The sequence below is a fragment of the Flagellimonas baculiformis genome (genome assembly GCF_033441575.1).
Lineage (GTDB): Bacteria > Bacteroidota > Bacteroidia > Flavobacteriales > Flavobacteriaceae > Flagellimonas > Flagellimonas baculiformis.
On the sequence record NZ_JAUZVW010000002.1, the window covers coordinates 1 to 115,343 of the forward strand.

Consider the following 115,343-nt stretch of genomic DNA (forward strand, 5'->3'; position numbering starts at 1 on the left):
TACTCATCTGACAAATCTAATTTAAGGGTTAAACTAATTTATAAAGATTGTCAGATTAAGTCTTAACTATTACAAATTATCATTATAAGTATTTCCAATAATTGTAAAAACAACCTCTTCAGAGAAATTCTCAATTCCCTCTTTGGTAACTCCCAAAGCCTTGGCAATCTCTTCAAGTTTCACATCATCCACCTTTTCGCTGTTCTCAATGTTGGAAACGGCCTGTTGGCTAATACCCAGTTCCTCAGCTAAGGTCTCCTGTTTCATTCCACGGAGTTCCCTTATCCTACTGATCTTTCTGCCTATATGGTTGTTCTTGGTCTTTGTCTGCATATCTCAAATATAGGGTGTTTCGTACAATAATCCGATTGTAAAACACAAAACAGGTTTAATAAAATACAAGTGCCCATGGTGGGGTACTTCGGAATGTGGCCTTAATATGAACGATGATTCTTGAACCCTTTAAAACACATTCCTATGACATATGACACAAACATACCGGAAATCTTTGAAAAAGCGGAAGAGCTGTCCGAATTGCTCGATAGCATCCTGAACATCATAACCATTGACAGTGCCTTTTTGTCCAGAAAGCAGAAGGAGGGTAACTCCGAATACTATTTCCTCACCCTTTTTGTGGATGTCAACAATGATCCCTTACCCAATGAGATCCGTTCCCTAGTAGCCAAAAAAAGGAAAAAGCATCCCGATTTCAGGATAAGGGTCTATACGGAGAGCCAATCCGAGATAGGCCTTGAAAGGGGTTCGCTCTATTTCTTGGAACACTGCTGTCTGGGGGAAACTGTTTTTGCTCGCTTACAAGGAGGAAACATTATGGGTTACCCCTCAATGGCATATGAGACCCTTGTCAAGAGGGCCATTCGATATCATAAATCGGAAATGGGAAAAGTGAATGCCTTTGCCTATACTGCGGACATACTGATAAAGGAAGGGGACTATGCCATTGCCACTTTCAACATGCACCAGGCCTTTGAGCTTTCGTTCCGCTTCATTGAACAGATGTGCATCGGGCGGAGTATGGTGACACACAGTATCATTAGTCATATCAATTACTGCAAACATTTCTTTCCTACCCTACAGCCCTTTTTGGAATCTTCTGAGCCAAACAGCAATGAACTGCTGCTCCTTTTGGAACATGCCTATAGCGTTGCCAGATATGGCAATGAGTTTGAGATTTCAAAAGTACAGACCAAGACCGTCCAATCCAAGATGAAGGAATTCATCAAAGAGGTCGAGTCCATATTCCATAGGCATCTTGAACAGTGCAAAGACCAAATCGATGGAATCGGAAATGATTTTGAGAAAGCATTCCCAAAAGTGACCGAGAACGCGGGGAACAATGATGAAACATCATTGATTGACCAATTGAAGGAACTGGAAAAAATGCATTTCCATACCTTGAAGCCCTATCTCCCCGAAAAGGGACTCTATAGCATAGAACTCATTACCAAGGGATACTGTGAAACCTCTTTTATGATTTCCGACCTCATCAAGGTCTGTATCACAGCTTTGGAAAACGAAAATTTCTCCACACGTTCCGTTCCCCAACCCCACAGCAATATTAGTGGGGTTCTCGGATTTATACTTGATCTGATACCCCATGATGAAATGGAGTTCTTGGACAAGGTCAAAAAACTGCTTTCGGAACAAAAGACAACCACAACCCAATAAATCTATTCCCATGAAATCAAATAAGAAAAGGTTAAAGACCTTGGAAGAGATACAACAGCTCAGGAACAATCTTTCTGGACTGTTGGGAAACAATAAGTCCATCGGCCCCAAGGGAAACCAAGTGTCCTTCGAGGTCAGGGACAACAATCATCTATTGACACAGATCATCAGTCTTTTGGAGGTTTGCGTGTTTGCCCTTGATGGGGAGGGAATGATGTTGTTTCCTGCCAACCAAAATGCATCAAAAGAGGATAGTGTGATCCAAGTATTGGAACTGGTACTGAGCATCCTTCCGGATAGCCAATTGTACTTCATGGACAAATTGGACGAAAAGCTATCCATATTAAAGGATTAAATCTTTAAAATAGAATTTAAGTATCTGGGATTAAAAAATTAGCAACTTAGTCATATCAATACCTCTCGGACCTCTCAACAATTTGCACTTTTGGGAGGTTTTTTGTTTTTATACCCTCCTTTAATTAAGTAATCGGGAACTATAAAAAGTTAAAATATCACGGGTGAAATTAATATTCCCTAAACAATGGTTGACAAAATTAACATATTTTGTACTTTTGTAAACACATTATCAACAGACTTATGAAGGAACTGTTTTCAAAACGATTAAAAAATGCTCGTCTGCTTTCCGCCATGTCCCAAGACAATTTGGTGAAGGCCATGGGTGATATTGTCTCCAAAAATGCCATTTCAAAATATGAAAAAGGAGAAATGATGCCCAACAGTGCCACCTTAATTCAACTGGCAAAGGCTCTTAACGTAAAGCCTGATTATTTCTTTAGGCCATTGGGTGCTGAAATAGAAAAGATAGAATTTAGGAAAAGAAGCATTTTGGGCGTAAAGAAAACCAATGCCATCAAACAACAAGTGGCCGAAAGTGTTGAGCGTTACTTGGAAATTGAGGATTTGCTTCAAATTAAATCCGCTTTTGTCAACCCAATAAAGAATGTGTTGATTTCAACTGTTCCCGATATTGAAAATGCTGTCAATGCCCTTCTAAAAGAATGGAAACTAGGAATCAACGCTTTACCCAATGTCATTGAAATATTGGAGGACAAAGAAATCAAAGTCATAGAGCTTGATGCGGATCTTGCCTTTGACGGTCTATCTGGATGGGCGGATGGTAGTGTGCCAATAATTGTAATCAACAAAAATTACAGCATAGAAAGGAAACGTTTTACTGCACTCCATGAACTTGGACATATTCTTTTAAATTTTTCCGATGCTTTAAGCGAAAAAGAAATTGAACGGCTCTGCCATGCCTTTGCCGGTGCAATGTTAATTCCATACGAGACTTTTATTACCGAGCTTGGTTCCAAAAAAAGAAAAGGAATAAGCATTCCTGAATTGATTAGCATTAAGGAAACCTATGGTATTTCTATTCAGGCCATAATGGCACGCGCAAAGAATCTGGAAATTATCGATGAACATCGCTATGTAAAATTTAGAAAGTATATTTCCGCCAACCGGGAAGAGGAAGGGCTAGGACAATACAAAGGAAAAGAGCATTCAGATAGGTTTATGCAATTGGTCTATCGTGCAGCTTCTGAAGAAATAATCAGCCTTAGCAAGGCTGCCAATCTTTCAAATGAAAAACTGGCTGTATTCCGGGACCAATTCATTGCGATATGACCATAGTTGTTAATGATGCGAATATCTTGATTGACTTGGTGAAACTGGAAATCCTGAGTCACTTCTTTGGATTGAATTTTCAGTTTTGTACCACTGATCTTGTGCTTGAAGAGTTACATGATTACCAGAAGTCTGAATTGCAAGCATATATAGATAGTGGACAACTTGAGGTCCATGAAATTTCAGAAATACAACTTGAAGACATTATTGAAATTCGTTTGCAAAAACCAGCTTTATCAGAACAGGACTGCTCCGCCTTTTACCAGGCGGAAAAGTTGAAAGCAACATTGCTGACAAGCGACAACACCTTGCGGAAATTCGCAAAAATCAAAAAACTTGACGTCCATGGACATTTATGGGTTTTTGATCAAATGGTTTCTGCTGAAACACTTACCCCGTCACAAGCTACCTTAAAGCTCGATGAACTTTGCCAAACGGTTAACCCAAAACTCAATTTGCCCAAAAAAGAATGTGATCTACGAAAAAGAAAATGGCAAAACGACTGATAAGCAAATTAATGCTTTCAATAATTAAACAAGAAAATTCTGAATTCCCTCGTGGTTAATTGTTAAAGTGGAGTGTAATAGCTATTTTGGTAGTTTACCAAACCATCAAAATAAATATGCCCGATTGCATAGAATGTGGTGAATACACCAAGTTCAAAAACGGTCTTTGTACCGATTGTTACCAAAAGGAAAACGGAAATAAATGGGTGGCCGGTGTAATAAAAGGCCGCATTGCCGAAACCATTATAGAACAACTTTTCATATCCCTAGATTTTCAGGTTTACAAATATGGGATGGAAAACACTATACCTGGAATAACTGATTTGCTGAAGGGAGTTAGAGGCGATGTATCCAAAAACATTCGACAGATGCCGGACTTTGTAGTATTTAAAGATAAGCAGGCTCACTTCATCGAAGTAAAATACCGGAAAAGCGGAAAACTTAGCTTAAAGGATATTGAAAACTATGGCGATTACCCATTTGAGAATGCACTATTTGTTTTGGTTACGCCAAAACATATAAAATGCATCTCCTATTCTGAACTCAAAGAAGGTAAGGAAATCACGGAAAAATGCAGAAATTGGCTAGGAAGCAGAAAAGAGTTTGAGACCTGTAAGGATACCATCATGGAATATTGCAAATATGCTGTTAAGTTTTTTGAAAATGTAGATTAACAAATGACCAAAACAGAACAGTTAAACCAATTATTTGAAAAATGGGAGAATGAAACTCCTGATTATCAAGGTAAGTTTATAAAAGATGGTATAAACAACGAGAATCTCTATTTAAATGCAAAAACTAAGATTCTTTTTTTAACTAAGGAACCCAATAACCCCAAACAGGAAGCCGGTGATTTTCGCGAATGGTGGAAGGAAGGCCTTAAATACACTTTTTCACATCGATTAGCAGAATGGAGTTATGGAATACTTAATAATTTTCCTGAATTTGAATCAATGTGGTATGACAAAGAGGGGTATAAAAATGCTATTTTTCATGTAGCTTTTATGAATGTCAAGAAAATTGGTGGTGTTGGACAATCCAACTATTCAGAAATGGAAAAGCACTTGATACGAAACAAAGAATGGTTGCTTAAACAAATAGAAATCATAGAACCCCAGGTTATTATCACTGGTTTGACCTGGGGAAGATTGAGAAATATACTTTTTGATACAGTTGAATGGAAAAGTAGTGGATACAACATCACTATCGGAAGATATAACGAATCAAAAATCATCGATTTCTATCATCCCTCGGCCCGCAACGCAGCAGCAGCTTCGTATAGCTTACTGGGCAATGTTATAAGCTCAAAAAGGTTTCAAGAATTATAGAATATGAATTCAATTGCCAAACCAATTAAACCACGAAAGGCGTTAAACAAGGCCTTTTTAAAAGTAAAGCCCTATCGTGAGGAAATAGAACTTTTTAAAACAAACCTGATAAAGGTTTTAGATTTTTCCAATGAGCATGAATCAGAAGAATATCATAAAAACCTTGTTTCAGGGTTTCTGAAAGATTCTCTTTATCATGGTAACCATTTCATTAACACAAGTGGGCGCAAGGACCAAGTAATCCATATCGGACCCAAACCCGATAGCCCAGTTGGTGTAATAATTGAGGCTAAGAATCCTAAAAATAAAAGTGAAATGGTTTCTGTTGAAAATCTCAACAAAAAAGCGTTTCACGAATTGCTCTTATACTTTTTAAGGGAACGTATTTCCAATGGAAACTTAGAGGTAAAAAACCTAATTATCACTAATCTTTTTGAATGGTTCATTTTTGATGCCAATGATTTTGAAAAAAATTTTGTGGCCAATAAAAGCTTGGTGAAACAATTCAAAGATTTTGAGGCTGGAAATTTATCCGGTACAAGCACCGATTTCTTCTATAATGAAATTGCAAAGCCTTTTTTAACTGCATTTGAAGAGACATTGGGTTTTGTACACTTTGACTTGCGCAAATACGAAAGAGTAGTTCGCAATGATGACCCGAAGGATGACCAAAAACTTGTTTCCCTTTTTAAGTTGCTTTCTCCGCAACATCTTTTAAAAGAACCTTTTGTAAATGATAGCAATAGCCTTGATAAAAAGTTTTATAGTGAATTACTGCATATCATAGGGCTTTCGGAAATCAAAAAAGGCAGTAAGAAATTAATTCAGCGAAACGAGGAAGGACAACGAAACTTAGGAAGCCTTTTGGAGAACACCATACTTCAATTGGATAGTCGGGATAAAATTAACCGATTGCCCAACCCCAGAAAATATGGGGATACTAAAGAAGAGCGGTTGTTTACTGTGGCTTTGGAGCTTGTTATTACTTGGGTCAATCGAATTCTTTTTTTAAAGTTGCTCGAAGCACAACTTATTCGCTACCATAAAGGAGATTCAAAATATGCTTTCCTCGATCTAAAAATGATTAAGGACTATGATGATCTTGATAGTCTTTTCTTTCAAGTGCTGGCAAAAAGACAAGGAGAGCGAAATAAGGAAGCTCAAACCCTGTTTAATAAAGTACCATACCTGAATTCATCGCTTTTTGAACCAACTGACATAGAGCATGATACCATATTTGTTAGCAACCTTCGAGACGATAAGCCTATACCCATAATTGCTTCAACCGTACTTAAAGATGAAAAGGGTAAAAAACGTTCAGGTGAGCTTTCAACACTCGAATATTTATTTGAATTTTTGGATGCTTATGATTTCAGCAGTGAGGGTTCCGAAGATATTCAAGAAGATAACAAAACACTGATCAATGCCTCGGTACTCGGACTCATTTTTGAAAAGATAAACGGTTATAAGGACGGCTCTTTCTTTACCCCTGGCTTCATTACCATGTATATGTGTCGGGAGACTATTCGTAAAGCCGTGGTCCAAAAATTCAATGAGGTTAAAAGTTGGAACTGTAAAGACTTAGATGAAGTCTATGACAAGGTTGAAGACAGAAACGAAGCAAACACTATTATCAACAGCTTAAAAATCTGTGATCCCGCAGTGGGTTCTGGGCATTTTTTGGTTTCGGCACTCAATGAGTTGATTGCCATCAAGAACGATTTAAAAATATTGCAAGATGTTGAAGGCAAACGATTAAAAGAATATGAGGTTGAAGTCGTAAATGATGAATTGGTGATAACCGATGATGAAGGAGAACTGTTTGAGTACCATCCCGGTAATAAAGAAAGTCAACGGATTCAAATGGCCCTTTTCCATGAAAAGCAAACCCTAATAGAAAACTGTCTTTTTGGGGTGGACATTAACCCCAATTCTGTTAAAATATGCCGTTTGCGATTATGGATCGAGTTGCTCAAGAATGCCTATTACAAAGGGGATAACGAGCTGGAGACGTTGCCCAATATTGACATCAACATCAAAACCGGCAACTCTTTGATAAGCCGTTTTTCCTTGGACGATGATCTAAAAGCAGCTTTTAAGGACAAAACAATAGCCTATGGCTTTTTGGATTATAAAAAAGCCGTTGCCGACTATAAAAACACGGCCTCAAAAGAGAAAAAGCGTGAAATTATACAAATCATCAACGAGGTCAAAAATAATTTTAAAAGCACTCTCGACAATAAGTTTATTGCCAAACTCCAAAAGGCCCAAGGTGAAGTAATCAATGAACAGGAGCGACTAAATAACCTAACAGCTTTTGGGGAAAAAATAACCAAAGCTGATAAAAACAACCTTAAAAAACTACAGCAAAAGTCCGAAAAAGCACTGTTGGAAAAAGAGGAAATCGTAAACAATGTCATTTATGAAAATGCCTTTGAATGGCGTTTTGAGTTCCCAGAAGTATTGAACGATGATGGAGATTATCTTGGCTTTGATGTGGTAATTGGGAATCCGCCATATTTAAGGGTAAGGGATGTATCAGAAAACTTTAGAATGTATTACTCTAAATCCTATAAAGTTTCTGAAAACCAGTTGGATTTGTATCACTTATTTGTTGAAAAGTCATTTGCTATAGCCAGTAATTCCAGCATACACTCTTTAATAGTTCCTAATGCTTTTTTAGCCAACAGAAACAATTTAAGGTTGAGGCGTTTTATTCTATCCCATTTTTCAATAGATAAAATAATTGAAGTTAAAGACGATGTATTTGAAGAGGCCTCTGTCGAAGTTCTTATTTTCATTTTTGTCAAGCCCAAAATTTCATCTTCAAGTAACTATTTTATAGCTGAAAAAGGCGATTTTAAATTTAAGAATTCATTTAATCAAGAAGCTTTTGAAAACACCCCAAATAACAATTTTACTGTTACTGTTGATTCAAAAAGTCAAAAAATTATAGCCAAAATTTTAAATAAGTCGGTTGAGCTTTCCGCTTTATTCAAAACTATTTCAGGTATTAAAGAATATCAAGTAGGAAAAGGAAAGCCGCCACAAACTATTGAAGATGTTAGGGGTCGGATATTTAATTCCTCACAAAAAATTGATGAAACGTACCTTCCAGAACTTAGAGGTAAAAACCTTTCGAAGTATATGTTTAATTGGAGTGGGGAATATATTAGCTACGGGGAGTGGTTGGCTGAACCCAGGGTTCCAGAATTTTTTGAAGGAGATAAAATTTTGATTCGCCAAATTCCGAATAAAGACTCTCTTATAGCCTCATATGTTAAAGATAGATTTGTCATTGACCAGACAGCCTACATAGCTAAGCCTTCGGTTCAACTAGATGTTTTCTTTTACTTAGGAGTCCTAAATTCAAAACTGATATTCTGGTATTTTCAAAATATTAATAACGAGTTTGACCAATTGTTTCCAAAAATTAAAGTAAAGGAATTCAATTCTTTGCCTATACCAAATGTGGCTTATTCGAACCCACAATTAACGAATGTTGTAAAAAATATCTTAGCGGCTTTAGAGGCTAATAAAGAACGTGATATTTCAGGCTTCGAAAAAGAAATTGACAATTTGGTTTATCAACTTTATGACTTGACCGAGGAAGAGATTGAAATTATTGAGAACGCTTAAAGCCATATGAAAGCCACCGAACTACCCATCATCAATTTTTTACAGACACCGAATGTGCAATTTGTAATACCCGTTTACCAACGCAATTATGATTGGGAACTAGGGCATTGCAAGCAATTGTTGGAGGATATCATAAGCGTTGAAAAAGAAGACCGCGGAACACATTTTATTGGCAGCATAGTTTTTATTCACGAAGGTACTTACACCACCCGAGAGGTCCGCGAACTGGTGATCATAGACGGCCAGCAACGTCTCACTACTATTAATTTGTTGTATGTCGCCTTGTACCGTTTTGCAAAGAACAATGGGCTGGAAAAAGAGGCCGAGATGCTCTACAATATGTTCCTGGTCAATCAATATGTGCAAGAAGACGATAGTAAGCTCAAACTAAAACAGACAGACACCAACTCCATGGCGTTCAAGGCAATTTTGGAGGGGAATGAAAAAGGGTTTACTTCATTTTCTAATGTGATTGAAAACTATAATTTTTTCAGTTCTCAAATCAATGCCGAGAATTTTGAGGTCATCAGAAATGGTTTGAAGCGATTAATTTTTGTTGAAATTTCTCTAGAGCGCGACAAGGATGATCCACAACGGATTTTTGAAAGTCTCAACTCAACCGGACTAGATTTGTCCCAATCCGATTTGATACGGAATTATATTCTAATGGATCTACAGCCACGGGAGCAGCAAAAGGTTTTCAACACGATTTGGAACCCCATTGAAGAAAATGCCCGGGACCTTCTAAAACAAAAGTCTCTGGTTTCTGAATATATCCGAGACTATTTAACGCTCAAAAACAAGAAAATACCTAATAAATCAAAGGTCTACCAAGAGTTTAAAAAGAACTATCCCAACAAACTGGATGAAGAGTACATGAACGAGTTGGAAAACATGAAAGGGCTTTCCCTATTTTATAAAATGTTTATCAATCCGGAAACTGTTGAAAACCCTCAAATTCGTAAAGAACTCGAATACATCAACCGATTGGAAGTGAATGTCGCCTATCCATTCTTGTTACAGGTTTTTGAAGATTGGGATAATGGGATTACAGACGAAGAAACTGTCATTCAAGTATTGAAATTGGTTCAAAATTATGCTTGGCGAAGATTTATAGTAGGATTGCCGACCAATGCGCTAAATAAGATTTTCATGACATTGTATTCAGAGATAGATACCGAAGACTATTTTGAAAGTTTAGCCAAAGCCCTATGTAAAAAAAGAGGTAATTCACGCTTTCCGGATGATGAAGACCTCCTAACTGCCTTAAAAGACAAAGATCTCTATAATATCAAAGCAAAAAACAGGAATTATCTTTTTGAGCTTTTGGAAAACCACAACAACCGTGAGCATGTCAACACTTCCAGTGAAAGCATCACAATTGAGCACATTTTTCCACAAAACCCTAGTTCTGAATGGTCCAAGCAATTAGATGAGGAAGAGATTTTCCTATTTAAGGAAAAATATCTGAATACATTGGCAAACCTCACTTTGTCTGGCAACAATGGTTCATTAGGCAACAAAACCTTCTTGGAAAAAAAGAACATGAATCATCAAGGTGGAGAGCAAGGTTATAAATACAGTAGGCTATGGTTAAATGATTATTTAAAAGGAATTGATGTTTGGGATAGCAATTCCTATGAATCAAGACTTAAACTAATCAGCCAACGGTTTCTTAGTATCTGGAGTTATCCTAATGTTATACTAGAGACGGATGAAGAACCTGTAGAACAATCTATTTTTGAAGCAGAGTCTCCAACCCACAAAAAACTCGAATATTTTATCTTCAAGAACAACAAGGTGGAAGAATCAGCCATTGCAAATATGTACTATTACGTGCTTCAACAGTTATATGGCATAAATACTGGACTATTACTTGGGAACAATATTCTTAAAATAACAAGAAATAAAGAAGATTTTAGAAGTGCCCAGGAAATAACCAATGGCTATTTTGTCGAGTTCAATATAGATAGCAATACAAAGTTCAATATTCTAAAAAAGTTATTGTCCTTATTTGATTTGGAAGATGAACTTATTATCAAATATGATATTGGTTCCTCTCAGGGCAACAGGTTTTATGTGCGTAAAGAATATTGGGAGCAACTTTTGCCCCAATTGCAAGAGAAGGGCCAGTTTTCAAATGTTAATCCTGTGAAATCTCATTGGATAAGCATGGGTGCCGGAAAAACAGGAGTAAATTACTCTATGGTCGTTACCGGTTCCCATTGTCAGGTTGAGCTTAGTATAACAACAGCAAATAAAGAGCTGAACAAAAAGTATTTTAAAAAGTTAATCAGACGAAAAGTGGAAATTGAAGATGGTTTTGGTAAATCTTTAATGTGGGAAGAATTGCCAGATAACAAAATGAGTCGCATAAAGTATGTTCTTAACGATGTGAATCTTTTTGACAAATTCCATTGGCCAAAAATGAATGCTTTTTTTGTGGAGAATGTGCCAATATTTGAAAAAGTGTTTAAAAATGAAATCCTTAAGTTGTAAAAAGGCATGGGCACAGGCAGGAGAAACTTTCTTAAGTTAACGTCAACTGCATTAGCTGGATTGGCAATCAACCCACTTCAAGCAGTTATAACCAAGAACAATCTATATGTAAACAAAGTTCTTGGGCTTGCCTTTTCCAAGCCACAGGATTGGTATTTTATCAACGTTAAAGATTTCGGTGAGTTAAAAGAGAAAACGATTCTATCAGAAGATTGGGAAGAGTTTAAGGATTTTGTTTGGGAAAACACGGGTGACCCTATTTGTCTAATGGCCAAGTATGATCAGAATAATCCCTTAAATTTTGGAAAATACTCCCCAAGTATTGCTGTTTGGGTTGAAAAAAAATCCGATTATGATGAGATTGGTATACAAACGGTAGAAGAATATGCCATTAGTTGGACTACAAATAGAATTCAATACATCCAAGATCCCAATGTTACCAAATCGAAAGAAGTGAAGGATATATCTGGAATCAAGACTGTTCAATATGATTGTGATTTTATGGTTGAACACCGAGACCTACCAAACTCGTACCGTGCTCTTTGCCGAATGATTTATATTGAACATGGGGATTATTTTTACTGTTTTGACTTAACAGACTCTATTGAAGCAGGTGAAAAATCTGATTTAGAGTTTAAAATGTTTCTTGAGGAAATTAATTTATTCCGATAGTTGCCCCCCAATTTGCCCCCTGCAAAAACAAAAACCCCTCTAAATCAATTGTTTAGAGAGGTTTTCCGTGGTCCCACCTGGGCTCGAACCAGGGACCACCTGATTATGAGTCAGGTGCTCTAACCAACTGAGCTATAGGACCCGCAATTTGCGGATGCAATATTAGTGTTTATTTTTCTACACCGCAAGGTTTTAACGCCTCTCGTTGGCTTTTATTTCTTGGCAAAGCTCCACCAAAACTCCATTTGTGCCCTTTGGGTGCAGGAATGCCACCAGTTTGTTATCGGCCCCCTTTTTGGGTGTTTCGTTCAATAGCTGGAACCCTTCCTCCTTCAGTCGGGCCAACTCCGAAACTATATCTTCCACCGCAAAGGCGATGTGGTGGATGCCCTCTCCCCTTTTTTCTAAAAACTTCGCGATCGGGCTGTCGGTGCTTGTGGCTTCCAACAATTCCACCTTGTTGGGCCCTGATTCAAAAAAAGAGGTCCTCACGCCTTCCGAGGCCACCTCTTCCATTTTATAGGGGGGCACTCCCAACAATTTGGCGAATAACTGGTTGGACGTTTCCAAATCCTTAACGGCTATGCCGATGTGTTCGATTTTATCCATGGACTTACTTGGTTTTGTATGCTGCAATGCGCGGTTTTTCCAAAATTACGGACTGTAATCCATTCAAAGTGCGCGGTTAGTCAGGATTTCCTTTATTTTTGCACCATGGAGGAAACACAACGGCAAAAGAAAATAGCGGGGATCATCCAAAAAGATCTGGCGGACATCCTGCAACGAGCGGCCACCGATGGCGGGCTCAAGGGAACTTTGATCTCTGTTTCCAAAGTATCCGTAACCGTGGATCTGTCATTGGCAAAGGTCTATGTGAGCATTTTCCCCAACAAGGACGCCAAAGAGCTGTTGGCCGGGATCAAGGCCAACCAGGTAAGCATTCGCCACCAACTGGCCCTTCGCACCAAAAACCAATTGAGGCGGGTGCCCGAACTGGTTTTTTATCTGGATGATTCCTTGGAATACATCGATAGAATTGAACAATCGCTCAAAGGGGAGGAAAATCCCATTGAGAACAGGGACCTGCTCGACAAACGAAAGAAATCCTGACCTTGAACTTCCCGTTTTATATCGCCAAGCGCTATCTACGGTCCAAAAGCAGTCAAAATGCGGTGAACATCATCAATTTTGTCACTTTTTTGGTCATCGTGATCGGTTCCGCGGCACTTTTCATCGTGCTTTCGGCCTTTGCTGGGCTAAAAACGTTCAGTCTGTCCTTTTCCAACACTTTTGATCCCGACTTGAAGGCCCTGCCCACAACCGGGAAATATTTTTCCATGGTGCCGGGCGAAGAAGCTGCTTTGCAAGACATTGCCGACTTGGCCAATTTTTCCAAGGAACTGGAGGAACGGGCCTATTTGACCTATAAGGAGAAAAGCACCATTGCCTATATAAAAGGTGTGGATGAACGATACCGATCGGTGACGGGGGTGGACAGCACCCTACAATTTGGCAATTGGGGCAACATGGAGTACAACGGCGTCATCGGCATTGGCATCTATAACCTGCTGGGGGTCCCCACCAACAACCGAACGCCCATGATGGTCCTGGTGCCAAAGCCCGGAAAGGGTTCTTTTACGCAACAGGGGCTTGTCAGTTCCAAACCCTACAACGAACTTCCGTTGGTGGTCAGTGGTGTGTATGCCGTGGAAGAGGGCCTGGACAAAAAATATGTGTTCGCCCAACTTCCCCTCATCCAGAAATTGTTGGAAAAGGACAGCACGATGGTTTCCGGCATCAATTTTAAATTGAACGACCTATCAAAAATTGATGACGTGAAAAGTTCCATTCAGGCCGTTTTGGGCGACAAAGTGCAGTTGCTGACCCGGCAGGAACAGAACAGTACCCTCCACCGCATGCTGAAAACGGAAAACCTTGCCACCTATCTCATCTTCACCTTGGTGTTGATCATTGCGCTTTTCAATGTGGTCGGGGCCATCATCATGATGATTTTGGACAAGCAGCAGAATTCCAAGACCTTGTTCAGTCTGGGCACCACCATCAAAGAATTACGAAGGATCTATTTCATCCAAGGGCTTTTGGTGACTTCTTTGGGTGGATTTATCGGGGTGTTGATCGGCACTTTGTTGATTGTTTCGCAATTGGTCTTTGGCTGGTTGAAAATCACCCCTTCCTTGGCCTATCCGGTGGAGTTCGATGCCATGAACCTATTGATCGTGATGGCAACCATTGTGGTTTTGGGCTTTATTTCATCAAAAATTGCCAGTAGTCGAATTTCCAAAAAAATGATTGCTGTCTAAGCGAACTGAAAGTCCCCGAATTTCTCGAGCACTTCATCAAACGCCGCAAAGACATCCACAGCGTCGTCGCTGGTCACCATTTTCATGCGGTGTTCCTTGAAGTGGGGTATGCCCTTAAAATAGTTGGTGTAGTGCCTTCGGGTCTCGAAAACACCCAGTTTTTCGCCTTTCCAGTCGATGGACATCTGTAGGTGCCTACGCGCAGCGTCCACACGTTCTTGCATGGATGGCGGTGCCATGTGCTCCCCTGTCCTGAAGAAATGTTTTACTTCCTTGAAAAACCAGGGATAGCCGATACTGGCCCTGCCGATCATGGCTCCGTCCAGACCAAAATCGTCACGCATCCTCATCGCGGCTTCGGGGGTGTCCACATCACCATTTCCGAATACGGGGATTTGCATCCGTTGGTTGTTCTTCACCTCGGCAATGGGCTTCCAGTCCGCCTCGCCTTTGTACATCTGCACACGGGTGCGCCCGTGGATGGAAATGGCCTGTATGCCCACATCCTGCAGACGTTCGGCCACCTCAACAATTTTTATGGAATCGGAATCCCACCCCAATCGGGTCTTGACGGTAACGGGAAGTTTGGTCCGCTTGACGATTTCCTCCGTCAATTTTACCATGAGGGGGATATCTCGCAAAATCCCTGCTCCGGCATTCTTGCAGACCACTTTTTTTACAGGGCAGCCAAAATTGATGTCGATGATATCCGGATTGGATTGCTCCACAATATCCACGGCCTGGAGCATGGAGTCCAGTTCCGCACCAAAGATCTGGATGCCCACCGGGCGTTCCTTTTCATAAATGTCCAGTTTGAGGACACTTTTGGCCGCATCCCTGATCAATCCCTCCGAAGAAATGAACTCGGTATATACCACATCGGCACCCTGTTCCTTGCAGAGTGCGCGGAAAGGAGGGTCGCTCACGTCTTCCATCGGGGCAAGAAGCAACGGAAAATCAGGCAGTTCTATGTTTCCTATTTTTGGCAAATCCTATTTTTTGGACTGCAAAAATACAAAATACCCCAGAATCAACACATTAGTCTTGTGATTGTAGCCTGTCCCGCTCCTTTTTATCGATTCCACGCTGGTTATCCTCCAATCGGAAATTGCCAAAATTATAGGTGAACCCAAAGCGGACGAACTGTGTTTCGGGGCGCCTTCGGTAAAAATTGTCCTGATTGAGGTACTGCGAACGGTAGGTGGGCACATATTTTTCCAGAATGTCCTCGGCGGCCAACGATAAGGTTATCCTGTTGTCAAACAAGGTCTTGCGGAGTCCCAAGGTCAAGTTGAATTGTTCATCGGACACATACGACCCGAACAAAAATTTGGAAATATAGGTAGCAGTCACCTCCCCTGTAAAAGTGCCGTCTTTGGAGAGGGTGAGATAGTTCGCCAAGTAGCCATAGACCCCGTCCACTTTGTTGGTAAAGGGCACATTGCCACTTTCCGTCGCCAAAAAGGTCTCCTCTTCGTGGAAAAAAGAGGTGTAGGCATAGACGAACCAATTGGACAGGATGGATTTGCTCAAGGTAAAGTCCAATCCATAGGACTTGCTCTCCAGTACATTCTGCTTGAATTCCACCAAGGTTTGGTCCGCATTGTCCTGAAAGACCAAATAGGCAATATCCCTGCCGTTGTCCCGATAATAGACATCAAAGAAATATTCACTGTTGAGGGTATAGTTCAGGTTAAAATTGTTGCTGAAGCTTGGAACCAGTGTTGGGTTACCTTCCTCGTAATCATTTTCATTGTAAAAGAACCGAAACGGATTAAGGTCGTTGTATTTGGGTCTGTCCACATTTCTTCCGTAGTCGAACGAAATACTGTGCTTATCCGAAGGGGAGTATAACACATACAAAGAGGGAAAGGGTTCAAAAAAATCCTGTGTATTGGTCTCGCCAAGGGTCTCAGAAATCCCTTTGGCCTCGGTGAGCTCGCCCCTTATGCCAAGTTTGGTGGACCATTTGTCCCAGTTTTTCACCAAGCTGAAATAGGCTGCATATACCTTTTCATCATAGGTGTAAGTGTCGGAAAGGGTTGGGTCCACAGTATCGCTGGAGCCCGTGAAATTGAAAAAATCCATATTGCTCTCTGAGGCAATGGAGGAAATCTTGGCCCCGGTTTCCAAAGAAGCATTACCGATCGGGGTGGCATAATCCACCTGTCCGGTGAAAATGTCGATATCTTGTTCGGAATCTGAATCGAAACCAAAATCCCGAAGGAAAGCGTCGCTGGCATCAAAATATTCGGAAGATAGGTTCTGCAGTGCCTGTCCGTTGTAATGCGTATAATGTCCGTTCACACTTATTTTGGCACCCTCTTTTTTCAACCGGTGCACATAGGTTAGGTCAAATGCGAGATTGGTGTTGTCCAGTGCCGCATTGTTCCGTGTGGTAAATGTGGAATCCAATTGCCCCAGTCCATTTCTCATGGTGTTGGTCAAACGGGTTTCTTGATCTTCGCCCAGGTTGAACAAGAGGTTGGAAGTGATGCCCAAACTGTTCCTCTTATCAAAATCATAATCAAGGATAAGGTTGGCGTTCTGTGATTGGGAACTATTCGTCTGCTCATACTGGGTGTCCCATTGGGAAAACACCGAATTCGTATCATCCATAAAATGGATGCCCTTGTCCGTTTTTTTCAGTTCCTTTTGTGGGTTGATGGTGTAATTGGCAAACAAATGGAGTTTGTCCGTTTTATAGTAATGGCTGGTCCCCATGCTAAATTTTGGAAAAACGGCCTGCGTATAGGTTCCGTTGATGCTTCCCTTGTATCCCGGGACAATGCTTTTCGAGGTCACGATATTCAAAATGGGGCCACCGCCTGCATCGTAGCTTGCCGGTGGATTGCTGATCACCTCAACGGACTTGATGTTCGTTCCCGAAAGACCTTGAAGCAAATCCTGCACTTCCTGGCCCGACAATTGCACTTTTCTGTCATTCAAATAAACCGTGGCGTTTTGACCCCTGACCATCAATCTATCCTCGGCAACGATTACGCCCGGTGTGCTTTTGAGAACGTCCCATGAATTTCCTTGTGAAATCACAGTGTTTTCTACCGTAAAGACCAGTCTGTCTGGTAATTTTTGCAATTTTGGGCGTTGTGCGGTCACCACGACCTCATCGAGTTCGTTGCTTTCCAAAGGTATGACCAGTGCCCCAAGGGAAATGTCCTTGGCAATGTCCAGTGCCCTCGGCTCCGAGCCCCTGCCCACGTAGCTCGCTTGCAAGAGGTACAGATTGGGGGCCACTTCCGTCAGTTCAAAAAAGCCATTGTCGTCCGCAGAGGTGCCGCTCACAAAAGTGGAGTCGGAGGCCTGCAACAGTAGGATATTGGCATAAGGGATTATCTGGTTCTGTTCGTCCACCACCTTTCCGGCAATCCTGAACGTCTGCCCATGGAGGCAGCTGCACATCAAGGACACCGATAGGAACACAAAGGTGAGGTTTTTCATTTGAGGCTAAGGTTGGACCTCAAATCTAATAAATTATTTTAGAGCGATGTAGGTCCAATATTTTCTTATTCGCAAAAAACCATCGGCAGGTATTTAAAACAACTATATTTGCAGTTGCTTATCAGCCTTTTTGATAGGTTATTGTTGATATGGAGAAGATTAGGAATTTTTGCATCATTGCACATATAGATCATGGGAAAAGCACCTTAGCCGACCGTTTGTTGGACTTTACGGGCTCTGTCACCGAACGCGAAAAACAGGACCAGCTCTTGGACAGCATGGATTTGGAGCGCGAACGGGGCATTACCATTAAGAGCCATGCCATCCAAATGGAGTATGTGCACGAAGGGGAAACCTATATCCTTAACTTGATCGACACTCCCGGCCACGTGGATTTTTCATACGAAGTGTCCCGATCCATCGCGGCCTGTGAAGGGGCCCTTTTGGTAGTGGATGCCGCACAGAGCATCCAAGCGCAGACCATTTCCAACCTTTATTTGGCCCTCGAAAACGATCTGGAGATCATTCCCGTGCTCAACAAAGTGGACCTGCCCAGCGCCAATCCGGAAGAAGTGACGGACGACATCGTGGACCTATTGGGCTGCAGGGCCGAAGAGGTGATTCCGGCCAGTGCAAAAACGGGTATTGGCATCCAAGAAATCTTGACGGCCATCATTGAAAGAATCCCGGCGCCCAAGGGCAGTGTTTCCGAACCACTCCAAGCCTTGGTGTTCGATTCCGTTTACAACCCGTTCAGAGGGGTGGAAACCTATTTCAGGGTCATGAATGGTGAAATCAAAAAGGGCCAAAAAATCAAATTTGTGGCTACCGGAAAGTCCTATGAGGCAGATGAGATCGGTACGCTGAAGTTGAAACAGGTACCCAAGAACAAAATTTCGGCAGGTGATGTGGGCTATTTGATCACCGGCATCAAGGACGCACGCGAAGTAAAGGTGGGAGATACCATCACCGATGCTGCCAACCCCACCAAAAACGCCATTGAAGGTTTTGAGGATGTAAAGCCGATGGTCTTTGCGGGCATTTATCCCGTGGATACCGAGGATTTTGAGGAACTCCGATCTTCCATGGAAAAATTGCAGTTGAATGATGCCTCCTTGGTCTTCACTCCAGAGAGCAGTGCTGCCTTGGGCTTTGGTTTTCGATGTGGGTTTTTGGGAATGCTACATATGGAGATCATCCAGGAACGGTTGGAGCGCGAATTCGACATGACCGTGATCACCACGGTACCCAACGTGAGCTACCATGCCTTCACCACTAAGGACAGGGAGACGCCCATTATTGTAAACAACCCTTCGGACCTTCCCGACCCGTCCACTTTGGACCGTGTGGAAGAACCGTATATCAAGGCCACCATCATCACAAAATCAGATTTTGTGGGGAACGTGATGTCCCTGTGTATCGAAAAGAGGGGACAGATCAAGAACCAGACCTATTTGACCCCGGAGCGGGTAGAGCTCATCTTTGACATGCCCTTGGCCGAAATCGTATTTGATTTTTACGATCGGTTGAAGACCGTTTCAAAAGGCTACGCCTCATTCGACTATACCCCGATCGGGATGCGGATATCCAAGTTGGTACGAGTGGACATCCTCCTGAACGCCCAACCTGTGGATGCCCTATCCGCACTCATCCATTTTGACAATGCGCACAACATTGGCAAAAAAATGTGCGAAAAACTGAAGGAACTCATCCCTAGGCAACAGTTCGATATTCCCATTCAAGCAGCCATCGGTTCCAAAATCATTTCGAGGGAGACCATAAAGGCCCTTCGGAAAGATGTGACCGCCAAATGTTATGGTGGGGACATTTCCCGTAAACGAAAACTGTTGGAAAAGCAGAAAAAGGGGAAAAAACGTATGCGCCAAGTAGGGAATGTGGAAATCCCGCAACAAGCATTCATGGCCGTTCTCAAACTGAACGACTAGGCACCTTTTCCCTTGTATGGAATCCTTTTGTTACCTAAACGGAAAGAAATAGGGAATCACAAAAGTCGCTGCGATCCAAATGATAAGGTTCAAAGGGGTTCCTACCCTTAAAAAATCATTGAACTTGTAATTTCCGGGCGCATAAACCATGGTGTTGGTGGGATAGCTCACCGGGGTCATGAACGTTAGGGAACAAGCGAACATCACCGCAACCAAAAAGGGGCGTTCGCTGACGTTCATGGCGGCAGCAAGGCTGATCACTATCGGGGACATGAGCGCCGCCGTTGCCTTACTGGAGAGCACATTAGTACTCAGAAACGTGATCAGGTATATAATACTGAGCGTGATTTGGGCGTCATAGCTTCCCAAAGTCTGTTGTATGAAAGCAGCTATTTTTTCGGCACCCCCAGTTTTTTCAAGGGCCGTACCCATGGAAAGTACCCCAGCCATCATAAAGATCACTTTCCACTCGACAGCTTCGTAGGCTTCTTTTGGCTTCAAAGTGGAGGTGGCCACCAACAATAGGGCTCCCACCATACTACTGATCAAAATGGAAGTCAGGTTCAGCGAAGCGGCGAGGACGACTCCCACAGCGATAATAAGTGCGGGAATCGCCTTTTTGTAATTGGTCTTTCCCTGTTTGTGCTCAGAAAGGGCCACCACGAGGTTCTGGGATACCAACACCTCCATATCGGCCTCTGTGCCCAATATCAGCAACATGTCACCTTCCATCAGTTTCACATCGGATAGCTTTTCGTACAAAATCTCCCCCCTTTGCCTAATGGCAAGGACCGAACTGTTGTATTGCCTTCTAAAATTGAGCGTGCGAAGCGAACCTTCCGTCAATCGTGACCCGAAGGGCACGATTACCTCATAAATGTGTTTTTCGGACTCTACCTCGCCTAACTGCTTATTGCCCTTGATCCGATATCCTTTGAGGTCTCGCATACTGTTCAGTGTTTTTGGGGGCATCATCACCTTCATCACATCACCTTCCAATATGAATGTTTCGGGGCCAATACTGTTCTTGAGCGAGCCTTCCCTCAAGATAGCCAGGACCTGCACATTATGGTCGTTGACCAATTTGGACTTGTGCAGCGGTTTCTTGATGTCTGGACAACCCTCCTCCACCACCAGTTCGGTAATGTATTTTTCCGCTTCCTTGGTGAGCACATCCTGTTCCTTTTTGGCCTTGGGCAACAACAGGGGCAACACAAAAAAGATATAGGCAAACCCGATTGTGGCCAAACAGAGGGCCGCCAAACTGAACTCGAACATGCCAAAACCTTCTAGCCCATATTCCTCGGCATAACTGCTCACCAAAATGTTGGTGGAAGTTCCGATCAAGGTACAGGTGCCCCCAAAAAGTGCGGAAAAGGAAATGGGGATCAACAGCATGCCCGGGGCAATCTTGGTCTCCCGGCACACCGTGAGGGCAATGGGCAAGAGTAGGGCCACCACGGCAGAATCGTTCACAAAGGCAGAGAACATACCGGCAATCAGGCAAAAAGTGATCAGGGCCACACTATAATGTATCTTGGCCAGTTTAATGATCCTCTGGCTGAGACCGTCCAATATTCCTGAATTGAACACACCTGCACTTACCACGAACATGCACCCCAACGTCAAGGTGGCCGGGTGGTTGAAGCCGGAAAAACCCTCGCTTGGACTTAGTACCCCCGCCACAATGAACAGGGCCATGATAAGAATGGATGTGGTGTCTATGGAAAAGTAGTCCTTGATGAAGAGTACAATGCCAATACAGATAATGACAATGGTGATGATCAGATCGCTGCCCATAGAATCTACTTCATTACGTTTCCGTTTTTACATGATACGTTTGTTTTCAATTTGGATAAAGTCCGCCCTGGACAACTTTTTGGCGCTTTTGGAATCATCACAGGGAAAAGTTAAGCAGTTTCAGGAGCCTTGTTCTCTTTGTTCACCTCCAGTTCCTTACCCAAATAGACCAGTTTGTACCCCTCTTTGATGTCCGTAAAATCCAAGCTGTTGGAAGAGATGATCTGCAGGTCGCCATCGGGAGTTTTTAGGAAAATGGGCACTATGTCCCTATCGGCTTTCGTAATTTCTATCAACCCTTCATAATGTTCATTGTCCTTTAAGGCTATTTCATGCACCACTGGATTTTTCCGGGCCGCCTCTGTCAATGTGATATAATCATCCGTATGCGAAAAAAGCCCCTCCTTCGGATTGCTCTCCGGGTTGTTCATCTCTTCGGAATTCACCAGTCTGAACGAACCGTTTTCCCCAAACTGATCCTTGAAAGAGTCTATGGCGTATTGGTTGATGTCCGAGTTTCCTGTGAGTGCCATCAAATAGCCCACATCGCTCAATTCGATATAATCGGTAAGGTTGTCCGAATAAATGTTGGAGACTATTGCCTCAAGTCCATGCTTTTGGGCCTTTTCCACATTGGTCCTATTGTTGTCCACCAAGACCACGTGCCGTTTGTTCTTTTGCAAATAGCTCCCGATCAACCTGGAGGGCAAGGACGCCCCAATAATAATGATGCCTTCGGATTTCTTCAAAAAGACCCCGACCAGTTTGGCAAACAATCTTGCCGTGGTGGCATTGAACAGTACCGTTCCCAGCACGATCATGAACACCAGCGGGGTAATGTACTCTGCACCCGGTTCCCCATTGGCCAACAACTTGGAACCGAAAAGGGAGGCGATACCTGCGGCGACGATGCCCCGTGGGCCCACCCATCCTATAAAAAGCTTTTCATTGAGTTTGAGGTTGGACCCCTGTGCACTTAAAAAAACACCCAGCGGCCTGATCAGAAAAACGACCACGGCAAAAAGTGCAGCAGTGTTCCAGTTGTAGATCAGCTCCAGGTCGGCAATGTTGATATTCGCAGCCAACAAGATAAAAAGGATGGATATCAACAACACACTCAACGACTCCTTGAAATAGAGCAGTTCCTTCAGGTTGGGCAGGTTCATGTTGCCCAGCACCATCCCCATGACCACAACCGCCAATAGCCCCGATTCATGGGCAAAAATGTCCGATTCCACAAAAACGAGCAATACGGTGGACAGGGAAACCACATTCAACAGATAATGGGGTATAAAGTTCTTTTTTATGGCAAAACCGAGAGCGTGGGCGAAAGTGAACCCGAAGGTGGTTCCGAAAAGAATAATCTTTCCAAACTCCACCAGTGCCGTCACGGTAAAGGCCTGACCCCCTCCAACGCTGATGAACTCGAACACCAATACGGCCACCAACGCGCCAATGGGGTCGATGAGGATCCCTTCCCATTTCAGGATGGCCGATACGTCCTTTTTTAAGGGAATGTTCCTAAGAATAGGGGTAATCACCGTTGGCCCCGTCACGATGATCAAAGCAGAAAACAAGAAGGACACCTGCCAAGAAAGCCCAAAAATATAATGGGCGGCCACCCCCGCACCAAAAAAGGTGACCACGGAACCAATGGTAATCAATTTGGTGATCACAGGGCCCACATTTGCAATTTCCGCACGTTTTAGTGTAAGGCCTCCTTCAAAAAGAATGACACTGATGGCCAGGGAAACAAAATAATACAGCCCCTCTCCCGGGAAAAGCCCTTTTTGTCCGTTCCATATGGGTTCTATGAGCTTTGAGCCATCGTCTGTGTACAAGGTGGCGATCGGCCCCACCAACAACCCGATCAATATCAAAGGTAAAATGGCCGGCAATTTGAACCGCCAGGCCACCCATTGTGCAATAATGCCAAGAATAATGATTCCCGCAAGTTCCAGCATCGTTTAAGTTTTTTTGAAATTTACTGCTTTTCTTTTACATAATCGCCCGGCACTTGGGAACCCCAGGATTTTTTATTCCTTGTTCCGGGCCAAAGAAAGCCCTTGGGCGCCATTTTGTTAAAATACGGCCAATAAAATTGTTTTTATGTCTCTTTTGGATGGCGCTTTTCTTATTTTGCATGCCATTTGTTTTCTAAATGACGATTTATCCCATAGAGACCGGTAATTTCAAGTTGGATGGAGGGGCCATGTTCGGCGTGGTGCCCAAATCCATTTGGAACAGGACCAACCCCGCTGATGACAACAACATGATCGACCTGGCGGCAAGATGTCTTTTGGTCGAAGACGGGGACAAGCTCATATTGATTGACAATGGGCTCGGGAACAAGCAATCGGAAAAATTTTTCAGTTACTATTACCTCTGGGGAGACCACTCCTTGGACCGTTCCTTGGAAAAAGCCGGGTTCCACCGAGATGATATTACCGATGTTTTCCTGACCCACCTCCATTTTGACCATTGTGGCGGCAGCATCCAATGGAACAAGGACAGGACAGGATACGAGCCGGCTTTCAAGAATGCCCGCTTCTGGACCAACAAAGACCACTGGGATTGGGCCACCAATCCCAACGCCCGTGAAAAGGCCTCTTTTTTGAAAGAGAACCTGCTGCCCATGGAGGAAAGCGGCCAGCTCCATTTTATAGACCGGGGCGAAGCCCCTTTTTTGAAAAATTCCGAACTGGGCTTTGGGATCCACTTTGTGGACGGGCATACCGACAAGCAAATGCTCCCACACATCTCCTACAAAGGAAAGACTGTGGTCTTCGTTGCGGACCTGATTCCCACCGTTGGCCATATTCCCCTTCCCTATGTGATGGGATACGATACCCGGCCCTTGCTGACCCTTCAGGAAAAGGCCAAATTTTTGGACAATGCCGTGGAGAACGATTGGATATTGTTCTTTGAACATGACGCCCACAACCAGCTCTGCACCCTTCAACAAACCGAAAAGGGCACAAGGCTGAACGAGTCGTTTTCCTTTGATGAACTGTTTAAAACACCATAGAGATTTACTTTACAAACATATTTTATGAACCGCACATATCGCAAACTATCATTCATATCCGCTTCCGCTTCTGTCTTTTTGATGGGCTGTGGGGCCACTTCATTGGTATCTACCCCTATCGAGAACATCGATACCGTCCCCTTGAAGATTTCGGAACTTACCGAGGCCGAGGAAAAAAATTGGGGCCATGCAGACCTCATCTTGGACACCATTCCGGGAATGAGTGTGGACAAGGCCTACAATGAGATCATCAAAAACAAAAAGGGCAAGACCGTAGTGGTGGCCGTTCTGGACTCAGGAATGGACCTGGAACATGAGGACCTGAAAGACGTGCTCTGGACCAACAAGGACGAAATCCCCAACAATGGCAAGGATGATGACGGCAACGGATATGTGGACGATATCCACGGATACAACTTTTTGGGCGATGCCTACAACGAGCAGTTGGAATACGTGCGCATGCTGCGCTTGAACATTGGCGACGCTTCGGATAGGGCCAAGGCAAGATTGCTGCTGGATGAGGAATATCCCCAGGCCCTTCAGAACAAGCAACAGTACGAGCAGATTTTCCAAGTGGTGAAAAATGCGGACGCTGCAGTCAAAGAGGAACTCGGCAAGGATTCCTATACCAAAGAAGAGTTGCTTTCCATTGAGCCAAAAACGGCCCAAATGGAGCAGAGCGTGGCCGTACTCACGCAAATGTTCACCTATGGTGAAAGCATTCCAAAAGTAATCGATGAGCTTACGGAAGGCATAAACTATTTCACAGATCAAGTAAATTATAACCTCAACAAGGATTTTAACGGTCGCACTCCCGTCGGTGACGATCCCTACGACATCACGGACGTTCCCTATGGCAACGGAAACCCAAAAAACCTGGTCAAGACCGAAAGTCATGGGACCCATGTGGCCGGGATCATCGCTGCATCCAGAAACAACGGAAAAGGGGCCAACGGGGTGGCCAACAATGTGGAGATCATGAGCATCAGGGCCGTTCCCAATGGGGACGAATATGACAAGGACATTGCCCTTGGCATCCGATATGCTGTGGACAACGGGGCGTCCATCATCAATTGCAGTTTTGGCAAATCCTTTTCGCCAGAGTCGCAATGGGTCTATGATGCCATTCAATATGCGGCCTCTAGGGATGTGCTCATCGTGCATGCCGCCGGAAACGATGGTGAGGACCTTGACAACCCTGAAAACCCGAACTACCCCAACGATCACAGGTTTGGCAGTACCGAGTTTGTGGACAATGTGATCACCGTGGGCGCACTCACTAGTAGCTATGGCTCTGATATGGTGGCGACTTTTTCCAATTATGGCAAACAGAATGTGGATGTTTTTGCCCCAGGCGATAAAATTTATTCCACCATGCCCAACAATGAATATGAGTTCCAAGGCGGAACTTCCATGGCGGCTCCCGCCGTATCCGGTGTGGCTGCGTTGGTCCGGTCGCACTACCCCGACCTATCGGCACCACAGATCAAAAACATCATCATGCAATCGGGACTTTGGTCAAAGGCTTCCGTTATCGTGGCCGGAGACGAAACCAAAGCAACCACTTTTGACAAAATATCCAAATCAGGAAAAATGGTCAATGCCTACAACGCCCTCATTTTGGCGGACAACATCTCAAAAGGCAAAATGACCCTTGACAGTAACACCAAATAACTATGAAACGTTTACGATTTTTCTTCTTTTCAACATTGGCCAGTGCCTCTCTATTGACCGCACAGGAAAGTGGCCAGTGGTTACAGCATGTGGATTACACCATGGATGTGGAAATGGATGTAAAAACCTATCAATATACCGGAACACAAAAATTGGTCTATACCAACAATTCCCCTGACGAGCTGGGTCGTGTATTCTATCATCTGTATTACAATGCCTTCCAGCCCGGAAGCGAGATGGACATCAGGCTGCAGAACATAAAGGATCCTGACAATAGGATGATGGAAGATGGCAAGAGCAGGATTTCGACCCTTTCTGAAAGCGAAATGGGCTATCTGCACGCAGAGACCCTTACACAGGATGGCCAGCCCGTTTCTTTCAAGGAAGAAGGGACCATTCTTGTCGTGGACCTCGCCAAACCCATTCCCCCAGGAGGAAAGACCACGTTGGAAATGACTTTCAAAGGGCAGGTTCCCCTTCAGATCAGACGCGCCGGAAGGAACAGCAGTGAGGGTGTGGCACTTTCCATGAGCCAGTGGTATCCCAAGCTTTCGGAATACGATTTTGAAGGTTGGCACCCCAACCCATACATTGCCAGGGAGTTCCATGGGGTATGGGGCGATTTTGACGTAAAGATCACCTTGGACAAGGAATACACCGTGGGCGGAACCGGATACCTACAAAATCCCCAAGAGATCGGACATGGTTACGAAGCCCCCGGCACCAAGGTAAAGACCAAGGGCAAGACCCTGACATGGCACTTCAAGGCCCCTAAGGTGCACGATTTTATGTGGGCGGCCGACCCAGAATATATCCATGACATCCTTGAGATGGAAGATGGGCCCACACTTCATTTTTATTATAAGAACAATCCGGAGATCATTGAAAATTGGAAAAAACTCCAGCCCAAGACCGCTGAGGCGATGACTTTTTTCAACAAGAACATCGGCAAGTACCCTTACGAACAGTATTCCGTGGTGCAAGGTGGTGACGGCGGAATGGAGTATGCCATGAGCACGTTGATCACTGGCGGACGTGAGTTTGGAAGCCTCGTCGGGGTGATGGTGCACGAAATGGCCCATTCCTGGTTCCAGCACGTGTTGGCCACCAACGAATCCGAGCACGAGTGGATGGACGAGGGCTTTACCTCCTTCATCAGCAGCCTTTGCATGAACGAGATCATGCAGCAGGAAAAGCAAAACCCCTTCGAGGGGTCGTACAGGGGCTACTACGCCTTGGTGAACTCTGGTCTGGAAATGCCCCAGAGCACCCATGCAGATCGCTACACCACCAATTTTGCCTACGGCATATCGGCCTATAGCAAGGGATCTATATTCCTCTCCCAATTGGGCTACGTCATCGGGCAGGACAAACTCATGGAGACCATCAAAAAATATTATGAAGACTTTAAGTTCAAGCACCCTGTGCCCAACGACATCAAAAGGACAGCAGAAAAGGTCTCTGGCATGGAGCTGAACTGGTACCTGACCGATTGGACCCAAACGACCAATACCATTGATTATGGCATAAAAAGCGTGGAGGCCGATGGCGAAAAGACCAAAATCTCTTTGGAACGGATTGGGGAAATGCCCATGCCCTTGGATATTTTGGTGGTCGGCCAAGATGGCACCCAAGAAACCTATTACATCCCCTTGCGGATGATGTTTGGGGAAAAGGAAAACCCCTATCCCAACTTGAAGAGGACTGTATTGGAAGATTGGCCCTGGGCCTACCCTTCTTATGAGTTCACATTGGATATGCCGCTGGAGAACGTGAAGGCAATCGTGATAGACCCATCACAGTTGATGGCCGATGTGGACGGCGAAAACAACGTATATCAAGCGGAGGAATAAAACCCTCTTCCCGATAAAGCAAAAAAAGGGCGGCCCTTTGTGGCCGCTTTTTTTAATGGTCAACCCCATATATTGTCCCCTTGAGGCCTGCCTGCCGCAGGCAGGGGACCTTAGGGGTGTACTTTACCACATTCTTTTTGGTTGAATTGATTATTTTGTTGCCATTAAATGGCTTTTAGACAGTATTTTTTGAAAAACAAAATCATTCCATACAATCCAAAACTAAAAGAGCTTGCAAGACAGCTACGCAAAAACAGCACACTTTCCGAAGTACTGCTTTGGCAAAAAATAAAACAGCGTGCTCTTGGCGTTCAATTTCACAGACAGGTCCCCGTATTGGAATATATTGTTGATTTTTTTTGTCACGAACTGCAGCTCGCCATTGAAATTGATGGGGCATCCCATGAATTTAAATATGATAAGGACGCACAAAGGGAACGTCATCTAGAAAAAGTAGGTGTACATTTGATTCGGTTACAGGATAGTGAGGTAAAAAACAATATGTTCAGTGTTTTGTTGACCTTACAGCAAATTGTTTTTGAAATGCAAAATGAAAACCCTGATAGTAGTAATGGGAAGACACCCCTAAGGTCCCCTCAAGGGGACACTCAAAGGCTGACCTTCGCAAAAAAAGAGCGCTTAAAGAGCAAAAAGCTCTTCGAGACCCTTTTTGCCGAAGGAAAGAGCCTGCGCGAACCACCCTTGAAACTCATCTATACCAAAACCTCTGCCGAGCAGGATGTCCCGGTCAAAGTTGCCGTTGTGGCCCCAAAGAAAAAGTTCAAGCGCGCCGTTGACCGTAACCGCATCAAACGGTTGTTGCGGGAGGCCTATCGTCTCAATAAACCCCTTATTTTTAACAACATTGAAGGAAATTTTGCGTTCATATTTTTATACCTTGGCCATAAGATGCCCGATTATAATGAAGTGGAAAAAGCCATGAAACAACTGTTGGTGGCTTTTCAAAAAAAAGAATCCCATGAGAAGAATCCTTAAAAAAAAGCTTGTCGTTCCCTTTTTGGCGATCGCCGTCCTGATTGGGGCAAGCAGTTTCAGTTTCAAGAGCGATTTTTTCGAGATTGCCAAACAGATAGAAATCTTCACCACCCTCTTCAAGGAGCTCAACATGAACTATGTGGACGAGACCAATCCGGCAGAACTCATGGATTCGGCCATCAAGAACATGCTGGACGAACTGGACCCCTATACCCGTTTTCTGAACGAACAGGACGTAGAGGCCTTCAAAATCAATAATTCAGGGGAATATTCAGGCATCGGCGCACTTATCCGTTCCTATGAAAGTAAACTGCTCATCGTGGAACCCTATGAAGGATATGCCGCGGACAAGGCTGGCCTCAAGGCCGGAGATGAGATCATCAAGATTGGGGAGACCAAGGTCTCGGATTTTGACGACGATGCCGGGGAATTACTGAAAGGAGCCAACAACACCTCGGTAGAAGTCACCTTTGTGCGGCAAGGCGAAACCAAGACCGCCACCATAACCCGTGAAGGTGTGGAGGTGGACGCTGTCCCTTTTTACGACATGATCGATGACAAAACGGGCTACATTGTCCTTTCCCGTTTCAACGCAAAGGCTTCCGGCCAAACCAAATCTGCAATGCAGGACCTAAAGGGACGAGGGGCCGAAAGGTTGGTGCTGGACCTTCGGGGGAATCCGGGCGGACTGCTCTCCGAAGCCATCAACGTGACCAATCTATTTGTGGCAAAAGGAGAACTCATCGTCACCACAAAATCCAAAGTAAAAAAATTCAATCAGGAATACAGGACCAGAAACCAGCCGGAAGACTTGGACATCCCTTTGGTGGTCCTGGTGGATGGCAAAAGTGCCTCGGCCAGTGAAATTGTTTCGGGAAGCCTACAAGACCTGGATAGGGCAGTCGTCATGGGTGCCCGCAGTTTTGGAAAGGGACTTGTACAACGCCCGCTCAAACTCACCTATGGCACGCAACTGAAGGTGACCATTTCCAGGTACTACACTCCATCAGGTCGTTGCATCCAATCGCTGGACTACTGGAACAGGGACGAGGGCGGAAATGCCGTTCGCAACACCAACTTTAATGAATTTACCACCCGAAACGGCCGTAAGGTCTGGGACGGCGGCGGCGTGATGCCCGATGTGACCATCCATTCGCTGAGGACCAACTCCCTCATCGATGCGCTCCACGCGAACAACATCATCTTCGATTTTGCCACGAATTACTATTACGACCATTCCTTCAACGGGGTTGATGATTTTGTCTTTTCCGATGCGGATTATGCTGCGTTCAAAAAATATGTCAACGAACAGAACTTCACCTTCCAGACCAAGACGGAGGAGCTTTTGGAACAGTCCATCAATGCGGACGATTCCCTTTTGGGCCCAGAGGTACAGGAAAAATATAAAGATTTGCTCTTAGCGGTGAACCGGGGCAAAATCTCCGCATTGGATTCATATAGGACCGAAATCCAAAAAAGCTTGGAAGATGAGATCATTACCCGATATTTCTACAGGGATGGTCTCTACAAGCATTATCTGCAGAAGGATGACGCCATATTGACCGCCCAAGAACTTCTTGCGGACGGCCCCAAATACAAAAGCCTTCTGAAGTAAGACAAGAGTGCCTTATTTTTTGGATAGATCGTTCACAGACTAACTCAAACGGCACTTCCGTCAATTCATAAGCGGCAACCGTCAATTCATCGGTGCGTACATAGTCTTTGTTTGCTACTTTAACCGAAAACTTGTCTATGTCCCATACCGTGATTACCCTGACCTTGGTTAGCCTTGTTCTCTTGTTCTGGTTCTACAAGCTACTTTCCAGGTGTTTTTTTAGGTCATTTTGTATATGGAACAATCAAAAAAACGGTTCCATAACCCAAAAAGAAGCGACCATATTGTCGGTGACCACCCTAAAAGCTGGAAAAAAACCACTTTTGGAGCTTCTGGTCCTTTTTGAAAATCTATCCGGCCACCCTATACATCGAAAAATTAGGATTTGGGACAGTATGCCCCATTTAAAACGGTTTCAGCCGGACGACAAGATTCCCGTTGGCCTGAACCTGGCCAAAAAACCCAAAGGTCCTGTGCTGCTTTTTACCGGAGCCTGCCGTATTTCCTTTGCCTACATGGTCTTTTGTTCCTCCATGACCATTCTATATGTGGTTGGATGCTATTTTCTGATCGGGGAGTCCATTTCCAGGATCGATGCCGCTCCAGAAATGTATGAATCCCTTTTTCGGGCATCCGGAATGTGGCAAATGGGGGCCGTCTTTTTCGGCACGGCCATCTTTCTTCATTTCCTGTTTAATCGAATCGGATTGGTGGTGAGCGGAAGAAACCAGGCCCAAAATTGGGACCTGCTCTACCAAGGTTTGGGCGCGACGGCAACCATCAAAAAATATTGGGACACCGGAACTCTTGTGAATGACAACCCCGTGGTCGGTTTTGAATATACTTTCAGGGACGGGACAAAACAATTGTACGAAGGAAGCGACAAAAAAATAGTGGGAAAACTGGAAGTTGGCACACTGCCCGATCTTGAAAAACTGGAAATTATGTACCTGTCCGACAACCCTAACATCTCCCGTCTTACTGAAAATTTGGAAAATCAGGATGTGTTCACGTTTGTCAACTTTGTGTTCTATTTCACCCTTTTTATTTTTTCCGGAGTAGTGGTGGGCAATTTTATCCAACTTCTGTTCGGATAATCCGATCATGGGTTTTTAGTCGCCTTCTTCGTAATATCCATCAATCAGGAACAAGGTGTCCTTCCTAAAGGAAAATGTCATCGCCCCATATTCGTCCCTCAGATGAAAGATGTTGAACTTTTCAGGATTGCCCTTACGAAAACGCATGGCCTTGATAAATTCCTGTTTTGGGGTCCCAATTTTTATCCCACCCAGCACGGATAGTTTTGGGGTAGTGATATGTGCCCGGTGCTTCCCGGGCAATACATCGTAAAAAGCAATTTGGGTGTCATCATGGGTGATTTTTATAAAAGAATAGCCCTCGGGGAAATACTCATCTGCGAAATATTGGGTGTCAATGGCCATATTATGCCCCAAAAGTGCCTTGATCGACTCCACTTCCAAAGGAAAATCATAGGGGTCATAAATACGGCCCTCATCATCCGTTTCGGTATATTCTTCTTGGTTTGATCCAAGGCCTCCCCCTTGCTTATCGGCAGTGGACATTTGAGAAAATTGTACCGTCATGGCCTTTTTTTCTTCTGTGTTTTTCTTTGAACCATTTTTGGGGCTATGGCACGATGGAAAGGCCAATAACAACATTGTGATAAGAACGATGGTTTTCATGGTCGGTCATTGATTTGGGATTGTTTTCCCGAAAAGTAGCTCAATTTGATCTAACGCAAGGCCTCCAATTGACAGAGCCCCTGTTTAGGTTTACGGATTGGCCGTTTTGATCAACCGAAACCCCTCATCCGTCAATTTTACATTTTTAATTCATTCAGTTTTCATACATTTCCAGCAACTAATTGATTCCTAATGCCGAAAATCAGTCGGGAAGACATACAGCTAATTGCCACAAACAGCAATTGGTCCGAAGGTGGGGTCGCCAAATTCCTGGAAGAACATGTCTATTCCAACCCACCTTCGTGGCGCAAGTTTCTATCGTTGCTGTTTCTAGGGCTTGGCATCTCGTTCAGCACCGCGGGCATTGTTTTTTTCTTTGCCTACAATTGGGCCCATCTGCACCGTTTTGCCAAGCTGGGACTTATCGAGGGATTGGTCGTACTCGTCTTTTTGTGCCTTTTTTTGATAAAGGCCGGCCCTTTGGTCAAAAAAACAATGCTTGTTGGCGCATCGGTTTTGGTGGGCGTTCTTTGGGCCGTTTTTGGACAAGTCTATCAAACCGGGGCCAATGCCTATGATTTTTTTCTGGTGTGGACCCTTTCCATTGCCATTTGGAGCTTTGTTTCCAATTTTTCCGCACAGTGGGTGGTTTTTATTGCACTTATCAACATCACACTGATGCTCTATTCAGAACAAGTGGCGCGTGAGTGGAACGGGGCGTTGCTCTCTTTGTTGCTTTTTTCTATTAACAGTTTGTTCCTTTTGGCCTTTCTGATGCTTCCCAAATTCACCCAAATAAAAACCTATCCCTCTTGGTTTACCTCCTTGTTGGCATTGACAGTGGTGACCATTGGCACGGTGGGCGTTTCCGGAGGAATCTTAGATAAAGCCCACACGCCTTTTGTATACCTGTTACTGTTCGTAATCGTGTTGTTCGGGGTTGGAATAGGGTATGGTCTGAGAACAAAAAGCCTGTTTTATCTCTCCATCATCCCCTTTGGCCTGATTATCATCTGCTGTGCATTTCTATTGAACATTTCTGATGATGTGGGCATGCTCTTTGCCATTGGGGTGTTCATTATTGCGAGTATCACACTGTTGATCAAGACCCTCTTGGGCCTTCAAAAGAAATGGAACACATGAAGCAGCTGGAAAAAATATTGGAAGTCATTCAAGCCGCAGAAGGGGACAGGTTTCAGTACGATGAAGCCGCCATCCTTTCCGAATATGGGGAAAAGGAAGGTAAAAATTCGAACGTGGTCATTAAAATTCTTTCCATTTTTGGGGGCCTACTTGCCACTTTGGCCTTTGTGGTGTTCCTTTTTATCCTGGGCATTTACGATTCCGAATGGGGAATGCTGCTTTTGGGAATTGCCCTTGCAACCATAGCCGTTGTCATTGACATGACATACAACAGCTTCATTCTGGATACGTTCAGTGTCTGTTTTTATGTGCTCGGGGTCATCCTCTTTGCCTTGGGATTGGCCACTTTGGAAGTGAACGAGGAAGATATTGCCTTTTTGGTCATCCTGATGGCGTTGATCAGTTTGGTCATCACCCAAAACTATGTCATCTCCTTTATTTCCATCATCACCATTGGTGCAGCCATGTTGTTTTTGATCATGTCGTACAACATTCCCAATGCCATCCATGGCTATCTGCTTTTTTATACGGTCCTTCTTTCCTTTTGTTTTTTGAATGAAGCCACACTATTGACAAGCTCTCGAAAACTGGCCCAACTGAACGGGCCTTTGCGCATCGGGTTGGTTTTTTGCCTTCTTTTTGGGCTTGTGGCGGTTGGAAAAAATGGGCTTGCTCCGACTTTCGGACATTACCTCTGGATATCCTCTGTGGTGTCCATTGGATGTATACTGTATTTGGCGACCCAGCTGTTGAAAAGGTTTGGTATTGTCGGCCAAAAGAAGGTCCTGGCGCTCGTGCTGTGTGTTTTCACCCTGTTGCCCACCTTATTTGCCCCGGCCATTTCGGGAGCTTTGCTGATTGTGCTGCTCAGTTTTTGGGTCAATTACAAAACGGGCTTCGTCATCGGGATCATTGCCTTAATCTATTTTGTGATCCAATATTATTATGACCTCTCCCTGACCTTGCTCACCAAATCCATCATTCTGTTTTCGTCCGGCGTGGTGTTTCTGGTTTTTTACTTTTTTTTCACTAAAATGACCAAGACCGATGAAGAAGTATAGCTGGATCATCATACTAGCGAACTTGCTGCTCTTTTTGGGGTATTTTAACTATTCCGTGGTGCAAAAAGAAAAGCTGTTGGAGCAGGGAACTCTCATTTTCATGGAGCTGGCCCCAGTGGACCCCCGTTCATTGATGCAGGGCGACTATATGGAACTACGATACAAACTGACGAATGAAATGGTCTTGGACAGCTTGCCAAAGCGTGGGTTCTGTGCTATTGCACCCGATGCTTCGGGTGTGGCGCACCAAATCCGATTTCTAGCAGATGGAGAAAAGGTGAAACCGAACGAGCTTCTTGTCCAATATACCAAAAGGAGTTGGTGGGGGATACACATTGGCGCGGAATCCTATTTCTTTCAGGAAGGGGATGTGGAAAAATATGAGAATGCCAAGTATGGTGGAATCCGTGTGGATGATGAGGGAAACAGTCTCCTCATCGGTTTGTATGATGATCATTTAAAAAGGTTGGAATAAATCCTATTTTTGGGCATGCAAGAACTCAAGGTCTGTGAACTTTTTGCCGGAGTGGGCGGTTTTCGTCTGGGATTGGAAAAAACAGGACACTACAAAGTAGTGTGGAGCAACCAATGGGAGCCCTCCACCAAAATGCAGCACGCTTCATTGGTGTATGAAGCGCGTTTTGGTCCCGAAAACCATTCCAACGAAAACATAGAGGAAGTAACAACATCCGAAATTCCAGACCATGATATTTTGGTGGGCGGTTTTCCGTGCCAGGACTATTCCGTGGCCACCTCCTTGAAAAATTCCAAAGGTCTTATCGGTAAAAAAGGTGTGCTTTGGTGGTCCATTCACCGTATTCTTTCCGAAAAAAAGAACAGGCCCAAATACCTTTTTCTTGAAAATGTGGATCGATTGTTGAAATCGCCGTCCACCCAGCGAGGCCGTGATTTTGCCGTAATGCTGAGCAGCCTTTCCCAATTGGGCTATGCCGTGGAATGGCGCGTGATCAATGCGGCCGAGTATGGAATGCCCCAGCGCCGAAGGCGCGTTTTTTTTCTGGCGTACCACAAATCGACCCCCATTTTCAAAACACTCCAAAAAACCAAGCCCAAAGATTGGATCTTGGAAAAAGGGACCATTGCTTCTGCTTTTCCCGTGGAAAAAACTTCGCAAAAAGTCGTATCCTTTAGTTTGGATGCGGATTTGGTGAAGCTTTCCGAACAATTCAATGCCAAAAAAGGGCTTTCCCCTTTCCTGAACACCGGAATTTGTATCAACGGAAAGGTTTCCACAGTAAAAACCACTCCTTCCTACGATGGAAAACGGACACTGCTCTCGGATGTTCTGGAAAATGGCTCTGCCAGTCCAGACCTGTTCATTGAGCAGGAAGAATTGCACAAATGGGAGTATCTAAAAGGCTCCAAAAAAGAAACCCGCAAGACCAAGGCTGGTTTTGAATACCATTATAGCGAGGGAAGCATGGTGTTTCCCGATGCTCTCGATCAACCTTCCAGAACTATCATAACCGGCGAGGGCGGCAAGTCCCCGTCCCGGTTCAAGCACGTGGTCCGGACCTCCAAGGGACTGCGAAGACTTTCCCCAGTAGAATTGGAACGGTTGAACATGTTTCCTGACAATCACACCCTCTTGGATGGAATCCCAGATGCCAAACGGGCATTTTTTATGGGAAATGCCTTGGTGGTGGGCATTGTGGAGCAGATAGGTTCGGCCCTGTTCCGGAACATATCCCAAATTGAAGAGTAATTTCAAAGCCGATCTTTCCAAAGAAAAACAACTCGCCGTCTTATTGGATGCCTACTATCAAAAACACTTGAAAAAGTATGATTTTGAACGGACTCACGATAGAAAACAGCAATTGCAGGGCATAGACCTTGTCCTAAACGACAGGCTTTCCGGCATCCCTTATTACGTGGATGAAAAGGCGCAATTGGATTATGTGAACGAGAGTTTGCCCACATTTGCCTTTGAGCTTTTCTATGAAAAAGAGGGGGTAAAGAAGCAGGGGTGGCTGTTCGATGTTTCCAAAAAGACCCATTTTTATGCCTTGGTGACCAGTATTTTTTCTGATGTGGACAATCTGTTCACTTCGTGCAACATCACTTTTGTGAACCGTGAAAAACTTATCCTGCACTTGTCCACGCTGGGTTTGACGAGGGTTTTCTTTGAACAATTGGTACAGGACAACAGGGATGTGAACGGAAAGTTCATTTTGGAAAAGTTATGTCCCAAAAAGGAGGGTTGTCTCTATTTTTCCACCCAAAACAAGGCGGAAAAACCGATAAACTTGATCTTAAGACTGTCGTATTTGGAGCAAATCGGGGTGGCGAAACGGTTGGTTTGATTTTCATATAAAACACGCCTAAAGTCCCCTCAAGGGAAGAATTCTCACTTTTGGAAAGAGTTTGGATACTTAACATACCTGTTGTGCATTTTGACTGAAATTTGTCTGTTCGAGTGATTTTTCGAATGAAAAATTGTATCGAGAACCAGAATTTTAAGCCCAAACCCGATTCTCGATACAAAATCCCTTCGGAATTTCACTCGAATTGACGGCTTTGGTATAAAAAACCTTCAAAATGTACAACGGGTAGAATCATTACTTTTTCAACATTCGCACATGCGGGATACCATCTTCCAAATATTCCTCGCCAAAACGCTCAAAACCGAGCTCTGTGTAAAATTTGATGAGGTAGGATTGTGCCGAAATTTCAATGGAGGTGTCCGGAAAACGTTCCTTTATTGTGGACAAAGAGGTTTGCATGATCATTTTTCCATAGCCATATTGCCGCTGATCTTTTGCCACTACTACCCTTCCTATGCTGGCGTCCCCAAAATAGTCCCCAGGCTTGAAAATTCGGGTGTAGGCCACAACTTGGCCTTCCTTTGTGCCCAACACATGGAGTGCCTTTTGGTCCTTGTTGTCCAAGTCCTGGTACACGCAGTCCTGCTCCACCACAAAGACTTCGCTGCGGAGGCGCAACATTTGGTACAGTTCGCCAATGGACAATTCTTGGAATGTTTTGATCTTTGTTTCCATCAATCCTGAACGATTACGTGTTTGGAGTCAGGTTTGTCAAATTCCGGTTGGATGTTGACATGGTTGATTCCGTGTTTGTGATATACGAGTTCCTCTATCTTTTCCAAAATGGCATCGAATTCGGAAAGCTTGATATCCTCTTTAAAATCGATATGGGCCTCCATGTGCACCTCATCTTCGTTCAATTGCCAAATGTGGACGTGATGTACGTTCTTTATGGGTTCGATAGTACAAATGGACTCCACAATATCTTGGATTACAATGGATTTCGGAGTAAAGAGCATCAACACTTTGGTGGATTCTTTCAGGAGGTCGTACCCCATATAGATCAGATAAATGCCAATGAGCATGGTCAAAACAGCATCCACCCAATAGAGCTGGAACAAACTCATCAATATACCTCCCACCAAAACGGCCACTGAGGCCATCATATCCGTCAATAGGTGCAGATAGGCCGATCTCATGTTCATGTTTTCCTTGGAACTCTTTTTCAACAGAAGTACGCTGAACCCATTCGCCACTATGCCCAATATGGAAAGCCAGATGACCAGATCGGATGCTATTTCCTGTGGATCGAAGAGCCGTTCCATGGCTTCCTTCATCAAAAAAATGGCCACGACCACCAAAGTAGCGGCATTGACAAAGGCCGCCATGATCTCGGCACGTTTATATCCAAAGGTCTTGTGCTTGTTGGCCTGTTTTTTTCCCAATTTTTGGGCCACATAACTGATGATGAGGGAAAGTACGTCACTGAAATTGTGCAACGCATCCGACAGCAGGGCCAAACTCCCGGAAATGAGTCCGCCAACCACCTGTGACAAGGTAATCACAATGTTCAAAAGGATGGAAATCAGCAGATTCCTCCCTTTTAGATCGGTATGTGAATGTGAGTGACCATGGTCGTGGTGGCTACCCATAGTTTATCTGCAGGGTATTTTTTCTATTCGCCTTTCGTGTCTTCCTCCTTCAAATTTGGTGTTCAAAAAAGTCTCTACCATGTCCAAGGCCTGTGGAAGTGCTATGAATCGGGCGGGCAAACTCAAAATATTGGCATCGTTGTGTTCCCTGGCCAGCTGTACTATTTCTTTGTTCCAGCAGAGGGCACCCCTTACGTTCTGATGTTTGTTGATGGTCATCGTGGCCCCATTGCCGCTACCGCAGATAACGATCCCCAGGTCCACTTTTCCTTCTTCCACATCCGATGCCACAGGATGTGTAAAATCAGGATAGTCCACGCTGTCGGTTCCGTCGGTTCCGTAGTTGATAACTTCTATTCCCTTAGATTTGAGAAGGCCCACAACGGCCAGTTTATATTCCGTTCCCGCGTGATCGTTTCCAATGGCTATTTTCATGATTTTTGTTTATTTGAGGCTACTATACAAAGGTACAATATCTTTTGGTTTGAAGGTGTTCACAAAAATTGCGAAATAATTACATCTTTCTAAAAAACAGCTATTTATAAAAATACTTTATTTGTTGATCTTTTTAATAAAACTAACAGTAAGTAAATTTTGATTTTCCAGAAAATAGTGTAATTGATCTATTTTCTTTTGGAACGGTCCAAATTCCATTAAAAATTAATCAACCGGTATGAAACAAAAAAGGGTTGTAATTAACATTAAAATTACATTTACTTTTCAATAAATTGATGTTGAAAACGGTTATCAAAAACCGTGGATAAAAAATCTAATCCTTTGATTTTTAAAATTATTTTCTTCTCACAAATTGTGAATAAAATGATTTTGCTGTTCAGAGCAATATTTACCTGAAAAAATTATTACACATTTCAACAATCCATCATCATCATCATTTTTTAAAATTTCAAAAAAAGAAGAAAAGAACAATAATGGTTATTGTTGATAAAACCACTTGTCTTTACGATTACTTAACCCATTCCTTGTAGTTCAAGGATTATAATTTGTATTTTTCAAAAAAATAAGTCCATTTAATGTCGAAGAAGAAGAAGAGATCAAGGAGTCAGAGGAAGAATGAGTTGACCAAGGGCATTTTTACCGTACTTGAAAAAGAACCATCAAAAAGCTTTAATTACAAGCAGATAGCCGCAAAATTGGGCGTCACCGATACACAGGACCGTAACGAACTCATCAAGCGATTGGGACAGCTCAAGGCCAGTGACCGGATTCTGGAGGAAGAAAAGGGCAAGTACAAAAAGAAACCGTCACTGCACACCTATTTTACGGGAAAGGTGGACCTTACCTCCAGTGGCAACGCCTATATTGTGGTGGACGACCTTGAGGATGACATCTTTGTGCCCTACAACAGTTTGAACAAGGCCCTGCACGGCGATACGGTCGAAGTTTTCCTAAAGCCCAGGCGAAAAGGGAAAAAGCAGGAAGGGGAGATTTCCAAAGTATTGGAACGCAAGAAGACTTCCTATGTGGGCATTGTGGACAAGCAAAAGACCTTTGCCTTTGTGAGGCCATCCGATTCCAGAATGTACACGGACATCTTTATTCCCTTGGAGAAACTCAAAAAAGCAAATGATGGGGACAAGGTGTTGGTGAACTTGGGTGACTGGCCCGCAGATGCCGATTCGCCTTATGGAGAAGTTGTGGAGGTCTTGGGAAAACCGGGCGAGCACAATACGGAAATACATTCCATTTTGGCCGAGTATGGACTGCCCTACGAGTTTCCCTACGAAGTGGAACAGTTTGCCAAAACATTGGATACCAGCATCAAGGAATCCGAGATTGCCAAAAGAAGGGATATGCGGGATGTGCTCACCTTCACCATAGATCCAAAGGATGCCAAGGATTTTGATGATGCACTTTCCTTTCAGAAATTGGAAAATGGCAATTATGAGATAGGTATCCATATTGCGGACGTTTCCCATTACGTGGAACCGGGTACCATTTTGGAAGAAGAGGCCTATGACAGGGCCACGTCCGTTTATTTGGTGGACAGGGTGGTGCCCATGTTGCCCGAGGTACTTTCCAATATGGCCTGTTCGTTGAGACCCAACGAAGAAAAATATACCTTCTCCGCCGTTTTTGAAATGGACGATAAGGCCCGACTAGTGAACCAATGGTTTGGCCGGACGGCCATCAATTCCAACGAACGTTTTGCCTACGAAGAAGCACAATATATCATCGAAACGGGGGAAGATAGCATACCGGAAGCCATTTCCATCCGAGGAAAGGCCTATTCCGTTTCCAGTGACATTGTGGAGGCCATCCTCACTTTTGACCGACTGGCAAAGATCATGCGGCAGGCCCGTATGAATGCAGGTGCCATCTCTTTTGACAAGATAGAGGTAAAGTTCAACCTATCGGAGGACAACGTGCCCTTGGGGGTTTATTTCAAGGAAGCCAAGGATGCGAACAAGCTTATAGAGGAATTTATGCTATTGGCCAACCGAAAAGTGGCCGAATACATTGGCAAACAGAAAAAGACTTTCGTGTACCGGGTGCATGACAAGCCCGATGAAGAGAAATTAATGGCCCTGAACGGCGTTATTTCCCGATTTGGACATAGTATAGACCTTAGGGACAGAAAGACCATCAATAAGTCCCTAAACCAGCTTCTGGAGGATGTTAAGGGAAAAAAAGAACAGAATTTGGTGGATACCTTGGCCATCCGTAGCATGAGCAAGGCCATTTATACCACGGAAAATATTGGGCACTATGGATTGGGTTTTGATTATTACACCCATTTCACCTCTCCCATCCGAAGATATCCCGATGTGATGGTGCACCGTTTGCTGCAGCATTATCTGGATGGGGAAAAGCAACCGAGCGCTACCTTGTACGAAGAAAAATGCAAGCATTCCTCCGATATGGAAATGCTGGCGGCCAACGCCGAGCGGGATTCCGTGAAATACATGCAGATCAAATTCATGGAAGACCACAAGGACCAAGAGTTCCTCGGGGTGATTTCTGGAGTGACGGAATGGGGTATCTATGTGGAGATCATCGAGAACAAATGTGAGGGCATGGTGAGAATCCGTGACATCAAGGACGATTATTATGTATTTGACGAACGCCAATATGCCATTATTGGAGAAAGACGGAAACGGGTGTACCAACTGGGTGATGAGGTCTATGTGATGGTAAAGGATACCGATCTGGTAAAGCGGCACCTCGACTTTTCGTTGATCGGAAAAAAGGAGTGATGCTTTTTTTGGAATAAAATTTGTTATTCTTTTGGGAACCAAATTTTTATAACATGAAACCTATATTGATTTTATTACTGTCCCTTTCGCTCCAAGCACTGAGCGCACAAAAGGGGGACATTACCAAAAATCTCCAAAAGTTTACTGAGATCAAGGCTTTTGATGGCCTCTCCATCAGTTTGATAAAGGGAAAGGAAAACAAAGCGGTCATCACGGGCGCCAATACGGACAAGGTAGCCATTGTGAACAACGATGGGGTTTTGAAGATACGGATGGAAATAGATAAAATTTTCAGTGGTTACCGAACTTATGTGGATGTTTACCATACGGAGGACCTCAAAGTTATCGATGTGAACGAGGATGCCCGTATTTCATCCGATGAGACCTATGTACAGGATATTTTGGAACTCAAGGCACAGGAAGGTGGCAAGCTGGAAATCACCTGCCAGGTGGACCAATTGTTGATCAAAGCAGTATCCGGAGGGGAAGTATTTGCTGCTGGATTTTCCAATAACCAAGACATTATCATCAATACCGGAGGGTCATATATAGGCAAAACGTTCAAGACCAAGTTCACCACGATCACGGTCAATGCCGGAGGGAATGCAGAAGTGTATGCAACGGATTATGTAAAGGCCAATGTAAAGGCAGGGGGTGAGGTATTGGTCTATGGTGACCCAAAAAAAATGGATGAGAGCACCGTATTCGGTGGAAAGATAAAAAGAGTGGAATAGCATTTTATGATTGAAGATATACAGGCAGCAATACCTTTGGGACTATTATTGAGCATCATGATTGGGCCTGTCTTTTTTGTGCTTTTGGAAACCAGTGCCACCAAGGGGTTCAGGGCCGGAGTGTGTTTTGATGTCGGGGTCATCGTGGCGGACATTGTTTTTTTGAGCATAGCCTATTTCAGTAGTTTCCAATTGTTGGAAAACCTGAGCAACGAGCCAGGACTTTTCGTTTTTGGAGGAATGATCCTTTTGGTCTATGGTATTTATCTGTTTGCCAAAAAGGCCAAGAAAAAGACCACGCCTGCACGACCCACCAAAGGAGGTTATGTTACCCTTTTTATCAAAGGTTTTCTGCTGAATTTCATCAACATTGGGGTTTTGGCATTTTGGCTGGGCCTGATTATCGTGGTGGGACCTAGCTTGGAAAACAATCCGGAAAGGATGTTGGTGTTCTTCAGCACGGTCATTTTGGTCTATTTTGGAATAGATCTTATAAAGATCCTTTTGGCCAAACAGTTGAAAAGGTATTTGACCATAGAGCGTATCGTCCTCATCACAAAGGGACTTGGCATCGTTCTGATCATTTGTGGCATTGTACTCATCACCAAAGGATTTATCCCCAAGGATCGTTTCGATCTCAAATACGAAATAGAAAGGATAAGCTAGCAGAAAATAAAAATCCCAACACTTAGTGTCGGGATTTCCAGAGGCATCGAGCGGATTCGAACCGCTGTACAAGCTTTTGCAGAGCTGTGCCTAGCCACTCGGCCACGATGCCATTCGGTCGGCAAAGCTATAAATATTTTATGAATTTTTAGATCGGAACAATCTAAATATAAATAGATCTTTGATCAAAGATCTGATATAGAGGCATCGGGTGGACTCGAACCACCATAAAAATCCTTGCGGGACCTTGTCTATCCAATTCGACCACAATGCCGTTATTAAAATGTAAAATTAATAAAACTTTTACATTATGAAGGTCTGAAAAACAGCGTTTTATCGAGAAAATTTGAGTTTTACCGAAACGCTCTCCACATCGCCACCAATGGGCGGATTTATTTTGGAAACTTCGACCATCACTTGGGTCACTTCATTTATTTCAGACAGAATACGATCAATGATCCGTTGGGCCACATGCTCCAAAAGATTGGAACGAACGGCCATTTCTTCCTTTACAATATTGTTCAAATGGACATAGTCCACAGTCTCGGATAGCTTGTCAGAAGTGGCTGGCTGGGAAAGATCGGCTTTTATTTCGAGATCCACCCTATAATCGCTTCCGATGAGCATTTCTTCCTTCAAACACCCATGGTTGGAATGTATCCTGATGTTCTTTAGCCTAATTTTCCCCACAATCTTGTATTAAGAGAGGCAAAAGTAGGGTAAAAACAACAAATCAATACATACATCTACAGTTGCTTATCCCTTGGAAGAGATCCATTCCCACGGTGACCACGTGTGTTCCAGAGCTATACCCCAAAATTTCATTGGTGATGATCTGGTAGGAATATCCAAAATAAAAATTGTTCTTTTTAAATCCCGCAATAGGGGCTATGTACAACGGCTCACCCAATTGATCGTTCAGGAAACGGTAGGTAAGGCCTACATAGTAGTAATCCTCAAAATCATGGAAACGGAACTTGGCGTTCAAATCCGTCACGGAACGTCCATCACTTTCAAACCATTGAAAGAAAACGGAAGGCTCAATCTCCAATTTGCTGTTCTTGTTCTTGGAAATGCTATAACCTGTGTAGGCATAATAGTTCCTAAGGGTATTTGGTTCAAAAACAGGATTGAAGCTTTCAAGATTTTTGTTGAGGATGTTGGAAGCATTCAAACTGAAATAGAACTTATTGTAACGGTAGAGCACGCCCAAATCAAAGTTGTGGTTGGTAGTGGCCTTGTCATCCGTGGGAAGTTGACCGTTGCTGTCCCTAAAGTTTTCCACATCTATCCTAAACTGGTTGAAATTGTAGGAGATACCGAAAGAAAGGAAAATATCGTCATATCGGTCCAAGGTAAGGTGGTGCGCAAAGGAAACCCTGGCCCCTCTTTGTTTGGTCTCGCCGTTGCTGTCATTGTACAGGAGCATACCCAAACCGGAACGGTTGCCTATACGGGCATCCGCGGCCAAGGTCTGTGTATCGGGAGCATCCTTGATGCCCACCCATTGGGTAAGTCCGTTCAACCGCACTTTTATGTGGTCCCCTATGCCGGCATAGGTCGGGGACATGATAAAGGGATTGTCAGCGATATATTGAGAAAGCTGTGGTATGGTCAACTCCTGCCCCTTGGCACAAAGTGCCAATAGGAGCAGAAATGCAGTTGAATATACTTTTTTGAACATGAGGTCTGTTTGGGTTATAAATGTTATTGTCGATATAATGTAAAGTGGCCCACGAATTCCCTTTGGTCGGTTTCACCTTCAAGGCGAACCACGTACCAGTAGTCACCCGTTGGCAATGGCTTGCCATCATAATTGCCATCCCAACCTTGGGTGTCACGGGTCATCTCTTCCACTACCCTACCATAACGATCATAAATCTTAATTAGTACTTCTGGGAACCCTTCAATATTGTCGGGAATCCAGTTATCATTGAGGCCGTCGCCATCTGGGGTAAAGAAGTTCGGGAACTCAATGTCTATGAACACCATCATGATATCGGCAATGGCCTCACAACCATTCTGATCAACCACCCTAACGGTGTAAATGCCCGTTCTATTGATGTAGAAGGTATTATCGGTTCCATTGTCCTCATCGTTGAAGTAGAAGGTGTATTCGCCAACTCCCCCTTCGGCTATCGCGGTTATCTGGTTGATGGTATTGTTCTCCAAAACCAGGGTAAGCGGTTCGTAGCCTTCGATGGTGAAATCATAGGTGGTCATACATCCATTCGCATGTGCAATGGTGACATAGTGGTCTCCAGGCGTCATGTTGGTAAAGTCTGCGGACAACTGCATATCTGCAGGGTCTGTGGAATCCAAGGCGTACATTACATCTGCTGAAATGCTTGGGTCCTCGAACACTATCTCCAAGGAATTAGTGGGGATATTGCCCACGCACTCATACATTGGAGTTACTGTGGCGGCAAGGTTCATACCGGGCTCTATTTCCACGATCACATAGGTATCACAACCTTGGGCATCCCTGATGAATACCGCATGGGTTCCGGCCGATAGGTTTTGGAACAAGAACTGATCTTGAACAAAATCGGCATCCGCATTGGAATTCAAGGCCGTTTCATAGGGTGCCATACCTCCAGAAACCTGAAGCTCGAAGGAACCATCGGCACTATTATAGCACACTTCGTGCATGATGTTGATCGCTTCTGCCTGAATAGGTTCTGGCTGTACTATTTCAAATTGGAAGGTCATGAAACATCCATTAACGTCTTGTGCAATGACATCGTAAATGCCGGGAGCCAAATCGGTAAAGGTGTTTTCGGTATCAAACTGGTTCAAATTGGGGGAAATGGCATACAGAATCTCACCAGTACCTCCAGAAACCTCTACAATGATACTACCATCTTCCATGCCCGAACAGGTCACATCGGTAGATTCTGCACGTTCTACCTGCAACGGAGCGGGATCGATAATAGGTATCACCGGTGATACCTCAACGCAATCTTCACTGATGACCCTTACATAGTAATTTCCAGCGGCAAGCCCGTTAAAGGTACCGTTTGGCTGTGGTCCACCGACCAAATTGGACAATGCGGCATCGCTGAACAGTTCGTAGCTGTAATTGCCCAGACCACCTGTTGCACGTGCAATAATGGTAGCCGATGCTTCGCCCATACAGTTGATCATGGCTGCGGAATCGTCTATTTCCAACACCAATGCCGGGGGCTCTCGGAGACTGACTTGATTGGAGATCATAGCAGTACATCCATTTACATCCCGCACCTCAAATTGATACTTACCGGCTCCCATGTTAAGGAAATCATGATGGTTAGGATAGTCAAATTCTTCCCAAGTCGAGGTATTTACATCAAAATAAAAGTAAGGGGCCGTTCCCCCACTAGCGGATAAACGCATGCTACCGTCGGTCAAACAGGTCAGGTCCGCAAGCTTGATCAAAGAAGCGCTAACCTCTGTAGGTTCGTTGATGGTCACCCTTGGGGTTTCCACACCGCAGTTCCATCCATCGGTAACGGTGATGCTATAGGTTCCAGCGCCCAATCCGTTGAACATATTGCTTCCCTGTTCACCAGAAGTGAATATAATACTGGCACCAGGAGTATCATCTTCGTAGATGTTCAATTGGTACTGGTACACACCTTCACCACCGGAAACAGAGGATACCCAAACAGAACCGCTGTTGTCCCCATAGCACAATAGGTCTATCGGAGCGACATCGATGGTAGCCATTATTGGGTCTGGTTCTATCAGTGTCAATGAATTGTCCACAATCTCACAACCTTGGCTATCGACCACCCTTACTTCGTATGCACCTGCAGATAGGCCAGTGAAGACATAGCTGTATACATCGTTCATAGTGTAGGTTTGGGTAGTGGTGTTGTTTGTCAATATGATGTCATAAGGAGCATAGCCACCTGTTGGTGCAACGAGGATCTCTCCTTGGTCATTGGTACAGGTAACGCTGGCCACTTGTTGGGGAACAACCTCCAACTCCGCGCTCGGCGACATGATAGTGATGGTGTTGGAGTCTTCAACACACTCTGGGTAACCTGTTTCGGTAACACGCACGAAGTAGTTTCCTCCAACAAGGTCTGCATGTGTTATGGACAACGGTCCACCAGCAGTGTTGCCACTTCCGGTTGTAATCGAAGTACCATCGGCCCTGAACACTTCATAATCATAAGCACCATTGTAGCCTGTGACCGTGATTTCCAAGGTGCCGGCATCGTCAAAACAGACGGCAGGTGATGTGGCCACGGCCACGACATCAATGGTATCGTACGGTGCGATGACATAAGGAGCGGTATCCACATAACAACCTGTCGCATCGTCCGTGACCCTGAAGGTATAGGTCCCAGGGTTGGTCAATTGGAAGCTTGCAGAGGTACTGCTCAAGATGGTCGGAGCCGATCCATACGGATTTCCTACGGGCAGCAATGTAAACGTATAGGTATTGGTTGGATCACCATTATCGGCAACGGTCAACAGCACTTCTTCTTCAGTCACACAGCTGATGGCCGTGGTTTGGGAAACAGTGACTGTAAATGTGTTGATGGGTTCTATTACAATGCTGTCAGCATATTCACAACCATTGGCATCCCTTACCGTATAGTTGATGGTCTGAACGGTACCGTTGTCCTCCACATCATAGGTGGCGATTGAGGAGAAACCATTGCCATCAAAACTATAAAAATAAGGTGCAGTACCGCCGGTAGCAGTGACCGTTATCGTGGTTTCATCCACATTATTGGCAGTACAGACAAAATCAGGAGCTGATGCAGAGACCGTCAATTCGGCTGGCTCTGTAACGGTCTCTGGTTTAGTGTCTTCACAACCTCTATCGGAAACCACACGAACTTCATATTGCCCTGCAGGCAAGTTTTCGAAAAGCGGATGGTCCTGAAGCGGTCTGCTTGGAGCGCCAAGGCTGATACCGATCAATTCATATTGATAGATTGGATTCACGGCGGTTGCGGGATCAATGACAGCCGAAATACTTCCATCACTTCCTCCAAAACAGCTCACATTTTGAATGGTCGCATCCAACAAGATGGGATCCACAGGGGCATCCAACTCTTGGGTAACCGTGTAGGTACATGGAGTTGTAGTGGCCAAATCGGTGATGACGAATACATATTCGCCCGCTTCGGTCAAGTTGGTGAAAATACCATCGTTATTGGTCACCACGGTTCCCGAAATAGGGAAGGTAACACTGTATTCCAACGTGGTGGAACCACCTGTTACGGTTACGTTGATATGTCCTCCTGGGTCAGGGGAACAATCGATGGGTTTCACTACGGCCGCAGTAGCACTCATGGCTGGGTTCAACACCACAGGCCCGACAGTGGCATCACATCCCCACTGATCTAGGATTTCCACCTCGTAAGAACCAGCACCTAGATTGGAGAAAATGGTGCTCGTTTGTGGCGAACCTATATTGACCCCATTTCTGACCAATTGATAGGCGTAGTTGCTTCCTTGACCACCAGATACAGGATCTGTCGCAGGAATGCCCACCACTTCAATTTCGCCTTGAAGGTCGGTACAGTTTTCATTGTTGACCTGTAAAGCAGCTTGGATGGGCAGCGGGTCGGCCAAGGTTACATCGGGCAATTGCAAAGCACAACCGTATTGATCGATGACCCAGACTTCATAGGTGCCAGCCACCAAGTTTTCAAACTTTCGGGTGGGTACATAATTGGCTATACTGTTTGGATCGGGGTTTGAAGTAGTACTCACATAGTAAGCATATCCGCCCCATCCACCTTGTACATTAAAGATTTCGATGACGCCATCGTTTCCGGGATCACAGGTAATATCGGTCACCAAAACTTCGGCAGAAATGGCCGCTGAGGGCTCTGCAATGGTGAAGGTCTCCATATTGGTACATCCAGGGAAGGCATCTTGGGAAATTTCCACCAAGAAGCTTCCGGCTGGCAGAGCGATAGGAGCCGTAGGTCCGGTAGTTGCTGAGGTACCATTGGTCACGAAGGTATCATCAGCCGTGTTCACCGGCGTTCCATTTGTATTGTAAATGGTCCAGTTGAACCCTCCTGCATAAGTGGCATCCAAGAGTTCAAAGGTCACTTCTCCGCTTGCGGTTCCATAGCAGACCACATTGCTCACCACATCCACATCAATAGTGAAGGTGTTGGGGTTGGTGATCGTTTCGGATGTTGATACGGTACAACCCGTATCGATATGGCGCACCAAGAAATTGTGGGTACCCGCATCCAGACCGCCAAACACATTGGAGGATTGCCATGAGGTACCATTGTCGATACTGTATTCAAAGCGGGACGGATCCCCAGCCGTTGAGGTAACCGTAATGGTAATTTCCCCGTCCATGCCTGGAGTACAGCTCAAAGGGTTGGTGATAGCGGCCACGGCATTGGTTATCTGGTCAAATGGGTTTATCAAGGCATCGATGTATCCAGAACAATTGTTTTCGTCATACACGGTAACCCTGATGTTGGCACCATTGGTATTGGTCAAGGTATAAGTATTGTTGGGCCCATTTTGGTAAACGGTGCCGCTTATATTGTCCCTAAACTCGTAGCGGACATAGGTTCCGGTTCCTCCGGATATGTCAGCCGGATCAACTGTGATGGTAGCATTGTTCATGTTGTTGCCCGCCACACAGGCAAATTGGACCACCTCCACATCGGCAACGACAATGGGGTCGGGCTGTCCAATCACGATATCGTTGATCTCAGCAGGACAGAGATTGGTTCCAACAGCACGAACCGTATAAGTTCCGGCCGGAAGGTTTTCAAAGGTAGTCCCGTTCAATACGGCTCCCGCAGGCATGGGGATGAGTGTATAGGTCAATGGGTTAATGCCATTGTCCACCTCATGTAGTGTAATGCTCCCATCATTTCCTCCAAAACAGCTTACATTCATATGGGTTTCAGTAAATATGGGAAGAGGTGCATCAGGAACTTCAACCGTAATAACTTCAGAACAGGTAGGTACTGTACCAATGTCAAAAACGGTTACTACATAATCACCAGCCGCACCAGCACCAGTCCATGTGAATGGATTGGACGGAAGTACACCCCTAGTCTGGTTGTTGGCTCCAGGGCCAGTAATCATGTATTCGTAATTTCCAGATCCGGCAACTACGGTTATTTCAATTTCTGCATTTGCGGCGGAGCCTGGCTCACAATCCAATGCAACGGTTTGTATCGCAGTAAATTCTAAAGGTGCATGTACCACAATTGTATCTGTATCCATACATCCGTTGCCGTCAATAATGGCAACATTATAGGTTCCTGGCATCACATTGTTGAAAACCCCGCCATTGTTCACATAGGTAACCCCGCCATCCAAAGAATAGAAGATTTGGGAGGACACACTTGTGGCATTGATGGTCACCGTAATAGGTGTACCACAGTTATCAATGACAACACTATCAATAGTTGGGTTTGGGGTCAAGGTCAATGGAACAGTTCCCAAATCTAGCCCACAACCAAATTGATCTTCCATGGTTACGTTATAGTCGCCCGCAGGTGAGTTTGCAGGAATCTCGATGGGGTTGTCGGAAGTTGAGGTAATGGTCGTAAATCCGGCTGGCCCTGTTACGGTGTAAGTATAAATTCCGCCACCACCTAGAGGATTTTGGATTTGGATGAGTCCAGGGGCGTCACAGGTGATATTTTGAAGTACAACAGGTGTTCCGGACAATGGGTCCAATTCCATCAACAATTGGTTTTCTGTAGCCCCCACACAACTATCGTTGTTGGAACCGTCCACTTCTGTAACCTCAATGAAGTAATTACCAGGAGGCAGGTTGTTAACGGTTACATCTTGTTGAGGAGAAGAAAACGGTACTATTCCACCACTTGAAGCTACGGCAACAGCAGAACCTGAACTCATATCATAAACGGTCCATCTGAATTGGTTTTCAAAAGGAGCTTCATTATCTGTAACCGTATAGGTGATGCTTCCGTTGTTCAAACCAAAACAGCTGGGCGTAATCGTAGAGGTGATTTCCAACGGAACAGTAATAATATCATTTACGTTCACACTACTTTGACGAACACAACCTACATCGTCCCTTACATAGAAGGTGTACGTTCTACCAGGTATCAAACCAACAAAAGTATGGGTTGTTCCAGCAGGAAGAGGAGCGGTCCATGTTGTTGTTGAGGGGTCAAAGTTGGCGGGGTCATCTGAATACGCATATTCATATGGATCGGAACCATTCTGGCCCCTCACGGTTACCTGTAGTTCATTACAATTGACCACTATGGGCAAAATGGTAATGTCCAGATCATCCAATGGATATGGAATAATAAATGGAGGCAGATCAGTCTGGCAAAGAGTGTTCCCAAGTCCATCTACGGTTCTCATCGAAGGATAAACGGTATCACCTGATGTGTATCCTGTAAATTGATCGGAAACACCTGGGTTAGAGTTGTCCCCGATCCAAGTAGTACCACCATCGGCACTAAATTCAATAGTTCCCAAAGTTGTAGGATATCCAGAGAATCCAAATCCAAAATCAGTGATATCGCCGGTACACGTAGACGGAGTGATACCATCCACAACACCAGTCAACTCATCAGGATTGTTGATGGTTAGGGTATCAGTTACGGTACAACCCGCTGCATCGGTGACATTAATGGTATAATCCCCTGGAATAAGATTGTAATAGGTCCTGGTCGAGACCAGCACATTGGTGTTCGTTTGGTTGGAAGCTCCACCATTGTCCAAATCTATAATCTGGATGGTGTATGGGGCCAAACCAGATGTAATGTCCACCAAGATTGACCCCGTTTCATCATGACATTGTGGGTCAGTTGGTGTAGCGGTCATGGTCAACGGCACTCCAGGATTAACGGTCACCGTTTCCATATATTCACAATAGGGAACAGTTGCGGAATTATCCCTTACATAAACATCATAAGTTCCGGCGATTGTTACGGTATATACATTGGATGCAGTGAACGAACCAACTGGGTCTGCTCCTGTCACCACAAAGGCATATTGCAAGGTAGGAGACCCGCCACTAGCGTTCACGGTGATGCTACCATCGGCACAAGAAGAGATATCCACAACTTGAACTTGGGCAACCAAAGCATCCACAATGGTCACATTCTGTTGAACACCAAGACACCCATATTGATCGCGAACGTCAATGGTATAAGTTCCAGCGGCCAGGTTGCCAAAAGTATATGTTGTTCCTGTTGTTGGCGTAGGGGTCATCCATGCGCCACCGTTCAGGCTGAACTGGTAGTTGCCATTGCCGTCGGTCACGTTCACCACGATGCTTCCGTCGTTGTTGCCACTATAGCATGCCGTGGGAATTGCTTCAAAGTCGATATCGGCCGGAGGGGCTATGGTCAAGGTTGTTGTAACATCCTCACAAAGATTGATGTCCCTCGCCCTTACGACATAATCGCCAGCAGCAAGTCCAGAGAACACACCGGAAGGTTGATAGGCAACGATTACGCCACCAACAGTGTCCTCCAATTGGTATTGGTATGCAGGGGTTCCACCGGTTGCAGCTGCGGTTATGACCCCGCCACCATTGGTACAGGTCAGTTCTGTGGTCACCGATGCTGTAACATCGACGGCATCGGGCTGGGTCAATGTTTGGTTCAAGGTAACAGAACAAGCAGGGTCTCGTAGATCAACCAAGACAATTTCGTAATCACCCGCAGTAAGTCCAGAAAGGGTGATTGGACTGGTGGTTTGGGGTCCAGAAACGGTTCCACTGTTCACTTGATAGGTAAATCCAGTTCCAGCATCAAAGTTTTCAACTTCAAAAGTGATGGAACCATCTGCAGCACCAAAACAACTGATATCGGTGTGTGCGGTGATGGCCGCATCGAAGACATGTCCGGCCTCAATGTTTACTGTGGTTTGAACGGTACAATCGCTTCCATAGTTGACCTCAATGGTATGAAGACCAGGGGCAACGTCCGTAAATAGGTTACCGGACTGTGGGGTTGACCCATCCAATGAATAGGTGTATCCCGGGTCGTTGGGAAGTACGGTAAGATCGGCCGTCCCATCACAATTGTAAACAAAAGTAGTTGACAATGTGGGTTCTACGGGCAGTGGGGGGATGATGACATCTGGCAAGGTGATGAAACAATCGATTTGATTGGCATCACGGACACGAATGCTATAGGTACCATCCATCAGGTCGGTGAAAACAGCTCCTCCCGTAGTTGATGGGGTCCAAGCCCCGCCATTGATACTGTATTGGTAGTTTCCTGAACCACCGGAAGTTGGGGTAATACTTCCCACCGTGATCTCTCCCAGTTGGTTACAGGTATAGTCTTGTGTAATGGCCGCCTCGGCAATGATTTCGTCGGGCTGGGCAATGGTAACCTGTGATGATACGACACAGTTGTTGGCATCCCTGATACTGATGTCATAGGTGCCGGCCGGTAGGTTCACAAAGGTGTTCAAAGGCTGATAGGTTGCCCCATTGTCGATGCTGTACACATAAGGCGCCTCGCCTCCCGTAGCTGTCAAAGTGATGCTTCCATCTGAACCGCCAAAACACGTTACGTCGGTGACGTTGGGCGTGATGGTCAATGAGGGGTCTTGTACAATAGAGATATCGTAAACAGCCTCACAAAATCCGGAAGCACCTCCATTGTCCCTTACATAGACATCATAATTGCCCGCCCCGATAACGGTAACAGGGTTGGTGGTGGAGAAATCACCTGCTCCGGGAGTCACTCCATCAGCAACAACGGCATAGACATAGTTGCCGTCCCCACCAGCAGCAGAGATGGTAATGTCTGTGTCTGTGGTACAAGCGGTAATGTTGGGGGCAGAAGCCACCACACTGAGCTCTGGGTCAATGGTGATGGAGGCGGAACCTGTACAGTCGTTGCCATCCCTAACATTGATGGTATAGGAACCTGGCCCAAGGCCTGTGAACACATTGCCAGACACAAAGGGACCTCCGTTCAGGCTGTATTCGTAATTTCCATCTCCGCCTGCAATCACATTGGCGGTCAGGGTCAATCCTGTGGCATCATCATAACAAATATCATTGGGAACGATTTCCAATTCAGGGGCAATGGCCTCGATCAACGTGAAGCTACCTGTGAACTCGCATCCATTGGCATCGGTCACGGTATAGTCGTAGTCTCCCGCAATATCCAAGTTGGGGAACAGGCCGTTGTTCTGTGCCGCAGGAAGAACATATCCCACTGGCCCAGCAGTAATTTCATAGGTATAACTTCCCCATCCGCCCGAAGCCGTAATGCTCACCGAACCATCGGCGAGGCAGGTTGGTTGGGTCACTGTAGCGGGAGCTGTAATGGCAGACGGTGGTGCTGCAATGGTAACAGAGGCCGTGTCGGTACAGTTGGTAAGGTTGTCGGTCACCGTAATGGTATATGTTCCCTCGGCCAAACCAGTGAATGAAAGGGTACCATTGGTCTCAGCCGTTCCGGAGAATGTGGCAGGACCCGTTACGGTATAGTTGTAATCGGTGTTGAAATTGCTTACCGTGTATCTGATCTCACCATCTTCTTCACCAATACAAGTAATGTTTTGGATCAATTGTCCGCTCACTGAAATTTCAGAAACAGGGGCAATGGTATAGGTTTCCTCATAGACGCACCCCGTACTGTCTGTTACGCGGAACAAATAGGTGTCTGGGGCCAAACCGGTAAAGGTGGCATTGTTCCCATTGTTCACCACGCTTCCTGCGGGGGCAATGATCTCATACACATAATTTGGAGTTCCGCCAGTAACGCTCAACGTGACATCCGAAGTAAAAGATGGACAATTGGGGTCTGTAGACGTAAAGTCGATGTCTGTTGGGGGATCTAGCGGCGCTATGGTCACAGGATCCGTTACGAAGGTACATCCGTTGTCATCCCTTATGGTCACGGTGTAGGTTCCATCGGTCAGGTTGGAAAATATTTCCTCGCCCAAGGTTGCACTGTCCGGAACAAAAGTCACCCCATCAATACTGTATTGATATGGAGCGGTTCCTCCCTGAACATTGAACGCTCTAACGGCACCAAATTGCAAACAGGTGTAAGGTTGGTACAGCTCAACTTCTGCAGAAAGGGCAGTGGCCGGAGCCGAAATGGTCTGGTATTCAAAATAGTCGCAGGACGCACTTCCTTTTCGTTGGTTGATGACAATGGCATAATCCCCATTCGGCAATCCAGGAAAGATACCTGATGCATTGGTGGCCAATGCGTTGGCATAGTCGTAGGTTTCTTCATCAAAACCAGTGGCATCAAACAGGTAAAAAGTCAATTGATATCCATTGTCATTAAGGAGGTTGAAGACAATGGAACCGGAAGACTCACCATTACAAAGCACGTCGATGACTGTGGTAGGATCAAAATCGGCCGCAGGCCTGAATTCGATGGTCACGGTGTTAGATATATCGTAACAGTTGTTCCTGTCCACTACCACGAAGGTGTAATCCCCGGGATCGTAGATGTCAAAGATTTGACTGGTCTGAAATTCGGATGGAGGGATGTCGGTTACATCCGGATAGGAAATCACCGTGTTTCCATCTTCATCCACATAGGACCAGATGGCATACAAATGCGGAGTTTTTCCCCCTGTGGAGGACATGAGTATGTTCCCCTCTTTACAAGTAATGTGCTGGGATACCCTTGCTTCCAAATCCAGATCTGGTTGGTCAATAATGGTAATCTGTTCTGTGTAAACGCAACCATCATCTGTTGAAACGGCAACGTCATATACTCCTGCACCTAGGTTTTCAAAGGTATGGTTGTTGTCCATGGATGGACCAAAATCGTCCACCTCTACACCTCCTCGAGAGATGCTGTAATAGTACTGGGGCTCTACATTGAGAATGGAGATGGCAATTTCGCCCAATCCATTACAGTCCAGATCTTTTGTGGTGATGTCCACTTGAAAATTCCTGTCCAAGATCCCGATATTGTCCAAAACAAAGACACAACCATCGGTCACGCCCTGCTGTCTCATTTCCACCCTATAGGCACCATTGTTGGCAATGTCAAAACTTGGGCTTGGGCCATAAGGGACCAATACCGTACCTGTGGTCTGATCCACCAACTGGTACTCATAGTTCAAGGGCATATTGGTCACCGTAATGTTTCCTTCGGTGTCGCAAATGATGTCCCTGGAAGTGTACTGAGGGTTGAGCGGGTTTTTGTAGATGTTGAAATAGAACCTGCTGAAACAACCGTTTTGGTAATTGATAACCAACCGGTACTGTCCGGCATTGGAAGCCAGGAAGTCGTTCCCGGTATCCACAGTGTTCCAGGTACAGGTGGCGTTTGTATTGGCACATCCATCCGCGGCAGCGGTACAACTAGCTTCGTCCAACTGTTCCCAGACAATGCTCTGGGCATCGGGAATGTTCACTTGGAGGAGTTCGGTATCGTTCAATCCACAAAGGAAGATTTCAGGCAGTTCGCTACCATCATTGGGGCATATGAGAATATCCCCGTCAATGGAATTCGATGTGTCGTTGATCAAAGCGGTGATGGGATTGCTCTGGGTTGCCCCGAACAGTTCCACATTAATGATCTCTGCAAAGTCCTTGCAAGGATCGGCCACTTGCTTGTCCACAATATAGGTCCCGATGTCACTCACGAGAATGGTGCTGGGGTCATTGTCAGAATCGGCATCGGTGATGACGGTGTCAACACCCACATCGATTTGGCCGTTTCCGTTCACATCGCGGTACCAGATATAATTGTCAAAATTGTCCCCGGCGTCCAAAAGTACATTCTCACCGCACAGTTGAACGGTACGGGAAAAATTACAGGCACCAAGGTCGTCCAAAAGAAAGTTGGTGGCACCGGGCGATCCAAAGCCACAACCATCAAAGTCATAGACACTGGGGTCGTCCGTAATCGGTGCGGTATTGATCTCTCCCCGATAGGTGGAATAGGCCAAGTTTTGGATAATGTCGGTACAGGCATCGATAAAGTCGAAACAGTTTTCGGCCACTTGCACCCGCATACGAATAACAGCCAAGGGATCCCCTTCCTCAACAAGACCGTCTGGAATGCTAAAAATCACCGTCCTTGTGGCGGGATCAAAAGTATAGGTGGCACCGGGCGGCATCACAATGCTGCTTTCATCCAAGGTAACGTTGATGGGCAGCACGTCCCGAATGGTGTAGTTTATGGCGTCATCGTTTCCCACATTCTCAAAGGAAAGTACATAATCCAGATATTGTCCGAGATGGACGCCTTGCCCAGTAATGTCATTTCCGGCAATATCCTCCACCGTTTTGGCGAGGTTGATTTTGGGTTCAATGATCTCCACATCCATCGAAGTGAAGAAAATGTCATATTTATCTTGGGTTGAAGAGGCCCGCAGTGTGGCCCCGGTCTCCCCATTGGGAATCACGGTTTGGTTGGGGTTGGGTATGGTAAAGAGGTCCACGTCCCATCCCAAGGTGTTGACACTGTTTGGGTTACGTGTATTTATGATAGTGCCCTCAATGGTAATGTTACTGTTAAAGAAGTTGGTGGCAGGATTGGCCGTGTTGGACAATGTGGTGAATGAACCGTTACTATCTGCCCTTATGGCCAATTGGTCTCCAGTAATTCTGTTGTCCCCCTCCAATGTGGCCACGCCCAATTTGGCCCTCACCGGAAAAGGTGCAGGCAAGGTGGTGAAGCCACTAACAGGAATATCAACGGTCTCCCCGGATTTAATACCGGCATACCCGTCGAAAGTCGTGATGAATTTACCTGGAAGGGTCGGGTTTTCATAAACCACGACCAACGACCATCCTCCAGAAACCCCTCCTTGGATAGAACTGCCGGAACTCGCCCTTACATTGGCCACAAAATAATCCCCATCGGGATTGGTAAGCCCCGCAACGATGGAGGTCACATCTTTATAACAGGCATAAGGGGCGTAATAGCCAAAATCAGAATCATTGTAGCCATCAAAAAGAATTTCATCAGCGGTGAGATCTATATACGATCCACCTGGTACCCTAAATTTTACTTGGTTGAGATCACTTCGCGTACTGCTCGTATATACTGCCGACCAATACAGACCCGCATATCGGATTTTAGAACAGGTGGGGTCAGGAATGGATAAGGTGGCACTACTTGAGCTAAACGTGGATGCATCCCCATCAATATCAATGTATTGCATGTTGAGGTCATCGTTGTACGAGGAACTGGAGCCGGTTAAATTATAGGGGTCTTCGGGCTCTGTATCGTTGGTGTCGCGGTTGACGATGTTGTTTGCAATAAAGGTAAGGTCTCCCTTTATCTTGTTTTCATAACGGACATCAAAGTCATTTTTTACCTGTGAAAAGCCGGAGAATGAGCATAGCAAAAGACAGGTGACAAAGCACCATCTAAGTAGAAGTTTTACCATATGTTTGGTCTATACGGTTCGGTTAGGTTTAATTCTCAAGATCCACATCTCATCATCATACGAGGCGTTCAGCTTCGTATAGTATGATGTCAGTGCATTGCCCCAGGTCTCGTGTTTTTTAAGGTACACGTATCTCAACTTGTCATTTGGGTTGATGAAATAACTGGCATTCAATCCTTTGGAATTCAGCTCTTTTACAAATTGCGTTGCGCTCGATGAGGTTTCAAAGACATTGGCTATAATGTAAAAGCCCGAAGGAAGCCCATCAATGGAGTGTGAGCTGTATGAAATTCCAGAAGCTCCTTTTCCCTTGCCGGCCACATTTTTGTGTAGCACGCTGTTCCCGTACTTGGATTTTGCCCCACTTTCTACGGCAGTATAGCCACCAATTGTGGTATCCCCGCCGTTGACGTTCATGATCCAGGCATCGCCGCTATAGGCACCGTTCATTTTGGTGCGATAGGCAGCCAGTGCTTCGGTCTTGTTCTCAAAATCGCCAATGTAAACGTAGTTGAGCCCGTTCTTTGGGTTTTCAAAATAATCCGCATCTATGCCCTGCGCTTTCAGTTCTTCAATGAACGCACTGACATTGTCGGCATCCCTGAACACATTGGCAATCAAATAATGGCCACTTTGTACGTTGGGAACACTGTGCGATTTGAAACGAGCTTTGTTCCCTGAAAAAGAACGATTGGTATTATCTCTTTTCACAGGTAAGCTTGCTACTACATCAGCTTGTGGATTGGCCTTATTGTCCTCCAAACGAATGACTTTCTTGGCCGCCGTTGTGTTGGTCAGACCATGGTTGGAAAGGGGCTGTGTTTTTCTGGACACAATATCTGCGGTGTCCATATTGGAGAAATAGAGTTGCTTGGCCTTTTCTTCCAAGGCAGGATTTTGGCCGTTGGTCTCCCGTTTCACCATTTTCATAACGGTCTCGAATCTTCTTTCCAGATCTTGCCTTCTGTTGGTCTCAATGGAATCTTGGCGCATCAAGAGTTCATCAAGGATGGCATCGTTTTCGGCCAATTTTTCTTTGAGTTGGGCTATTTCAAAGTCTTTTTCGGTAATGTTCAGGCTATCCTGTGGCACATTTTCATTTTCCACCAAGGATTCGTTCTCTTTCTCCAACATCACACGATCTTCGGTGAGGTTGGGGGTAAAGGAATAGGCCAAGGAGATTTCGTGGCTCACGCCAAAGTTTTCAAATTCGTTGGAGAGGCCCTTTTCCACGGTATATCCCAGTGAAATGTTTTTGGTCAGGTTGAAACCAAGCCCCGCGGACGCTCCGTAGAAGTCATCATATCCCGCTTGCAACCAACCCAATTTTGGCAAATCGAGAATGAGGTTTCCGCCCAGTGTAAGGTTTTCCTCCCCCACTTTTCGTACTCTGGCCAACGGCATTAAGCGCGCACTTTCCATGATACCCCTACCATTTTCAAACTGATGGGTATATTGTAGGTGGCCCGAATAGGTTTTTTCGTTGAATTCAGTAACGGATTCGCTGGTTTTCAGGTTATAATCGAACAGATTTTCTGCAAAACCACCAATATCAAAACGACCAACGGAAAAGTTGAAACCAGGCTGAAAACTTACCAAAGAACTACTTTCCAAGGTGTTCAAAAACGGGTCTTCCTCTATGGAATTTGCCCTGTCCTGGTTGAAAGCACTTTGATAGTAACTCACATTGGCCCCGAAGGTAAAGGAGCTCTTCAGCCCCAAACGCACACCATAAGCATAGTTGGCATGTACACCGAAGTTATTGAAAAGCCCTTCGCGGTTGGTGAACAAGCTAAGACCCACACCACTTCTGTCACTGACCCTACCACTATAGCTCAAGAAATAGACCTGATTGTTGTCATCAAAAGATACCGATTGGTTTCTGTGAAACAAATTGATATAGGACTTGTCTTCACGAACCGTGGAAAACGTTGGATTTATCAAAAACCTATTGAATTTCAACAAGTTCTGGGAAGGGACATTGTAAGGTACATAATAGTCCTCTTCCTGTCCGCGCATTCCGGAAAAGACAAGTAGCAAGATTGATGTAAGTAGTAGTAGAGGTTTTTTGGTGTGCATTTCTGCTTATTTAATAACAGTTATGGTTCCTTGTTTCAGGCTTTTGCCACCCTTGGTGATCTTGTAATAGAAGATCATGCTCTGTTTGTTGAACGATGTGGTGGATTGCGGCCAGTTGTTTTCATAGCCTGCTTGGCTGAAAACCTGTTCTCCCCTTTCATTGAAGATGGTGACAAGAACATTTGGGTCCCGGGAATAGGTATTGGGCAGCACCCAAAGGTCGTTGATACCATCCCCGTTGGCTGTGATGACATTGGGTATGGCAAACATGTCCCTATAAGTGACTGTGATGACCCTGCTTACGGTGCAAGTTCCAAAGCTGGCGACCAAAAGGTATTCCCCTTCCTCTTGGAAGCCATAAGAGTCTTGTGATGATATCAAATTGTTGCCCGCATCATACCATTCGTAGGAGTCGGCACCGCTTGCGGTGATCGTTTTGGTCTCCCCTTCTATGATGATGAGGTCCTTGGGCTTGTCCAGCACCAACAATGACTCGTCAAAGGCACTAACGTTGACTTTGTTGGAAGTAAGCGGACAATCATATTCTTTTAGGATAAGCTCATAGGCACCGGTTTCACTCGCGGTCAAACTTTCAGATGACGTATCAATGACAACCCCATCTTTTTTCCATTCAAAGGATTTGCCCGAAAGATCCATGGAGCTGGTAAGGACAATGGCCTCACCACCTTCACAAAGTACTGTGCCGTTGGCACTTATTTGAAGGGATTCGTTGATCCTCAACTTCACTTCCTTGCTGTTGGATGACGCATTGAAGGCATCTATGGTCCCGGTCAAGGAATAGGAACCATTTTTCTCATGGCTGGAGAGGGTGATGGTCTTTGACGCTTCCCCGGTGATCACATTCCCGTTCCATTTCCATTGATAGGCGAAGGAGGATTGTAGGTCTGCGGTCACGTTTGTTTTCGCTCCAGTGTTGCTAACAGCATGGATAGCGGTCAGACTTAGGGTGGCATCTGTATTTTCACATGCGGTATAAGTGCCTACAAAATCGATTTCAAATTCAAAAGAATCAGGCGAAACCACGGTTGTCTTTGCCGAAGCTATGGGAGCCGCTGCACAGGGTCCGCCATTTTGGGTCACCTCTACATAGTACTCACCTATTGAATTGATATCCAATGAATTATTGGTTGCCCCTGAAATGGCCGAGCCGTTTTTATACCACTGGAAGGTGGGTGATGCGGCCGTTGTGCCCACAGAAAGGGTTTTGGTCTGTGAAGGCAACAGCACAATGTTTTGTTGGTTTGCCAAGGTCACATCAAAAGAGCCTGCGGACGACACCGTAACAGCAGCTGATTTTTCCTTACATATTCCCGAACCACCTATTTCAACTGCATAAGCACCTTCAAAACCTGAAGTGTTTGTGTTGATGGTATGGGTGCTGGCATTGACCGTTGGGCCGCTTATGACATTTCCATCTTTGTACCACGTGTAGGTGTAACCTCCTCCGGAGATATTGGCCTCAAGGACATGTGAGTCGCCGGGACAGACACTTACGCTGCTTGCACCATTGAGGGCAATGCCTGTACTGTTTCCTGTGTTTATTGTTATCGTATTGGAAAGGGTGTTGGCAGAACCTGAACAGACAGAGCCATAGTCCAATTCCACATAATACATTCCTGGATTTGAAACAGTTATGCTTTCGGTTTTTTCGGGCAATAGCGTCCCGCTTCTATACCAATTGTAGCGGTAGGTGCTAGCATTGGGAATATTGTGTGGTTTCAAGGTCACGGACCCACCGCCACAGATTTGGATCTCACCGCCGGAGGGGATTGAACCATTTCCGTTTTCACTGATCAACAATGGAGAGTTATAATCAATGAAATACATGGAAAAGGCGTCCGATGCCGGGCTGGTCTTTGCTGGGCTGGTACTTCTTACCCTGAACTTGAAGTTTTCGCCACGCGTTTCGGTGGGCAATGAAAACTTGAACTCAAAATCCAAAGTGGCATTTTTATCGCTCACCCTGGCCAATTCTGTGGGTGAACCGAAGTAACCATCCGCATCTGAAAGCTCTAGGATGAACACGTTGTTGGAATTTACCATGGGAGGCATCCACGTAAAGTTCACAAAGTATTCGTTGAATCCGGCAGAGGCACAGGCTGCGGTCCAAGCTGAGTTTCCAGGAAGATTGGGATTGTCGGCAGGTACGGGTTTGTTCAGCACCTGGGCCTGTACTGTGCTGGTACCAAATAGCATAAAAGCCATGGCCAGAACCAGTATGCTATACGTTGAACCATTTGTTTTCATCTCCATTAGATTTTAAGAGGTTATGGGCAATAATGCCCTAGTTAGTTTGTGCCCCTTAATTGTAATTAGTTCAAAAGGCTGTTTTTGACGGCCTTTTTCGTATAGTATTCCAATAACAAAGATGTTTTTATTTTCGTCGAAAGGAAAGATATTGTTGTAGGCAGCTCCAAAAGTGTTGTGAAATGGCTTTCTTTGTATACTCTAAAGCGTGAATCATAGCTATGAAGAGCGGATTTGCTACATTTGCGCTTCAAATTTTTGATATGGCGGAAGAAGTTAGATCGCTGAATTTTATCGAACACATCATAGAAGAAGACCTAAGGAGCGGGTATGCTCCGGACAGCCTTCGGTTCCGTTTTCCCCCAGAGCCCAATGGGTATCTGCACATTGGCCACGCCAGTTCCATATGTCTCAATTTTGGATTGGGACTGCGGTACAATGCGCCCGTGAACCTCCGTTTTGATGACACCAATCCTGCGAAGGAAGAAAAGGAATACGTGGAGGCCATCAAGGAAGATGTCGCTTGGTTGGGCTATGAATGGGACACGGAATGTTATGCTTCTGATTATTTCCAACAATTGTATGACTGGGCCGTTGCGCTAATCAAACAAGGAAAGGCCTATGTGGATAGCCAATCCTCAGAGGACATGGCCGCTCAGAAAGGAACGCCCACAGAGCCCGGTAAGAACAGTCCTTTCAGGAGCCGTTCCGTTGAGGAGAACCTCCAGCTTTTTGAGGGCATGAAAAACGGTGACTTCAAGGAGGGTGCACATGTGCTGAGGGCAAAGATAGACATGGCTTCTACCAACATGTTGATGCGGGATCCAGTCATGTACCGGATTCTTCACAAACCCCACCACAGAACAAATACCGATTGGTGTATTTACCCCATGTATGACTGGACCCATGGGGAGAGCGATTATATAGAGCAAGTCTCACATTCCTTATGTACACTGGAGTTTTTGCCGCACAGGGAGCTCTACGATTGGTTTTTGGACCAATTGGTATCTAAAGAAAAACTTCGTCCAAAGCAGCGTGAGTTTGCCCGTAGGAACCTGAGCCACACCATTGTGAGTAAGCGGAAATTGCTCCAGTTGGTGGAAAGTGGTGTTGTGGCTGGATGGGACGATCCAAGGATGCCCACCATATCAGGATTGCGTAGAAGAGGATATACTCCGGAGTCCATTCGGAACTTTGCGGACACCATTGGAATCGCCAAGCGTGACAATGTGGTGGATGTGTCCCTTTTGGAATTCCATGTGCGGGAACATTTGAACAAGGTTTCCCCTAGAGTTATGGCGGTGCTGGACCCATTAAAACTGGTCATAACCAACTATGAAGAGGGCAAGGAAGAATGGTTGGAAGCAGAGAACAATCCGGAAGACGAATCCGCGGGATACCGACAAGTACCATTTTCCAGGGAACTGTACATTGAACAGGAGGACTTTAGGGAAGAGGGCAATCGCAAATTTTTTAGGTTGAAGCTTGGAGGTGAGGTCAGGTTGAAGAACGGCTACATCATCAAGGCCGAAAGCTGCACCAAAGATGCTGACGGAAATGTCATCGAGGTACAATGCACCTATGACCCGAACAGCCGTAGCGGTTCCGGTACGGAGGAAAGCTTGAGAAAAGTAAAGGGTACCCTGCATTGGGTTTCCATTCCACATGCGGTAACGGCCGAGGTGAGATTGTACGATCGCCTTTTCACGGACCCGACACCCGGGGCGCACAAGGATAAGGATTTTATGGAATTCATCAATCCGGATTCTTTGGAAAAGGTCACGGGATATTTGGAGCCCAGCTTAAAAGACGCACAGGTCGGGGAGAAATTTCAGTTTCAGCGTATGGGCTATTTCAATGTGGACAAAGATTCCACAAAAGAGCATTTGGTCTTTAACCGGACAGTACCCTTGCGGGACACTTGGGCCAAATTGGACCAAAAAGAATAGCATCGCAAATAACTATCAAAGTTGTTTCCACAATAACATTTAACTATACAAAATGGCCCTTTCTGGGCCTTTTTTATGCATTTTCATTTTGGGACCACCCGTTTGCTTCCCGAAGGCGGAAAAGAGCCATTTTTGGGCTTTATTTTCATTTTTTCACACTTTTTTAGTTTCAGCGTCAATCTTTGCATGGATAGCATCAAGTTGGATTTGCCGCTTTCCATAATTTAGGATGAGAAGCATTTTCCGAGTGAAAGTGCAGAACAAAAAATGATTTATTAACCTTTAAAAATTTAAAAAATATGTCAAACAATAGTGGAAATGTATTGGTGGCCCTTTTGACAGGTGCAGTGGTTGGAGCAGGAGTTGGAATTTTGTATGCGCCCGACAAGGGACAGAAGACCAGAAAAAAAATCAAGAACAGCGCCATAAAGGCCAAAGACGATATTTCATCCAGCATATCCAATATCAAGGATGAACTGACCAAGACGGCCGATGCCAAGAAAGCTGAATTTGAAGCAAAGTTAGAGGACACCTTGTCCAATATGAGCTACAAGGCGGACGACATCATTGTGGCCTTGGAAAAGAAATTGGAAGACCTAAGAAAGAAGAACGCACAACTTCAAAAATAACCTATGTCTCTGTTCGATATCAAGGAACACATAAAGGAAGCCGAGGACAGTACCAGATCCTATGTGGACAGTAGCCTCCAATATTATCGATTGAAGAGCTTCAAGTCGCTGATGCAAGGGATCACGGTGACCGCAAAAGCACTGTTCATAGGTGCGATGGCGGCCATGGCGTTACTCTTCCTCTCCATTGCGGCTTCCTTTTGGATAGGGGACCTGATGGACAGCAATGCCGGTGGATTCCTGGTAGTTGGTGGGTTTTATGTGCTGATGGGCTTTTTGCTCTATGTTTTCCGGAAGCGATTGGAAGCGCCCTTGTTGCGAACATTTTCTGAATTTTATTTTGATTGGTTATGAGAGAGAGAAAGTACAGTTCATTCAAAGAGATAGATCAAGATATCAAGATTTTGCAGCTGCAACGGGAAATCGACAAGGAAAAACTAAAACTTGCTTTTCAGAATACGAAGGAGGAACTATATCCGGTCAATATTTTGGGAGGCATTGGGGGAGTGACGAAAAAGTTGACGCTGTCCTTACTGCTGAGCAAGATTTTGAAAAAATTTAAATAGTCCACCCTTATACTTTAAATGGAAAAGGCACCGATTTCGGTGCCTTTTTTGTTCTTGTGTGAAAAAGAGATTACTCCTCCTTCTTTTTGTTCTGTTTTTTCATGGCCTCACCAATTTGGTTGCTCGCGGTAAACGAGGCCACCATGTTGTTGAGCATGTCACTGCCCGCTTGTGGGGAGTTTGGCAACAGGATAAGGTTGGTGTTGGTCTCCTCACCAATGGCCTGGAGTGTGTCATAGTGTTGGGTCACCACGATCAGGGCAGAGGCCTCCTGTGAATTGATGCCCACCTTGTTCAACACCTCTACGGATTCTTCCAGACCGCGTGCTATTTCACGGCGTTGGTCGGCAATACCCTGTCCCTGAAGCCTTTTGCTCTCCGCTTCGGCCTTTGCTTTTTCCACGATGAGAATCCTTGCGGCATCCCCTTCAAATTGTGCGGCGATTTTTTCACGCTCCGAAGCATTGATACGGTTCATGGCAGCCTTCACCTGGGCATCGGGGTCAATATCGGTCACAAGGGTCTTGATGATGTCATACCCATAATCCAACATGGCATCTTGCAGTTCGGCTTTCACGGCGATGGCAATGTCATCCTTTTTCACGAATACATCGTCCAGTTTCATCTTGGGCACTTCGGCACGCACCACATCAAATACGTAGGAAGTGATCTGGTCGTGCGGATATTCCAATTTATAGAAAGCATCATACACCTTGTCCTTGATGACGACATATTGGACGGAAACCTTCAGTTTTACGAACACATCATCCTTGGTCTTGGTCTCAACGATCACATCAAGCTGTTGGATCTTCAAGCTGAGGCGGCCCGCGATACGGTCCACAAGGGGAATCTTCATTTGCAGTCCGGAATTTCGGATGCTCTGGAAACGGCCGAACCGTTCAATGACCACTGCAGTCTGTTGTTTTACGATAAAGAAGAACTTAAACAGAATGATAAGCGCTACGAATACAATCGGGATCAAGAAATAATTGCCCATGGCTTTTTGGTTTTTATGTTACAACTGGAAATTACAAAACTCTGGTACATCATAAGTAGCCATCGATCAAGTTTTGTTACACATCCGTCAATTCTACAAAGTAGAAATGGCCTTTTTTATTCGGTGGATGCTTTCTTCCTTGCCAATGAGCTCCATAATATCGAACAGGTGTGGGCCTTTCATTTCCCCGACAATGACCAACCGCAAAGGGGGCATCACTTTTCCAAAGGAAAGTTCCTTCTCGGATATCCATTCCTTCACTTGGGCTTCCACAGCAGCAGAGTCAAAGTTGTCAATGCCTTCCAAAATACCCACAACTGCTTCCATGATCTGTGGGGTATCTTCTTTCCATTGTTTGCTCACCGCTTTTTCATCGTAAGTAGATGGGGATTCAAAAAAATAATTCCCCAAATCCCAAAGTTCGGATACAAAGCTTGCCCGTTCCTTGATGAGCGAAACTACTTTGGTTACATAATCCGAGCTGAAAGTTTTTGCTTTCTCACCCAATTGTTTTTCAAGGTCTTTTGAGAATATTCCAGCCAGTTCAGCATCACTTTTCAGCTGCATCCACTGCTGATTATACCACTTGTTCTTTTCTGGGTCAAAACGGGCCCCGGATTTGTTCACGCGCTCCAAACTGAAGCTCTGCACCAATTCTTCCAAGGTAAAGATTTCCTGTTCAGTGCCTGGGTTCCAGCCCAATAGGGCCAAAAAGTTGACCACCGCTTCTGGAAAAAAGCCAGCTTCCTTGTAGCCTTCGGATTCGTTCCACGATAATGGAAATACAGGAAATCCGCCCTTTTCCCCATCACGTTTGCTCAACTTGCCCTTCCCAACAGGTTTCATGATAAGGGGCAAATGTGCAAACTGCGGAGCTTTCCATCCAAAAGCATCGTAGAGCAGTTGGTGGAGTGCCAAAGAGGGCAACCATTCTTCACCACGGATTACGTGGGTAATCTTCATCAAATGGTCGTCCACAATATTGGCCAAGTGATACGTGGGCATGCCATCACTTTTGAAAAGGACCTTATCATCCAAAATGTTGGTGTCTATTTTAATCTCTCCCCGGATGATGTCGTTCAACAACAATTGTTCATTCTCTGGCGATTTGAACCGGATGACATATTCTTCCCCGGCATCCAGTTTTTGTTGTACCTCTTCTTTCGAAAGTGAAAGGGAATTGACCAACTTCAATCGGTTGTGCCAATTATAGATAAAAGTTTTCCCTTTTGCCTCGTGATCTTTTCGGTGGTTGTCCAGACTTTCGGATGAGTCGAAAGCATAATAAGCCTTTCCTTTTTCGATGAGATCCAAAGCATAGGCTTCGTACAGGTTTTTGCGTTCACTCTGGCGGTAGGGACCGTATGCACCTTCTTTGCCGGGTCCTTCATCGTAAGGAATCCCGCACCAGTTGAGGGCGTTAATGATGTATTCCTCTGCACCTTCTACATAACGGTTCTGGTCCGTATCCTCAATGCGAAGCAGAAAATCACCGCCATTTTTTTTGGCAAAGAGGTAGTTGAACAATGCGGTGCGCAGACCGCCGATATGCAATGGCCCCGTGGGGCTGGGGGCAAAACGAACCCTTACTTTCTCACTCATGCTATAGTAGTTGTGCTGCAAAGATACATTCTGTGGGCTGATTTGGGAAGCGATGGAAAGAACCCTTTGCTTTTGTTTTGGGGCCAATCCTTTCAAGGTTTAACAAAAAATTTCTTCTGATTAATTCAGGATCAGGTAATTTGGTGGCAAATAACATCGATTTTGAACAGCTATCAGGACATATTGACCAAGCTGGAAAGCTTTACCAAAAGGTTTTATACCAAGCAATTGATCAAGGGAACGCTCCTTTTTTTGAGCTTGGGTTTGCTTTTTTGGATTGCCGTCATGTCCTTGGAATTCTTGCTATGGCTGAACCAAGGATGGCGACTGACGCTGTTTTGGCTCTTCATATTGGTCGAATTGTTCCTGCTCTACAGGTTCATTGCGGTTCCCTTGATGTATTTGTTCAAGATACGAAAGGGTATCGGCAACAAGGAAGCCTCCCAATTGATCGGGAAGCATTTCTCCGAAGTGGATGATAAATTGTATAACCTGCTCGAGCTTTCGGACAACCCCAATAGATCGGATCTTCTGATGGCCAGTATTGAGCAACGGTCCAAGAGCCTCGGCACTGTTCCTTTTTCTGAGGCCATCAATTTTAAGGAAAGCTATCGGTACGCCAAGTATATCATCATCCCTTTGATGTTGTTGGGGTTGATTTGGGTGACGGGCAATATTGTTTCTTTTTTCAACTCCTACGATCGCGTAGTTAACTACGATTTGGCCTATGAACGACCGGCGCCATTCACTTTTAGAATATTGAATGAAAAACTTGAAGTGTTGGACAGTGAACCTCTCACGGTGCAAGTTGGTATTGAAGGAGATGTTCGGCCGGAGAGTGTTTTTATGGTCGTTGAGGGCAAAGAATTGTTGTTGAAGCAGGAGGGAGGCATTTACACCTATACGTTCGAGGCACCTGTTGCCGAAACCAGTTTTTACCTAACCGCCAACGGCTGGGATTCGCAGAGCTATACCATCAAAAGTTTTGCTACACCTGCATTGACGGATTTTGAAATGCAATTGGATTTTCCAAGGTATCTCAACAGGCCATCGGAAACTATCACCGGAACGGGCAATGCCAGCATTCCCGAAGGTACCAAGGTGAGTTGGTGGATTGAAGGTTTGCATATCGGCCGAATTGATATGACCACGAAGGACACCGTCCAAGGGTTCAGTAAGGAGGAAAATACTTTCGCGTTCAGCAATAGGTTCTTCAATGACTTTGAGTATGAGCTGAGCACGGCAAATGAACATGTCTCCAATTTTGAGCGATTGGCGTATTCATTGGATATTGTCAAGGATGCAAATGCCACGGTGAGGGTAGAGCAGGTTTTGGATTCCCTTAACCCAAACCAATCATTTTATACAGGCCAAGCTGCTGACGATTATGGCATCCAGTCCATCCGATTGGTGTGTTTTCCCAGTGATGACAATGAGGATATCCAACGGATGACTTTGGAGCGTCCCGGCACCAATGTCTATCAATTTTATTACACCTTTCCTTCAGGACTGCAGTTGGAGCCTGGGAGAGATTATAAGATTTTCTTCGAAGTGGTTGACAATGATGGTATTAGAGGGGGCAAAGTCACCAAAAGCAAGACGTTCTCAACTACTTTTTTAGACGATAATCAATTGAAAAACAAAGAGTTGGAGTTTCAAAATTCTACTTTGTCCAAAATGGGCAATTCTTTGGAGAAGTTCAAGGAACAGGAACAGACATTATCCAAAATCAACCAAAACCAAAAGGAGGAAAGGTCATTGCGTTTTGAGGACAAGAACCAGATCAAGGATTTTCTACAAAAGCAGCAGCAACAAGAGGAGCTGATGAAGAAGTTCAGCAATGAGTTAAAGGAGAGCATTGGCAAGAACGAGAATAGTGAAATGAAGAAATTACTCCAAGAACGTTTGGAACGTCAAGAATTGGAAGCAAAGAAAAATGCCGCACTGCTGGACGAACTCAACAAGTTGGCTGATAAGATCAACAAAGAAGAACTACAACAACGGTTAGAGGAATTGGGCAAAAACCAAGGAAAGAACACGCGAAACCTGGAGCAGATTCTGGAACTCACCAAACGGTATTATGTTACCGAAAAGGTGGCTCAGATTGCCAAGGAACTCGATAAGCTTTCTGAAAAGCAAAGCACCTTGTCCGAACTCAAACTTGGACAAGATTTTTCCGATAAGGAGCAACAAAAGCTGAACGAGGATTTCAATCAGATTGAGAAAGAAATAAGAGAGGTGGAGAAGGACAACGAAGAACTCAAAAAGCCTATTGACATCAACACGAGCAAAAAGGAGACGGAGTCCATCAAGCAAGATCAAAAGGATGCACTAGAGGAAATCAACAAGCAACAAGGGGATGAGCAATCTTCGCAGAACAATCAGCAGCAGAAATCCCAGAACAATGCATCCAAAAAACAAAAGTCCGCTGCCCATAAAATGAAGGAAATGAGCCAAGCGTTGCAACAAAGTGCCAGTGGCGGTGGAGGGGCCAGTGATTCTGAAGATGCCGAAATGTTACGACAGATCTTGGACAATTTGGTCACGTTTTCCTTCAAGCAAGAAAAGCTTTTTGACAACCTTCAAGTGGCGGATGCCGATATTTCCCAGTTCTCGCGAACTGTAAAGGACCAACAGAATCTGAGACGACTTTTTGAGCATGTGGATGATAGTTTGTTTGCACTTTCTCTCCGAAGGGTAGAACTATCCGAATTTGTGAACGAGCAGATCACAGAGGTCTATTACAACATTGACAAGTCACTCGAAAGCATTGCCGAGAACCAAATTTATCAAGGGGCATCATATCAGCAGTATGTGATAAATGCCACCAATGCATTGGCCGATTTTTTGGCGAATATTCTTGACAATATGCAACAGAATATGGGTTCTGGACAGGGAGGCAGTGATGGTCAGGATTTTCAGTTGCCGGATATTATTAAGGGGCAGCAAAGCATCCAAGAGAAAATGGAAGGTGAGGGACAACAGGGGAGTAAGCCCAAGGAAGGGGAAAAGGAACAAGGCTCCCAAGGCGAAGGAAAACAACAAAGCGATGATGGCGAGGCAAAGGAACAGGGGCAGAAAGGAAAGAATGGACAAGAGAACGAGAATGGTGAAGCCGAAGGAAAACGCAATAATGGTTCCGATGAAATGGGTATGAGTGAGATCTATGAGATTTACAAGGAGCAACAATACCTCAGGCAAAAGTTGGAGGAACAACTGCAGGACATGATTCGAAAGGAAGATCAGGATTTGGCCAAAAAGCTATTGATGCAGATGGAGGATTTCGAGAACGATCTATTGGAGAATGGCATCACGGAAAGAAATCGCACGAAGGCAAACAACATCCAACACCAATTGATGAAGTTGGAAAATGCGGCCATGGAGCAAGGGATGAAAGAACAACGTGAGAGCACAGGGAATAAGATTGATTATACCAACCCCATTATTACCAAGCCCGAACTGCTCAAAGATTACCAGAACGACATTGAGATATTAAACAGACAAGCACTACCTTTGCGGCAAAATTTTGAGAAGAAGGTAAAAGTGTATTTTGATAATGATCGAGTTCCATTTTAAATCTGATCTTATTCTGGAAGAAAAGACCAATTATTCCGATTGGATAACTAGAATTTTGGAATCTGAGTCTTATGTCGCTGGTCAGATTGACTATATTTTTTGCACAGATGACTATTTGTTGGAACTCAATAAGCAGTACTTGAACCACGATACACTTACGGACATCATCACTTTTGATTACACGAAAGGAAAGAGCATTTCAGGCGACATATTTATTTCAACGGAAAGAGTGAAGGAGAATGCCGATGCTTTTGGTGTTGCTTTTGAAAATGAACTCCTCAGGGTGATGTCTCACGGACTGTTACACCTCATGGGGTATGGAGACAAAGCCGTTGAGGAGAAGGCTGAAATGAGAAGAAAGGAAGAAGAGAAAATTAAAATGTTCCACGTGGAACAATAGGTATGTTTGAGAAGGAATATGACGTTATCGTAGTTGGGGGAGGCCACGCAGGAGCAGAAGCTACAGCTGCTGCCGCGAACATGGGTTCCACTACGCTTTTGGTCACCATGAACCTACAGACCATTGGACAGATGTCCTGCAACCCTGCAATGGGTGGAATAGCCAAGGGCCAAATAGTTCGTGAGATAGATGCTCTTGGAGGATATAGTGGAATCATCACGGACAAGTCCGCCATCCAATTTAAGATGCTCAATAAATCCAAAGGTCCCGCCATGTGGAGCCCACGTGCCCAGAACGATCGTATGCGCTTTGCAGAGGAGTGGCGAATGGCTTTGGAAAACACACCCAATGCCGATTTCTATCAAGAGATGGTAACGGGCTTATTGATTGAAAAAGACAAGGTCGTTGGTGTGCGAACATCGTTGGGAATAGAGATTCGTTCCAAGGCTGTTGTGCTTACCAACGGAACTTTTTTGAACGGGCTCATCCATATCGGAGAGAAACAGTTTGGAGGGGGAAGAGCCGGCGAAAAGGCTGCCACCGGAATTACGGAACAGTTGGTTCAATTAGGTTTTGATAGTGGCCGGATGAAGACCGGAACCCCGCCAAGGGTCGATGGCCGTTCCTTGGATTATGATAAAATGATCCCGCAGCCCGGAGATGCCAAACCAGAAAAATTCTCGTATTTGGATACTCCCGTTTTGAAAGTTCAAAGAGACTGTCATATGACCCACACCAGTGCGTTGGTGCACGATCTTTTGCGTGAAGGGTTTGATCGATCTCCTATGTTCAACGGCAGGATACAAAGTATAGGCCCTCGTTACTGTCCTTCCATTGAGGACAAGATCAACCGTTTTGCGGACAAGGATGCCCACCAGATTTTTGTTGAACCAGAAGGCTGGAATACCGTTGAGGTTTATGTAAATGGCTTCTCAACTTCCTTGCCCGAAGATGTTCAATATAAAGCCCTGAAGTCTGTAAAAGGTTTTGAGCATGTGAAGTTTTTTAGGCCAGGATATGCTATAGAATATGATTACTTTCCACCCACACAATTGAAGCATACGCTTGAGACAAAGTTGGTCAATAACCTGTATTTCGCGGGACAGATCAATGGTACAACGGGCTATGAAGAGGCCGCTTCACAAGGTCTTATGGCCGGCATCAATGCGCATTTAAAGATCAATGAAAAAGAACCTTTTGTGCTCAAAAGGGATGAGGCTTATATCGGTGTTTTGGTGGATGATCTGATTACGAAGGGAACCGAAGAACCATACCGAATGTTCACTTCAAGGGCGGAGTACCGAACCTTATTGAGACAGGACAATGCGGATTTGAGGCTTACCCCCAAGGGATATGAGATCGGACTGGTAAAAGAAGAACGGTTGAGAAGGATGGAGGATAAGCAGGAAAAGTCCAGACACTTCGTTGACTTTTTCAAGAAAACCAGTTTCGACCCGGAAGAAATGAACCCTATTTTAGAGGCAGTTGATTCAGCAGCGGTACGTCAATCCGACAAACTTTTTAAGGTGTTTTCCAGACCAAAGGTGACCATGGACCATATGCTTCAACTGGATTCTGTTTCCGATTTTGTGAGAGAGCATGATCTGGACACGGAGGTATTGGAGCAAGCAGAAATTGAAGTGAAATATTCGGGATATATCGAAAAAGAAAAGAGCAATGCCGACAAATTGCATCGTTTGGAGAATGTCCGCATTCCCGATGATTTTGATTACTCCAAATTAAAATCACTTTCCTATGAGGCAAGAGAAAAGTTAGAGTCCATTCGTCCTGTGACCATTTCGCAAGCCTCCCGAATCAGCGGTGTTTCCCCAGCGGACATTAGTGTGCTTTTGGTCTTTTTGGGGAGATAAAAATAGGTTTGTTCCACGTGGAACACTGTTTTAAGATTTTACTTTCCCTATGCGGTATGGCTTAATTTTTGATGGAAGTTGGTTCAAGCCAAACCATCATGAAAAGATTTCTGATTATTTTATCCGTCCTCTGTGCAAGCTCTTGCATTCCGTTACGGATAGCTCCAAACATAAAAGATTACAAGATCACCAAAGGGAAAAAATTCAAAAGGGGATTGCCCAAGAAAACCATTTTTGTTTTTGAAGACCCAAAGGACGCCAACGAATTTTATCAGTACATCAACACAAAATTCCACCTCGAGGATTACTATGTGGATGTAGAGGTTCCTTTTGAAGTTGAAGGAAAATCTTTTTTCTTTTCATTTTATGAAGTTGAAATCCCGACCAAAACCATTAATCTGCTCCCGCTGGTCGTGGATGGGGTTTTATCACAAGCAGCCGATATGGACCCTGTGTTTGAAGAAATCCATACGTCCCGAAAAGGAAATTGGTACATTGCCATGGAAGTCTTTAGCCATTCAGAAGATGATGTTTTAAAGGAAGGGTCAGTTTCAAGGGACGTAGTTTTGCCCTATCTTCGAAACCTGAAAAACGAATACTTGGCCACAGACAATTATAATGAAGTTGTTTTTAAAAACTAAAGACTTTTCGGTTTCCAAAGAAGACTTTGAACTCCACCTGGATGAAGATCTGGATATGTTGGTTACAAGCCCCCAGCCAGAGAATCTTGCCATGTATTACGAAAGTGAGGACTATATTTCCCACACGGACTCCCAAAAGTCGTTCACGGATAAACTTTACCAGGCCGTAAAGCAAAAAAACCTCCGAAATAAGATTCAACTTATTGATAATCAGAAAAATAAGCCCAATAGTTTATTGGATATCGGTGCAGGAACGGGTGATTTTTTGGTTTTGGCCAAATCGAAGGGGTATGAAGTTGCCGGAGTGGAACCCAATGACAAGGCTAGACAGCTCGCTTTGCAAAAGGGCGTGACCTTGGAACCGACACTGGAGCGGTTTTCCGGAACAACGTTCCAAACCATCACCCTTTGGCATGTCCTGGAACACCTTCCCAATCTTCAAGACCAAATAAGTGACATCTCCTCGCTTTTGGAAGAAGACGGGACATTGATCATCGCTGTCCCCAATTTCAAATCATTCGACGCAAAATATTATAAATCCTTTTGGGCGGGCTATGATGTGCCAAGACACCTCTGGCATTTTTCAAAAACTTCCATCGCCAAACTTTTTGATCGGCACGGAATGGAAGTTGCATCCATCCGTCCCATGTGGTTCGATGCGTTTTATGTGTCCATGTTGTCGGAAAAATACAAAGGCAATAAATGGTATCTACCCTGTGCCTTTTTCGTCGGTTTATGGTCCAACCTGGCGGCCATCTTCAACAAAGAGCATTCTTCCCTCATCTACATCCTCAAACGGAAGAAATAAGCGTTTTCAGGTCCGCTGTTCCACGATTGGATACAAGGTCCCACAATGCCATTCCCTTTAAAAAAATCGGCCACAGAGCCCGTTTATGCGACCCAAAAACAATAACCGTAGGCGATTTTAACATGCGATTCCCATAAATTTTATTTATGACAGGGAAAAACTAATTTTTCAGTTCCTGGAAAGATGTTGAAAGCATTCCAAAAGCTTTTCTATTTTTGCGCATCATTTAAAACGTGAAAGATGAAAAAATTAGGAGTACTTGCCATTGCTTTGATCGCCATGGCGTGCCAACAGAACAAGATCGGTTTTGTGAACAGCGTGAAACTGATGGACGATTATCAGGAACGGATCGATCTTGAGGCGAGGTTCAAGACCAAGGCCGATGCGATGGGCAAGAAGAGGGACAGTATTTCCCAAGCCTTCCAGATGGAGCTGCAGGATTTCCAGGGCAGGGCGGAGAAAATGTCACAAAAGAATGCGCAAGAGGAATACGCCCAGTTGCAACAGCGTGGACAGTTTGTGGGACAGCAATTGCAACAGGAAGAACAACAGTTGCAACAGACCAGCCAGACCCAAATGGATTCCTTGGTGAAAAAAGTGAAAAAGGAAATCCAGAAATATGGAAAGGAAAATGGTTATACCTATATCTTGGGAGGTGGTGATGGTGGTGCCGTACTTTATGGCGAGGATACCCAAGACCTCACCGACGCCATCCTTAAGATCTTGAATGATAAATACGAGGAGTAAATCTTTTAAAAAAGATAACGAAAAGCCCGTTCTTTTGAGCGGGCTTTTTGACTTATTCCTCTATTTGAATTTTACCAATTAAAGATATTATAAACCCTAACACGGAATGCTTTACTCTATTATAGAAATTGATTAAGTCTTGGGATGACAACAAATTTTTTCCTTTAAATTCCTTGATTGTTTTTGTCTTTTCTCCTATGATAGAATAAGAATGCTTGATAGCATCACTAACCTTTTTAAGTTCATCTATTTCGTTGTGATTATCAATGTCTCCAATTCTCACACCTTTTCTTTTAAGAAATTTCTTTGTTTCTTCCCATTTATAAAGATTCCTCTCATCCGCATCTCTGAATACCTGTATGAGAAGCAACTTGAGATAAATTTCAAAGTGTTTGTACAGATAAAGTATCCGCATTTCTGCCAAAGCTTGCAATTCTTTTTCTGCAAAATATAATTTCATTTGAACCATATAGTTTTTTTGCATCAAAGCATGAATATTCTCGACTTTGAGACTTGCAATTTCTTGTTCTAAATCGGCAAGTAATTTGTTTGTGGCATTTTCAAAATCCCAACTCCCAACAGATTGAAGAAAATATTCTATGCCAATAATTTGGCCGTCTTTAGGATAAAGATAATCTCCTATCATTTTTCAAATAATCTACTGCATCAAATACACCAAAAATACGGTGGGGATCAAATACACCACAATGGTCTGGGCCCCGGCATAATCCTTGGCCACGCGCTGTCCCAATAACAACAGCAAAAGGGTAATGGCAGAAAGCACGCCGCCCAAAAATCCGATGGAGCTGTTGCCGTCTATCAAAAACTGGATGACCCCCACACCACAAAGGATACCAGAGAGCATTTCCAGCAATAATATGGTCCCCAAAAGCACAGGCACACTTCCCTTAAAAATGGATTTGGAAAAATGACCGGTGAGCCAGCCGAGGTTTCCCTTCCAATCCAGCATTTTGTCAATGCCGCTCTGCAAAAAAGTAATGGTCAAAAAAAGCAACAACAGGATCTCTGTCGCATTTGAAATCAAATTATCCATGGATCAATATATTTATGCGGCCTTGGCATGCAAGAGGCGCGTAAGTTTTATGGATAGGTCCGTAAAGATCAGTTTAGGGTTTCCGTTACGTTCCACGTGAAAAATAGCGGTTTCCAACTCCTTTACAATATCCAAAATATTGTTCTCGTGTACAAACGGGGCAAATTTGTTCAGGTCAAAACCTTCCACATGGATCTTGGTGTGCACCAGTTCCTTGGCGCCATAATTGAGCAAAAGAGCCTGCCGCATCAAGCTCAGGCAATAGTTCAGGAACTGTTTTTGGACCTCCCGGCCCATTTTGGACACCTCATCGCTCCACAAAATGAGTTCCTGTATGGCCCCTTTGTTGCCCTTGGCCTTGAAAGCGCTACGGACCCACTGCACAAACCATCGTTCAAAGACGAGGTCTTCGGAGTCCTTGTTCATCAGGTCCAATGCCTTGTTGAAATTACCGTTGGCCTCTTGGGCAATGGCGAACGCCTCGGTCTGGTTCACCCCTTGCCGGATAAGCTCATCGGTGATCACCTGTTCGGCCAGTGGGGGAAAGTGCAGTATCTGGCAGCGCGACCGAATGGTGTTGATGATCTGTTCCTCCTCTTCTGCCAAAAGGAGCAGCACCGTTTTCTGAGGAGGTTCCTCAATGAGTTTCAATAGTTTGTTGGCCGCGGAAACGTTCATTTTTTCGGCCATCCAGACGATGAGGATCTTATAACCACCCTCGTACGATTTGAGCGAAAGCTTTTTTACCACATCCTGGGCCTCGTCCACGCCGATCTGCCCCTGTTTTTTTTCGATGCCGATCAATCGGTACCAATCAAACAGGTTTCCATAGGGCTGTTCCTTTACAAACTGGCGCCATTCGTCCAAAAAATGGTCGCTCACCGCATGGGACTTCACCTTGTCCGAATTGGAAACGGGAAACGCAAAATGCAGGTCGGGGTGCGTCAGTGACTGGCACTTGGTGTTGCAGGCCATGTTCCCGCCCTCGTTTTCGCCCCCGGTATTGCCACAGAGCAGATACTGGGCATAGGCAAGGGCCATGGGCAGGACACCGGAACCCTCCGGCCCTACAAAGAGCTGGGCATGGGCCACCCGGCCTGTTTCGGCCGTGGTCACCAAATGGTTCTTGATATGCTCAAGCCCTAAAACGTTTTTGAAAAGCATGTCCCAAAGATACATTTTTTAGAAGGTTGAAAAGATGGATGTAAGAAGTCAGAAGCTTCAAACCAAAAAACCTGAAACCCTAAACAATTCAATGACCCATTAACCCAATAATAAAAGCAAACCCTGAAAATATAACAAAAGCTTCCCGATCAAAAAGCAGGAAATCTTTACTTTTGGGACTCTCATAAAGACACACTACATGAAGACTATTGATGATTTTAATTTTGAAGGAAAAAAAGCATTGATCCGTGTTGATTTCAACGTGCCGCTGGACGGCAGTTTCAATGTCACGGACACCAGTAGGATAGAGGCCGTAAAGCCAACCATCGTTAAAATATTGGAAGATGGTGGTTCCGCAGTGCTCATGAGCCACTTGGGCCGCCCCAATGGCAAGGTGAACCCGGACATGTCCCTTTCACATATTGCTGATACGGTTTCCGAAATCATCGGTGTCCAAGTGAAGTTCGCGAAGGACTGTGTGGGCAAAGTAGCTGAAGATGCGGTGGCAAACCTTCAAGATGGAGAGGTGCTCCTGTTGGAAAACCTTCGCTTCCACGATGAGGAAGAAGCTGGCGACGAGGCCTTCTCGAAAGCATTGTCCCAATTGGGCGATATCTATGTGAACGATGCTTTTGGTACCGCTCACCGTGCCCATGCCTCCACGACCATTGTGGCCCAGTTTTTCCCGGACCATAAATGCTTCGGATACCTGTTGGCCAAAGAGATAAAGGCCATCGACAAGGTGATGGAGACCGGGGAAAAACCAGTAACCGCCATTTTGGGAGGATCCAAGGTGTCTTCCAAGATCACCATCATCGAAAATATTCTGGACAAGGTGGACAACCTCATCATTGGTGGGGGTATGACCTATACCTTCGTCAAGGCAAATGGCGGAAAGGTAGGAGACTCCATCTGTGAGGACGACAAAATGGACCTGGCCCTCGATATTTTAAAACAAGCCGAGGCCAAGAATGTAAAAGTCTATCTGCCCGTTGATGTGTTGGCGGCTGATGCCTTTGACAATAACGCGAACACCCAGTTTGTTGATGTGGACAAGATCCCTGATGGATGGCAAGGATTGGACGCAGGGACCAAGACCTTGGAAATCTTCAAACAGGTGATCCTAAATTCCAAGACCATTCTGTGGAACGGCCCTGTCGGTGTCTTTGAAATGGAAAGCTTTGCCAAAGGAACCATAGCCATAGGAAATTTCATAGACGAAGCCACCAAAAATGGGGCATTCTCCTTGGTCGGCGGCGGTGACTCCGTTGCGGCCGTGAAGCAATTCGGCTTTGAGGACAAGGTAAGTTATGTGTCCACAGGAGGCGGTGCGATGTTGGAAAGCCTTGAGGGCAGAACATTACCAGGAATCGCTGCAATATTGGACTAAGTTTTTCGTTAGGGATTATTGGGGAGAACCCAAGCAAAATTGGTTTTTTGGTCCGGAATTTTATTTTTTCGGAAAAAAAGCCCATTTTCGTTTGTCCCAAGAAAATCAAACCCTGTCCAAATGAGCCAAAAATTGAAAATTGCTGTATGTGCAGCGTTGCTTTCCGCGACCCCATATCTGTTTGCCCAAGAGTCGGAATCCATACCATCGGTGGAACAGGACTCCATTGTGTTTCCTGATGAGGAAGTGCCAGCGGTCAAAATGTCCAACATCAAGATCGATGGGGAATTTGTTGCCCTGGAGCAGGATGGAGAGGAAAAATTCCAATTGCAGGACCTTGAAGCGGCCAGAAGGTATGACAGCCTTTGGCTGAAAGAACTGCACAGCAGTGCGGACCTGTTCAGCGATATGCTCTTGGAGATACAGAATGGTCCCGGACAGGATTCCATTTTTGTAGTGGACCTTCCCACGGACACCTTGAAGGCCCGTTTGGCACGAATGAACGAGAAGACCCCGTTCAACATTGTCTATAATCCCTCTTTGGAAAGTGTCATCAAATCCTTTTTGACCCGCAAAAGGGACCTGATGCAGCGCATGATGACGGCAAGTCAATTCTACTTCCCGTTGTTTGAGCAGGAACTGGACAACCAGAACATTCCGTTGGAGATCAAATACCTCGCCATCATAGAATCGGCCCTTAACCCCAGGGCACAGTCGCGAGTGGGGGCCAAGGGGCTTTGGCAGTTCATGTACGGCACAGGAAAAATGTATGGGCTGGACGTGAGCAGTTATGTGGACGAGCGCCATGACCCCATTATGGCGACCAAGGCGGCCAGTAAATACCTTTCCAAGCTCTATGAAATTTTCAACGATTGGGACTTAGCACTTGCCGCCTACAATTCCGGGCCCGGCAATGTGAACAAGGCCATTCGAAGGTCTGGCGGGTATGAGAACTATTGGAACATCCGCCCGTTCCTTCCACGTGAAACGGCCGGCTATCTTCCAGCGTTCTTGGCCACCATGTACATTTTTGAATATGCCGAAGACCACGGCCTTCAATATAAGAAAGCCGATAGGCCCTATTTTGAAACGGACACCGTGCATGTCAAGAGCATGATCACCTTTGACCAAATCTCCAAATTGGTGGACATCAGCACCGAGGAACTCGAAATGCTGAACCCGGCCTATAAGCTGAATGTTATCCCAAAGGTAGAGGGGAAAAATTATACGTTGCGATTGCCAACCTCCAAAATAGGCAAGTTTGTGAGCAATGAGGAACAGATTTATGCCTTTGTGAAAAAGGAACTGGAATCCCAAAAGGAAACCATGCCCGAAATGGTCACCGCACAGGATCAGATCCGTTACAAAGTAAAAAGCGGGGACTATCTGGGCAAAATAGCCGAACGCTACGGTGTTGGGGTCAGCCAGATCAAAAGCTGGAACGGACTTCGGAGCAACAACCTCAGGATAGGTCAGCGACTGACCATCTTCCCCAGAAAACCTTACGTGGAGAGCAGCTCAAAATCCTCTTCAACAAGTGTGGCGGCCAGTGGATCCAAAGTGCATACGGTACAATCCGGAGACTCCCTTTGGACCATTTCAAAAAAATATCCAGGGGTTTCTGTTGAAAATTTACGAGAATGGAACGGTATTAGTGGCAATAACCTAAAACCAGGCACAAAACTTAAATTGTGCGATTGTTCTTCGTAAATTTAACACAAGATGAAAAAATTAGGGACACTATGCCTTGCCATGGCTTTATTGGCATTGGGAGCCTGTAAGGATTCAGGCCCGAAGGAAAGATTTCTTCCCCCATCAACCGGGGGGGTGAACAGCTTGATGGTGGTCATGGACACCGAGCTTTGGAAAGGGCCGGTAGGCGACAAGATCAGGGACGAATTCGCGGCCCAGGTATTGGGACTTCCACAAAGGGAACCCATATTCACCATCACCCAAGTACCCCCACAGGTCTTTAAAGGAACCACAACCTATTCCCGATCCGTGCTTTATGTGGAACAGGATTCCACTTCCCTGGCGCACATCAAGGATGATGCCTATTCAAAACCCCAAAGAGTGGCGGTGGTCACTGGGGCTACGGAGGAAGCAATGATCCAAAACCTGGATTCCTTGGCACCAAAGGCCATACAGGCATTCAAACAAGTGGAAATCGCGGAGGCACAAAGGCGATTTGGCCGCTCCCTGAGCAAGGACATGGCCTTGGAAGAAGAGTTTGGCGTCCGCTTAAAGGTTCCGTCACTGTACAAAGTGGGCAAGCGGGAAAAGAATTTCGTTTGGATGGACATCCAGATCCCGAAGGGAACCATGAACATCATTGCCTATGAAATGCCGTGGGACAGTTTTAAGAACGATTCCACATTTGTGGAAGACATTGTCCGGATGCGGGATTCCATCGGGGAAAAATACATCCCAGGCCCTTATGAAGACACCTACATGATTACGGAGAAAGCCTTTGCGCCCTACGTTTTCCCTGCGGAAATAGGTGGAAGGAAAGCCGTGGAGGTCAAGGGAATGTGGGAAATCCACGGATACCCAATGGCCGGTCCTTTCCTGACCTACATCATCAATGATGAGGAAAACAAACGGAAAATGGTGCTGGAAGGATTTACCTTTGCTCCGTCCACGGAAAAGAGAGACTATATGTTTGAACTGGAGGCCATTTTGAGGACGGTGGATTTTGATCCCAAACCTGTTTCCAAGTAAGATAACAATTAGTATATAAAAGCAAAAAAGCCCGTCGCTTAGCGTACGGGCTTTTTTGTTCTTTAAATGCTTAAGGTTGGTCAATCAAAGGCAAAGCCAGTGGCCATCCTGTAAACAAAGGCATAAAGCACGATGAAAAACATGACAAAGCTAAACCAGGCAAATACCTTAAAGTATTTTTCTATGATGATGTGCCCCAAGTTGCGGAAGCCTTCCAAATAAATTTCTTTAACGAGTATTAGTTTCTTCATAAGTCAGATTTTAAGATTTAAAGACAAGGCAAAGTTTCAAATTCAACGACTTTGATGAAAAACTAAGGGACGAAATGCCCAAAAAGAAAGACCAAAGTGATGCGGATGGGTCGGGATTCCGCAAAACACGCGTATTGATCGATATACTGCAAAAGAGGGTCATACCGTTTAGCGAGAGAAACATCCGATAAATGGTACAAAGGGGAAAATGAGGCAGAAAAAAGGACGAAACCGGACTTAGAAAACCCTTTATTGGGACACGATGATGAATTCCGATCGTCGGTTGAGGCGATGTTTTTCAGCATTGCACCGTTGGCCATCCGAGCAATTGTTCAACAAACGCTCTTCCCCATAACCCATGGCACTTTCAATCTGGGAAGGGTCAACACCCTGCGAAATGAGGTAATCCTTTGTGGAATTGGCCCGTTTCTCCGAAAGGTATTTATTATAGGATGCATCGCCTATGGCATCGGTATGGGCCTCAATTTTGATCACCAGTTTTTTGTGCTCCTTCAATACGGCCACCAATTTGTCCAGTTCCTGTGCGGCCCTTGGCCTGACCTTGAAACTGTCAAAATCAAAATGGATGGCTTCGGGATCCAGGGACACGATATTTTTTTCCGTATCGATGATATCGTTCACCACTTTGAGCGTGGGATTGACCACAATCCTCTCGTTGGCTTTTGTGCTGGCGGCCCTACTATCTTCAAAATAGCCATCCTTAGCGGTTTTGATGGTGTATTTGGTATTGGGGGAAAGATTCGGGAAGATATAGCCTCCATTGGCATTACTGTTGTATGCTGCAAGCAATTTCCCTTCGCTGTCCAATAACTGCACGGTCGCATCTTCAAGAAGTTCCCCGGTCTGTACATCTTTCACTTCCCCGGAAATGGCGTTGAGGTTCTCTGTTTGCACAAAGGAATAGATGTCATCGTCCCCCTTACCGCCTTTTCGGTTGGAGGCGAAATACCCCTGTTGGCCGGAAGCATCGATGATATAGGAAAAATCGTCCCGAATACTGTTGACGGGTTCCCCCAGATTGACGGCCACGCCAAAAATCCCATGGGAAACATCGGAGTGATACACATCCAGTCCGCCAAGGCCCATAGGTCTGTTCGATGAAAAATAAAGCCCCCCTTCCGTAACGTAAGGGAACATCTCCTTGGCATCCGTGTTGACGGTTCTTCCCAGGTTTTTTGGTTCGGAAAAGCCTCCATTTTCGTGGATATCCACCACATAGATGTCCGTTTCTCCAAAACCGCCTGGTCTATCGGAAACGAAATACATTTTTTTGCCATCTGGGCTGATGGCCGGGTGTCCGGTGGAATAATTTTCACTGTTGAGCGGAAGTTCCTCGGCCTCTGTCCATTCACCATCGACCCATTTTGAGCGATAGATCTTCAGGTGGTTCACCCCTTCTTTTCCCCGTTTCAGTTTTTTACCATAATTGTTTCGGGTAAAATAAATGGTTTTCTGGTCCGGAGCGAAGGCCACGGAGGCTTCATGATACTTGGTATTTATCTTTCGCGAAAACTTTTTGGTCCCGAAAAGCTCCCCTTCCTCATTTTTCTTTTGCGCCACATAAAGGTCCAGAAAGGGTTGGTTGGTCCAACGATATCTTCGGGTGGTCAGAAAAGAAGTGTCCCTTGCCGAGGCAAAAACGAGCTCGGAGCTGTTATGGAACATGGGGGAGAAGTCGGAATAAGGGGAATTTATGGCCAGGTTCTTGATCTTGGTCAAAGAGGCACTCTTCCAAGTTGTAGATTTGATGTTTTGGGGTCTTCCGGTCCCTTTTAGGGTTTCGTTATATCGGAAGCGAACATCTTCAGGCATCTTTTCGGCATACCTGCTGTACAGTTCATGGTACCATTTATAGGATTTCTCCAAATTCCCACTGAAATAATGGGAATCCCCGGCCTTGGAAAGCAGTTCCATGCTATGTTCCGCACCATGCTGTTCCAGGACGAGGTCGAATATTCTGGCCGCTTCCGCATACCACATTTTTGAATAGTAATCATTGCCTTGGGCAATCAGTTTTTCCGTAACCCCTTTTTCGATGGTATTGGGAGCAGTATCGACACTGGTTTTACTCCCCGAAGGGTCAACACTGTTCTTATAGTAGTATTGGGAATTGGCCATTGTGGATGGGCTCTCCTCGGCACTATCCATAAGGGAAGCTTCCTGGGAGCTGGCCCCAAGGGAAATCAACAAGAGAAAAAGCAAGATATGTCTTTTCATTACCGCTCCAGCTGCACAAACGGCGTTGGTGCCGTTTGGAGGTTAAGCAAGTGGGCTTAACTTTGTTTCAAACCACTAAAGTAGAGCAAGAAGAGGGGGAGAGTAACTTTTTGTTGTGAACGGATGGATTTTTGGCGTGTAATCCAATATAATGTGGTTCTTCATCGACAAGCCCCCAAATAATGAGGGCTTTATTGATGTAAAAACCCGATAAGTCAAGAATAGGATTAGGACTTGGATTCTTTGCTTCCGCCTTCCAATTTTTCTTCTTCCTTGGAAGCATCCTTGAATTCCTTTATGCCACTTCCAAGACCTCTCATCAGTTCGGGAATCTTTTTGCCTCCGAAGAGCAAAAGAACCACAACAACAATGAGCACGATCTGCCATGGGCCGAGCATACCTAAAAACATAGTTTGAGCAATCATAACTTCAAAACCTTTAAATGAAAGGTAAAATTACTAAAAAGAACTGGAAGAGTATGCCCGATTAACGAAAATTAGCAATTCGGAAGACACCTAGGAATTTGATACAAGGCTTTTTAAAAAGCTTAACACCAATATTAAAATCTAAGATTATCTTTGTTCTTATGGCAAAGGACAAAAAGAAAAGAAAGGAAATAAAGCGCAAGCTGCTGCACAAGTACCGCTTGGTGATCCTCAACGAGAGTACCTTTGAGGAAAAGATTTCGTTCAAGCTGAGCAGGCTCAACGTTTTTGTCACGGGTACCCTGTTCATCATTGTACTGATAGGGCTCACCACCTTGATCATTGCCTTTACCCCGCTCAGGGAATACATTCCTGGGTATTCTTCCACCAAATTGAAACGCCAGGCCACCGAACTCACGTACAAAACCGATTCCTTGGTCACCGTTCTCAACTATACCAATCGGTATTTGGACAATGTCCGCATGGTTTTACGAGGGGATATCGAGAACAACCAAGTGAACCGCGACTCGCTTTTTGAACAATACAAACTGGACCCTTCCACAGTGGACCTCACGCCCATCCGGCAAGATCTCCTACTGCGCGAAGAAGTGGAGCTGGAGGACAAGTACAACCTTTTTGAACGGAACATCGAGAATTTGGGAACGCTGATGTTCTCGCCGATCACCGGGACCATGTCACAGGGCTTTGACATAAAGACCAAACACTTTGCAGTGGACCTGGTGGCCCCAAAGGATACTCCGGTAAAATCCATTGCCGATGGCACAGTGCTCTTTGCCGAATGGACCTCGGAAACTGGGTATGTCATCATCATTGAACACCAAGATGGTTTCACCTCGGTGTACAAGCACAACGGCTCCTTGACCAAATCGCAGGGAGACCTGGTCAAAGCCGGGGAGGTCATTGCATCCATCGGGAATACGGGAGAGCTCACTACGGGCCCCCACCTACATTTTGAACTTTGGAGAAAGGGAAAGCCAGTAGACCCCCAGAACTATATCGACTTTGATTAAATGTCATTAAAAGCACTAGCCGCAAAGATTTTTGCCAGAAGAGTGGCCCGAAGGACCGCAAAATGGATGAACCAACCTGTGCAGGCCCAGCAAAAAGTTTTTTTCGACTTGGTCGCCAAGGCCAAGCAGACCCAATTTGGGAAGGACCATGGGTTTGAACTCATCCAATCCCATAGTGATTTTGTGAAAAAAGTACCTATCCGGGACTATGAGGAACTGAAAGGATATGTCCAGCTGATCATAGACGGCCAGAACGATGTATTATGGCCCGGCAAGCCCATCTATTTTGGCAAGACCTCGGGTACCACTTCCGGGGCCAAGTACATCCCGATCACCAAGGAATCCATAAAGTATCAGGTGCAAGCCTCCAGAAATGCCATTTTGAGTTATATCCACGAGACGGGCAATGCAGATTTTGTGGACGGCAAGATGATTTTTCTTCAAGGCAGTCCGGAATTGGAGGAAAAAGGGGGCATCAAACTGGGGCGGCTTTCGGGAATATCTGCCCATTACGTTCCCAATTATCTACAAAAAAACCGATTGCCCAGTTGGGAGACCAATTGCATAGAGGATTGGGAAACAAAGGTGGACAAGATCGTAGAAGAGACCGAAGATCAGAACATGACGGTCATTGCCGGGATCCCCTCTTGGGTGCAGATGTATTTTGAAAAACTCAACGCGAAGACTGGACAAAAGGTGGGCAATCTGTTCAAAGAGTTCCAGTTGTTCATCTACGGGGGGGTCAATTATGAGCCCTATCGCGCCAAATTTGAAAACCTTATCGGAAGGAAAGTGGACAGTATAGAGTTGTTTCCGGCCAGTGAAGGTTTTTTTGCCTATCAGGATTCGCAGAAGGAAAAAGGCATGCTCCTGCTTTTGGACTCGGGGATTTTTTATGAGTTCATCAAAGCGGATGAGTTTTTCTCCGAAGACCGCAAAAGGCTCACCATTGCCGATGTGGAGCTCGATGTGGACTACGCCATGGTCATTTCCACCAACGCGGGGCTTTGGGCCTATGACATTGGGGATACCGTTCGGTTTGTTTCCAAAGATCCTTACCGGATCATGGTTTCGGGAAGGATCAAACATTTTATTTCGGCCTTTGGGGAGCACGTCATTGCCAAAGAAGTGGAAGAAGCCTTGAAATTGGCCGTGGACCAGACCGATGCCTTGGTCAATGAGTTTACTGTTGCCCCTCAGACCAATCCGAAAAATGGTGAATTGCCCTATCACGAATGGTTTATCGAATTTGAAAGGACACCTTCGGACATTTCCAAGTTTTCCAATATTATGGAGGAAAGCATGAAAAAACAGAACAGTTACTACTATGACCTGATTGCGGGAAATATTCTCCAGCCCCTGGTGATCACGTCCATCCAGCCTGGCGGTTTTCAGGAATACATGAAGGCAGTGGGCAAATTGGGAGGCCAGAACAAGGTGCAGCGCCTCTCCAACGACCGCAAGGTTGCGGATGGATTGCAGCCATTTAAAATGAGATAGTTAAGAATTGACTTACTATTAGGGGAATTCGTGTATTTTTGCCAAGAACTAATGATGGCAACACAAGTAAAACAGACCACAAGGGCACAAGAGTCCACCAACGCCATAGAGCGCCTGTACATTACCATGCGCCATTTGCTCAACCGTGGGTTTTACAAACCTTCGGGGGTTTCCGGAAATGCACTGAGGACCGCCCTCCTCCTTCTACGGCCAGAGATTTATGGTACCGTTGCCGAGGACAAGGCCGAACTGAACGGGTTGGTCTATGTATTGGAACGATTGCCCGAGGGCATAGAGGAGTGCCGTTTCATCAACCTTACTTCGGACGAAGGTTTTTCCAAATCACATTTAAAGCCCATTGTTCCGCCCAAACGGAGAAGAAACTGCTACCGTATCGACGATGAGCAGATGAACATTGAGATAACCCGGGGCAGGAGCGATATTTATGACATTCTTACCCACCTTACCTTTTTGTTCATCGAATCTGGGAAAATATGCCGAAGGGTATTGGTTGAGGATGGCAATGCCACCATACGGGACTGGGACAAGTTGACCGAGTTTGTGTTGAAGGAGGAAAAAGGGGAAGACGAAAGGGAAGTGGCCATGATCCATGTGGCCAACATTTTGGGAAGAACCTTTGATGAGGTCGGCGATATCCAAGAAAAACTCAAGACCCCAGAAGATTCTGACCGATTTTTGAATGTGGTCTATTGGCTGGGGAAATTGGCCATAGATGAAGAGACCACGGGAAACAAGCGGACCATAACGTTCAGTCCGTTGTTGCGGGAACGATTGGGCCACCACATCCATGGGGAGCGCTGGGCCGATAAGATAAAACAGACGTTGAAAGACAACAATCTGTTGCACAGGCCGCTACACATCATCAGTGCGAACATGCACAGTGTGATGAACTCCCTGTTTGCCAAAAAGACATTGGCCAAAGAATTCCCGGATACGGATTCATTGAAAATCTATGAGGCCCTCAGTTCGGAAAAGAACAAAAACCTCAACAAGAAAGTGAAGGATCTGGCCGAAAAGAACGGGATGATCTTTTTGAACGACCAATCAGGGACCAACATCGACGTACAGATATTCGACACGGCCAAATTTGGGAAAGGAAGTTGCTGCTATGAACTGCCCAAAGGAATCTCAGAGGAAGAAAGACCCGTTATATTTGTGATGGACTATGCCTTTGGGGAACAGGCCTATGAGACCATAGATGAACTCTTGAAACCACTCGAAGAAGGCACCGAGAAGTATTTTTTGAATGTGGACTCGGTCTCCATCATGGGCAAAGCAGGTATTTTGGAAGGGGGCAAGGGTGATTTGATGATACCTTCGGCACATATTTTTGAAGGTACGGCGGACAATTATCCGTTCAAGAATGAGCTCAGTGCCGCTGATTTTGAAGGCCAAGGCCTCAAGGTGATGGAAGGCACCATGGTCACCGTTTTGGGAACCTCGTTGCAGAACAAGGACATACTCCGGTTCTTTTACGAGTCCACTTGGAACGTGATAGGCTTGGAAATGGAAGGGGTGCACTACCAAAAAGCAGTGCAGTCGGCATCGCAGATACGCAAGAGCATCAAGGAGGGCGTGAAGGTAAGGTATGCCTACTATGCCTCGGACAACCCTTTGGAAACAGGTAGTACCTTGGCGTCGGGAGGCTTGGGAACAACAGGGGTAAAACCCACATATTTGATCACGGACAGAATTTTAAAACAAATATTCAATTCATAACTATATGGCAGACCAACCCACAAAACAGAACACATCGGATGAAATAGATTTGGGACAACTGTTTCAGATGATCGGTAGGGGGTTCAACAAGTTGGGAACTTTCTTTTTACGTGTTTTTCTGTATCTGAAGAAAAATATCCTGATCCTTATCGGCTTGACGGTGCTAGGTGTCTTGATCGGATATGGACTAAAGATGATCTCCACAGAAAAAATGCAGTTGGATGTCATTGTGCGACCCAATCTGGAAAGCAAGGATTACTTGTATGATGTGGTGGCTGAAATCGAATACAATCTCAAGTCCCAAAACGAAACTCTTTTTAAGGAATTGGGAGTTTCGGAAGAGGAGATCAAAGGGTTCGAAATCTCCATAGAGCCCGTCAACAAGGATGCAGAAAAAGCCGCTGAAAAGGAACTGGAGTATTTGGAAATACTTCAAAAATTTCAAGATACGGAATTGATATCGGACGTTTTGCGGGAAGAGCTACTAAAGAATACAGAACTCAATCACAGGATAACCTTCAGATATAAAAACCCTGAAGGTAAGGCCATAGCGGAAAAACTTATTGAATATATCAATTCCAACAGCTACTTCAAAGACCTTTTGGCCGTACATACTGAAAATGCGATGGCAAGGATCAAACAAAATGAAGTGTTGATAGCGCAGATCGATACCATTATCCAAGGTTATTCCAACAACCTGGGCAGATCAGGAAATGCTTATGAAACCGGTACGGTGGTATTGCAAAATGAAGAAAAGTTAAATGTGGGCGGACTATTTAGCCTAAAATCAAATTTAATAAAGGACATTGAGGATAGAAGAACGGAACTCAAGCAAATGACCAACCCTATTAACATCATCAATTTTGGAAAACCATACCAAAGGAGCAAGGCCTTTTTTGGAAAAAAAATAATATTGATACCGATAATCCTCTTGTCCCTGTTCTTTTTATTTTCCTTTTTGCGGTATCTCAACCGAAAAGCGGCAGAACTACAATAAGCATTATAGAGTGTCAAAATTCAATGGACAGTATCCTTATAACTGGATCAAGCGGACAACTAGGACAAACGTTACATGAGCTTTTTACCCAAAAGGGAGACTCATATCAGCACTTTGACTTCAAAACTTCTTCGGAACTGGACATTACCGACGCAGAGGCGATAAACAATATTTTCCGAAATGGGAACTACGATTATTGCATCAATTGTGCCGCCTATACCAATGTGGAACAAGCGGAAAAGACCCCAGAACCTGCGTTTGCAGTAAATGCAGAAGGCGCCAAAAATTTGGCAAAGGCGTGTAAGGACCATGGGGTTACTTTAATCCATATTTCAACCGACTATGTGTTCGACGGTACAAAAGAAGGTCCCTATACCGTTGAAGATGAACCAAACCCCATAAACGAATATGGAAAGTCCAAACTGAAGGGAGAACAATACATCCGACAGATAGGGGCCAATCACTGTATCATCAGGACCTCTTGGCTGTATAGTAAAAAGTATGGGCATAATTTTTACAGGACCGTTGTAAAAAAAGCATTGGAGGGACAAGACCTTCATATCACTGACGAACAAATAGGATGCCCCACTAATACGGAATCCTTGGCCAGCTACATCATCAAAAACCTCCTGTGCGGAGAACAGCCTTTCGGCACCTACCATGTCACCGATGGCAAACCCATGACCTGGTATGATTTCGCCACGCAAATTCTTGAAGAAAACGGCCTGACACATAAGGTGAACCTTGTTTTAGATAGGAATTATCGTACTTTCGCAAAAAGGCCAAAGAACAGCGTTCTTTCTTGAACAAACATAAGGCAGGGAACACTTTTGGTCATTTTCACAGAAGAGGTGCAAATGGAAAAACACACCCCCAAGAACATATTGATTACAGGAGGAGCGGGCTTTATAGGGTCCCATGTGGTCAGGCGTTTAGTGAAAAGCTATCCTCATTATCATATGTATAACCTTGATGCCCTCACCTACGCGGGCAATTTGGAAAACTTAAAGGATGTGCAGGAGGCCCAAAACTATTCCTTCATCAAAGGGGATATTGTGGATGTCGGCTTTATCACCAATCTTTTTTCCCGAACCAAGTTTGATGGTGTGATCCATTTGGCCGCAGAATCCCATGTGGACCGTTCCATTTCCGACCCGCTGTCTTTTGTGAGGACGAATGTGCTTGGAACTGTAAACTTGCTGAATGCCTCTTTGGAGGCCGCAAAGGAAAATACACATTTCAGGTTTTACCACATCAGCACAGATGAAGTGTATGGATCTTTGGGGGAGACTGGGCTTTTTACGGAAACGACACCTTATAGTCCCAACTCCCCTTACTCTGCATCCAAGGCAAGTTCGGATCATTTTGTAAGGTCCTATGGTGAAACGTACGGTCTGCCCTTTGTAATTTCCAATTGTTCCAATAACTACGGCCCCAACCATTTTCCCGAGAAGCTGATCCCTCTTTTCATCAATAACATCATCCAGAACAGACCATTGCCCGTATATGGTGATGGGAACTTTACCCGCGATTGGTTGTATGTGGAAGATCATGCCGCGGCCATTGATTTGGTTTTCCATGAAGGAGGGGATGGGGAAACGTACAACATTGGGGGGTTCAATGAGTGGAAGAACATTGACCTAACAAAACTATTGTGCCAATTAATGGACAAAAAGCTGAATAGATTGGAAGGAACATCGGAAAAACTGATCACTTTTGTAAAAGATCGCCCCGGGCATGATTTGCGGTATGCCATTGATGCCTCCAAGATCAATAGGGAATTGGGTTGGAAACCGTCCGTGACCTTTGAGGAAGGCTTGGAACGTACCATTGACTGGTATCTGGACAACCAGGAATGGCTGGACCATGTCACCTCTGGGGATTACAAATTGTACTATCAGAAACAATATCAACCGTAGAGCAGTATGAAAGGAATCATTTTGGCAGGGGGAACCGGCAGCAGACTGCATCCATTGACCCTTTCGGTGAGCAAACAGTTGATGCCCATCTACGACAAACCAATGATCTATTACCCGCTGTCTACCCTTATGTATGCGGGAATCCGAGAAATACTTATCATTTCCACCCCAAAGGACCTTCCTCTGTTCCAAGAATTGTTGGGTGATGGACAGAAATATGGCTGCTCATTTTCCTATGCGGCCCAAGAAGAGCCAAATGGATTGGCTGAGGCCTTTATCATTGGGGAGCAATTTATTGGTAAAGACAAAGTGGCGTTGGTGCTTGGGGACAATATCTTTTATGGAACGGGACTGTCCAAGCTGTTACAATCCAACAATGATCCAGATGGAGGAATCATATACGCTTACAGGGTGAATGATCCCAAGCGATATGGCGTGGTGGAGTTTGACGGTGAAGGAAAGGCTATCAGCATAGAGGAAAAACCCGAAAGCCCCAAGAGCAATTATGTGGTACCAGGCATCTATTTTTATGACAATGAGGTGGTTTCCATTGCCAAGGGCATACAACCAAGCCCAAGAGGGGAGTTGGAAATAACGGATGTCAACAAGGAATACATGAAAAGGGGCAAGCTCAACGTAAGTATTCTCGACCAAGGAACGGCTTGGTTGGACACAGGAACGTTCCAGGCCCTGATGCAGGCCTCACAGTTTGTGGAGGTCATCGAGGAGCGCCAAGGAGTTGTCATAGGGGCCATAGAAGTGGCAGCCTATGAGATGGGCTACATCAGCCAAAAACAATTTAAGGAATTGGCCCAGCCATTGCTCAAAAGCGGATATGGCAACCGTTTGTTGGGCATTTTGAACAAAGAGATTTGATGAAGGCTACGGAAACCAAATTAAAAGGGTGCTTTATCATAGAGCCCACGATATTTGAAGATGAAAGGGGTTACTTCTTTGAAAGTTATAACCACAGGGATTTCTGCGAAGCCATTGGAAGAGAGGTCATTTTTGTACAGGACAACCAATCTTTTTCAAAAAAAGGGGTGCTCAGGGGATTGCATTTTCAAAAAGGGGAACACGCCCAAGCCAAATTGGTTTCGGTGTTGCAGGGTAAAATCCAAGATGTTGTGGTAGATTTGCGCAAAGATTCCCCCACTTTTGGCCAACATTTGTCCATCGAATTGAGCGATGAGAACAAAAAACAGTTGTTCATACCGAGAGGTTTTGCCCATGGTTTTTTGACCTTGAGTGATTCAGCTAAAGTGTTTTACAAGTGTGATAATTATTATAACAAAGAGGCTGAAAGAGGTATTCGATGTGATGGGATTCTAGGGATTAAGTGGAAATTGAAAAAAGAAAATATTATACTTTCTCATAAAGATGCGTTATTACCTACTTATAAAGATTTTCATGAAATTACATGAATACAAACAAAACTTATAGGATTTATATTTGATGTGAAAGCAGATATTTATCCTAGTTTTGTCTTTAAAAACTAGGGATTTTAAGGGCTATATAAAAATGTTTGCTGTTTTTATTAAATTTTTTAAAAAAGAAAGTGAATACTGATTTTAGCAGATTTATTAAAAATAATAGAATGACTTTTGAAGGAAAATCGATTTTGATTACTGGTGGCACTGGGTCATTGGGCAAGGCTTTAACTAAACATATTTTTGAAAAACACCCCGAAGTTCGCAGGTTAATTATTTTTTCTAGGGATGAGCAAAAACAATTTCAAATGGCTCAGGAGTATCCTCAAGAAAAACATCCTCAGATACGTTTTTTTATAGGCGATGTGAGGGACAAGGATAGATTGATACGAGCGTTTAAAGGAGTGGATTATGTGATTCACGCCGCCGCCATGAAACACGTACATTTGGCCGAATATAATCCAGAAGAATGCATCAAGACAAATATAGGTGGCGCACAAAATGTAGTAGATGCTTGTTTTGAAACCAATGTGCAAAGAGTCGTAGCTTTATCAACAGACAAAGCTTGTGCCCCAATCAATCTTTATGGTGCAACCAAACTGACGTCAGACAAACTTTTTATTGCGGCCAACAATATCAAGGGAACCAATCCTATTCGTTTTTCTGTAGTTAGGTACGGGAATGTAATGGGATCAAATGGCTCGGTAATTCCTTTTTTTATCAAGAAAAAGAAAGCAGACGGAAAGCTCCCAATAACGGACCCTAACATGACACGATTCAACATATCCTTAAAAGGAGGGGTGGACATGGTAATGCACGCACTCGAAAATGCTTGGGGAGGTGAGCTTTTTGTACCAAAAATACCATCCTACAAAATCATGGACGTAGCCGAGGCAATTGGCCCAGAATGTGAAAAACCTATTGTGGGAATAAGACCGGGAGAAAAATTGCACGAGGAAATGATTACAAGTTCAGATTCCTTTTATACGTATGATCTTGGAAAGTACTACGCCATTCTTCCAATAATGCGAAATTGGAAATTGGAGGATTTCAAAAAAACTTTCAACGCCAAACAGGTGCCGGAGGGATTTAAATACAATTCTGGAGAAAACAAGGAGTGGGAAACTGTTGAAAGTCTTAGGTTGTTGATAATCAAGCACGTAGATGAAACCTTTGAGGTATGACAAAGCATAAGGTTATCCCATATGGGCGCCAACAAATTGATGCAGCGGATATTGATGCCGTCATAAGTACGTTAAAGGCAGATTTCTTAACACAAGGACCCAAAGTTGAGGAGTTTGAGAGAAAGTTTGCAGCGTATGTTGGTGCACAGTACGCCGTAGCGGTAAGTAACGCAACGGCGGCATTGCATTTGGCAGTTTTAGCCCTTGGCGTAGAACCAAGAGACAGGGTCATTACCTCCCCAATCACATTTGCCGCTTCTGCTAATTGTGTAAGATATGCGCAGGGGGAAGTTTGGTTTGCTGATATTGATTCAAACACATATCTGATTTCCTTTGAAAAAACGAAGGAACTCATAGAAAGTAAACCAAAAGGATTTTTCAAGGGAATCATTCCAGTGGACTTTGCTGGCTTACCCGTAAACTTGGAAGAATTTCGGAAATTGGCAGAAAAACACGGATTGTGGATATTGGAGGACGCTTGTCATGCCCCAGGGGGCTACTTCACAGATTCCAAGAGGATAAAGCAGTTTTGTGGAAATGGTGTTTATGCGGATATTGGGGTTTTTTCTTTTCATCCGGTAAAGCATATTGCCTGTGGAGAAGGAGGAATGTTGACTACCAACAATGAAGAACTTTATAGGAAATTGAGTCTGTTAAGAACACATGGAATCACCAAGGAAAATCTAAAGGAAAATCATGGAGGTTGGTATTATGAAATGCAGGAGTTGGGATACAACTATAGGTTGACAGACATTCAATCTGCATTGGGAATATCCCAATTGAACAAAAACCCGGAAGGGGTTATAAGAAGAAATCAGATTGCGCAAAGATATAAGGCAGCTTTTGAAGGAAAAATAAAATATCAAAAATTGCCTGACAACTGTTATAATGCCCATCATCTTTTTGTCATAGAGGTGGATAATAGGAAAGGACTATACGAATTTTTAAGAGACAACAAGGTTTTCGCACAAATACATTACATACCTGTTCATACCTTACCTTATTACAAAAAAATTGGTTATGACGGTGCAAACCTGATGAATTCAGAAAGATATTATGACAGGTGTATAAGTTTGCCAATGTATCCTACCTTAGAGATTGAGGAGCAAGAATTCGTGATAGAAAAAGTACTTGAGTTTTGCTATGGCTAACCTTTGTATTATCCCGGCTAGAGGAGGAAGTAAAAGATTACCAAAGAAAAACATAAAACCTTTTTTTGGCAAGCCAATTATTGCATATTCTATTCAGGCAGCGTTAAAGAGTAATTTGTTTGATGAGATCATGGTTTCTACCGATAATAATGAAATAGCAAGTGTTGCCCAAAAATATAAGGCCAAAATACCCTTTTTGAGGAGCAGGAACAATTCCAATGATTTTGCGAGCACATTTGATGTGGTAAAAGAAGTTTTATACGAATATTCAAACCAAGATAAATTCTTTGAGACTGTTTGTGTTTTGTATCCCTGTGCACCTCTCGTTTCTAGCAATGATTTAAAGGAAGCGTTCAATAAGTTAAATGAAAATGTTGATGCGGTAATACCTGTAGTGCAATTTTCTTTCCCAATACAAAGGGCCTTTAAAATAAGAGGATCTTACTTATCATATATGCAACCAGAACATGAAAAAACACGTAGTCAAGATTTAGATAAAGCCTATCATGATGTGGGGCAGTTTTACATTTCAAGAACAGAAGTAATCTTAAAAGAGGAAACATTGGTCCCTAAAAGAACGTCTTTTTATTTAATGGACGAAATGCATGCTCAAGACATAGATAATGAGACAGATTGGAAATTAGCTGAATTAAAATACCGACTAAAGTGCCAATGAGGTTTCCAAATAAATATTCTTTTTTAACGACCAATAGATTTTGTTTTGGTAACTATTGTATTATACCCATTCGTTATGAGGATAGAATGGATATTATGAAATGGCGTAATGAACAAATTTATCACTTAAGACAACAAAAACCACTTATCGAAAAAGATCAAGACCATTACTTTCAGAATGTAGTGGGAAGATTGTTTGAGCAAGATAGACCAGATCAATTTTTATTCTCTTATCTGGAAGGGCAAAAATGTATAGGATATGGAGGGCTGGTACACATAAATTGGTTGGACAATAACGCTGAAATTTCATTTGTGATGGAAACAAGGCTGGAAAAGAACCATTTCCATTTCCATTGGAAAACTTATTTGGCCTTGATTGAAAAATTGGCATTTGAAGAAATTGGGCTTCACAAAATATATACTTATGCATTTGATTTAAGACCAAACCTATATGAAGTTCTGGAATCTTCCGGTTATGAAAAAGACGCTATTTTGAAAGAACATTGTTATTTTAATGGAGAGTTTATAAATGTGGTCATTCATTCTAAAATAAGCATATCATAGAAATGTCAGGAAGCAAAATAGTGGATATAGCCTATTATCTCCCCAAAAAAGAAGTGGTTTCAGAAACCCTATTGAAAGAGTTTAAGGATTTTGACACTGATAAGGTGGAGAACAAGATAGGAATAAAAAAGAGACATGTTTCAAATCAAAATGAAACCAGTTTGGAGCTTGGATTCGAGGCAAGTAAAAAACTACTGGAGGCAAATCCAGATTGTAATATTGATTTTATAGTTTTTTGTACCCAAACCCCGAAATTTATCTTACCGACAAGCGCATGTATTCTGCAAAACATGCTTGGATTGCCCAAAAATATTGGGGCATTGGATTTTAACCTTGGATGTTCGGGTTACGTTTACGGACTTGCGGTATGCAAAGGTATTATTGCCGCAGGTGTTGCGAAGAATATTTTATTTGTTACATCGGACACCTACACAAAATATATTCATCAAAAGGATAAAGGGAACAGATCAATTTTTGGAGATGGTGCAACAGCAACATTGGTCTCTGAATGTTCAGACATGAAAATAGGGGAGTTTGTTTTGGGGACAGATGGATCAGGCTACGATAAATTGATAATCAGAAATGGTGGGGCAGGAAATAAATATGACACTAGTGCCAATGAAAAAATTTATGGAGATCAAAATGTATATGATGATAACAGCATATACATGAATGGACCTGAAATATTCAACTTCACCATTAACAATATCCCAAGCTTAATTCAAAAAACAATTGACAAGAACAACCTACTAGAAGAAAAAATAGATTATTATATTTTTCACCAAGCCAACAAATTCATGTTGGAATATTTAAGAAAGAAAATGAAGTTAGGGGCAGAAAAATTTTTTATAGACCTTGAACAATCTGGGAACACGGTTTCCTCTACCATCCCCATTGCTTTGAAACAAGCAATTGCAAAAGGAGATATTAAAAAGGGGGACAAAGTATTAATAGCGGGATTTGGTGTAGGTCTGTCCTGGGGGGCCACAGTTATAACTATTTAATTAAGCAAGTATGAAAAAAAAGGAATTCATTGAAGAAATAAAAGAAATTCTCCTTCTAGAAGATGCGAGTGTGGATGAAAGCACGGAAATTGAAATAGATTCGATGGCAAGCCTATTAATAATAGCATTTTTTGATGAAAAATTTGGAGTGGGGATAACACAAGAAGAAATAAAAGGATTGACTAAAATTTCAGATTTCATCGATTTTATTGGCCGAAAAAATCTTGATTAGCCCATGAAAGATTCAAAATTTGAGCTCTTGCACTGTAGCTTCGTGTATGAGCCATTGAATATTGAACTTAAAAATTACTTATTTCTAAACCTTAAGGAAAAGAAAAAATTATTGGAATATAGAAATCATTCCAGTGTAAGGAGTAAAATGATAAATGATAAACCAATTACAATGGAGAGTCATTTGGATTTTATGGAAAGCCTCGCAACGAAAAATGAGGGGTATTGGACACTGAACAATGAAAAGGGCACTATTTTGGGAACGCTGAACTTAACCAAGTACGATGATGAAACGGACTCTTTCATGGGTGGAAATTTTTCCGACCCAAGTTTAATAGGTTCGGGTATTGGACTGGCATTGAATTATTTTCTGCACTATGTTGCTTTCGAAAAGATTAACAGCAGTAGAATGCGTGCCATTATAAAGAAGGACAACAAAAGTGCCATACGTCTTAACCAAATTTTTGGAGGAAAGAAGGTAAGCAGTCCCACCATTGAAGGGGAGCCATATATTGAAATGGTATTCAACAGGGAAGCATGGTACGGAAAGGTAGAAAGAGATGTTTCTAAATATTTAAAATATGTTTTCTAAAAAAACATTTGTCATTGCTGAACTTTCGGCCAATCATGGTGGAAACATAGAGACAGCAAAAGAGACCATAAGAGCAGCAAAAAGAACAGGTGCCGATGCCATAAAATTGCAGACTTATACAGCGGATACAATTACTCTAGACTCACATCAAAAGTACTTTAAGATTAATCAAGGCACCCACTGGGACGGCCAATACTTATATGATTTATACAAGGAGGCATCCCTTCCATGGGAATGGCACGAAGAACTTTTTAAGTTGGCAAAAGAATTAGGGCTAACTTGTTTTTCGTCCCCCTTTGATAACTCTGCGGTAGATTTTTTAGAGGAACTGGACTGCCCGATTTATAAGGTAGCTTCATTTGAAATCACCGATATCCCACTGATAAAATATATAGCTTCAAAGAAAAAGCCGATGATCATTTCTACTGGCATAGCAGGGATTGAAGATATTGAATTGGCACTGGACTGCTGTTTTCAAGAGGGGAATAGGGATATTACCGTTTTAAAATGTACTTCTGCCTATCCTGCAGATCCAAAAGACGCCAATTTGTTAACGATTCCGGACATTCAAAAAAGGTTTAATGTAAAAGCAGGACTTTCCGACCATACGATGGGGATAGAGGGACCGGTTGTTGCCGTGGCACTGGGAGCCAGTGTAATAGAGAAGCACTTTATTTTGGACAAAACCATTGGTGGTCCGGACGCCCACTTTTCCCTGGACGAAAAGGAGTTTACAGAAATGGTCAAAGCGGTCAGGGTTGCAGAAACAATGATGGGAAAAGTAGATTATGAACTAACGGAAAAGAAAAAAAAGAGCAGGGAATTCTCTAGATCGCTTTTTGTAGTGAAAGATGTAAAAAAAGGAGAAATTGTTGACAAAAACAATGTACGCTCCATTAGACCGGGTTATGGCATGCATCCAAAGCACTATGAAGAGATACTGGGAAAAGTTTTTGCGAAAAACATTGAGAAAGGAACACCTTTGATAAAAGATTGTTTGAAGGACCAAAGCTTTTTTTCATGAAAATAATAATCATAGGCGCGGGCCCTGCAGGTTTAACCGCAGCATATCAGCTATCCAAAAATGAAAACACCAAAGTCTTGGTATATGAGGCATCCGATTCAGTTGGAGGTTTGTCCAAAAGCATAAAAATGTGGGGGCAAACGGTAGATTTGGGCCCGCATCGCTTTTTTTCCAAGAATAACAGGATAAACAGATTGTTTCACGAATTGATAAAAGGAGAACATACTATTGTCAATAGGAAAACAAGGATTTATTATAAGTTGCACTTTTTTGATTATCCGCTAAGGTTCTTTAACGTATTGGCCAATGTGTCTTTAATTAGCATTATTAAAGTCGTGTACTATTATTGTTACCAAAAGATTTTCCCAATAAAGGATACTTCCACATTTGAAAATTGGATAATCAGTCGATTTGGGAAAGAACTATATGGAATGTTCTTTAAAAATTACACTGAAAAATTATGGGGCATCCCCTGTAGTAGAATAGATTCTGATTGGGCCGCTCAGCGGATTAAAAAACTAACGCTTTTACAGGCGATCAAGCATTCAATTTTTAAAGACAGGTCGCAGACCCATAAAACATTGGTGGACCAATTCATGTATCCCAAGGGAGGCACAGGAAATCTATATGTCAATGCAGTGACCCTGATCAAACAGAATAAGGGAGAGGTCCATTTGAATAAAGGAGTTAGAAAAATTCTCTTGGACGAACAGGAAGGTAAAGCTGTGGGGGTCGAGCTTAACTCCGGAGAAAGGATCATGGCGGATTATGTAGTATCCACCATGCCATTGACGCTTATGGTCAATGGACTTCCAAATGTGCCAAGTGAAGTAAAAAATGCGGTAGATGCCTTATATTTTAGGAATACAATATTGGTCTATTTAGAAATAGACAGGAGTGATTTGTTTGATGATAATTGGCTCTATATCCACTCCAACGATGTCCTTCATGGTAGAATCACTAATTTTAGAAATTGGTGCCCTACATTGAATTCTGGAAAAAAATCCACTATTTTATGTTTGGAATATTGGTGCTTTGAAAATGATGATATATGGATGTCCGAGGATAAAAAATTAATTGACACGGCATTTGAAGAGGTTAGAAAAATTAAATTAGTGACCAACGATGATTTGTGCCTTAACGGAAAGGTTATAAAAATACCCCGCTCATACCCTGTTTATGAAACCGGTTATATGAATAAGGTGAATTTGATCAAGAATCATTTGAATAATATTGAGAATCTGGATGTGATCGGAAGATATGGCGCATTTAAATACAATAACCAAGACCACTCTATTCTTATGGGGTTAATGGTTGCTGATAAAATTATGGGAGAACCAAACATTAATTTGTGGGACGTAAATTCAGACGACGAATATCAGGAAGATGTGGCGGTGGATGTTTTGACAGATTAGACAACGGTCGAAATTTATATTGGGGCATACCAATAGCTATTTTTCCACATAGTGAAAAACAGCACATAATACTTATACAAATGATCAATGGCTATTAAAAAAGAATACAAATGGTATTTTTTGGGCCTGGTAATTATTGTGCTCTATTTTCTACCCTTTTTGATTCTTGGGGAGGAATCGATCATCTTCATTCATGACAATCTGGAAATATCTTTCATACAAAGGATAATTTTAGCCAGAAATGGACTTCCTTTTTCCCCAACGTTTTTGATTGAAGAAGTCATGAATGGATTGCCAAGGGCTTACTATCCATCTTCGTTAAGCCTCATTAATGTTTTTTTTTATGTGTTACCTCCTTTCGAGGCTTATATTTTCAACGAGTTTTTTGTTAGGCTAATAGGATATACCGGAATGTATTTGTTGCTTGACGAACACCTAATAAAGGACGGGGCCTACAAAAAGTATATCGTTATAATCGGAGGAATCTCATTTGCTTTCATACAATTCTATTCCATTCAAGGGTTGACCATAGCTGGACAACCTCTACTAGCCTATGCCTTTTTAAATCTCTTAAAAGAAAAGAAAAGTCAACTGAGTTATACCCTAATCTGTTTTTATGCCTTTTACAGCTATTTCGTTTATTCCACAATCTTTATTTTGTTCATGTTGTTGCTCTATATGGCATATATCCATATAAAGACGAAAAAAATCCCCAAAACATATTTGAAGGGGCTTCTTCTTTTGTGTATTGTCTCATTATTGGTCGAATATAATTTGGTAATACAGCTTTTGAATAATAAATACATTAGCAATAGAAGCGATTTTGTAGTTCCAATTTTATCCATAACTGAAATTAAAAACCTAGTTTACGGCAAGTATATCACACCATATCATTCAGGTGCTTTTGATCCAATATGGGCAATATTAACTTTTTGCTTGGCAATCATTATATGCAATAGGACACCCAAAAAAACACAAGTTATTTTGTTCTCAATATTGACAGTCTTCTGTTCAATTTTTGTTGCAACGTATATAAAGCAATTTGCTGTTTCTATTGGATTTGAATTTGTCAAAGGGGTAGATGTTACTAGGTTTTCGTTTCTTCTACCGTTTTTTTGGACCATTTTGTTGGTGGTATCGTTGTCCCGTGTCGTGGGTAATAAGTATATCAGGGGTATCATTCCCATCATATTATTTTTGCATTTGAGTGGAATATTGAAGGGAAGTGCACAGACCGATCATTACCTGCCTAACTGGAAGAAGATACTGGGCCGAGAACAAAAAAGTACAGTGACGCCAGAATTAAATTACAGTTCATTTTTTGCCCCAGATTTATTTGATGATATAGGGGGGTTCATAGGCAAGGATAAAAGCTCGTATAGGATAGTAAGTGTGGGGATAAATCCTTGTATTGCCCAATATAATGGCTTTTATACGTTGGACAGTTATGAAAATTCATATCCACTTGAATATAAGAGGGATTTTAGAAGGATAATAGGCAAAGAAATCCATAAAGCGGGGAAGATTGAAAAATACTACGACAATTGGGGGTGCAGATGCTATATTTTGCCGGTGGAATTGGATAGAAGGTATATTTTTGACAAAAACTCCAAAAAAGAGATAATGCATTTGGACATAAATGTCGATGAACTGAAAAAAATGAAAGGGGAATATGTAATTTCTTCGGTTAGGATCGCAAATGCAGAAAGCAATCAAATGAAGCTGGAAAAAATATTTGAAAACAACACGTCCTATTGGAAAATATTTTTATATAGCTTAAAATAGACATTCAGGTCTGTTGAAGAAATTAATGTACAATAAAATGATGGAACGGAAAAAAATTAAAATATTGGATTGCACCATTCGGGATGGGGGGTACTACACCAATTGGGATTTTGACAAAGAATTGATTAAGGATTATTGTGAATCAATGGAAGAACTGCCCATTGATTATGTTGAGATTGGTTATAGAAGCATACCCTTAGAGGGGTATTTGGGAGAATATTTTTATTGCCCTGAATATCTCATCAAAGAACTGAAAGAGAGACTTCCTTCAAAAAAGTTGTGCATAATATTAGATGAGAAAAACATCAGGAAAAATCATATAAAAAAGCTTTTGACGCCTTGCGTTCCTTACATAAACATGGTTCGGATGGCCATAGACCCTAAAAACATAGAACGGGCTTTGTTGCTGGCAAAGGAAGTAAAAAAGATGGGGTTCAAGGTGGCGTTCAATGTAATGTACATGTCCAAGTGGAAAGAGGACAATACTTTTTTGGATAAGCTGAAAGGCGCAGATAGTGTCATGGATTATTTTTATATGGTTGATTCTTTTGGGGGCATGCTTCCGGAAGACATAAAGGAAACGATAAAGCTGGTAAAGTCAAAAATCAATGTTCCATTGGGCTTTCATGGGCACAATAATTTAGAAGCTGCATTCATTAATACTTTGACAGCCATGGAAGAAGGATGTGATATTGTTGACGCCACCATTACAGGCATGGGAAGGGGTGCAGGCAATTTGAGAACAGAACTGTTGCTTACTTATCTGGAAAGTCAAAATCTATTGAAGATTAAGTTTAGCAAGCTCAGTAATGTGGTTGGATCTTTTGAAACACTGAAAAGCATATACCGCTGGGGGACCAATTTGCCCTATATGTTTTCTGGAGCCTTTTCTTTACCACAAAAACAAGTTATGGAATGGGTCGGCATGAACAGATATCCAATAGGGAATATCATTAATGCATTGAACAATCAAAAAGATTCATGCGAAGACAACATGAAGTTGCCTGTTTTTGAGAATGAAAGTAAATTCAAAACGGCAATCATGCTAGGAGGGGGAAAATCCGCTAAGAACCACAGTAAGGCAATAATGAAACTTGCTGAAAGTGAAGAAAACATATGCTTAATTCATGCCGGGGCCAGAAATATTCACACGTATTTAGGATTAAAAAAGGTTGATCAATATTGCGCTTTGGCTGGCTTTGAAACCGAAAAACTTTTGAAATCCATTGATGACCCTTCCCTGTTGGACCACACATATGTGTATCCTCCCTTTCCAAGGGAAATGGGAACATTAATACCAGAGGAGATCAAAAAGGGGGCTAAAGAGCTGAAGGCAATAGAATTCACTACAAAATCAAAGGACTCTCCTATGGCTTTGGGTTTTCAGATTGCACTTAATCTAGGAGCGAAGAAAGTTTTATTGGCAGGGTTTGATGGATATGATATTACCATAGACCAAACCCAATTTGCTTTGGCCCAAGAGAATCAAAATATAATAAATGATGCTGTGAAGTGTCTTGAGGTTATGTCGATTACTCCAACTAAGTACAAAAAACTGAATACAATTTCAATTTATAGTTTGGTATAATGAAAATAGTTGGTGTAATTCCGGCAAGATATAAGTCTTCACGTTTTCCAGGAAAACCATTGGTGGAAATTGCAGGTATTCCATTGGTGATCAGAGTGGCCCAGATTGTTGAAAAAGCCTTGGGTAGAGAAAACACTTATGTGGCTACGGATGATGAAAGGATAAGGAAGTTGGTTGACAGTTACGGCTATAATGCCATAATGACCTCAGAGAATTGTCTAACCGGGACGGACCGTGTATATGACTTTGCTGGGCAAGTCAAGGCAGACATCTATATAAATGTACAAGGAGATGAGCCAATGATTGATTTCAAAGACATCCTTAAGATAGCAGAAGTTAAAAAAAACAATTTCAACTATGTTGTCAACGGTATGGCTTTTATTGAGCCCAATGAGGATCCACAAAATATAAATATTCCAAAAGTGGTGGTCAATTGCCATGACCAATTGATATACATGTCCAGACTGGCCATTCCTGGTCAGAAAACGAACAGTTCAAAACCTAAGTACAGAAAACAAGTATGTATTTATGGCTTTAGTTTTAAGGATCTTGAATCATATGGAAAAATGACCGAAAAGGCAATTTATGAAAACCATGAGGATATTGAGATCTTGCGCTTCTTTGATTTGGGAATACCCATAAAAATGGTGGAAACTTCAGGAAGCACTTTGGCAGTGGATGTCCCCGATGATGTTTTAAAAGTAGAGAAAGAGATTCTAAAAAACAGAAATCAATGATCAAAAACATTTTGTGGGACTTTGATGGGGTTATTCTCGATTCAATGAAAATAAGAGACTTTGGGTTTAGGGAAATATTTAAGAGTTTCCCCAAATTACAGGTTGAGGAATTGATTAAGTTTCATAGGGATAATGGAGGGCTGTCACGTTATGTTAAGATTAGATACTTCTATGAAGATATTCTGAACCAAGCCATTTCAGAAGAAAAAGTAAATGCATATGCCAATAACTTTTCGGTCTTGATGAGAGAAAAATTAACGGAGAAACACAATCTTATTGAAGACAGCATGAATTTTATTAAGGATAATTATGAAAGATATAATTTCCATATTGTTTCAGGCTCTGACCAGAATGAATTAAGGTTTTTATGTGATGAGCTGGACATCTCTGTTTTTTTTGATTCGATACATGGTTCTCCCACACCTAAAAAAGAACTGGTCAAGCATGTACTTGAAACCGAAGGGTACACAGATGACGAGACATGTTTGATAGGAGATTCAAAGAATGATTACGATGCAGCAAAAGCAAACCAGATACATTTTGTAGCATATAACAATGACTCGCTTAATGTATTTAATACAAGACCCCCTTTTTATTAGCTAGACTAAAGCCTAATCAAATTTTTGAGAATCTAAAGGAAAAGTAATTTAATGGTTGTTCAAATACTCATGGGGCAATCTATACAATAAGTTGGGCATGATTAAATTTCTAATCCGTTTATGGAATTCCCCAACATTGACCACTTGGGCAAGTCTTGTGGTTATCTCAACAAATACAATTGTTGTACTACCAATGGTATTGGTGAAATTCTCGAGCATTGAAACTAAAATATATTTGATTCTGATTACTATAGGTCAGCTTAAGAATATTTTTGATTTCGGTTTAAAAGAAAATCTGTCAAGATTGTTTTCCTACGCAAACGCTGGAGTAAACAATTTGAATGTGCTCCCTATGGAAAGTGAAGACAACAAGTCAAACATAGACCTTTTGTCCACACTCTTTACAAGAGCTCAAGTCTACTACAAGTACATTTTTGGCCTATCGTTATTGTTCATTTCTCTATTGACCTATTTTAGCTTAAGGGGAAGCATAGAAAATGAAATGAGTTTTTGGTATGCCTGTATAGCAATGACGGTAGGATCTTCCTTTTTTTTGTACAGTAATCTGTACCTCTCTTTCTTGATTGGAATGAACAAAGTGGCCTTGGTAAAAAAATGGGAAGTTTTGTTGAAAGGACTCTCGTCAGCTTCTTTGATTGTAGTAATGTTTGTAAGACCAACTTTACTGAATTTTATGCTGGTAATGAACGCTTGGATACTAATCAATTTTTTTAATTATTATTTTTTGTCAAAGAGATTCAGGGTCAAAAAAGGCCAAAACAAAGCAATGTCCAACAACGAGATTGACAAAGTGGTTTTTAGCTTAGCATGGAAATCTTTCATTTCAGGCCTGGCAGGCACGGGCACCCAACAAGGCCTGAATATTCTTATTGCCAATATTGTCCCTATTGATATGGCAAATTCCTATTTGTTGACTGACAAGATTTTCGGTCAACTAAAAGAAATTTCCCGGGCCCCTTTTTATTCTAAAATACCCCAATTTGCAAAACTTCGCGGAAAGGGCCAGATTTCAACCATGGTCAAAAAGGTAAGATTCTCCATGATGTTTTCATATGTTGTCATAATCATCGGGCTTATAGGCCTTTTGTTTTTGGGAAATGTGTTGTTGGACCTGATAGAATCAAAAGTGAAGCTTGTAAATAGGGATACTTTTTATTTGATGTCCATATTTTTGCTTATTGAAAGATTTACGGCAATGCATACTCAGCTGTATACTTTTATGAACAATGCCATTATTGGATATTTTCGGCTTATTACCATAGGCCTTGTTACTATTTTATTGGTATATCTGCTTTTCCCTTATTTTTCGATAAAGGCATTGCCTTTGGCAAGTGTTTTTGCTTATTTGTTGCTCTTAAGTCCGTATGTGTCAAGAAAGAACTATAGTACTATGGCGCAATCTTTTTATTCCTTTGAAAAGAAATTGTTCATTCCGGTTCTGATCCTATTCTCCGTATTAATTTTTTTATATGAACTATTTATTTCACATACATAGCAATATAAATTTATTGACAGCAATCCTGGTCGTTGAAAATATGGGGATGGACAAGAGCAAAGTACTATTTATCTTGAATAGGGGAGTTTTGACCGATTTTGAGGTTAGCTCCGTTGAATTGCCCCCAGAAGTATATTACCATCAATTCAATACATTAAAAACCCTTCCCAGGCTCAAATTTTTGGCCAACAAAAAAATGTTGTCTGTTATCGATGACATAATAGATCGGCACGTAGACCACTCCTTTACATATTTTTGCCCCAATTCAAGAGCTCCCCTGTACAGGGCCTTTATTTCAAGCCCTAAATGTGTGGAAGTGAATTATATTGAAGATGGAATGGATGCCTATTTGTCCAAAGAAGAACTTTTAAAAAAGTTCAAGGTCCCTATCCCGGTATATTTAAAGTGTGCTGATGCCATGTTCAAAGCACTGCCCTTTTTTTATGGAAACCGGTTAAATTATGTTGGAGATAGGTTTCTGCCAGATTTAAAAGGAAAAACTTCTAAGGTATTTTGCCTAACGGAAACAGCTTTTAAAAACCAAGAAAACAACAATAGAATAGTTTTAAGTCCAAAAAAGGATGGCCATTACTCAAAAGTAAATCTGATCTCTACCAATATATTTGTGTTTGATGCGGTGAAAAATCAAAATGTAGTGCCTGAAAAAATCCTCTATGATTTTGTGTCGTGGTTTTGCACAGATTATTTTAAAGAGAAAAAGATAGCCATTAAGTTTCATCCTTTTCAGGACAAAAATGAAACCGACATTATTCTTAAAATATTTGATGACCATAAAATTGAAGCAGAGATAATACCTAAGGACATTGTGCTAGAAGCAGCTTTTTTCAACAACAGAGAACTCAAAGTTTATGGAATAGGCTCATCACTTTTGGTGTACGCTGCTCTTTTTGGCGTTAAAAGCGTCCATGTGCTCTATCCTTTTTTTGAATATATGGCCAAGTTTAAATCACCTAGACTAGATATATGGAATGATGTTTTTCTAAAAAGGAACGATATTTATGTTCTAAAAAGGAAGTTTTAAAGATAAATTGAGGTCAGTTGAAAAGAAAGAAGGTCTTATTTGTTCCTCAGAATGGAGAGCATCTATTAAATATGAATCCGGTAATTGAAATTCTTGAAAGAAAGGGCATGGATTGTCATTATTTGGACACGAATCCTATTTTCTTTCAAGACTTGGAATACCCTGGAAACATTAAGGTCTTGCATCCTTTTAAGAAAAATATACTGTCAAAATCGTTTTATAACATCTCTCATTTGAAGAGGGTTAGACTGATATTCGGGTTAAAGGACCTAGCAGCCAAGATTGTACTTGGCTATGATCTTGTTGTAGTGGGCAACGACGGATCTTTGCAAAGGCAACTAATGTATTATGCAAAAAGGAAGAATAAGCCATGTGCCATGATTCTGGATGGGCTAATTAATCCTCCCATACCATTTGGGCTTGGTGATATCTTGAAAAGATCAAAAAATAAGCTTAAGGATTTATCTGAATATTTTCGAAAGGCAACCGTGCTGTTAATTTCAAAATCTCTTTCACGAACCATGTTTAGCCCATATTTTCCGAGTATTATCGGTTGTGGAAATTTAGATCACATCTATACAATTGGAAAATATTCGAAGGATGAGATTATAGGATATGCCCCAAAAAGGACAAAGGTTTTTGATTCAGGGTTACCAAGAATGGCAGTCTATATCCAAGATAAAGAAGCATCTTTTTCGGTTAATGAGCCTTTATCCATTTGCTTTATCACTTCTGCTTATAAATGGCATGGCCTATCTTCATATCATAAATATCAGATAAATGACATTCTTCTGATTAAAAAGTGTCTACAAGAAATGTATCCCGATCAAAATATCCCTCTTTATGTCAAACTGCATCCAAGGGAGGATGTTGGAGATTATTCACTGTTAAAAAAAATCGATGGTATTTTTCTTGTCAAAAAGGAATCCTTTGTCGATTCCATTTATAAGTATAGAGTTTTATTGAGCAATTTGTCAACCTGTATTGTTGAAGGCCTTCAGCTCGGTGTTGAAGTGGCTTCTTTAATGATTAATTTTCCTTATTGGAAGGTCAAAAAAGGGTTTCTTAAGAGTAATCATGTTGTCAAGCTTTTTTCAGAAGAAGATTTAAAAGAGTACCTGGACGAGAAGCTTAAATCTCCAAAAGTGTTTTATAGAGAGGCACAGGAGAATGATTTCTTATCGAGCAATACAATGTTTTCAAAAGACATTATTGCAAGACACCTATTATCTCTTTTGAATTGATCGGAGCGTTGTCTATGCAACCGGATTTTTAAACTAATGGAAATGAAAGTTAAAAAACTGACACTTGTTTTATTCTTGATCTCTATTAGTACCATAACTTATTTCATAGATGGGATTTTCATAAAGGGCTCTCTTCCTTTTAATTTTGCACAGACTATGAATATCATCTGTGTTTTTTTAATCTTTTTGATATCATTTTTTGGTTTGCTGCAAAGGCCCATTGTGATAAATTTTCTGCCCTTGAACATTTTCATTGTATTAATCATTTTTATTTCCCTTATAGGCTTTTTGTTCAACTCCCCAATTGAGGTGATTCCCAGTTTTTTGAGGTTTTTCATGTATTTTTTGGTAGCGCTTTTGACCTATAACTATATCTTGGGTAATGGCCTTGAAAGTTTTGACAGAAAATTGAAGCAGTTCACCCTTATTCTTTTTTTTATAGCAATTTTTTTTGGTTTCTATGAGGTTATCTTCCTTAATATAAGGTTTATGAATGGTGCTTTTCGGTTTTCAGGCTCTTTTTTAGGCCATCCACTTGCAAATGCCATGTTTTTGGGAATAACCATGATTTTGTGGTTAGAATATTACGTTGCGCCCCAAAGGAACATATGGGGTCTTATTGGATTGGCGCTTTTGTTCTATTTGTTTTTGAACACTCATTCTAGAATGCCGTTGGCTTTCCTTTTTCTATCTTTTTTTGCATACTACTTCCTCAAAGAAAAAAGAGCAGTTAAATTCTTGAAATCTTTGACCTTGATCGCATTTATTTTCATAGGATTATATTTACTGATTACCAGAACTGAGATATCACCCCGTCTGAAAAAATTAGCAGTGTCTGAAAATGCATTTAAAGATCCTTCCACCAACACCAGGCTTTTGATAATTGAAAATTCAATTTCAGGAATGACGGATGCGGAGAAACTCTTCGGGATAGGAATAGGAGGGTTTAACAATTTTTATGCGGAAATTACGGATAAGGATGGTGTTGCGGCACATAATAATTTTTTGTTGTTTTTTGTTGAAGGGGGAATTATAGGATTGTTGCTTTTTTTGCTTTATCAAATGGCTTTGTTTTTTTCACTGTTCAGGTTTATTAGAAAACCTCCACTAATACAAGGACAAAGGGTCAATCATCGGAGACTGGTTTATGTTTCGGTTTTTTTATTTGAAATATGCTCTTTTTTACTGAACAACTATTATTTTTTTACTTCCCAGACCATTGTTTTCTTGTTGTTGGGTCTAATGATGTATTTGGAATTGAATAGTTTTAAAAAGAAAAATTCAAATAATATAAATGGTTCTTAAAAAAATTTTATGGACTAAAAGGCAGAGCATAGTAAGTCTTATCGATAAATTGACATTCTGGTGCTTTTTGGGCATAGCAATTACTTACCCTTTAGCTATTAACCTTAACAGCATTTTTATTATTCTGGTCGTTGGGTTATCACTGCTTAAATACTACATGACAAAAGAATTGTCCTTCACTAAATTGCATGGGGCTTTCATTTTGTTTTTTTTGAGCAGATTTGTGTCGTTGCTATATACTGATGATATAGAAAGCGGTATTAAAATTATGATGAGATCGATGTCTCTGGTCGCTTTTCCAATAATAATGATGATGCAAAAGAAAGCCTTGCCCAGTAAGGTCAAGTTTACGAAGTTTCTTTTCTGGTCGACTACGTTTGCGTGTTTATATTGTCTATACCATAATTTTTCTTTTTTTATGGATCGAGACATTCCCTTTAAATTGTGGATGGACTGGAAATACAATCATTACCATTTAAGCAGATATCTTGAATTTGGGCCAAACTATTTTTCTTTATTGATAATTTTTAATTTGATCGGAGTCTATTTCTTCAGAAAAAAGTTATCCATCTGGTATTTTCTTGGATCATTGATTCAGGTTATTTTTATGATTTTACTGAGTTCCAGGGGAATGCTGGGGTTCTTATTTTTAACCCTGATAATAATTGCCCTTTATAAAGCATACAAGATGTTCAAATTATTTGGCGTCGTATGCTCACTAATACTCTCGGTCTTACTCTTTTATGGTGTATATAGCTCAGTGCCAGTTTTTAGACAACGTTTTGTTAAAACATACAAAGAATTGGTTTCCAATGACATGGAACAAAATCAAGTCGGTGGGATCGTGACTAGGAAACAGAAGTTCAAAGCAAGCATGCAGATAATTGAAAATAATATTTTTTTTGGAGTTGGTATTGGTGATGTTCGAAATCAACTTACGGTTCAATTTAAAAGAAATAATTTTGTTGAAGGTGTCAACAAATGGTATGATGCGCATAACCAATATTTAGAAAGCTTTATGGCTTCTGGGATAATCGGGATATTATGTTTTTTGTTGATATTCATTTTATGGTTCACGAAGGGTATTGAGCGGAAGGATTATTATCTATTGATCATATTGGCCTTGTTTACTTTCTATGGATTATTGGAGTCTTATATTGAGACGCATAAAGGAATAGTATTGTTTTCTTTGGTTTTCACCTATTATTTCTTCAAAGAAGAAGAAATTAAAAAAGACAACCTAATAACTATAGATGGACAAACTAATTGATTTAATTAAAAAAACAAATACTGAGGCATATAAACAATTGGGCCTTCACACATTTATTAATCCATTCTCATACTTAAAAATCCGCAAAAGAGGGCTGTTAGAGAGTTTTGACTTTATTTATGTGGATGGTATCTTCCTTGTAAAAATCTTGAGATTAGTTGGCATAAAGGTTAATAGGAATAGTTTTGACATGACTTCTTTGGCGCCAAAAGTATTTTCTGATTCTACAAAAAACAGCAAGAACATATATTTCATAGGTTCGACTGAGAATGCCATTGCAAGATTTGCTAAAGTAATTGGTTCAGGTTTTCCGGAAATGTTAATCGCAGGAAACAGGAATGGTTATTTTATTAATGAGGGGGAAAGAGAGGAAGTGATACAGAATATTGTTTCTTTGAATCCGGACGTCGTTATTGTTGGAATGGGAACCCCTTTTCAGGAGAAATTTTTGATTGACTTGAAAAAAGGCGGTTGGAGAGGAAAGGGCTTTACCTGTGGTGGATTTATTCATCAAACTGCTAAAGGACTAAACTATTATCCGAAGTTTTATAATGAGTACAATCTCAGATGGCTTTATCGAATCATAGATGAGCCTAAACTCATTAAGAGATATTTATTATTTTATCCTCTATCCATTTGTTTGTTTACTTTTGACTTCATTAGGTGCAAGCTTACTCGATAGATGATATGTTTTTCAGACAACACAGGTATTCAAATTTAATAACGCCCATTTCATATGTGGTTGATTTGGTGGTCTTGAACATTTTCCTCTATTTGTTACCTATCAATTTCCAAACCCCTTTATTGATCCATGCATATATTACGATTGCTTGGATAGTGATCTCCACAAAAAACGAGTTTTATATCATATACAGGTTCTCTAAGGTAACATACATAATCAGGTTGATATTTGTACAGTTTGTTTTTCTGTTCCTAACACTTTATGCCTTCATTGGCTTTTTCAAACAACCAATAATAAGCAGACTTGCCCTTGGAGAATATTTTGTGATTGTTTTTTTGGTCATTTCCGTAGTTAAGCTTCTGAGTTATTTACTCCTGATGGAGTATCGAGAAAGAATAAAGGGAAACTTAAGGAATGTTGTAATTGTGGGCAAAAACAAAAAAACAGACCAGTTACGCAATGTTTTTAAAGAAAGAACAGAGTTTGGATATAATTTTCTTAAGCAATTCTCTCCCAAATCCCTTGACTTTGAAATACAGGATTGTTTTGATTATATCCTGGAAAATAACATCGATGAAATTTACTGTTCGGTTTCCGAACTTAAAAATGATGAGTTGACCAAGTTCATCAATTTTGCCGATAATAATCTAAAAACACTCAAATTTATACCGGACAACAAGAACATCTTTTCCAAAAAGCTCAAGTTTGAATATTATGACTATATCCCGGTGCTCTCACTCCGAGATATACCCCTTGACAATCCTATAAATGCATTTTTAAAAAGAAGTTGTGACGTAATTTTCTCCCTGATTATCATATTGGGGCTCCTTTCATGGTTAACCCCCATCTTAGCAATTTTGATCACCCTGGAATCCAAAGGCCCAGTTTTTTTCAGGCAGACCAGGAACGGTATAGATAACAGGGAATTTTACTGCTATAAGTTTCGCTCCATGGTCCCCAATAAAAATGCGGACGCTGTGCAGGCAACTAAGAATGATATGCGGATTACAAAAATTGGAAAGTTCATTCGAAAAACGAGTATAGATGAACTGCCACAATTTTATAATGTGTTGTTTGGAACGATGTCAGTGGTTGGTCCACGCCCACATATGGTGAAACACACCAACGAATATGCTACAAGTGTGGACAAATATATGGTTCGTCACTTTGTAAAACCCGGAATCACCGGATTGGCTCAGGTAAGGGGATATCGTGGGGAAATTGAGACGGATACAGACATTCAAAATCGAATCAAATTTGATATTTTTTATATTGAAAACTGGTCCATGTTCC

The 115,343-nt window shown here is 43.3% G+C and carries 91 protein-coding genes, 3 tRNA genes and 1 pseudogene (1 of these 95 running past the window's edge); 67 read left to right on the plus strand and 28 right to left on the minus strand.

The features are described 5' to 3' along the window. Positions 1–75 precede the first annotated feature (75 nt). Positions 76–333: pseudogene (locus SD450_RS02640) on the minus strand (helix-turn-helix domain-containing protein); the annotation flags it as partial. Between the two features lie 144 nt (positions 334–477). Here SD450_RS02640 and SD450_RS02645 point away from each other — a divergent pair. The 9 genes from SD450_RS02645 to SD450_RS02685 all read left to right on the plus strand — a co-directional run bounded on the left by SD450_RS02645 (position 478) and on the right by SD450_RS02685 (position 11,980). After that, positions 478–1,689, plus strand: coding sequence for a HEPN domain-containing protein (locus tag SD450_RS02645; RefSeq protein ID WP_318343094.1), 1,212 nt, complete (start codon positions 478–480; stop codon positions 1,687–1,689). 10 nt (positions 1,690–1,699) lie between these two features. Then, positions 1,700–2,044 carry a hypothetical protein gene (locus SD450_RS02650; RefSeq protein ID WP_318343095.1) on the plus strand — a complete coding sequence of 115 codons (345 nt, stop codon included), beginning with the start codon at positions 1,700–1,702 and terminating at the stop codon, positions 2,042–2,044. A gap of 242 nt (positions 2,045–2,286) precedes the next feature. After that, positions 2,287–3,336: a helix-turn-helix domain-containing protein gene (locus SD450_RS02655; protein ID WP_318343096.1), complete on the plus strand. Its 1,050-nt coding sequence runs from the start codon at positions 2,287–2,289 to the stop codon at positions 3,334–3,336. Further along, positions 3,333–3,842: a PIN domain-containing protein gene (locus tag SD450_RS02660; RefSeq protein WP_318343097.1), complete on the plus strand. Its 510-nt coding sequence runs from the start codon at positions 3,333–3,335 to the stop codon at positions 3,840–3,842. The genes SD450_RS02655 and SD450_RS02660 overlap by 4 nt, the downstream gene beginning before the upstream one ends. 293 nt (positions 3,843–4,135) lie before the next feature. Continuing rightward, on the plus strand, positions 4,136–4,516 hold the full coding sequence (locus SD450_RS02665; protein ID WP_318343098.1) for a hypothetical protein: 381 nt from the start codon (positions 4,136–4,138) through the stop codon (positions 4,514–4,516). Between the two features lie 3 nt (positions 4,517–4,519). Then, the gene (locus tag SD450_RS02670; protein ID WP_119647436.1) at positions 4,520–5,170 is read left to right on the plus strand and encodes a uracil-DNA glycosylase family protein; all 651 of its coding nucleotides are present in this window, start codon (positions 4,520–4,522) and stop codon (positions 5,168–5,170) included. Between the two features lie 3 nt (positions 5,171–5,173). Further along, positions 5,174–8,809 carry a type IIG restriction enzyme/methyltransferase gene (locus SD450_RS02675; protein ID WP_119647435.1) on the plus strand — a complete coding sequence of 1,212 codons (3,636 nt, stop codon included), beginning with the start codon at positions 5,174–5,176 and terminating at the stop codon, positions 8,807–8,809. A 6-nt stretch (positions 8,810–8,815) separates the two neighbouring features. After that, the gene (locus tag SD450_RS02680; protein WP_119647434.1) at positions 8,816–11,308 is read left to right on the plus strand and encodes a DUF4268 domain-containing protein; all 2,493 of its coding nucleotides are present in this window, start codon (positions 8,816–8,818) and stop codon (positions 11,306–11,308) included. A 6-nt stretch (positions 11,309–11,314) separates the two neighbouring features. After that, positions 11,315–11,980, plus strand: coding sequence for a hypothetical protein (locus tag SD450_RS02685; RefSeq protein WP_119647433.1), 666 nt, complete (start codon positions 11,315–11,317; stop codon positions 11,978–11,980). Positions 11,981–12,048: 68 nt separating this feature from the next. Here SD450_RS02685 and SD450_RS02690 read toward each other — a convergent pair. Next, positions 12,049–12,122, minus strand: a tRNA-Ile gene (locus SD450_RS02690). A 50-nt stretch (positions 12,123–12,172) separates the two neighbouring features. Then, positions 12,173–12,589 carry a methylmalonyl-CoA epimerase gene (mce, locus tag SD450_RS02695; protein ID WP_318343099.1) on the minus strand — a complete coding sequence of 139 codons (417 nt, stop codon included), beginning with the start codon at positions 12,587–12,589 and terminating at the stop codon, positions 12,173–12,175. Positions 12,590–12,694: 105 nt separating this feature from the next. Between mce and rbfA the strand changes: the two genes are divergently transcribed. Next, a complete protein-coding gene (rbfA, locus tag SD450_RS02700; protein ID WP_318343100.1) occupies positions 12,695–13,090 on the plus strand; it encodes a 30S ribosome-binding factor RbfA in 396 nt (131 codons plus the stop codon). A 2-nt stretch (positions 13,091–13,092) separates the two neighbouring features. Continuing rightward, positions 13,093–14,301 carry an ABC transporter permease gene (locus SD450_RS02705; RefSeq protein ID WP_318343101.1) on the plus strand — a complete coding sequence of 403 codons (1,209 nt, stop codon included), beginning with the start codon at positions 13,093–13,095 and terminating at the stop codon, positions 14,299–14,301. On the opposite strand, the gene dusB is transcribed toward SD450_RS02705, so the two are convergent. Further along, positions 14,298–15,290, minus strand: a complete 993-nt coding sequence (gene dusB / locus SD450_RS02710; protein ID WP_318343102.1) for a tRNA dihydrouridine synthase DusB — start codon at positions 15,288–15,290, stop codon at positions 14,298–14,300. The two genes, SD450_RS02705 and dusB, sit on opposite strands and share 4 nt — an antisense overlap. A 49-nt stretch (positions 15,291–15,339) precedes the next feature. Beyond that, positions 15,340–17,760, minus strand: a complete 2,421-nt coding sequence (locus SD450_RS02715; RefSeq protein ID WP_318343103.1) for an outer membrane beta-barrel family protein — start codon at positions 17,758–17,760, stop codon at positions 15,340–15,342. Between the two features lie 149 nt (positions 17,761–17,909). Between SD450_RS02715 and lepA the strand changes: the two genes are divergently transcribed. Beyond that, positions 17,910–19,706 carry a translation elongation factor 4 gene (gene lepA, locus SD450_RS02720; RefSeq protein ID WP_318343104.1) on the plus strand — a complete coding sequence of 599 codons (1,797 nt, stop codon included), beginning with the start codon at positions 17,910–17,912 and terminating at the stop codon, positions 19,704–19,706. A gap of 30 nt (positions 19,707–19,736) precedes the next feature. Here the strand turns inward: lepA and SD450_RS02725 are convergent, their stop codons facing one another. From SD450_RS02725 to SD450_RS02735, 3 genes are all read right to left on the minus strand, one after another. Further along, positions 19,737–21,506 (minus strand): SLC13 family permease, encoded by a 1,770-nt coding sequence (locus tag SD450_RS02725; RefSeq protein WP_318343105.1) that lies wholly within the window; start codon positions 21,504–21,506, stop codon positions 19,737–19,739. 110 nt (positions 21,507–21,616) lie between these two features. Further along, positions 21,617–23,470 (minus strand): cation:proton antiporter, encoded by a 1,854-nt coding sequence (locus tag SD450_RS02730; RefSeq protein ID WP_318343106.1) that lies wholly within the window; start codon positions 23,468–23,470, stop codon positions 21,617–21,619. Between the two features lie 34 nt (positions 23,471–23,504). After that, positions 23,505–23,651 (minus strand): hypothetical protein, encoded by a 147-nt coding sequence (locus SD450_RS02735; protein WP_318343107.1) that lies wholly within the window; start codon positions 23,649–23,651, stop codon positions 23,505–23,507. A 16-nt stretch (positions 23,652–23,667) separates the two neighbouring features. On the opposite strand from SD450_RS02735, the gene SD450_RS02740 reads away from it, so the two are divergent. The 6 genes from SD450_RS02740 to SD450_RS02765 all read left to right on the plus strand — a co-directional run bounded on the left by SD450_RS02740 (position 23,668) and on the right by SD450_RS02765 (position 31,769). Continuing rightward, positions 23,668–24,534, plus strand: a complete 867-nt coding sequence (locus SD450_RS02740; RefSeq protein WP_318343108.1) for an MBL fold metallo-hydrolase — start codon at positions 23,668–23,670, stop codon at positions 24,532–24,534. A 24-nt stretch (positions 24,535–24,558) separates the two neighbouring features. Next, positions 24,559–26,208 carry a S8 family peptidase gene (locus tag SD450_RS02745; RefSeq protein WP_318343109.1) on the plus strand — a complete coding sequence of 550 codons (1,650 nt, stop codon included), beginning with the start codon at positions 24,559–24,561 and terminating at the stop codon, positions 26,206–26,208. A gap of 2 nt (positions 26,209–26,210) precedes the next feature. Then, positions 26,211–28,061, plus strand: a complete 1,851-nt coding sequence (locus SD450_RS02750) for a M1 family metallopeptidase (RefSeq protein ID WP_318343110.1) — start codon at positions 26,211–26,213, stop codon at positions 28,059–28,061. A gap of 189 nt (positions 28,062–28,250) precedes the next feature. Beyond that, positions 28,251–29,057: a ribonuclease P protein component gene (gene rnpA, locus SD450_RS02755; protein ID WP_318343111.1), complete on the plus strand. Its 807-nt coding sequence runs from the start codon at positions 28,251–28,253 to the stop codon at positions 29,055–29,057. After that, a complete protein-coding gene (locus SD450_RS02760) occupies positions 29,041–30,672 on the plus strand; it encodes a S41 family peptidase (RefSeq protein ID WP_318343112.1) in 1,632 nt (543 codons plus the stop codon). Before rnpA ends, SD450_RS02760 begins: the two co-directional genes overlap by 17 nt. Positions 30,673–30,809: 137 nt before the next feature. Further along, entirely contained in the window at positions 30,810–31,769 is a 960-nt protein-coding gene (locus tag SD450_RS02765) for a hypothetical protein (RefSeq protein WP_318343113.1), read from the plus strand. A gap of 15 nt (positions 31,770–31,784) precedes the next feature. Here the strand turns inward: SD450_RS02765 and SD450_RS02770 are convergent, their stop codons facing one another. Next, positions 31,785–32,375, minus strand: coding sequence for a hypothetical protein (locus SD450_RS02770; protein ID WP_318343114.1), 591 nt, complete (start codon positions 32,373–32,375; stop codon positions 31,785–31,787). Positions 32,376–32,567: 192 nt separating this feature from the next. On the opposite strand from SD450_RS02770, the gene SD450_RS02775 reads away from it, so the two are divergent. The 5 genes from SD450_RS02775 to SD450_RS02795 are packed head-to-tail and all read left to right on the plus strand — an operon-like array spanning position 32,568 to position 36,903. Then, positions 32,568–33,518 (plus strand): DUF2157 domain-containing protein, encoded by a 951-nt coding sequence (locus SD450_RS02775; RefSeq protein ID WP_318343115.1) that lies wholly within the window; start codon positions 32,568–32,570, stop codon positions 33,516–33,518. After that, positions 33,515–34,579 (plus strand): DUF4401 domain-containing protein, encoded by a 1,065-nt coding sequence (locus tag SD450_RS02780; protein ID WP_318343116.1) that lies wholly within the window; start codon positions 33,515–33,517, stop codon positions 34,577–34,579. Before SD450_RS02775 ends, SD450_RS02780 begins: the two co-directional genes overlap by 4 nt. Then, the gene (locus SD450_RS02785) at positions 34,566–35,054 is read left to right on the plus strand and encodes a GDYXXLXY domain-containing protein (protein WP_318343117.1); all 489 of its coding nucleotides are present in this window, start codon (positions 34,566–34,568) and stop codon (positions 35,052–35,054) included. The genes SD450_RS02780 and SD450_RS02785 overlap by 14 nt, the downstream gene beginning before the upstream one ends. A gap of 15 nt (positions 35,055–35,069) precedes the next feature. Further along, positions 35,070–36,305 carry a DNA (cytosine-5-)-methyltransferase gene (dcm, locus tag SD450_RS02790; protein ID WP_318343118.1) on the plus strand — a complete coding sequence of 412 codons (1,236 nt, stop codon included), beginning with the start codon at positions 35,070–35,072 and terminating at the stop codon, positions 36,303–36,305. Next, positions 36,295–36,903 (plus strand): hypothetical protein, encoded by a 609-nt coding sequence (locus SD450_RS02795; RefSeq protein WP_318343119.1) that lies wholly within the window; start codon positions 36,295–36,297, stop codon positions 36,901–36,903. The genes dcm and SD450_RS02795 overlap by 11 nt, the downstream gene beginning before the upstream one ends. A gap of 255 nt (positions 36,904–37,158) precedes the next feature. On the opposite strand, the gene SD450_RS02800 is transcribed toward SD450_RS02795, so the two are convergent. From SD450_RS02800 to rpiB, 3 genes are read right to left on the minus strand one after another with little or no spacing between them, the layout of a single operon-like run. Next, positions 37,159–37,599, minus strand: coding sequence for a GNAT family N-acetyltransferase (locus SD450_RS02800; protein WP_318343120.1), 441 nt, complete (start codon positions 37,597–37,599; stop codon positions 37,159–37,161). After that, positions 37,599–38,516, minus strand: coding sequence for a cation diffusion facilitator family transporter (locus tag SD450_RS02805; RefSeq protein ID WP_318343121.1), 918 nt, complete (start codon positions 38,514–38,516; stop codon positions 37,599–37,601). Before SD450_RS02805 ends, SD450_RS02800 begins: the two co-directional genes overlap by 1 nt. 3 nt (positions 38,517–38,519) lie before the next feature. Next, on the minus strand, positions 38,520–38,951 hold the full coding sequence (gene rpiB / locus SD450_RS02810; protein WP_318343122.1) for a ribose 5-phosphate isomerase B: 432 nt from the start codon (positions 38,949–38,951) through the stop codon (positions 38,520–38,522). Between the two features lie 596 nt (positions 38,952–39,547). On the opposite strand from rpiB, the gene rnr reads away from it, so the two are divergent. From rnr to SD450_RS02825, 3 genes are read left to right on the plus strand one after another with little or no spacing between them, the layout of a single operon-like run. Then, entirely contained in the window at positions 39,548–41,731 is a 2,184-nt protein-coding gene (gene rnr, locus SD450_RS02815; protein ID WP_318343123.1) for a ribonuclease R, read from the plus strand. 53 nt (positions 41,732–41,784) lie between these two features. After that, positions 41,785–42,465, plus strand: a complete 681-nt coding sequence (locus SD450_RS02820) for a head GIN domain-containing protein (protein ID WP_318343124.1) — start codon at positions 41,785–41,787, stop codon at positions 42,463–42,465. Between the two features lie 6 nt (positions 42,466–42,471). Further along, positions 42,472–43,131 (plus strand): LysE family translocator, encoded by a 660-nt coding sequence (locus tag SD450_RS02825; RefSeq protein ID WP_318343125.1) that lies wholly within the window; start codon positions 42,472–42,474, stop codon positions 43,129–43,131. A 41-nt stretch (positions 43,132–43,172) separates the two neighbouring features. Here the strand turns inward: SD450_RS02825 and SD450_RS02830 are convergent. The 7 genes from SD450_RS02830 to SD450_RS02860 form a co-directional block, all read right to left on the minus strand. After that, positions 43,173–43,243, minus strand: a tRNA-Cys gene (locus SD450_RS02830). Positions 43,244–43,333: 90 nt separating this feature from the next. After that, positions 43,334–43,405, minus strand: a tRNA-Cys gene (locus SD450_RS02835). A 59-nt stretch (positions 43,406–43,464) separates the two neighbouring features. Then, complete coding sequence (folB, locus tag SD450_RS02840) at positions 43,465–43,821, minus strand: dihydroneopterin aldolase (protein ID WP_318343126.1); 357 nt, start codon at positions 43,819–43,821, stop codon at positions 43,465–43,467. A gap of 43 nt (positions 43,822–43,864) precedes the next feature. Next, positions 43,865–44,815: a PorP/SprF family type IX secretion system membrane protein gene (locus SD450_RS02845; RefSeq protein WP_318343127.1), complete on the minus strand. Its 951-nt coding sequence runs from the start codon at positions 44,813–44,815 to the stop codon at positions 43,865–43,867. 23 nt (positions 44,816–44,838) lie between these two features. Further along, on the minus strand, positions 44,839–58,449 hold the full coding sequence (locus SD450_RS02850; RefSeq protein WP_318343128.1) for a T9SS type B sorting domain-containing protein: 13,611 nt from the start codon (positions 58,447–58,449) through the stop codon (positions 44,839–44,841). A gap of 9 nt (positions 58,450–58,458) precedes the next feature. Next, positions 58,459–60,528 (minus strand): PorP/SprF family type IX secretion system membrane protein, encoded by a 2,070-nt coding sequence (locus SD450_RS02855; protein WP_318343129.1) that lies wholly within the window; start codon positions 60,526–60,528, stop codon positions 58,459–58,461. Positions 60,529–60,534: 6 nt separating this feature from the next. Continuing rightward, positions 60,535–62,796, minus strand: a complete 2,262-nt coding sequence (locus SD450_RS02860) for a T9SS type B sorting domain-containing protein (RefSeq protein ID WP_318343130.1) — start codon at positions 62,794–62,796, stop codon at positions 60,535–60,537. 263 nt (positions 62,797–63,059) lie between these two features. Here SD450_RS02860 and SD450_RS02865 point away from each other — a divergent pair, with 263 nt between their 5' ends. From SD450_RS02865 to SD450_RS02880, 4 genes are all read left to right on the plus strand, one after another. Next, complete coding sequence (locus SD450_RS02865) at positions 63,060–64,745, plus strand: glutamine--tRNA ligase/YqeY domain fusion protein (RefSeq protein ID WP_318343131.1); 1,686 nt, start codon at positions 63,060–63,062, stop codon at positions 64,743–64,745. Positions 64,746–65,044: 299 nt separating this feature from the next. Further along, positions 65,045–65,374: a YtxH domain-containing protein gene (locus SD450_RS02870; RefSeq protein WP_318343132.1), complete on the plus strand. Its 330-nt coding sequence runs from the start codon at positions 65,045–65,047 to the stop codon at positions 65,372–65,374. Between the two features lie 3 nt (positions 65,375–65,377). Next, a complete protein-coding gene (locus tag SD450_RS02875; RefSeq protein ID WP_318343133.1) occupies positions 65,378–65,728 on the plus strand; it encodes a phage holin family protein in 351 nt (116 codons plus the stop codon). Further along, positions 65,725–65,940 (plus strand): DUF6327 family protein, encoded by a 216-nt coding sequence (locus SD450_RS02880; RefSeq protein WP_318343134.1) that lies wholly within the window; start codon positions 65,725–65,727, stop codon positions 65,938–65,940. Before SD450_RS02875 ends, SD450_RS02880 begins: the two co-directional genes overlap by 4 nt. Positions 65,941–66,010: 70 nt before the next feature. Here the strand turns inward: SD450_RS02880 and SD450_RS02885 are convergent, their stop codons facing one another. Continuing rightward, positions 66,011–66,937, minus strand: coding sequence for an SPFH domain-containing protein (locus tag SD450_RS02885; protein WP_318343135.1), 927 nt, complete (start codon positions 66,935–66,937; stop codon positions 66,011–66,013). A 93-nt stretch (positions 66,938–67,030) separates the two neighbouring features. Continuing rightward, positions 67,031–68,539: a glutamate--tRNA ligase gene (gltX, locus tag SD450_RS02890; RefSeq protein ID WP_318343136.1), complete on the minus strand. Its 1,509-nt coding sequence runs from the start codon at positions 68,537–68,539 to the stop codon at positions 67,031–67,033. Between the two features lie 162 nt (positions 68,540–68,701). Here gltX and SD450_RS02895 point away from each other — a divergent pair, with 162 nt between their 5' ends. The 6 genes from SD450_RS02895 (at position 68,702) to SD450_RS02920 (ending at position 76,582) form a co-directional block, all read left to right on the plus strand. Next, entirely contained in the window at positions 68,702–72,115 is a 3,414-nt protein-coding gene (locus tag SD450_RS02895; protein ID WP_318343137.1) for a hypothetical protein, read from the plus strand. Continuing rightward, the gene (gene ybeY, locus SD450_RS02900) at positions 72,096–72,515 is read left to right on the plus strand and encodes an rRNA maturation RNase YbeY (RefSeq protein WP_318343138.1); all 420 of its coding nucleotides are present in this window, start codon (positions 72,096–72,098) and stop codon (positions 72,513–72,515) included. The genes SD450_RS02895 and ybeY overlap by 20 nt, the downstream gene beginning before the upstream one ends. Before the next feature lie 2 nt (positions 72,516–72,517). Then, on the plus strand, positions 72,518–74,386 hold the full coding sequence (gene mnmG / locus SD450_RS02905) for a tRNA uridine-5-carboxymethylaminomethyl(34) synthesis enzyme MnmG (RefSeq protein WP_318343139.1): 1,869 nt from the start codon (positions 72,518–72,520) through the stop codon (positions 74,384–74,386). A 98-nt stretch (positions 74,387–74,484) separates the two neighbouring features. Then, positions 74,485–75,027 (plus strand): hypothetical protein, encoded by a 543-nt coding sequence (locus SD450_RS02910; RefSeq protein ID WP_318343140.1) that lies wholly within the window; start codon positions 74,485–74,487, stop codon positions 75,025–75,027. Further along, positions 75,005–75,835, plus strand: a complete 831-nt coding sequence (locus SD450_RS02915) for a class I SAM-dependent methyltransferase (RefSeq protein WP_318343141.1) — start codon at positions 75,005–75,007, stop codon at positions 75,833–75,835. Before SD450_RS02910 ends, SD450_RS02915 begins: the two co-directional genes overlap by 23 nt. 240 nt (positions 75,836–76,075) lie before the next feature. Continuing rightward, positions 76,076–76,582 carry an OmpH family outer membrane protein gene (locus SD450_RS02920; protein WP_318343142.1) on the plus strand — a complete coding sequence of 169 codons (507 nt, stop codon included), beginning with the start codon at positions 76,076–76,078 and terminating at the stop codon, positions 76,580–76,582. 52 nt (positions 76,583–76,634) lie between these two features. Here the strand turns inward: SD450_RS02920 and SD450_RS02925 are convergent, their stop codons facing one another. The 3 genes from SD450_RS02925 to SD450_RS02935 are packed head-to-tail and all read right to left on the minus strand — an operon-like array spanning position 76,635 to position 78,800. After that, positions 76,635–77,228 carry a hypothetical protein gene (locus tag SD450_RS02925; RefSeq protein WP_318343143.1) on the minus strand — a complete coding sequence of 198 codons (594 nt, stop codon included), beginning with the start codon at positions 77,226–77,228 and terminating at the stop codon, positions 76,635–76,637. 12 nt (positions 77,229–77,240) lie between these two features. Continuing rightward, on the minus strand, positions 77,241–77,636 hold the full coding sequence (locus SD450_RS02930; RefSeq protein ID WP_318343144.1) for a DoxX family protein: 396 nt from the start codon (positions 77,634–77,636) through the stop codon (positions 77,241–77,243). Positions 77,637–77,648: 12 nt separating this feature from the next. Then, positions 77,649–78,800: a DNA polymerase III subunit gene (locus tag SD450_RS02935; RefSeq protein ID WP_318343145.1), complete on the minus strand. Its 1,152-nt coding sequence runs from the start codon at positions 78,798–78,800 to the stop codon at positions 77,649–77,651. A gap of 199 nt (positions 78,801–78,999) precedes the next feature. Here SD450_RS02935 and SD450_RS02940 point away from each other — a divergent pair, with 199 nt between their 5' ends. The 3 genes from SD450_RS02940 to SD450_RS02950 all read left to right on the plus strand — a co-directional run bounded on the left by SD450_RS02940 (position 79,000) and on the right by SD450_RS02950 (position 82,911). Continuing rightward, positions 79,000–80,190 (plus strand): phosphoglycerate kinase, encoded by a 1,191-nt coding sequence (locus tag SD450_RS02940; protein ID WP_318343146.1) that lies wholly within the window; start codon positions 79,000–79,002, stop codon positions 80,188–80,190. Between the two features lie 120 nt (positions 80,191–80,310). After that, positions 80,311–81,900 (plus strand): lytic transglycosylase domain-containing protein, encoded by a 1,590-nt coding sequence (locus SD450_RS02945; protein ID WP_318343147.1) that lies wholly within the window; start codon positions 80,311–80,313, stop codon positions 81,898–81,900. Between the two features lie 12 nt (positions 81,901–81,912). Then, complete coding sequence (locus SD450_RS02950) at positions 81,913–82,911, plus strand: DUF4837 family protein (protein WP_318343148.1); 999 nt, start codon at positions 81,913–81,915, stop codon at positions 82,909–82,911. An 80-nt stretch (positions 82,912–82,991) separates the two neighbouring features. Here SD450_RS02950 and SD450_RS02955 read toward each other — a convergent pair whose 3' ends face one another. From SD450_RS02955 to tatA, 3 genes are all read right to left on the minus strand, one after another. Then, positions 82,992–83,162, minus strand: a complete 171-nt coding sequence (locus tag SD450_RS02955) for a DUF6747 family protein (protein WP_318343149.1) — start codon at positions 83,160–83,162, stop codon at positions 82,992–82,994. A 249-nt stretch (positions 83,163–83,411) separates the two neighbouring features. Continuing rightward, positions 83,412–85,400 (minus strand): OmpA family protein, encoded by a 1,989-nt coding sequence (locus SD450_RS02960; RefSeq protein ID WP_318343150.1) that lies wholly within the window; start codon positions 85,398–85,400, stop codon positions 83,412–83,414. Positions 85,401–85,627: 227 nt separating this feature from the next. After that, the gene (gene tatA / locus SD450_RS02965; protein WP_151890351.1) at positions 85,628–85,825 is read right to left on the minus strand and encodes a twin-arginine translocase TatA/TatE family subunit; all 198 of its coding nucleotides are present in this window, start codon (positions 85,823–85,825) and stop codon (positions 85,628–85,630) included. 161 nt (positions 85,826–85,986) lie between these two features. On the opposite strand from tatA, the gene SD450_RS02970 reads away from it, so the two are divergent. The 24 genes from SD450_RS02970 to SD450_RS03085 all read left to right on the plus strand — a co-directional run bounded on the left by SD450_RS02970 (position 85,987) and on the right by SD450_RS03085 (position 110,793). After that, positions 85,987–86,856, plus strand: coding sequence for a M23 family metallopeptidase (locus SD450_RS02970; protein ID WP_318343151.1), 870 nt, complete (start codon positions 85,987–85,989; stop codon positions 86,854–86,856). Then, positions 86,857–88,356, plus strand: coding sequence for a GH3 auxin-responsive promoter family protein (locus SD450_RS02975; protein ID WP_318343152.1), 1,500 nt, complete (start codon positions 86,857–86,859; stop codon positions 88,354–88,356). Between the two features lie 51 nt (positions 88,357–88,407). After that, the gene (locus SD450_RS02980) at positions 88,408–90,096 is read left to right on the plus strand and encodes a DUF6909 family protein (RefSeq protein ID WP_318343153.1); all 1,689 of its coding nucleotides are present in this window, start codon (positions 88,408–88,410) and stop codon (positions 90,094–90,096) included. A gap of 4 nt (positions 90,097–90,100) precedes the next feature. Next, entirely contained in the window at positions 90,101–91,093 is a 993-nt protein-coding gene (locus SD450_RS02985; RefSeq protein ID WP_318343154.1) for a hypothetical protein, read from the plus strand. A 23-nt stretch (positions 91,094–91,116) separates the two neighbouring features. Further along, the gene (gene rfbD / locus SD450_RS02990) at positions 91,117–91,899 is read left to right on the plus strand and encodes a dTDP-4-dehydrorhamnose reductase (protein ID WP_318343155.1); all 783 of its coding nucleotides are present in this window, start codon (positions 91,117–91,119) and stop codon (positions 91,897–91,899) included. Positions 91,900–91,950: 51 nt separating this feature from the next. Then, the gene (rfbB, locus tag SD450_RS02995) at positions 91,951–93,012 is read left to right on the plus strand and encodes a dTDP-glucose 4,6-dehydratase (RefSeq protein ID WP_318343156.1); all 1,062 of its coding nucleotides are present in this window, start codon (positions 91,951–91,953) and stop codon (positions 93,010–93,012) included. 6 nt (positions 93,013–93,018) lie between these two features. Further along, on the plus strand, positions 93,019–93,888 hold the full coding sequence (rfbA, locus tag SD450_RS03000) for a glucose-1-phosphate thymidylyltransferase RfbA (RefSeq protein WP_318343157.1): 870 nt from the start codon (positions 93,019–93,021) through the stop codon (positions 93,886–93,888). Further along, positions 93,888–94,436, plus strand: a complete 549-nt coding sequence (gene rfbC, locus SD450_RS03005; protein WP_318343158.1) for a dTDP-4-dehydrorhamnose 3,5-epimerase — start codon at positions 93,888–93,890, stop codon at positions 94,434–94,436. Before rfbA ends, rfbC begins: the two co-directional genes overlap by 1 nt. Before the next feature lie 173 nt (positions 94,437–94,609). Then, entirely contained in the window at positions 94,610–95,626 is a 1,017-nt protein-coding gene (gene pseB / locus SD450_RS03010) for a UDP-N-acetylglucosamine 4,6-dehydratase (inverting) (RefSeq protein WP_318343159.1), read from the plus strand. Next, on the plus strand, positions 95,623–96,777 hold the full coding sequence (pseC, locus tag SD450_RS03015; RefSeq protein WP_318343160.1) for a UDP-4-amino-4,6-dideoxy-N-acetyl-beta-L-altrosamine transaminase: 1,155 nt from the start codon (positions 95,623–95,625) through the stop codon (positions 96,775–96,777). Before pseB ends, pseC begins: the two co-directional genes overlap by 4 nt. After that, on the plus strand, positions 96,770–97,453 hold the full coding sequence (gene pseF / locus SD450_RS03020; RefSeq protein ID WP_318343161.1) for a pseudaminic acid cytidylyltransferase: 684 nt from the start codon (positions 96,770–96,772) through the stop codon (positions 97,451–97,453). The genes pseC and pseF overlap by 8 nt, the downstream gene beginning before the upstream one ends. Further along, complete coding sequence (locus tag SD450_RS03025; protein WP_318343162.1) at positions 97,450–98,016, plus strand: GNAT family N-acetyltransferase; 567 nt, start codon at positions 97,450–97,452, stop codon at positions 98,014–98,016. Before pseF ends, SD450_RS03025 begins: the two co-directional genes overlap by 4 nt. Positions 98,017–98,018: 2 nt before the next feature. Next, complete coding sequence (locus SD450_RS03030) at positions 98,019–99,020, plus strand: ketoacyl-ACP synthase III (protein ID WP_318343163.1); 1,002 nt, start codon at positions 98,019–98,021, stop codon at positions 99,018–99,020. A 10-nt stretch (positions 99,021–99,030) separates the two neighbouring features. After that, a complete protein-coding gene (locus SD450_RS03035) occupies positions 99,031–99,252 on the plus strand; it encodes a hypothetical protein (RefSeq protein WP_318343164.1) in 222 nt (73 codons plus the stop codon). Positions 99,253–99,255: 3 nt separating this feature from the next. Then, positions 99,256–99,843: a GNAT family N-acetyltransferase gene (locus SD450_RS03040; RefSeq protein ID WP_318343165.1), complete on the plus strand. Its 588-nt coding sequence runs from the start codon at positions 99,256–99,258 to the stop codon at positions 99,841–99,843. Then, on the plus strand, positions 99,833–100,867 hold the full coding sequence (pseI, locus tag SD450_RS03045; protein ID WP_318343166.1) for a pseudaminic acid synthase: 1,035 nt from the start codon (positions 99,833–99,835) through the stop codon (positions 100,865–100,867). Before SD450_RS03040 ends, pseI begins: the two co-directional genes overlap by 11 nt. Beyond that, positions 100,864–102,282, plus strand: coding sequence for an FAD-dependent oxidoreductase (locus SD450_RS03050; RefSeq protein ID WP_318343167.1), 1,419 nt, complete (start codon positions 100,864–100,866; stop codon positions 102,280–102,282). The genes pseI and SD450_RS03050 overlap by 4 nt, the downstream gene beginning before the upstream one ends. An 87-nt stretch (positions 102,283–102,369) precedes the next feature. Beyond that, a complete protein-coding gene (locus SD450_RS03055; RefSeq protein WP_318343168.1) occupies positions 102,370–104,067 on the plus strand; it encodes a DUF6044 family protein in 1,698 nt (565 codons plus the stop codon). Positions 104,068–104,080: 13 nt separating this feature from the next. After that, positions 104,081–105,655: an aldolase catalytic domain-containing protein gene (locus tag SD450_RS03060; RefSeq protein WP_318343169.1), complete on the plus strand. Its 1,575-nt coding sequence runs from the start codon at positions 104,081–104,083 to the stop codon at positions 105,653–105,655. Next, complete coding sequence (locus SD450_RS03065) at positions 105,655–106,392, plus strand: 3-deoxy-manno-octulosonate cytidylyltransferase (protein ID WP_318343170.1); 738 nt, start codon at positions 105,655–105,657, stop codon at positions 106,390–106,392. The genes SD450_RS03060 and SD450_RS03065 overlap by 1 nt, the downstream gene beginning before the upstream one ends. Then, positions 106,389–106,991 carry an HAD family hydrolase gene (locus tag SD450_RS03070; protein WP_318343171.1) on the plus strand — a complete coding sequence of 201 codons (603 nt, stop codon included), beginning with the start codon at positions 106,389–106,391 and terminating at the stop codon, positions 106,989–106,991. The genes SD450_RS03065 and SD450_RS03070 overlap by 4 nt, the downstream gene beginning before the upstream one ends. Before the next feature lie 97 nt (positions 106,992–107,088). Then, entirely contained in the window at positions 107,089–108,507 is a 1,419-nt protein-coding gene (locus SD450_RS03075) for a polysaccharide biosynthesis protein (RefSeq protein ID WP_318343172.1), read from the plus strand. Between the two features lie 13 nt (positions 108,508–108,520). Then, the gene (locus SD450_RS03080; RefSeq protein WP_318343173.1) at positions 108,521–109,549 is read left to right on the plus strand and encodes a polysialyltransferase family glycosyltransferase; all 1,029 of its coding nucleotides are present in this window, start codon (positions 108,521–108,523) and stop codon (positions 109,547–109,549) included. A gap of 17 nt (positions 109,550–109,566) precedes the next feature. Continuing rightward, positions 109,567–110,793: a hypothetical protein gene (locus tag SD450_RS03085; protein WP_318343174.1), complete on the plus strand. Its 1,227-nt coding sequence runs from the start codon at positions 109,567–109,569 to the stop codon at positions 110,791–110,793. A 98-nt stretch (positions 110,794–110,891) separates the two neighbouring features. Here SD450_RS03085 and SD450_RS03090 read toward each other — a convergent pair whose 3' ends face one another. Then, positions 110,892–111,131 (minus strand): hypothetical protein, encoded by a 240-nt coding sequence (locus tag SD450_RS03090; protein WP_318343175.1) that lies wholly within the window; start codon positions 111,129–111,131, stop codon positions 110,892–110,894. Between the two features lie 151 nt (positions 111,132–111,282). Between SD450_RS03090 and SD450_RS03095 the strand changes: the two genes are divergently transcribed. The 4 genes from SD450_RS03095 to SD450_RS03110 form a co-directional block, all read left to right on the plus strand. After that, complete coding sequence (locus SD450_RS03095) at positions 111,283–112,098, plus strand: O-antigen ligase family protein (protein WP_318343176.1); 816 nt, start codon at positions 111,283–111,285, stop codon at positions 112,096–112,098. Between the two features lie 448 nt (positions 112,099–112,546). Continuing rightward, on the plus strand, positions 112,547–113,368 hold the full coding sequence (locus tag SD450_RS03100; protein WP_318343536.1) for an O-antigen ligase family protein: 822 nt from the start codon (positions 112,547–112,549) through the stop codon (positions 113,366–113,368). Next, entirely contained in the window at positions 113,352–114,050 is a 699-nt protein-coding gene (locus SD450_RS03105; RefSeq protein ID WP_318343177.1) for a WecB/TagA/CpsF family glycosyltransferase, read from the plus strand. Before SD450_RS03100 ends, SD450_RS03105 begins: the two co-directional genes overlap by 17 nt. A gap of 5 nt (positions 114,051–114,055) precedes the next feature. Then, on the plus strand, positions 114,056–115,343 hold the 5' portion of the coding sequence (locus tag SD450_RS03110) for an undecaprenyl-phosphate glucose phosphotransferase (RefSeq protein WP_318343178.1). Its footprint extends 65 nt past the window's final position; only the first 1,288 of its 1,353 coding nucleotides appear in the window; it begins with the start codon at positions 114,056–114,058; the stop codon falls past the right edge of the window.

Bases quoted from the DNA above. Each gene is read 5' to 3' on its own strand.
- SD450_RS02955 (WP_318343149.1), bottom strand. From the start codon at position 83,162: ATGAAGAAACTAATACTCGTTAAAGAAATTTATTTGGAAGGCTTCCGC.
- pseC (WP_318343160.1), top strand. From the start codon at position 95,623: ATGACAAAGCATAAGGTTATCCCATATGGGCGCCAACAAATTGATGCA.
- SD450_RS03040 (WP_318343165.1), top strand. From the start codon at position 99,256: ATGAAAGATTCAAAATTTGAGCTCTTGCACTGTAGCTTCGTGTATGAG.
- SD450_RS02660 (WP_318343097.1), top strand. From the start codon at position 3,333: ATGACCATAGTTGTTAATGATGCGAATATCTTGATTGACTTGGTGAAA.
- SD450_RS02685 (WP_119647433.1), top strand. From the start codon at position 11,315: ATGGGCACAGGCAGGAGAAACTTTCTTAAGTTAACGTCAACTGCATTA.
- ybeY (WP_318343138.1), top strand. From the start codon at position 72,096: ATGATCGAGTTCCATTTTAAATCTGATCTTATTCTGGAAGAAAAGACC.
- SD450_RS02875 (WP_318343133.1), top strand. From the start codon at position 65,378: ATGTCTCTGTTCGATATCAAGGAACACATAAAGGAAGCCGAGGACAGT.
- rpiB (WP_318343122.1), bottom strand. From the start codon at position 38,951: ATGAAAATAGCCATTGGAAACGATCACGCGGGAACGGAATATAAACTG.
- SD450_RS02950 (WP_318343148.1), top strand. From the start codon at position 81,913: ATGAAAAAATTAGGGACACTATGCCTTGCCATGGCTTTATTGGCATTG.
- mce (WP_318343099.1), bottom strand. From the start codon at position 12,589: ATGGATAAAATCGAACACATCGGCATAGCCGTTAAGGATTTGGAAACG.
- SD450_RS02920 (WP_318343142.1), top strand. From the start codon at position 76,076: ATGAAAAAATTAGGAGTACTTGCCATTGCTTTGATCGCCATGGCGTGC.
- SD450_RS02760 (WP_318343112.1), top strand. From the start codon at position 29,041: ATGAGAAGAATCCTTAAAAAAAAGCTTGTCGTTCCCTTTTTGGCGATC.
- SD450_RS02740 (WP_318343108.1), top strand. From the start codon at position 23,668: ATGACGATTTATCCCATAGAGACCGGTAATTTCAAGTTGGATGGAGGG.
- SD450_RS02935 (WP_318343145.1), bottom strand. From the start codon at position 78,800: ATGCTTTTCAAAAACGTTTTAGGGCTTGAGCATATCAAGAACCATTTG.
- SD450_RS02960 (WP_318343150.1), bottom strand. From the start codon at position 85,400: ATGAAAAGACATATCTTGCTTTTTCTCTTGTTGATTTCCCTTGGGGCC.
- SD450_RS02655 (WP_318343096.1), top strand. From the start codon at position 2,287: ATGAAGGAACTGTTTTCAAAACGATTAAAAAATGCTCGTCTGCTTTCC.
- SD450_RS02970 (WP_318343151.1), top strand. From the start codon at position 85,987: ATGGCAAAGGACAAAAAGAAAAGAAAGGAAATAAAGCGCAAGCTGCTG.
- SD450_RS02775 (WP_318343115.1), top strand. From the start codon at position 32,568: ATGCCGAAAATCAGTCGGGAAGACATACAGCTAATTGCCACAAACAGC.
- SD450_RS02680 (WP_119647434.1), top strand. From the start codon at position 8,816: ATGAAAGCCACCGAACTACCCATCATCAATTTTTTACAGACACCGAAT.
- SD450_RS03105 (WP_318343177.1), top strand. From the start codon at position 113,352: ATGGACAAACTAATTGATTTAATTAAAAAAACAAATACTGAGGCATAT.
- SD450_RS02845 (WP_318343127.1), bottom strand. From the start codon at position 44,815: ATGTTCAAAAAAGTATATTCAACTGCATTTCTGCTCCTATTGGCACTT.
- SD450_RS02820 (WP_318343124.1), top strand. From the start codon at position 41,785: ATGAAACCTATATTGATTTTATTACTGTCCCTTTCGCTCCAAGCACTG.
- SD450_RS03090 (WP_318343175.1), bottom strand. From the start codon at position 111,131: ATGAAAAACCTCAAAAAACTGGGAATCACCTCAATTGGGGAGTTGAAC.
- SD450_RS03065 (WP_318343170.1), top strand. From the start codon at position 105,655: ATGAAAATAGTTGGTGTAATTCCGGCAAGATATAAGTCTTCACGTTTT.
- SD450_RS02715 (WP_318343103.1), bottom strand. From the start codon at position 17,760: ATGAAAAACCTCACCTTTGTGTTCCTATCGGTGTCCTTGATGTGCAGC.
- rfbC (WP_318343158.1), top strand. From the start codon at position 93,888: ATGAAGGCTACGGAAACCAAATTAAAAGGGTGCTTTATCATAGAGCCC.
- SD450_RS02745 (WP_318343109.1), top strand. From the start codon at position 24,559: ATGAACCGCACATATCGCAAACTATCATTCATATCCGCTTCCGCTTCT.
- rbfA (WP_318343100.1), top strand. From the start codon at position 12,695: ATGGAGGAAACACAACGGCAAAAGAAAATAGCGGGGATCATCCAAAAA.
- SD450_RS02675 (WP_119647435.1), top strand. From the start codon at position 5,174: ATGAATTCAATTGCCAAACCAATTAAACCACGAAAGGCGTTAAACAAG.
- dcm (WP_318343118.1), top strand. From the start codon at position 35,070: ATGCAAGAACTCAAGGTCTGTGAACTTTTTGCCGGAGTGGGCGGTTTT.
- SD450_RS02865 (WP_318343131.1), top strand. From the start codon at position 63,060: ATGGCGGAAGAAGTTAGATCGCTGAATTTTATCGAACACATCATAGAA.
- SD450_RS02805 (WP_318343121.1), bottom strand. From the start codon at position 38,516: ATGGGTAGCCACCACGACCATGGTCACTCACATTCACATACCGATCTA.
- SD450_RS02910 (WP_318343140.1), top strand. From the start codon at position 74,485: ATGAAAAGATTTCTGATTATTTTATCCGTCCTCTGTGCAAGCTCTTGC.
- SD450_RS03070 (WP_318343171.1), top strand. From the start codon at position 106,389: ATGATCAAAAACATTTTGTGGGACTTTGATGGGGTTATTCTCGATTCA.
- rnr (WP_318343123.1), top strand. From the start codon at position 39,548: ATGTCGAAGAAGAAGAAGAGATCAAGGAGTCAGAGGAAGAATGAGTTG.
- SD450_RS03055 (WP_318343168.1), top strand. From the start codon at position 102,370: ATGGCTATTAAAAAAGAATACAAATGGTATTTTTTGGGCCTGGTAATT.
- SD450_RS02785 (WP_318343117.1), top strand. From the start codon at position 34,566: ATGAAGAAGTATAGCTGGATCATCATACTAGCGAACTTGCTGCTCTTT.
- SD450_RS02750 (WP_318343110.1), top strand. From the start codon at position 26,211: ATGAAACGTTTACGATTTTTCTTCTTTTCAACATTGGCCAGTGCCTCT.
- tatA (WP_151890351.1), bottom strand. From the start codon at position 85,825: ATGATTGCTCAAACTATGTTTTTAGGTATGCTCGGCCCATGGCAGATC.
- SD450_RS02940 (WP_318343146.1), top strand. From the start codon at position 79,000: ATGAAGACTATTGATGATTTTAATTTTGAAGGAAAAAAAGCATTGATC.
- pseI (WP_318343166.1), top strand. From the start codon at position 99,833: ATGTTTTCTAAAAAAACATTTGTCATTGCTGAACTTTCGGCCAATCAT.
- pseB (WP_318343159.1), top strand. From the start codon at position 94,610: ATGACTTTTGAAGGAAAATCGATTTTGATTACTGGTGGCACTGGGTCA.
- SD450_RS02860 (WP_318343130.1), bottom strand. From the start codon at position 62,796: ATGAAAACAAATGGTTCAACGTATAGCATACTGGTTCTGGCCATGGCT.
- mnmG (WP_318343139.1), top strand. From the start codon at position 72,518: ATGTTTGAGAAGGAATATGACGTTATCGTAGTTGGGGGAGGCCACGCA.
- SD450_RS03025 (WP_318343162.1), top strand. From the start codon at position 97,450: ATGAGGTTTCCAAATAAATATTCTTTTTTAACGACCAATAGATTTTGT.
- SD450_RS03030 (WP_318343163.1), top strand. From the start codon at position 98,019: ATGTCAGGAAGCAAAATAGTGGATATAGCCTATTATCTCCCCAAAAAA.
- SD450_RS02770 (WP_318343114.1), bottom strand. From the start codon at position 32,375: ATGAAAACCATCGTTCTTATCACAATGTTGTTATTGGCCTTTCCATCG.
- SD450_RS02665 (WP_318343098.1), top strand. From the start codon at position 4,136: ATGGAAAACACTATACCTGGAATAACTGATTTGCTGAAGGGAGTTAGA.
- SD450_RS02855 (WP_318343129.1), bottom strand. From the start codon at position 60,528: ATGCACACCAAAAAACCTCTACTACTACTTACATCAATCTTGCTACTT.
- rfbB (WP_318343156.1), top strand. From the start codon at position 91,951: ATGGAAAAACACACCCCCAAGAACATATTGATTACAGGAGGAGCGGGC.
- SD450_RS03095 (WP_318343176.1), top strand. From the start codon at position 111,283: ATGAATGGTGCTTTTCGGTTTTCAGGCTCTTTTTTAGGCCATCCACTT.
- SD450_RS02930 (WP_318343144.1), bottom strand. From the start codon at position 77,636: ATGGATAATTTGATTTCAAATGCGACAGAGATCCTGTTGTTGCTTTTT.
- SD450_RS02980 (WP_318343153.1), top strand. From the start codon at position 88,408: ATGATGGCAACACAAGTAAAACAGACCACAAGGGCACAAGAGTCCACC.
- pseF (WP_318343161.1), top strand. From the start codon at position 96,770: ATGGCTAACCTTTGTATTATCCCGGCTAGAGGAGGAAGTAAAAGATTA.
- SD450_RS03100 (WP_318343536.1), top strand. From the start codon at position 112,547: ATGGACTGGAAATACAATCATTACCATTTAAGCAGATATCTTGAATTT.
- SD450_RS02925 (WP_318343143.1), bottom strand. From the start codon at position 77,228: ATGATAGGAGATTATCTTTATCCTAAAGACGGCCAAATTATTGGCATA.
- SD450_RS02945 (WP_318343147.1), top strand. From the start codon at position 80,311: ATGAGCCAAAAATTGAAAATTGCTGTATGTGCAGCGTTGCTTTCCGCG.
- gltX (WP_318343136.1), bottom strand. From the start codon at position 68,539: ATGAGTGAGAAAGTAAGGGTTCGTTTTGCCCCCAGCCCCACGGGGCCA.
- SD450_RS03035 (WP_318343164.1), top strand. From the start codon at position 99,031: ATGAAAAAAAAGGAATTCATTGAAGAAATAAAAGAAATTCTCCTTCTA.
- SD450_RS02825 (WP_318343125.1), top strand. From the start codon at position 42,472: ATGATTGAAGATATACAGGCAGCAATACCTTTGGGACTATTATTGAGC.
- SD450_RS02985 (WP_318343154.1), top strand. From the start codon at position 90,101: ATGGCAGACCAACCCACAAAACAGAACACATCGGATGAAATAGATTTG.
- SD450_RS02850 (WP_318343128.1), bottom strand. From the start codon at position 58,449: ATGGTAAAACTTCTACTTAGATGGTGCTTTGTCACCTGTCTTTTGCTA.
- SD450_RS02735 (WP_318343107.1), bottom strand. From the start codon at position 23,651: ATGCAAAATAAGAAAAGCGCCATCCAAAAGAGACATAAAAACAATTTT.
- SD450_RS02880 (WP_318343134.1), top strand. From the start codon at position 65,725: ATGAGAGAGAGAAAGTACAGTTCATTCAAAGAGATAGATCAAGATATC.
- rfbA (WP_318343157.1), top strand. From the start codon at position 93,019: ATGAAAGGAATCATTTTGGCAGGGGGAACCGGCAGCAGACTGCATCCA.
- SD450_RS03050 (WP_318343167.1), top strand. From the start codon at position 100,864: ATGAAAATAATAATCATAGGCGCGGGCCCTGCAGGTTTAACCGCAGCA.
- SD450_RS02670 (WP_119647436.1), top strand. From the start codon at position 4,520: ATGACCAAAACAGAACAGTTAAACCAATTATTTGAAAAATGGGAGAAT.
- SD450_RS02725 (WP_318343105.1), bottom strand. From the start codon at position 21,506: ATGGGCAGCGATCTGATCATCACCATTGTCATTATCTGTATTGGCATT.
- SD450_RS02870 (WP_318343132.1), top strand. From the start codon at position 65,045: ATGTCAAACAATAGTGGAAATGTATTGGTGGCCCTTTTGACAGGTGCA.
- lepA (WP_318343104.1), top strand. From the start codon at position 17,910: ATGGAGAAGATTAGGAATTTTTGCATCATTGCACATATAGATCATGGG.
- SD450_RS02650 (WP_318343095.1), top strand. From the start codon at position 1,700: ATGAAATCAAATAAGAAAAGGTTAAAGACCTTGGAAGAGATACAACAG.
- SD450_RS02975 (WP_318343152.1), top strand. From the start codon at position 86,857: ATGTCATTAAAAGCACTAGCCGCAAAGATTTTTGCCAGAAGAGTGGCC.
- SD450_RS02885 (WP_318343135.1), bottom strand. From the start codon at position 66,937: ATGGGCAATTATTTCTTGATCCCGATTGTATTCGTAGCGCTTATCATT.
- SD450_RS02780 (WP_318343116.1), top strand. From the start codon at position 33,515: ATGAAGCAGCTGGAAAAAATATTGGAAGTCATTCAAGCCGCAGAAGGG.
- SD450_RS02800 (WP_318343120.1), bottom strand. From the start codon at position 37,599: ATGGAAACAAAGATCAAAACATTCCAAGAATTGTCCATTGGCGAACTG.
- SD450_RS02730 (WP_318343106.1), bottom strand. From the start codon at position 23,470: ATGCTGGAACTTGCGGGAATCATTATTCTTGGCATTATTGCACAATGG.
- SD450_RS02765 (WP_318343113.1), top strand. From the start codon at position 30,810: ATGTCCCATACCGTGATTACCCTGACCTTGGTTAGCCTTGTTCTCTTG.
- SD450_RS02645 (WP_318343094.1), top strand. From the start codon at position 478: ATGACATATGACACAAACATACCGGAAATCTTTGAAAAAGCGGAAGAG.
- rfbD (WP_318343155.1), top strand. From the start codon at position 91,117: ATGGACAGTATCCTTATAACTGGATCAAGCGGACAACTAGGACAAACG.
- SD450_RS03075 (WP_318343172.1), top strand. From the start codon at position 107,089: ATGATTAAATTTCTAATCCGTTTATGGAATTCCCCAACATTGACCACT.
- SD450_RS02915 (WP_318343141.1), top strand. From the start codon at position 75,005: ATGAAGTTGTTTTTAAAAACTAAAGACTTTTCGGTTTCCAAAGAAGAC.